This window comes from Bacillus carboniphilus (assembly GCF_020524035.2).
Classification (GTDB): Bacteria; Bacillota; Bacilli; order Bacillales; family JAIVKR01; genus Bacillus_CC.
Window position 1 is genome coordinate 1441782 of sequence record NZ_CP129013.1, and the last position, 115343, is coordinate 1557124.

Annotated in this window: 110 protein-coding genes and 10 pseudogenes (2 of these 120 cut by a window edge); 15 read left to right on the top strand and 105 right to left on the bottom strand. The window is 35.1% G+C overall.

The annotated features are described in order from the left end of the window. The 15 genes from LC087_RS07410 to LC087_RS07470 form a co-directional block, all read right to left on the bottom strand. A protein-coding gene (locus LC087_RS07410; protein WP_264189874.1) for a glycoside hydrolase family 30 protein crosses the window boundary here: on the bottom strand, window positions 1-900 show its 5' portion. The gene continues 438 nt to the left of window position 1, outside the view; the window shows 900 of its 1338 coding nt (coding positions 1-900); its start codon is at window positions 898-900; its stop codon lies off the left edge, out of view. 59 nt (window positions 901-959) lie between these two features. Beyond that, window positions 960-1013: a hypothetical protein gene (locus tag LC087_RS19625; RefSeq protein WP_371932688.1), complete on the bottom strand. Its 54-nt coding sequence runs from the start codon at window positions 1011-1013 to the stop codon at window positions 960-962. Continuing rightward, window positions 1003-2295 carry a GH1 family beta-glucosidase gene (locus LC087_RS07415; protein WP_371932659.1) on the bottom strand — a complete coding sequence of 431 codons (1293 nt, stop codon included), beginning with the start codon at window positions 2293-2295 and terminating at the stop codon, window positions 1003-1005. The genes LC087_RS19625 and LC087_RS07415 overlap by 11 nt, the downstream gene beginning before the upstream one ends. Window positions 2296-2311: 16 nt before the next feature. After that, a complete protein-coding gene (locus LC087_RS07420; RefSeq protein WP_226539948.1) occupies window positions 2312-3142 on the bottom strand; it encodes a carbohydrate ABC transporter permease in 831 nt (276 codons plus the stop codon). Next, window positions 3132-4049, bottom strand: a complete 918-nt coding sequence (locus LC087_RS07425) for a carbohydrate ABC transporter permease (protein ID WP_226539947.1) — start codon at window positions 4047-4049, stop codon at window positions 3132-3134. Before LC087_RS07425 ends, LC087_RS07420 begins: the two co-directional genes overlap by 11 nt. A gap of 78 nt (window positions 4050-4127) precedes the next feature. Next, on the bottom strand, window positions 4128-5126 hold the full coding sequence (locus tag LC087_RS07430; RefSeq protein WP_371932660.1) for an ABC transporter substrate-binding protein: 999 nt from the start codon (window positions 5124-5126) through the stop codon (window positions 4128-4130). A gap of 25 nt (window positions 5127-5151) precedes the next feature. Beyond that, the gene (locus LC087_RS19630; protein ID WP_371932661.1) at window positions 5152-5427 is read right to left on the bottom strand and encodes a hypothetical protein; all 276 of its coding nucleotides are present in this window, start codon (window positions 5425-5427) and stop codon (window positions 5152-5154) included. A gap of 253 nt (window positions 5428-5680) precedes the next feature. Continuing rightward, entirely contained in the window at window positions 5681-6688 is a 1008-nt protein-coding gene (locus LC087_RS07435; protein ID WP_226539946.1) for a LacI family DNA-binding transcriptional regulator, read from the bottom strand. Between the two features lie 501 nt (window positions 6689-7189). Then, window positions 7190-8035, bottom strand: coding sequence for a YqgU-like beta propeller domain-containing protein (locus tag LC087_RS07440; RefSeq protein ID WP_306020504.1), 846 nt, complete (start codon window positions 8033-8035; stop codon window positions 7190-7192). A gap of 62 nt (window positions 8036-8097) precedes the next feature. Then, window positions 8098-8247 (bottom strand): hypothetical protein, encoded by a 150-nt coding sequence (locus LC087_RS07445; RefSeq protein WP_306020506.1) that lies wholly within the window; start codon window positions 8245-8247, stop codon window positions 8098-8100. Between the two features lie 55 nt (window positions 8248-8302). After that, window positions 8303-9367, bottom strand: a complete 1065-nt coding sequence (locus tag LC087_RS07450; RefSeq protein WP_306020508.1) for a M14 family metallopeptidase — start codon at window positions 9365-9367, stop codon at window positions 8303-8305. 178 nt (window positions 9368-9545) lie between these two features. After that, window positions 9546-11477, bottom strand: coding sequence for an LTA synthase family protein (locus LC087_RS07455; protein WP_226539943.1), 1932 nt, complete (start codon window positions 11475-11477; stop codon window positions 9546-9548). A gap of 299 nt (window positions 11478-11776) precedes the next feature. Further along, entirely contained in the window at window positions 11777-12745 is a 969-nt protein-coding gene (locus LC087_RS07460; protein ID WP_226539940.1) for an ROK family glucokinase, read from the bottom strand. Window positions 12746-12795: 50 nt separating this feature from the next. Then, entirely contained in the window at window positions 12796-12993 is a 198-nt protein-coding gene (locus LC087_RS07465) for a YqgQ family protein (RefSeq protein ID WP_226539938.1), read from the bottom strand. A 154-nt stretch (window positions 12994-13147) separates the two neighbouring features. Then, window positions 13148-14617 carry a spore germination protein gene (locus LC087_RS07470; RefSeq protein ID WP_371932689.1) on the bottom strand — a complete coding sequence of 490 codons (1470 nt, stop codon included), beginning with the start codon at window positions 14615-14617 and terminating at the stop codon, window positions 13148-13150. Between the two features lie 129 nt (window positions 14618-14746). Here LC087_RS07470 and LC087_RS07475 point away from each other — a divergent pair, with 129 nt between their 5' ends. After that, the gene (locus LC087_RS07475; RefSeq protein WP_226539936.1) at window positions 14747-15619 is read left to right on the top strand and encodes a hypothetical protein; all 873 of its coding nucleotides are present in this window, start codon (window positions 14747-14749) and stop codon (window positions 15617-15619) included. A gap of 45 nt (window positions 15620-15664) precedes the next feature. Here LC087_RS07475 and LC087_RS07480 read toward each other — a convergent pair whose 3' ends face one another. From LC087_RS07480 to LC087_RS07515, 7 genes and pseudogenes are all read right to left on the bottom strand, one after another. Next, a complete protein-coding gene (locus LC087_RS07480; protein ID WP_226539935.1) occupies window positions 15665-16831 on the bottom strand; it encodes a rhomboid family protein in 1167 nt (388 codons plus the stop codon). Between the two features lie 921 nt (window positions 16832-17752). After that, window positions 17753-18693: pseudogene (locus LC087_RS07485) on the bottom strand (L-lactate dehydrogenase). A 214-nt stretch (window positions 18694-18907) separates the two neighbouring features. Next, window positions 18908-19484: pseudogene (locus LC087_RS19635) on the bottom strand (5-formyltetrahydrofolate cyclo-ligase). A 74-nt stretch (window positions 19485-19558) separates the two neighbouring features. Continuing rightward, window positions 19559-19708: a 50S ribosomal protein L33 gene (rpmG, locus tag LC087_RS07500; protein WP_226539932.1), complete on the bottom strand. Its 150-nt coding sequence runs from the start codon at window positions 19706-19708 to the stop codon at window positions 19559-19561. A gap of 77 nt (window positions 19709-19785) precedes the next feature. Continuing rightward, window positions 19786-22140, bottom strand: a complete 2355-nt coding sequence (locus LC087_RS07505; protein ID WP_226539931.1) for a sugar phosphate nucleotidyltransferase — start codon at window positions 22138-22140, stop codon at window positions 19786-19788. Window positions 22141-22174: 34 nt separating this feature from the next. After that, the gene (locus tag LC087_RS07510; protein WP_226539929.1) at window positions 22175-23332 is read right to left on the bottom strand and encodes a glycosyltransferase family 4 protein; all 1158 of its coding nucleotides are present in this window, start codon (window positions 23330-23332) and stop codon (window positions 22175-22177) included. 36 nt (window positions 23333-23368) lie between these two features. Beyond that, window positions 23369-23788 (bottom strand): hypothetical protein, encoded by a 420-nt coding sequence (locus LC087_RS07515; RefSeq protein ID WP_306020518.1) that lies wholly within the window; start codon window positions 23786-23788, stop codon window positions 23369-23371. A 159-nt stretch (window positions 23789-23947) separates the two neighbouring features. On the opposite strand from LC087_RS07515, the gene LC087_RS07520 reads away from it, so the two are divergent. Together LC087_RS07520 and LC087_RS07525 are read left to right on the top strand one after the other, a co-directional pair. Next, the gene (locus LC087_RS07520; RefSeq protein ID WP_226539926.1) at window positions 23948-24307 is read left to right on the top strand and encodes a hypothetical protein; all 360 of its coding nucleotides are present in this window, start codon (window positions 23948-23950) and stop codon (window positions 24305-24307) included. Continuing rightward, the gene (locus LC087_RS07525; RefSeq protein WP_226539925.1) at window positions 24304-24858 is read left to right on the top strand and encodes an endolytic transglycosylase MltG; all 555 of its coding nucleotides are present in this window, start codon (window positions 24304-24306) and stop codon (window positions 24856-24858) included. The genes LC087_RS07520 and LC087_RS07525 overlap by 4 nt, the downstream gene beginning before the upstream one ends. A 109-nt stretch (window positions 24859-24967) precedes the next feature. Here the strand turns inward: LC087_RS07525 and phoU are convergent, their stop codons facing one another. The 10 genes and pseudogenes from phoU to LC087_RS07575 form a co-directional block, all read right to left on the bottom strand. After that, window positions 24968-25627, bottom strand: a complete 660-nt coding sequence (phoU, locus tag LC087_RS07530) for a phosphate signaling complex protein PhoU (protein WP_226539924.1) — start codon at window positions 25625-25627, stop codon at window positions 24968-24970. A 468-nt stretch (window positions 25628-26095) separates the two neighbouring features. Further along, window positions 26096-26909, bottom strand: a pseudogene (pstB, locus tag LC087_RS07535) (phosphate ABC transporter ATP-binding protein PstB). Between the two features lie 25 nt (window positions 26910-26934). Continuing rightward, complete coding sequence (gene pstA, locus LC087_RS07540; RefSeq protein ID WP_226539922.1) at window positions 26935-27813, bottom strand: phosphate ABC transporter permease PstA; 879 nt, start codon at window positions 27811-27813, stop codon at window positions 26935-26937. A 2-nt stretch (window positions 27814-27815) separates the two neighbouring features. After that, a pseudogene (gene pstC, locus LC087_RS07545) lies at window positions 27816-28758 on the bottom strand (phosphate ABC transporter permease subunit PstC). 73 nt (window positions 28759-28831) lie between these two features. Beyond that, window positions 28832-29812, bottom strand: coding sequence for a PstS family phosphate ABC transporter substrate-binding protein (locus LC087_RS07550; RefSeq protein ID WP_306020522.1), 981 nt, complete (start codon window positions 29810-29812; stop codon window positions 28832-28834). 232 nt (window positions 29813-30044) lie between these two features. Then, a complete protein-coding gene (locus LC087_RS07555) occupies window positions 30045-32090 on the bottom strand; it encodes a peptidoglycan D,D-transpeptidase FtsI family protein (protein WP_226539918.1) in 2046 nt (681 codons plus the stop codon). A 151-nt stretch (window positions 32091-32241) separates the two neighbouring features. Further along, window positions 32242-33528, bottom strand: a complete 1287-nt coding sequence (locus LC087_RS07560) for an MFS transporter (RefSeq protein WP_226539916.1) — start codon at window positions 33526-33528, stop codon at window positions 32242-32244. 190 nt (window positions 33529-33718) lie between these two features. After that, a pseudogene (locus tag LC087_RS07565) lies at window positions 33719-34328 on the bottom strand (superoxide dismutase). Window positions 34329-34442: 114 nt separating this feature from the next. Further along, window positions 34443-34928, bottom strand: coding sequence for a DUF456 domain-containing protein (locus LC087_RS07570; RefSeq protein WP_226539915.1), 486 nt, complete (start codon window positions 34926-34928; stop codon window positions 34443-34445). A gap of 76 nt (window positions 34929-35004) precedes the next feature. Then, window positions 35005-36615, bottom strand: coding sequence for a Na/Pi cotransporter family protein (locus LC087_RS07575; protein WP_226539914.1), 1611 nt, complete (start codon window positions 36613-36615; stop codon window positions 35005-35007). Between the two features lie 420 nt (window positions 36616-37035). On the opposite strand from LC087_RS07575, the gene LC087_RS07580 reads away from it, so the two are divergent. From LC087_RS07580 to ispG, 3 genes are all read left to right on the top strand, one after another. Then, on the top strand, window positions 37036-37818 hold the full coding sequence (locus LC087_RS07580) for a DUF1189 domain-containing protein (protein WP_226539913.1): 783 nt from the start codon (window positions 37036-37038) through the stop codon (window positions 37816-37818). A 111-nt stretch (window positions 37819-37929) separates the two neighbouring features. Further along, window positions 37930-38259, top strand: a complete 330-nt coding sequence (locus LC087_RS07585) for a hypothetical protein (protein ID WP_226539912.1) — start codon at window positions 37930-37932, stop codon at window positions 38257-38259. Window positions 38260-38444: 185 nt separating this feature from the next. Next, complete coding sequence (gene ispG / locus LC087_RS07590; protein WP_226540111.1) at window positions 38445-39542, top strand: flavodoxin-dependent (E)-4-hydroxy-3-methylbut-2-enyl-diphosphate synthase; 1098 nt, start codon at window positions 38445-38447, stop codon at window positions 39540-39542. Window positions 39543-39701: 159 nt separating this feature from the next. Here ispG and LC087_RS07595 read toward each other — a convergent pair whose 3' ends face one another. From LC087_RS07595 to LC087_RS07620, 6 genes are all read right to left on the bottom strand, one after another. Next, window positions 39702-40157, bottom strand: a complete 456-nt coding sequence (locus LC087_RS07595) for a DUF308 domain-containing protein (protein ID WP_226539911.1) — start codon at window positions 40155-40157, stop codon at window positions 39702-39704. A 125-nt stretch (window positions 40158-40282) separates the two neighbouring features. Then, a complete protein-coding gene (locus tag LC087_RS07600) occupies window positions 40283-41389 on the bottom strand; it encodes a GerAB/ArcD/ProY family transporter (RefSeq protein ID WP_226539910.1) in 1107 nt (368 codons plus the stop codon). A 140-nt stretch (window positions 41390-41529) separates the two neighbouring features. Beyond that, window positions 41530-41940: a Fur family transcriptional regulator gene (locus tag LC087_RS07605; protein ID WP_226539909.1), complete on the bottom strand. Its 411-nt coding sequence runs from the start codon at window positions 41938-41940 to the stop codon at window positions 41530-41532. Further along, window positions 41937-42779 carry a metal ABC transporter permease gene (locus LC087_RS07610; protein WP_226539908.1) on the bottom strand — a complete coding sequence of 281 codons (843 nt, stop codon included), beginning with the start codon at window positions 42777-42779 and terminating at the stop codon, window positions 41937-41939. The genes LC087_RS07605 and LC087_RS07610 overlap by 4 nt, the downstream gene beginning before the upstream one ends. 13 nt (window positions 42780-42792) lie before the next feature. Next, a complete protein-coding gene (locus tag LC087_RS07615) occupies window positions 42793-43551 on the bottom strand; it encodes a metal ABC transporter ATP-binding protein (protein WP_306020529.1) in 759 nt (252 codons plus the stop codon). A 93-nt stretch (window positions 43552-43644) separates the two neighbouring features. Beyond that, window positions 43645-44523, bottom strand: coding sequence for a YitT family protein (locus LC087_RS07620; RefSeq protein ID WP_226539906.1), 879 nt, complete (start codon window positions 44521-44523; stop codon window positions 43645-43647). A gap of 133 nt (window positions 44524-44656) precedes the next feature. Here LC087_RS07620 and LC087_RS07625 point away from each other — a divergent pair, with 133 nt between their 5' ends. After that, complete coding sequence (locus LC087_RS07625) at window positions 44657-44911, top strand: DUF2624 domain-containing protein (protein ID WP_226539905.1); 255 nt, start codon at window positions 44657-44659, stop codon at window positions 44909-44911. 78 nt (window positions 44912-44989) lie between these two features. Here LC087_RS07625 and LC087_RS07630 read toward each other — a convergent pair whose 3' ends face one another. Further along, window positions 44990-45877, bottom strand: coding sequence for a deoxyribonuclease IV (locus tag LC087_RS07630; protein WP_226539904.1), 888 nt, complete (start codon window positions 45875-45877; stop codon window positions 44990-44992). Window positions 45878-45892: 15 nt separating this feature from the next. After that, window positions 45893-47203, bottom strand: coding sequence for a DEAD/DEAH box helicase (locus tag LC087_RS07635; RefSeq protein WP_226539902.1), 1311 nt, complete (start codon window positions 47201-47203; stop codon window positions 45893-45895). Window positions 47204-47925: 722 nt separating this feature from the next. Between LC087_RS07635 and LC087_RS07640 the strand changes: the two genes are divergently transcribed. Continuing rightward, entirely contained in the window at window positions 47926-48573 is a 648-nt protein-coding gene (locus LC087_RS07640) for a YqfQ family protein (RefSeq protein ID WP_226539900.1), read from the top strand. 158 nt (window positions 48574-48731) lie between these two features. Further along, window positions 48732-49685, top strand: a complete 954-nt coding sequence (locus LC087_RS07645; RefSeq protein WP_226539898.1) for a 4-hydroxy-3-methylbut-2-enyl diphosphate reductase — start codon at window positions 48732-48734, stop codon at window positions 49683-49685. A 43-nt stretch (window positions 49686-49728) separates the two neighbouring features. On the opposite strand, the gene LC087_RS07650 is transcribed toward LC087_RS07645, so the two are convergent. The 38 genes and pseudogenes from LC087_RS07650 to gpr form a co-directional block, all read right to left on the bottom strand. Further along, the gene (locus LC087_RS07650) at window positions 49729-50850 is read right to left on the bottom strand and encodes a Nif3-like dinuclear metal center hexameric protein (protein WP_226539896.1); all 1122 of its coding nucleotides are present in this window, start codon (window positions 50848-50850) and stop codon (window positions 49729-49731) included. After that, a complete protein-coding gene (locus LC087_RS07655; RefSeq protein WP_226539894.1) occupies window positions 50843-51556 on the bottom strand; it encodes a tRNA (adenine(22)-N(1))-methyltransferase in 714 nt (237 codons plus the stop codon). Before LC087_RS07655 ends, LC087_RS07650 begins: the two co-directional genes overlap by 8 nt. Before the next feature lie 157 nt (window positions 51557-51713). Then, window positions 51714-52064, bottom strand: coding sequence for a cytochrome c550 (cccA, locus tag LC087_RS07660; RefSeq protein ID WP_226539891.1), 351 nt, complete (start codon window positions 52062-52064; stop codon window positions 51714-51716). Window positions 52065-52267: 203 nt separating this feature from the next. Continuing rightward, complete coding sequence (locus LC087_RS07665) at window positions 52268-53401, bottom strand: acyl-CoA dehydrogenase family protein (protein WP_226539889.1); 1134 nt, start codon at window positions 53399-53401, stop codon at window positions 52268-52270. Between the two features lie 347 nt (window positions 53402-53748). Beyond that, window positions 53749-54875: pseudogene (rpoD, locus tag LC087_RS07670) on the bottom strand (RNA polymerase sigma factor RpoD). Window positions 54876-54909: 34 nt separating this feature from the next. Next, a complete protein-coding gene (gene dnaG / locus LC087_RS07675; protein WP_226539885.1) occupies window positions 54910-56712 on the bottom strand; it encodes a DNA primase in 1803 nt (600 codons plus the stop codon). Between the two features lie 18 nt (window positions 56713-56730). Beyond that, window positions 56731-57162 carry a YaiI/YqxD family protein gene (locus tag LC087_RS07680; protein ID WP_226539883.1) on the bottom strand — a complete coding sequence of 144 codons (432 nt, stop codon included), beginning with the start codon at window positions 57160-57162 and terminating at the stop codon, window positions 56731-56733. A 527-nt stretch (window positions 57163-57689) separates the two neighbouring features. Then, the gene (locus tag LC087_RS07685; protein WP_226539881.1) at window positions 57690-58493 is read right to left on the bottom strand and encodes a pyruvate, water dikinase regulatory protein; all 804 of its coding nucleotides are present in this window, start codon (window positions 58491-58493) and stop codon (window positions 57690-57692) included. Between the two features lie 55 nt (window positions 58494-58548). After that, a complete protein-coding gene (locus tag LC087_RS07690) occupies window positions 58549-59187 on the bottom strand; it encodes a transcriptional regulator CcpN (RefSeq protein WP_226539879.1) in 639 nt (212 codons plus the stop codon). 673 nt (window positions 59188-59860) lie between these two features. Continuing rightward, on the bottom strand, window positions 59861-61243 hold the full coding sequence (locus tag LC087_RS07695; RefSeq protein ID WP_226539878.1) for a glycine--tRNA ligase: 1383 nt from the start codon (window positions 61241-61243) through the stop codon (window positions 59861-59863). A gap of 514 nt (window positions 61244-61757) precedes the next feature. Continuing rightward, window positions 61758-62522, bottom strand: a complete 765-nt coding sequence (gene recO / locus LC087_RS07700) for a DNA repair protein RecO (protein ID WP_226539877.1) — start codon at window positions 62520-62522, stop codon at window positions 61758-61760. Window positions 62523-62594: 72 nt separating this feature from the next. Then, on the bottom strand, window positions 62595-62738 hold the full coding sequence (locus tag LC087_RS07705) for a YqzL family protein (protein WP_226539876.1): 144 nt from the start codon (window positions 62736-62738) through the stop codon (window positions 62595-62597). A gap of 183 nt (window positions 62739-62921) precedes the next feature. Then, the gene (gene era / locus LC087_RS07710) at window positions 62922-63830 is read right to left on the bottom strand and encodes a GTPase Era (protein ID WP_226539875.1); all 909 of its coding nucleotides are present in this window, start codon (window positions 63828-63830) and stop codon (window positions 62922-62924) included. Then, a pseudogene (locus tag LC087_RS07715) lies at window positions 63820-64220 on the bottom strand (cytidine deaminase). Before LC087_RS07715 ends, era begins: the two are co-directional and overlap by 11 nt. A gap of 149 nt (window positions 64221-64369) precedes the next feature. Further along, the gene (locus tag LC087_RS07720; RefSeq protein WP_226540109.1) at window positions 64370-64753 is read right to left on the bottom strand and encodes a diacylglycerol kinase family protein; all 384 of its coding nucleotides are present in this window, start codon (window positions 64751-64753) and stop codon (window positions 64370-64372) included. Continuing rightward, window positions 64725-65207, bottom strand: coding sequence for an rRNA maturation RNase YbeY (gene ybeY, locus LC087_RS07725; protein WP_226539873.1), 483 nt, complete (start codon window positions 65205-65207; stop codon window positions 64725-64727). Before ybeY ends, LC087_RS07720 begins: the two co-directional genes overlap by 29 nt. Next, entirely contained in the window at window positions 65204-66880 is a 1677-nt protein-coding gene (locus LC087_RS07730) for an HD family phosphohydrolase (RefSeq protein WP_306020542.1), read from the bottom strand. The genes ybeY and LC087_RS07730 overlap by 4 nt, the downstream gene beginning before the upstream one ends. 61 nt (window positions 66881-66941) lie before the next feature. Beyond that, window positions 66942-67367: a hypothetical protein gene (locus tag LC087_RS19895; RefSeq protein WP_306020545.1), complete on the bottom strand. Its 426-nt coding sequence runs from the start codon at window positions 67365-67367 to the stop codon at window positions 66942-66944. Window positions 67368-67391: 24 nt separating this feature from the next. Beyond that, on the bottom strand, window positions 67392-68357 hold the full coding sequence (locus LC087_RS07740; RefSeq protein WP_226539868.1) for a PhoH family protein: 966 nt from the start codon (window positions 68355-68357) through the stop codon (window positions 67392-67394). A 3-nt stretch (window positions 68358-68360) separates the two neighbouring features. Next, window positions 68361-69545 carry a sporulation protein YqfD gene (gene yqfD, locus LC087_RS07745; protein ID WP_226539867.1) on the bottom strand — a complete coding sequence of 395 codons (1185 nt, stop codon included), beginning with the start codon at window positions 69543-69545 and terminating at the stop codon, window positions 68361-68363. An 11-nt stretch (window positions 69546-69556) separates the two neighbouring features. Further along, on the bottom strand, window positions 69557-69841 hold the full coding sequence (yqfC, locus tag LC087_RS07750; protein WP_226539866.1) for a sporulation protein YqfC: 285 nt from the start codon (window positions 69839-69841) through the stop codon (window positions 69557-69559). A gap of 66 nt (window positions 69842-69907) precedes the next feature. Further along, window positions 69908-70300 (bottom strand): hypothetical protein, encoded by a 393-nt coding sequence (locus tag LC087_RS07755; protein ID WP_226539865.1) that lies wholly within the window; start codon window positions 70298-70300, stop codon window positions 69908-69910. 25 nt (window positions 70301-70325) lie between these two features. Beyond that, complete coding sequence (floA, locus tag LC087_RS07760; RefSeq protein ID WP_226539864.1) at window positions 70326-71315, bottom strand: flotillin-like protein FloA; 990 nt, start codon at window positions 71313-71315, stop codon at window positions 70326-70328. Between the two features lie 22 nt (window positions 71316-71337). After that, entirely contained in the window at window positions 71338-72669 is a 1332-nt protein-coding gene (locus LC087_RS07765; protein WP_371932662.1) for an NfeD family protein, read from the bottom strand. Window positions 72670-73175: 506 nt separating this feature from the next. After that, on the bottom strand, window positions 73176-73622 hold the full coding sequence (locus LC087_RS07770) for a GatB/YqeY domain-containing protein (RefSeq protein WP_226539862.1): 447 nt from the start codon (window positions 73620-73622) through the stop codon (window positions 73176-73178). Between the two features lie 14 nt (window positions 73623-73636). After that, on the bottom strand, window positions 73637-73810 hold the full coding sequence (rpsU, locus tag LC087_RS07775) for a 30S ribosomal protein S21 (RefSeq protein ID WP_226539861.1): 174 nt from the start codon (window positions 73808-73810) through the stop codon (window positions 73637-73639). Between the two features lie 211 nt (window positions 73811-74021). Next, complete coding sequence (gene deoC / locus LC087_RS07780) at window positions 74022-74672, bottom strand: deoxyribose-phosphate aldolase (RefSeq protein ID WP_264189887.1); 651 nt, start codon at window positions 74670-74672, stop codon at window positions 74022-74024. Window positions 74673-74885: 213 nt separating this feature from the next. Continuing rightward, window positions 74886-76232 (bottom strand): tRNA (N(6)-L-threonylcarbamoyladenosine(37)-C(2))-methylthiotransferase MtaB, encoded by a 1347-nt coding sequence (gene mtaB, locus LC087_RS07785; RefSeq protein ID WP_306020550.1) that lies wholly within the window; start codon window positions 76230-76232, stop codon window positions 74886-74888. Window positions 76233-76237: 5 nt separating this feature from the next. After that, the gene (locus LC087_RS07790; protein ID WP_226539854.1) at window positions 76238-76993 is read right to left on the bottom strand and encodes a 16S rRNA (uracil(1498)-N(3))-methyltransferase; all 756 of its coding nucleotides are present in this window, start codon (window positions 76991-76993) and stop codon (window positions 76238-76240) included. 41 nt (window positions 76994-77034) lie between these two features. Beyond that, the gene (gene prmA, locus LC087_RS07795) at window positions 77035-77970 is read right to left on the bottom strand and encodes a 50S ribosomal protein L11 methyltransferase (RefSeq protein WP_226539852.1); all 936 of its coding nucleotides are present in this window, start codon (window positions 77968-77970) and stop codon (window positions 77035-77037) included. A gap of 21 nt (window positions 77971-77991) precedes the next feature. After that, window positions 77992-79107: a molecular chaperone DnaJ gene (gene dnaJ / locus LC087_RS07800; RefSeq protein ID WP_226539850.1), complete on the bottom strand. Its 1116-nt coding sequence runs from the start codon at window positions 79105-79107 to the stop codon at window positions 77992-77994. A 196-nt stretch (window positions 79108-79303) separates the two neighbouring features. Beyond that, window positions 79304-81141 (bottom strand): annotated as a pseudogene (gene dnaK / locus LC087_RS07805) (molecular chaperone DnaK). 29 nt (window positions 81142-81170) lie between these two features. Then, the gene (gene grpE / locus LC087_RS07810; protein ID WP_306020784.1) at window positions 81171-81746 is read right to left on the bottom strand and encodes a nucleotide exchange factor GrpE; all 576 of its coding nucleotides are present in this window, start codon (window positions 81744-81746) and stop codon (window positions 81171-81173) included. Between the two features lie 306 nt (window positions 81747-82052). After that, entirely contained in the window at window positions 82053-83078 is a 1026-nt protein-coding gene (gene hrcA, locus LC087_RS07815) for a heat-inducible transcriptional repressor HrcA (protein WP_226539847.1), read from the bottom strand. A gap of 82 nt (window positions 83079-83160) precedes the next feature. Continuing rightward, window positions 83161-84303 carry a radical SAM family heme chaperone HemW gene (gene hemW / locus LC087_RS07820; protein WP_226539846.1) on the bottom strand — a complete coding sequence of 381 codons (1143 nt, stop codon included), beginning with the start codon at window positions 84301-84303 and terminating at the stop codon, window positions 83161-83163. Between the two features lie 286 nt (window positions 84304-84589). Beyond that, window positions 84590-86413, bottom strand: a pseudogene (gene lepA, locus LC087_RS07825) (translation elongation factor 4). 160 nt (window positions 86414-86573) lie between these two features. Continuing rightward, the gene (locus tag LC087_RS07830; protein ID WP_226539844.1) at window positions 86574-86900 is read right to left on the bottom strand and encodes a DUF3679 domain-containing protein; all 327 of its coding nucleotides are present in this window, start codon (window positions 86898-86900) and stop codon (window positions 86574-86576) included. Between the two features lie 67 nt (window positions 86901-86967). Next, the gene (gene gpr, locus LC087_RS07835; RefSeq protein ID WP_226539842.1) at window positions 86968-88047 is read right to left on the bottom strand and encodes a GPR endopeptidase; all 1080 of its coding nucleotides are present in this window, start codon (window positions 88045-88047) and stop codon (window positions 86968-86970) included. A 199-nt stretch (window positions 88048-88246) separates the two neighbouring features. On the opposite strand from gpr, the gene rpsT reads away from it, so the two are divergent. Further along, entirely contained in the window at window positions 88247-88513 is a 267-nt protein-coding gene (gene rpsT, locus LC087_RS07840; protein ID WP_226539840.1) for a 30S ribosomal protein S20, read from the top strand. A gap of 147 nt (window positions 88514-88660) precedes the next feature. Here rpsT and holA read toward each other — a convergent pair whose 3' ends face one another. Further along, the gene (holA, locus tag LC087_RS07845) at window positions 88661-89674 is read right to left on the bottom strand and encodes a DNA polymerase III subunit delta (protein WP_226539839.1); all 1014 of its coding nucleotides are present in this window, start codon (window positions 89672-89674) and stop codon (window positions 88661-88663) included. Window positions 89675-90007: 333 nt separating this feature from the next. Here holA and LC087_RS07850 point away from each other — a divergent pair, with 333 nt between their 5' ends. Beyond that, window positions 90008-90142, top strand: coding sequence for a YqzM family protein (locus LC087_RS07850; protein ID WP_226539838.1), 135 nt, complete (start codon window positions 90008-90010; stop codon window positions 90140-90142). Between the two features lie 51 nt (window positions 90143-90193). On the opposite strand, the gene LC087_RS07855 is transcribed toward LC087_RS07850, so the two are convergent. From LC087_RS07855 to LC087_RS07870, 4 genes are all read right to left on the bottom strand, one after another. Next, window positions 90194-90787: a ComEC/Rec2 family competence protein gene (locus LC087_RS07855; protein ID WP_306020558.1), complete on the bottom strand. Its 594-nt coding sequence runs from the start codon at window positions 90785-90787 to the stop codon at window positions 90194-90196. A 34-nt stretch (window positions 90788-90821) separates the two neighbouring features. Continuing rightward, window positions 90822-92456: a DNA internalization-related competence protein ComEC/Rec2 gene (locus LC087_RS07860; protein WP_306020560.1), complete on the bottom strand. Its 1635-nt coding sequence runs from the start codon at window positions 92454-92456 to the stop codon at window positions 90822-90824. 92 nt (window positions 92457-92548) lie between these two features. Next, on the bottom strand, window positions 92549-93007 hold the full coding sequence (locus LC087_RS07865; protein ID WP_226539836.1) for a ComE operon protein 2: 459 nt from the start codon (window positions 93005-93007) through the stop codon (window positions 92549-92551). 78 nt (window positions 93008-93085) lie between these two features. Then, window positions 93086-93703: a helix-hairpin-helix domain-containing protein gene (locus LC087_RS07870; protein WP_226539835.1), complete on the bottom strand. Its 618-nt coding sequence runs from the start codon at window positions 93701-93703 to the stop codon at window positions 93086-93088. A 113-nt stretch (window positions 93704-93816) separates the two neighbouring features. Between LC087_RS07870 and comER the strand changes: the two genes are divergently transcribed. Continuing rightward, window positions 93817-94638, top strand: coding sequence for a late competence protein ComER (gene comER, locus LC087_RS07875; protein WP_226539834.1), 822 nt, complete (start codon window positions 93817-93819; stop codon window positions 94636-94638). Between the two features lie 77 nt (window positions 94639-94715). Here comER and LC087_RS07880 read toward each other — a convergent pair whose 3' ends face one another. From LC087_RS07880 to LC087_RS07915, 8 genes are all read right to left on the bottom strand, one after another. Continuing rightward, on the bottom strand, window positions 94716-95459 hold the full coding sequence (locus tag LC087_RS07880) for a class I SAM-dependent DNA methyltransferase (RefSeq protein WP_226539833.1): 744 nt from the start codon (window positions 95457-95459) through the stop codon (window positions 94716-94718). 2 nt (window positions 95460-95461) lie between these two features. Continuing rightward, the gene (rsfS, locus tag LC087_RS07885) at window positions 95462-95815 is read right to left on the bottom strand and encodes a ribosome silencing factor (RefSeq protein ID WP_226539831.1); all 354 of its coding nucleotides are present in this window, start codon (window positions 95813-95815) and stop codon (window positions 95462-95464) included. After that, window positions 95805-96386 (bottom strand): bis(5'-nucleosyl)-tetraphosphatase (symmetrical) YqeK, encoded by a 582-nt coding sequence (yqeK, locus tag LC087_RS07890; RefSeq protein ID WP_226539829.1) that lies wholly within the window; start codon window positions 96384-96386, stop codon window positions 95805-95807. Before yqeK ends, rsfS begins: the two co-directional genes overlap by 11 nt. Next, window positions 96379-96945 (bottom strand): nicotinate-nucleotide adenylyltransferase, encoded by a 567-nt coding sequence (locus tag LC087_RS07895; protein ID WP_226539827.1) that lies wholly within the window; start codon window positions 96943-96945, stop codon window positions 96379-96381. Before LC087_RS07895 ends, yqeK begins: the two co-directional genes overlap by 8 nt. A 29-nt stretch (window positions 96946-96974) precedes the next feature. After that, window positions 96975-97268, bottom strand: a complete 294-nt coding sequence (gene yhbY / locus LC087_RS07900) for a ribosome assembly RNA-binding protein YhbY (RefSeq protein ID WP_226539825.1) — start codon at window positions 97266-97268, stop codon at window positions 96975-96977. Then, window positions 97262-98104 carry a shikimate dehydrogenase gene (gene aroE / locus LC087_RS07905; RefSeq protein ID WP_226539824.1) on the bottom strand — a complete coding sequence of 281 codons (843 nt, stop codon included), beginning with the start codon at window positions 98102-98104 and terminating at the stop codon, window positions 97262-97264. The genes yhbY and aroE overlap by 7 nt, the downstream gene beginning before the upstream one ends. A 174-nt stretch (window positions 98105-98278) precedes the next feature. Continuing rightward, window positions 98279-99379 (bottom strand): ribosome biogenesis GTPase YqeH, encoded by a 1101-nt coding sequence (gene yqeH, locus LC087_RS07910; RefSeq protein WP_226539823.1) that lies wholly within the window; start codon window positions 99377-99379, stop codon window positions 98279-98281. 2 nt (window positions 99380-99381) lie between these two features. Then, the gene (locus LC087_RS07915; protein ID WP_226539822.1) at window positions 99382-99897 is read right to left on the bottom strand and encodes a YqeG family HAD IIIA-type phosphatase; all 516 of its coding nucleotides are present in this window, start codon (window positions 99895-99897) and stop codon (window positions 99382-99384) included. A gap of 695 nt (window positions 99898-100592) precedes the next feature. Between LC087_RS07915 and LC087_RS07920 the strand changes: the two genes are divergently transcribed. Further along, window positions 100593-100733 carry a sporulation histidine kinase inhibitor Sda gene (locus LC087_RS07920; RefSeq protein WP_226540107.1) on the top strand — a complete coding sequence of 47 codons (141 nt, stop codon included), beginning with the start codon at window positions 100593-100595 and terminating at the stop codon, window positions 100731-100733. A gap of 484 nt (window positions 100734-101217) precedes the next feature. Continuing rightward, entirely contained in the window at window positions 101218-101952 is a 735-nt protein-coding gene (gene sigK, locus LC087_RS07925; RefSeq protein WP_306020568.1) for an RNA polymerase sporulation sigma factor SigK, read from the top strand. Window positions 101953-102298: 346 nt separating this feature from the next. Here sigK and LC087_RS07930 read toward each other — a convergent pair whose 3' ends face one another. The 5 genes from LC087_RS07930 to LC087_RS07950 form a co-directional block, all read right to left on the bottom strand. After that, window positions 102299-102550, bottom strand: coding sequence for a YrhC family protein (locus LC087_RS07930; protein ID WP_306020570.1), 252 nt, complete (start codon window positions 102548-102550; stop codon window positions 102299-102301). Between the two features lie 482 nt (window positions 102551-103032). After that, a complete protein-coding gene (locus LC087_RS07935) occupies window positions 103033-104166 on the bottom strand; it encodes a bifunctional cystathionine gamma-lyase/homocysteine desulfhydrase (RefSeq protein WP_226539819.1) in 1134 nt (377 codons plus the stop codon). A 1-nt stretch (window position 104167) separates the two neighbouring features. Next, window positions 104168-105088, bottom strand: coding sequence for a PLP-dependent cysteine synthase family protein (locus tag LC087_RS07940; RefSeq protein ID WP_226539818.1), 921 nt, complete (start codon window positions 105086-105088; stop codon window positions 104168-104170). A gap of 17 nt (window positions 105089-105105) precedes the next feature. Next, window positions 105106-105804, bottom strand: coding sequence for a 5'-methylthioadenosine/S-adenosylhomocysteine nucleosidase (gene mtnN / locus LC087_RS07945; protein WP_226539816.1), 699 nt, complete (start codon window positions 105802-105804; stop codon window positions 105106-105108). Between the two features lie 33 nt (window positions 105805-105837). Further along, complete coding sequence (locus LC087_RS07950; protein WP_226539813.1) at window positions 105838-106482, bottom strand: class I SAM-dependent methyltransferase; 645 nt, start codon at window positions 106480-106482, stop codon at window positions 105838-105840. 277 nt (window positions 106483-106759) lie between these two features. Between LC087_RS07950 and LC087_RS07955 the strand changes: the two genes are divergently transcribed. Continuing rightward, a complete protein-coding gene (locus tag LC087_RS07955; protein WP_226539811.1) occupies window positions 106760-106969 on the top strand; it encodes a DUF2536 family protein in 210 nt (69 codons plus the stop codon). A 60-nt stretch (window positions 106970-107029) separates the two neighbouring features. Here the strand turns inward: LC087_RS07955 and LC087_RS07960 are convergent, their stop codons facing one another. From LC087_RS07960 to LC087_RS08000, 9 genes and pseudogenes are all read right to left on the bottom strand, one after another. Continuing rightward, window positions 107030-107194 (bottom strand): hypothetical protein, encoded by a 165-nt coding sequence (locus LC087_RS07960; RefSeq protein ID WP_306019610.1) that lies wholly within the window; start codon window positions 107192-107194, stop codon window positions 107030-107032. Window positions 107195-107216: 22 nt separating this feature from the next. Continuing rightward, window positions 107217-108509 (bottom strand): IS91 family transposase, encoded by a 1293-nt coding sequence (locus LC087_RS07965; protein WP_306020574.1) that lies wholly within the window; start codon window positions 108507-108509, stop codon window positions 107217-107219. 405 nt (window positions 108510-108914) lie between these two features. Continuing rightward, window positions 108915-109559, bottom strand: coding sequence for a YrrS family protein (locus tag LC087_RS07970; protein ID WP_226542933.1), 645 nt, complete (start codon window positions 109557-109559; stop codon window positions 108915-108917). A gap of 125 nt (window positions 109560-109684) precedes the next feature. After that, complete coding sequence (locus LC087_RS07975) at window positions 109685-111400, bottom strand: peptidoglycan D,D-transpeptidase FtsI family protein (RefSeq protein WP_226542935.1); 1716 nt, start codon at window positions 111398-111400, stop codon at window positions 109685-109687. Window positions 111401-111458: 58 nt separating this feature from the next. Then, complete coding sequence (gene greA / locus LC087_RS07980) at window positions 111459-111932, bottom strand: transcription elongation factor GreA (protein ID WP_226542937.1); 474 nt, start codon at window positions 111930-111932, stop codon at window positions 111459-111461. A gap of 226 nt (window positions 111933-112158) precedes the next feature. Then, on the bottom strand, window positions 112159-112794 hold the full coding sequence (gene udk / locus LC087_RS07985; protein ID WP_226542939.1) for a uridine kinase: 636 nt from the start codon (window positions 112792-112794) through the stop codon (window positions 112159-112161). After that, on the bottom strand, window positions 112795-114066 hold the full coding sequence (locus LC087_RS07990) for a peptidase U32 family protein (protein ID WP_226542941.1): 1272 nt from the start codon (window positions 114064-114066) through the stop codon (window positions 112795-112797). A gap of 44 nt (window positions 114067-114110) precedes the next feature. Beyond that, window positions 114111-115035: pseudogene (locus tag LC087_RS07995) on the bottom strand (peptidase U32 family protein). Between the two features lie 2 nt (window positions 115036-115037). Next, a protein-coding gene (locus tag LC087_RS08000) for an O-methyltransferase (RefSeq protein ID WP_226542945.1) crosses the window boundary here: on the bottom strand, window positions 115038-115343 show its final stretch. Its footprint extends 342 nt past the window's final position; the window shows 306 of its 648 coding nt (coding positions 343-648); its start codon lies beyond the right edge, outside the window; the stop codon is at window positions 115038-115040.

Below are 115343 nucleotides of genomic sequence, written 5' to 3' on the forward strand. Positions count from 1 at the left end.
TTGGCAGCCTTCAGTAAATAAAAGATGTTTATCAGGGAAGCGGCGGTGTACTTCACCGACCTTTTCAAACTCTTCACTCACATACCAATGTAAGCCTGTTCCCCAAACGTATTTTGCTGCTTCTGAATCTTCTAAAACAGTTGAAGCACGCTCAACGATTAAATCACGATTATGATCCCAAATGACAATATTAATATCTTCTAAGCCTTCTTTATGCATCACAGGACCTAAGTGATTTTTTACAAAATCACGTTCTCCTTCTGCTGTATAGACACAAGAATCCCAAACTTGAACAGCGGCTGGTTCATTTTGAACAGACACGCCCCATATATCTAACTCTTGTTCGCGATAAGCTTTAATGAATTTCGTATAATATTTTGCCCATACATCGCGATATTCAGGAAGCAATTGACCACCATTATTCATTTCTTTATTCGTCTTCATCCATGCAGGAGGGCTCCAAGGAGATGCTAATAACGGGATTGTTCCACCTTTCACCTTCATAGCATCCTTAATCATAGGAATAACCCATTTATGATCTCTTGAAATATCAAACGTGTTTAGCTCAACATCACCATCTTCAACATACGTATAATTTCCTAGCGCAAAATCACAGCTATGAATGTGAACTCGACCAATTGAATAACCTAAACCATTTTCTTGGTCAAAATAACTCTCGATTGCTTCCTTACGCTTATCCTCAGACATTTGTGACAACGTGTATGCTGCAGCCTCTGTAAACGCTCCCCCAAACCCAAGGATTTCTTGATACGTTTCATTAGAATCGATTTCAATGTCTACTTGCTTTTCAGAAGAAGTTTCTTTTAATTGAAGTGGCTCCTTCTCAGTTAAGCGATCTTCCGTGTTTTGAGCTGTAAGTATAACCTTCATTTGAGACATCCTCTATCCCCACCTTTGTCAAAAAATTCGAAACCGCTTTCGTTTTTGTGCATTCTCAATTATATCTTACGACTTTTTACAATCTCTTTGTAGCGCTTTGCACTATTTTTCATATATCTTTTTTGCGTTTTGAAATCTACAAAATAAATTCCGAATCTTTTTTTCATAGCCGAATGCCCACTCAAAATTATCGAGTAATGACCATAAAAAGTACCCTGCAACATTCATTCCTTCTTCATTTAATTCAGCAACAACCGTTAAATGTTTTTCCACATAATCCACTCGGTCATGGTCTTTAACCGTTCCATCTTCTTCTAAAACATCATCAAACGCTGCTCCATTTTCAGTAATAAAGATTGGAAGATCTGTATACTCTTTTCGAAGACGGTGAATTAACTCTTTAAATTCGTTTGGAGAGATGTCCCAACCCATCCCAGACTTCGGATAATCAGAGTATGCTTCTTTAAATAACAATTCAGATGCTGCTGAATATTCGATTAAGAACCGATTGTAATAGTTAATCCCAAAGAAATCACAAGGAGTAGAAATAATTTGTAAATCTTTCTCTTGTATGAAATTATAATCATGAACAAACTTAGAAAATAAATTCATCATATCTTCAGGGTATTTCGCTTTAAAAATAGGGTCTAAAAACCATCTATTCAAGTAACCGTCTTGATTATTAGCTGCTAACTGATCATTCATTGTTTCACTTGCGGCATACACAGGAGATAAATTCAATGTAATTCCAATTGGTTTTTGTCCTGCAAATTCACTCTTGTAATATCGAACCGCTTGTCCATGCGATAACAAAATATGATGGGCTGCTTTAACTGCATCATCTAAGTTCGTATGACCCGGAGCATGAACTCCTTGATGATAACCTAACATTGTTGCACACCAAGGCTCATTATGAGTAATCCATTGCGCTACATATTCATCTAACTCTTCAAAACACTTCTTAGCAAACTCCATGAACCATTCAACGGATTCTCGGTTAATCCAACCACCTAAATTATCTGCCCATTGCGGTAGGTCCCAATGATAAATAGTCACTAACGGCTTAATGCCTTCTTCCATTAACCGTTTCGCAAGTTTTTTATAAAACTCCATCCCTTTTGGATTATATTGACCTTGTTTTGGAAAAATCCTTGGCCAAGCAATTGAAAATCGATATGAATCAACGCCAAGATTTTTAATATTTTGTATATCTTCTTCCATGCGATTGTAATGGTCACACGCAACATCACCCGTATCTCCGCCCAACACTTTTCCTGGCGTATAGGAGAACGTATCCCAAATGGAAGGCGTTCGTCCATCAACGGACGCTGGCCCTTCAATTTGATAAGAAGATGTCGCAGTCCCAAAAATAAACTCTTGAGAAAATTGTTTCATTGTATACTACACCCCACTATTCTTTTACTGAACCAGCCGAAATACTACTAATAATATATTTAGAGAAGAACAAGAATGCAATCATAATTGGGATAACAGAAATCGCTATACCTAAGTATACTGCACCTAAATTTTCTGCTACTTTCCCACCTTTTAAGAAACCCATCCAGAGTGGCAACGTATATTTTTCTGGTGAAAATAACGTGACCAAGGGGATAATGTAGCTGTTCCATGAGTTAATAAACGTAAAGATCGACATCGTCGCTACTGCTGGCATCATCATCGGTAAACCGATTGTATGAAAAATCTTTAGTTCTCCTGCTCCATCCATGCGTGCAGCCTCTAATAACGATGGATGTAAGGTAGAAGAAGCAAATTGTCGTAAGAAAAAGACAACAAACGGACTAGCAATAGTCGGTATAATTAATGGGATAAACGTATTTAACGTGCCTATAGACTTGTTTAATTCATAGAAGCCAATTAAGCCAAGTTGCGGTGGAACCATCATCGTTACTAACGTAAAAATAAATAAAGCATTTTTCCCTTTAAATTCATAAACAGCAAATCCATATGCTGTTAAAGCTGAAAAGTATCCACATAAAACCGTAACCGTTACTGAAATAAACAAACTATTTTTAAAACCTGTCCAAATTTGCACAAAGTCAGTCAAAACTGTGTAATTTTCCGAAAGACTACTACCTGGTATTAATGAAAAACCTTTCAAGATTTCACTAGTGGATCTTGTTGCATTGACAATCATCATATAGAACGGAATGATACTTATAACGGCTAAAAAAATTAATAACACATAAATACTAACTTTTCCTAACAATTGTTTATTTTTCATTTTTCTTACCCCGATTCTTTTTTGGTTTGACATCGCGGTACATTGATTTAAATGTAATAACTGAGAATATAATAGTAATGATGAATAAGGCATAAGCAATCGTCGCTGCATACCCATAGTTGTTATATTTAAATGCCTGATTATATAAATACAGTACCATCGTATTTAATGCACCTTCAGGTTCACCAAGACCCGTAGCTGAAATTAACTGTGGTAATTCAAATAATTGCAAACCTCCCACTAACGATGTAATCAAGACATATAACATGATTGGTTTAAGTAAAGGTAACGTAATTTTTGTAAACGTTTGCCATCTATTGGCTCCATCCATCAGCGCAGCCTCAAAATATTCCTTTGAAATACCTGATACACCGGCCATGAGGATAATAAACGTGTAACCAAACCACATCCAGGTTAAAATCAACGCTACCGAAACTTGTGCTGTAACTGGTTGATTGAGCCATTGGATTGGTTCAGAAATAATGCCTATATTCATTAACACTTGGTTAATCGATCCGTGTGGCCAAGCGAGCAAAATTTTAAATAGGACTGCAACTGCAGATATCATTATGATATTCGGTAAATAAAAGATTGCTCTGAATGCTCCTAGCCCTTTTACTCTAAAGCGCAAATCAGAAAATAAAGCTGCTAAAAGTAAGGCTATTCCTAATTGTAAAGTAAAGTTCAATCCCCAAATCTTCAACGTATTAAAAAACGCTTCATAAAACACTTCATCCGTTAATATTCTTGCATAGTTTTCGAACAAGACGAACTCTGCATTTCCATACCCTTGATAATTCGTAAACGAATAGTAAAACGTTAGCAAAACAGGGTAGATGTTAAACGTAAGAAAGATCAAAAAAAACGGGGCTATGAAAAAATAACCTTTGTAATTAATATTTTTCATCATGCATTCCTTCTTTCCCTATGCTGACATAAATAGAGATAGATATTGGGGAATATCTATCTCTATTTACTTTTCATATTACGGTGTTTCTATATCTGGATATGCGTTCTTAACTGCATTATAGAAGTCCTCGATTGCTTCTTCCTTCGTCTTCTTACCATCTCGATATTCTTTTACTTCATTACCAAACAACTGATCAATTTCTTGATCATACTTGGTTATTGAACTAGCATCAATTGATTCTGCTTCTTCTAAGAAAAACTCATAATGATTTTGTCCATCTAAGAATTCATCACTGATATCACCTTTTACCTTTTCAGTGACAGGAAGATATGAAACGACATCTCCATACTCATTTACCCAATCCGTTAAAAACTCTTCATCATGAGTCATCATTTCAACAAACTTAAAGGCTAAATCTTTGTTTTCTGATCCTTGGTAAACGCCTAACCACGTACCTCCCCAGAAATATGGGTTAGGTCCATTAGTAACAGCCCAATCACCTACAGTAGCTTCTGTGTTAGCTTTCAATATAGCTGAAAGTCCCCATGTTGGTAATACATAAGAGAATACTTCTGTTTTTCCGCCAATTGGACCATCCATTCCTTCAAGCCATTCTGGAGACCATTCATCTGCAAGAGCAGTATAACCATTCTCTCTCAAATCTTTCGCTTTATCCATATACTCTTTTTTTGCATCTGTCATTTTTAATTCGTTATCTTCATTCACCCAAGGCTGAGGATCTTCTCCTTTTGCAAACCAGCGAATTGCACCTTCATCTGGGAATAGGGCATATCCTTCTGCTTTCAATTTCTCTCCTACTTCAAACATCCCATCCCATGTACTTAACATTTCGCCAACTTTTGCAGGATCATCTGTTCCTAGCACTTTTTCAGCGATGCTCCGTCTATAATATATTCCTCCTGGTGTTGTTTGCCAAGATAGAGCGCGAACATCACCATTTGAATCTTTACCTAAATCAAACACATATGGTACATAATCATCTTCCCATTCGTCTACACCGTACTCTTCAGATAAATTCACCCAGTAGTCATCACGATCTGTCCATTGCTGCAACCAAGCAATTTCGGCTGTAAAGACGTCAGGGAGCTCCTACTCCACTTTCAAGCGCTGGTTTTGCCTTCGTTGTATAGTCTTCAGTGGGAATAATTTGAAAATCAACTTTCGCATCATACTTTTCTTCAAATGCTTCAATTGCGCCTTGTCTTTCTAATTCATCAGTAAAGGACCAAATTGTAATGGTATTGTCCTCTTTTTTATCTCCACCGCTAGCGCTATCTTCCTCGCCAGAAGAACAGGCTGCTAGCATTCCAGTAAGTAACGTTAAGCTTAACATACCGCTTATCCATTTTTTCAAGATAATTCCTCCATTTGGTTAAATGATTAATATTTGAAACAGATAATTATATTATCTGACCAAACCAAGTTAATTAGTAAATATAAACTATTGCGAAAACGGTTTCGATTTTGTCAATAACTACTGATACAGGCAATATGATTGCCGATTCTCCTTTTGTTTCGAAAACGGTTTCGGTTTTCTTAATAAAAGAAGTTCAGACTTTCGTCTACCTTAGAAAGTTCACTTCTTTTGAGTCTTGACAAAATAACCATCAAATCTTCCTGCAACTTTCTCTTTCCATTAAAAGTACAGGAATTTTAACGCAATTAACAATTTTCTCTTTGTTCGTTATTTGTTCCAAAAGTAACTTAGCTGCTTTTTCTCCGATTAGCTCTGTTTGTTGTTTGATAGTCGTTAATTTGGGATACATGAGTTCAGCAATCGTAATGTCATCAAAACCAACAATTGAGAAATCTTCTGGAACTTCATATCCTTGATCCTTAATGGCTTCAATTGCTCCAATCGCTAAGCTATCACTTGCCGCATAGATGGCAGTAGGTGGCGTTTCTAACGATAATAATCGTTCCATCGCCTCGTATCCGCCTTCTTTTGAAAAGTAACCACCATCGACGATGTATTTACTTTCAACATTTATTTTCTGGGCTGTCATACTATCAACATAACCTTTTAACCGCTCTTTCCCAGCAAATGTTTGTTGGTGACCTGCGATATGAGCAATCCTCCTATGTCCTAAAGAAACAAGATGATCAACTGCCAGTCGACTTCCTTCTAAACTATCAGAATAAACAACACTTGATGTTTGACTGTCCATATCAATGACGACGCTAGGGATCGAGTCCTCCATCAATTCCGTTACTTGAGGTTCATCTATTGTTGAACAAACAACGACCACTCCATCGACTTCTCGATAACGAAAATGATCTAAGTAACTTTTTTTTTGATTATGCATATTTCGAGAAACAAAAAGCAAATCATATTCATGAATTTCTACTGTTTTCTTGAAACTTTCAATAACCTCGCTGAAGAATGGGTGTTTAATCCCTAACCCAAGTGATTCAACAAAAACGACACCAATTGTCCATGACTTTTTCGTTGTTAGCGTTCTTGCAGAGGAGTTAGGAAAGTAGTTCATTTCTTCAACAGCCTCTAAGATCTTCTTTTTTGTTTTCTCACTTACATCAGAGTAGTTATTTAAGGCTTTAGATACCGTTGTGACGGAAAAACCGGTTTTCTTTGCTATATCATATATTGTTACCACAGTTTTTCACCTCACATCAATATCGAAACCGCTTTCAACAATTATTATAGTCCTTCCTTACTACATATGCAATTACTTTTTTAAATTAAAATATATTATTTAAAGTGCGTGTTCAAAAAGTAGGGAAAAAAGGACGCTGAAGAACGAGGCGACTGCTTAAAGGAACGCAGGCTAAGTTCAGTCACGTCCTGTGACAACTCCTGCGCTAGCCCGTCCTGGGCATCGAAGCACTCACAGTGTACGATCAGATGACGGATCACAGGCTAAAAGCAACCACGTCGCGCGAGTTAACGTCTGCGCTAGCACATCGTGTGCGCCTGAGGAGCGGAAAAGCAAACCAACAAAGTTATTCATCCGACATTTTTTAAGGACTTTTGAACAACCTCTTAAAAAAAGAAAACTGTCAAATTCAATAGGGCGTATGTATCCATTGCTCAGATTAAGAAAAATTTTATCATTAGTACAGAAAAGAGAGGGAATGTGCCTCCCTTTTCCCATCCATCATTTAATTAAACTTTTCATTATTCCAGTTTCTAAACTAAATACCTCAGACTGCTTCTCTCCATATAACAATAGTTTATTGAAGGGAGAGACTTGAATAGCTTTTGGATCAAGGTGCTCTTTTAATACCACTTGCTCACCTGTATCAATGTTAAATTGGACAAGAGTATATGAATCACCGTTTAATATAAAGGTATAAAACATGTGCCCATTCCAATCTACTGTGTATGGTGGGATAATCCATTCATGATATTCTTGCTTAATTTCACCTTCAAAAAAAGACCATTCTTGTTTTTCTATCATGGAATAAAAATGATATTTAACAATACCTCGATCTTCATCCTCCATTGAAACATACATTAAACCCTCTTTCAAACTTTGCTGCTCGATTACATTTTCTGCAAATATTTCATTCCATTCACTATTAACGTCAGCTAGCACAAGTGGTGCAGTTGTCTCCTCTATTTCTTGACTCCAAGCAAGATACGTATATTCATTTTTACTCACCCACTCAATAAAAGGTTCCTCAATCAAGCTTTTGGTTACTTTCCCCATTTCTAAATTAATCTCATAAGTACGATATACCCAATTTTCATCAAAGCTTGTTAAGAAAACGATGTTTTCATCATAAGGATTGACTTCATATTGAAAATAAGTACCTTCTACTTCCCAGGAAAGTAATATTTCACCTTGTCTATTAAAAACAATTATCTCATTGTCACTTACTGATTGACTTTGGTGGACAATAAGCAAACTTTCAGTTAGAAATACCTCTTCTATAGAATTTTGGCTTTCAAAAAAAAGTTCGTTTTTGCTTATTTTCAAGATGAAAGATAAACAAAACATCTCCCTCTAGAACGAGAATCTCTTTATTTGAAAGAAATCCAACCACTTCCCTAAACTGTTCTTCATCCACTTCTGCAGCCACTCAACTCTTCAATTAAAGATGATGACTTTATTAATTTTCCCGATGATTCTTCTTCACTTTGAGGAAAGGTACACCCACTTAACAAAATACTAACTGATAAAAATAAACTAATTGGATACACCTTTCTCAACCTTTATCACCTCTACTACGATTTACATACTAAACAATGCACGTTTTTTCCCCTATTAAAGACACATAAACAAGGAAGACCAAAATAGCCCCTTTGACTTACAATAGATTGAATCAAACTCAGAAAGAGGTAAAGGGTTCTCTCCTAAACCCAGTTCAACAGTAAAACCTGGCTTTCGATAAGTATAAATAAACCAATCTCTAAAGCCAGCATGGCTATCAATATACTGAACTGGCTTATATCCACTTACCTTCTCGAATTCCTTAACTATTTGATATGATAATATAGGCTCAAATCCTTCATATCCCCAATAAATTTCTTCTCCTTGAGTATGAAAGGCAACAACCACATCAAAGTCACTTCTTCTTACTAATTGCTCCATTACAATTGACTCTGGTTCTGTTAAATAAAAGTCCCCAGGATAATCTCTTGGTGCAGGAGATTTTGGAACTTTTCTTTCTTTTTCAATAATCCAATTAGCTGGATATTGATTATTTAAGTCTACTCCTCTTATATTGGCCTTCCACTCTGAAAAATCTTCATTGTTTCGATTCAATTTTAGCACATATTGGAGATTTTGAATTGGTATTAACTTTTTATTTATCACTAAATTTACTCCATCTGGATTTACCATAGGAACAATAGATAACGTTACCTCTTTATATAAATCTTCTACTTGATATGAGTGAAAAGATTGTTGATTAATAATTGCCAACAAATAATCTTGTAACCATTTCATCATAATACATGTTGTAATCCATTCATTCGCATGAAACGAGGCGTTCATATGAACTTTTTTCTTCCCACGACCAATTTTCAATTCATATAAAGGAAGACCTAATACGCTGTAGCCGATAACCTCCTTCCGAATAAAAGGAAACACTTCACATAGGTAATTGAGGTCATTCTTTAGTTCATGATAACAATAAGGTTTTTTTGTATTTATTACATCATTTGTGACTTTTTCGAAATCATTGTTTGTTTTTATCCAGCCTGGAATATTGATTTTATCACTACCTAAGGCAAACCGTTGATTTGAGTCCTCCAAAAGATAAGGTGGTATTTGAAATTTTTTTGAAATTTCTTCTAATGAATCCCCTGTCGATATATCCCACTTCATCCTACACCATCTCCTTATAACATCTTATGTAAGGAGGTATACAATGTTTCAACCTTCTTCGTTACTTCGGCCATTTCCTATTCAGGTAGTATATACAAAGAGAAAGTACACGAACTTTTCAATATTTTAATCAAATACAAAAGAAAAGCCTGAACACGATGTTCAGGCTCTTTATTTTTTATTCTATTATCTCTGATAAGGAGTCTGTCTGAAGTTGATTTTGTTCATTCACCTTATCTTCATCTAAAAAACGCAACAAATCTCCATAAACAATCTGATCTGAATAGCTTAGTTCCTTTTTTGCCTTATCCATATATGGCTCACAACCTGCACTGTCAACTTCTTCACCTGTGCCCACATCATAACAGGAGCCACGTGTATATAAAATTTCATCAGTGATGAAACTACCATCACGAAGAACCGTAAATGGATAGCGTTCTTCAGCAAGCATATCCGCTCCAAACTGAATATCACCAGTTGTATCAAGACCAAGCAAATTCATAATGGTTGGTTTTAAATCAATTTGTCCGGTAGGTTCAGATATGACTTGTGGATTCTGATCTGTAACACCCGGTATATGGATGAGCATTGGTACCCTTTGCAATTGAACGGTGTCATAAGGAGTAATCTCTTCTTTCCCTAAGAACTCGGCCATTGCAGTATTATGGTTTTCTGAAATTCCGTAGTGATCACCGTAAATTACAATGATGGAGTTTTCGTATAAACCTTCATCCTTTAAGCTATCTACAAACTGCTTAATAGCTTCATCTGTATATCGAACCGTTGGAAAATAACGCTCTACGATTTTATCATCGTCTTCTGTCTCAAATTCATCAATAAACTTACTTTCCTCAGGAAGGTGGAAAGGGTAATGATTTGTCAGCGTAATATATTTTGAATAAAATGGCTGAGGCTGTTCTTTTAACATATCAATGGATTGTTGGAAAAAGTCAATATCATTTAATCCCCAACCGATCGTATTTTGGTCCTCACCCTCTTCAATTACATCAAATTCAGTCACTGAATTAAATTTGTCATAACCAAATGAATCATACATGACGTCTCGATTCCAGAAGGTTTTATTGTTGGCATGAAAAACAGACGTGTAATATCCACTATTTTTCAAAATTTCAGGTGAAGCATTATATTCATTTGTCGCATTGGTAAAGAATACCGAACCTCTACCTAAAGGATATAAAGAGTTTCCTAATAAAAATTCTGAATCTGATGTTTTTCCTTGCCCTGTTTGATGATAGAAGTTTTCAAAGTAGAAGCTTTCTTTCGCAAAGTCATTTAAAAACGGTGTGATTTCTTCTCCATTAATTGTCTCATTCATGACAAAGCTTTGAACAGATTCGAAAGAGATAACAATCACGTTGCGATCTTCAGCAATTCCATTCATATCTTGATTCGGTTCCACTTCATTGGCGTTTAAGTAGTTTTCAATCTCTACTAAACTATTGCTATCTGCTAGTGCTCTTTGTGCGGACGTTTTAGATTGTAAAAACGCATCATAAATATGAAAATTGTATGCTCCAATGTTTTTAACTAGCATTTCACGGTCAAAAGATCGAGATAATAGTTGTGGGCGTTCTGTTTCTGCTAATCCTAAATTAAAGAAAAACACGGCAACTGCCATTAAGAAATAGGCTGTTCTTTCTTTACGTGTAGCTTTGCTAACTGATTGAAAGCTTGGTTTTTTCATCAACCATGCTAAGAAAACAATATCTGCAAAAATTAAAATATCTGTCCAATTAAATAGTTCCTGAATACTACTTCCTAAATCTCCTAAATTACTAGTTTGAAATAGTACTGGAATCGTTAAAAAATCGTTATAGAAACGATAAAAAACCATATTGGCAAGCAATATAATCGTCATAAATATACTTGTGAATATAACCCAACGATTTCGATTTTTTTCTTTCATGAATAATCCAATTCCAAAGATTAGTAACAAAAAGCTGATTGGATTTATAAATAAGATAAACTCTTGAGTTAAATTTTCAATTTTTATATCAAAACTAGTCTTATAGACAATGTAGGTTTTAATCCACATCAATACTGTTGCTATTAATAAAAAAGACAGTTTTGAGAGTGATTTTTCACGCATTTTTTTACCTCCTCTTAAGGTTCGATCTGCGCTATATGCATATTTCCAATTCCAATTTTTAGGTTCGAGATAAGATAACTAAATCATATCTTAATACTTCTTTTACAAAAAATCAATGGTTTTTATTTTTTGTTCACAAGTAATAATATTTTTAATATTCGTATACACATTATAGACGGATTACTTCTAAAAAAGTTTCAAAAAATCAACAAACTATAAAGTGTTTGTGTTAAAGAATGAAAAAAGCAACCATATATAACAGGTTGCTTTTGTAAAATTTCATTTAGTTTTTGTGTATTTTACATTTCCTTTTGTTGCTTTACTAACCAAGCTCCACCAATAACACCCGCATCGTTTCCTAAAGTAGCAATTGAAAAATCAGCCGCGCTCCCTACTCTATTGAATGTGTATTGTTGGAACCATTTCTCAACATGATTTGCTAAGAAATCACCTGCTTTTGAAACCCCTCCACCAATGACAATCTTTTGAGGATTCAATCCATTTGACAAGTTTGCTAAAGCTAACCCTAAGTGGTGGCACACAAGTTCAAACACTTCTAGAGCAAGAACATCTTCATTTCTGGCAGCATCTAGAACATCTTTGGCAGAAATCGCTCCTGTTTTTTCAAATTGCGTTCGAAGGAGAGATTCTTGTTCCATCTCTTGATTTAGTCGTTCAACTGCTAGGCGAACAATTCCTGTTGCTGAAGCAATTGTTTCTAAACACCCCTTCTTCCCACATCCACATTGGGCTCCTTCCTTAATAATGGAGGTAATATGACCTATTTCACCTCCAGCACCATTCGCTCCATGGACAATTTGTCCGTTGACGATGATCCCACCACCAACTCCTGTCCCAAGTGTAACGCATATCAGGTTATTGGAACCGTCACCAGCACCTTTCCACATTTCACCTAAAGCGGCAATGTTGGCATCATTATCAATCACTACAGTAAGGGACGTTTCCTTCTCTAAATGGTCTTTCAAAGGATAATTTTCCCACCCTAAATTTGTCGTTTTATAGACAAATCCTTGTTCTGAATTAACCGGTCCAGGCACTCCCATCCCAATGCCCATTAGTTTATCTTTTGGATAGCCTAGTGCGGTTATTTTTTGATCAATTGCTTTTGCAATATCTGTCGTAATTGATTTCCCTGTTTTATCAGTAGGTATTTCCCATTTCTCAATTATTTCACCGTAAAAGGTGATAAAAGCCATCTTTATTGTTGTTCCGCCTAAATCAACGCCTACAATCCATTGTTCTGTCATTTTACAAACCTCCATTATGAGCATGGAATCGTTTTCAATATTTGATTCACTTATCCATCTGTCCTTTTAGCATATTCTTGTTTTAATAATAATAAGGCCATTTGAAAATCGTCCTTATCAATTAATTGAGATTGATGAAGCTGCCTTACCTCATCCATCATCAATTCTAAATCAGCCAACCGGTTCCCTGTATAGATAAAGGTACCATATTGTTTAAGTTGTTGTTGAACATCATACAGAGTTTTCATCATCACGATCTCCTTCAAACTGTTACTCATGTCCCATTCACTATTATAGTCCTGTTTATTAGGACGTGTGAAGGGTGAATTGATAATTCTAAAACAAAAAAAAAGATGTCGACATTGTTAGTAGACATCCTTACTAGTAAATGAATAGTTCATATTATCTATCTGGATCTTGAGGATTTAAGAAGGTAGGTCGACGATTTTTCAAAGGGATGGGAGATCTTAAAAAAACATCACGAATTGCTCGGTAATTAAACGGAATAAATGGCCAGAAGTAAGGGACATTAAATGATTTCATTCGAATGAGCAATATCATGATCAACATAATCCCAATAACAAAGCCACTAACACCAAATAAACCGGAGAGAATTAATAAGGCTAACCTCACCAACCTGTTTGCTAGCCCCAGTTCATAGCTTGGAGTAGCAAACGTTCCAATTGCAGCAATCGATAAATACAAAATAACTTCATTTGTTAATAGTCCCACCTCTACCGCTACTTGTCCAATCATCAATGCAGCAATAAGACCTAATGCAGTCGCTAATGATGATGGGGTATGGATCGCAGCCATTCTAAGCAAATCAATACCTAACTCTATGATCAGAAACTGAAAAATAAGAGGAATCATTGCTTGTTCTTCCGTTCCTATAAAAGACAAACTTTCAGGTAAAATCACACTAGAAGTAGCTAATAAAAACCATAGTGGTAATAAAAAGATTGAACTCAAAACTCCTATAAAACGAACAAGCCTTAAGTACGCACCAGTTAAAGGCTTATTACGATACTCTTCAATATGCTGTAAATGGTGCCAGAAGGTTGTTGGTGTGATAATCGCGCTAGGTGAACCATCAACAAAGATGATGACATGTCCTTCAAAGATATGTGCTGCCGCAGTATCTGGTCTCTCTGTATACCTCACAAGGGGATAAGGATTCCAATGCCGTCCCGATATAAATTCCTCAACCGTTTTTTCAGCCATTGGCAAACCATCTGTATCTATTTCTGCTAACGACCTTTTAATATGTTCAACTAGATGAAGATCCGCAACATCTTCCAAATAACAAACAGCTACATCTGTTTTCGACCTGCGACCAATCTGTAAATATTCCATTCTTAACGAAGGATCGCGAACCCTTCTTCTTGTGAGTGCCGTATTAAAAATAATCGTCTCAACAAATCCATCTCTTGCCCCTCGAACAACCCTTTCCATGTCAGGCTCTTGTGGGCCTCGGACTGGATAAGTTCTAGCATCAATAATAATTGCAACATCAAGTCCTTCTACTAAAAGGGCTGTTGGTCCAGCTAATACATAATCAACAACTTGATCTAAACTGTCTGTGTGATCGATTTCAACATATGGAATATACGTCTTTAAGAGTTTCTCTAGTGTTTGGTCCTCTAAGGCGTGAGGATCTAGCTTTGCTAAAAACTCCATTAAATAATGTAAGATATCATCCTTAACAAATCCGTCAATCATAAAAAGGCACATATCTTTTTCAGCATAATGAACATCTAACGCAATGACATCAAAGCTTTTATCGGCACCTAGTTTTTTATGTAGAAACTCTCTATTATCCGTTAAATTTGAGACTACTTTATTTTTAGATTGATCTTTATCCATTACCATTCTCCTCGTCCAGTTGCTAATACCATCTTCGTCATCTTCTTTAGAAAACATACTTAATTTTTGGAATAAGTAGGTAAGCTCTTCATACATTTAAATATGAGACTTGTCCTTCTTGGAGTTGAATAATGTATGATAAAAAGTAAACTTGTGAGTTATATCTTGATTGCCGTTTTTATTTCAGTGATCACTACAATGCTTCTTATAAATCAAACAAGAGTAAAGGAAAGTATTATCTTTTTTCCTCTATCTTCTGAGGTGATATTTTCAAAAGCCTATACAGCGATAGACGAAATTACCCAGACAAATAATGAATACCTTCTACAATGGGAAATCTATTCCGAAACAAGTGAAGATGTTTTTTTAAGACAAGATGTTTCTCTTTTATTTGAAAATGGAAAACTAGTGGATGTATTTTTCGATTGGGAGGAACATTCCAGTAAACTTAATCAAAGTAAGAAAATAAAAGGAGAAGATAGTAGCCATTATACTTCTATTACATTTCACTACGGAGAAATTCATCTTGAGGACAATAGTATCAAAAGCGTACAAACCATGAGTTCGGATCAACTATATGTAATCCATTCACCCTTTTCGGATATTCAGTCTTTTAAGTCACCAAGAACCGATGAAGAGAAGGAGTGGCAAACGATTCTTGATCGAATAAGTAATCAGCAACAAGAATATCAGTGGAAAAGACTGATTGAACACTTCAAAATTAATGAAGAAAAGTATAATAAACAATCACTCACTTCCATTTATCAATTGAATAATCAAAGCCTTGAGCACTATTCACTTGAAGAAACACAAAAAATCTTAGGGCATTTGTGGGAAGGGTTGTATAAGAACTATGTCTTAGGACTTAAGAAGCAAGATGATTCCATTGAGGGCCCTATAGGTAGTAGTGTTCCACTCATCTTATTTGCAAAAGATCATTCCCATTTACAAATATTGATACAGGGTAAATCAGGGGAGAAATATCAGTTTATTCAATCACTTAATTAAAAGCTCTGGAAGAGATACTATTTTCCAGAGCTTTTTATTCCTATCCTAATAAGTGAATCGAATACCTACAAAATACAAAAATAAAAAGATAACAATAAGACTAGACAAACCTACTACTCGATGAACCCATTTGTTGTTTTTTGGAATTTGTGTCATTGAAGCAGCTAAAAAACCGCCAACTAACCCACCAATGTGACCAGCATTATCAATTCCGGGAACAATAAATCCAAAAACGAGGTTGATTCCAATAAGCACTAAAATGTTTGGACCTATCGTTCTTAAAAATAAGGTTGGCTTTAAAACACCTAAGTATAACAAGGCACCAAAGCAGCCAAAAATAGCCCCTGAAGCACCAGCTGAAATTGTACCACTATTAAAAGCAAAACTCCCTAATGTACCGCCAATTCCTGCTAAAAGATAAATAATAATGAATCGACTTGAACCATACATACGCTCAACAGCTGCTCCTATTAAATACAAGGCCAATGAGTTCATTAGTAGATGAGCGAAACCAATATGGATAAAGATAGGTGTAATTAACCTCCACCAATCACCTTCAATAATGAAAGGGTTATACTTTGCCCCAAATTTTAATAACGTTGAAGTACTCGTACTGTCACCTACTAGCTCCATCAAAAAAAAGATGAGAATTTGCACAACTAGAAAGACCTTTGTGAAGAAGGGCTTACCGTTATTTAATAATTTTTTTTCTTGTTTTTGAAGGTTATTTGTATGAGCAATAATCCTTCTTTTAATCTCATCTAATTTTTCATAGGAATCTATATCCTCTTCCTCAGGAATAGAACAGTTTATCTTTTCTGATAACTTTTCAAGTGATTCCTTATTTTCAGCTTGTGATACAATCATAGTTTTAATACTTGTTTTGTTTTCTTTATGTAAGGATTCAATTCGTTGTTGAAAATCATCAACAGGTAAAAAAGTAGATACATAAATATTTAATATTTGAAAATCTCTTTTTAGTAACTGTTTTCGTGCCACTTCCATTTGTTTCCCTAAACGTTCCAAGTCATTATCAATCCAATTAGACCAATCTAAATCATATCTAACTAGTCTGACTAATTGAAATGGTTGTTTAGTTGAAGGTTCTAACCATGCCTCACTTTGATTTTCTGATAATTTGACAAGGCGATACTTCTCATTAAAAACTAACGTATTAATTATTTTCCAAAACGTAAAATCCTGATTTAACATTAGAAATTCTCTCCGATTTTTTTCTTCATTATAACATAATAAAAGCTCCATAAATAATGACGAAGCTTAATAAGAAAAGCGGAAGCACCCGTTTAGCGACGCAGGTGCTTATAGCCCCCGCATGAGATAAAGGAAACACGAAAAGCCGCAGGCTTCGATGTTGACTTATCGTAGAGAGAAGGGCGAAGCAACACCAGTCGCTGGGCGCTGGAGCTAGACAATAAGAAAAGCGGAAGCACCCGTTTAGCGACGCAATTGGAACGTCAACTAAGTACAGTCACCTCCTGTGACTAACGTTGACGCTAGCCCGTCCTGGGCATCGCCGCATGAGATAAAGGAAACACGAAAAGCCGCAGGCTTCGATGTTGACTTATCGTAGAGAAATGGAACATCATCTACACAATGGATCATCAACTAAGATCAGCCACGTCCTGTGGCTAACGTTGATGCTAAAACTTCCTGTTCATCGCACGTCCTGTGGGCAACGATGATGCTAGCACGTCGTGTGCTTCGAAAGCGCTACCCGTCGCTGGGCGCTGGAGCTAGACAAAAATAAAAGCACCATCCGAATAAGGACAGATTTTTTATACTTTCTTACTCTGTAAATAACGAAAGCTGGCTTCCAATAATGATAGCCAGCTTTTCATACCGGTTTAATTAAATGCTCTGTACATAAATTTATTCCTAATAAATGGGATTTTCATGGAATAGCGAATAAAGTAATGTCTAATGGTTTGGAACCCTAATAGATAGTTTATAATTCGATAACGATTGGCATAAGATACTGCTCCAACCAAAAAACAGACAAATAAAACATTTAACCTCCTCAAATCATTCACCCTTTTTTAACAAAATGAGAAACTTTCTCTTCTTAAGGTCTATCATTTGTTAAATTAAAGTTTATTATTCAAGGAGTAAAATTTAAAAGAATGGAGACATTGTGTTTTTTAACGTTTGAACGGAATGTGAAAATTGATTCTTTTCATCCTCATTCAATTCAACTCTACAATCTCTCTTATTCCATTTCTATTCACAATTGCTGGAACTCCTATATAAACATCCTCGTGACCAAATTGTCCATTTAAGTAGCAAGATACGGTTAGAATAGAATTTTCGCTATTAAAGATCGCTTTCGTCAATCTGACTAATCCCATTGCAATACCATAATATGTAGCGCCTTTTCTCTCAATAATTTGATATGCAGCATCTCTAACATTAGTAAATATAGACTCCAATTCTGGTTGATTAAAGCGGTTATCTTCCTCAACCATCTTCAAAATAGGGGTCCCTCCAATGTAAGCTTGACTCCATACAGGTAGTTCAGTATCACCATGTTCTCCAATTATATACCCATGGACATTCCTTGGATCTACTTGCAAATAATCTCCTACTAAATATCGTAAACGAGCCGTATCAAGTATTGTTCCTGAGCCAATGACTTGTGAATGTGGTAACCCTGAAAATTTCCAAGTTGCATAGGTCAATATATCAACTGGATTGGTGGCTACAATAAAGATTCCATTGAATTCATTCTCCATAATTTGAGAAACGATACTTTTGAATATTTTTATATTTTTGTCAACTAGATCTAACCTCGTTTCACCAGGCTTTTGATTTGCTCCTGCTGTCAATACTACGATATCAGCATCCTTACAGTCAGTATAATCACCATACCAAATTCTTGTATGAGATGAAGCAAAAGATAAACCATGGTTTAAATCCATCGCATCTCCTTCAGATTTATCTTTATTTAAATCAATTAACACTAATTCATCTGCAACACCTTGATTTAAAAGAGCAAAAGCATAGCTAGAACCAACAAAACCTGTTCCTACTAAAGCAACACGATTTACACGACGCATGTATCTATCTTCCTTTCAAAAATGGATTTCCTTTTTCATTTATATGTGATTTTTTTCACAATATACATTGTACATCAATTCACAAACTTTTGCACTCATTAAATCTAATCATTAAGAGAATAAGGGGAATAGAAGCACTGATTAACTTTTAACAAAGGTTTTAAAAAAACAATTTAATTATGTAGTTTAACAATTTTATTATTTAAGTTAAGCGTCATTTATATACATCCTTTATCACATGTACTCCTCGATTTGAAATAATTTTATTTACAGGAACATCATGTCTTTCTACTGGTATGTACGATATGATTTGAAAATGATAGGCAAGAGCAACCGTTTGGTTTTTATAATCTTTAAGAAATTTATCAAAGAAACCTCCTCCATAACCTATACGATAGCCATTATTATCAAAACATACACCTGGAACAAACAAAAGGTCTATTTCATTCCTTTTTGTTTGAATGGTTTGTTTTACTTTCGGCTCTTCAATCCCATAGTACCCTTTTTCAAGTCTGCTCCCAAGATGATATTTCTCTAAAGATCATTTCTCTCGTTTCTGAAAAACATTTAGGTACAGATACTTTTTTCCCTTCTCTCCATCCACACTCAATTACCTTTTTAGTATCAATTTCATTTTTTATTGAAACCGTTATTCCAATATGGTTTGCATTTTGCCAATCATCTGAAGAGAATAAAAAAGACGAGATTTGATTATGATAATTCTCTTTCTTTTGTACAGATAATTCAGATATTTTATTTTGCATTTGTTTACGGTATTCTTGCTTTTTCATTTCCTACATTATCCTCAAATCTTGAATTTTTTCTATATAAAAGTAAAACAGCAGGAAAAAACATTCCTACTGTTTTACTTAGTTTCACGATGAAGTGTATGTTTCTTATCTCTAGAACAGTATTTTTTAAGTTCAATACGTTCAGTATTTGTACGTTTATTTTTTGTTGAGATGTAATTACGATCTCCACAATCTGTGCAAGCTAAAGTAATATTTACACGCATATCGTTTCCCTCCAAACTACAAGCTTAAATAAGACCTAACTATCATATCATTTAAAGCAAAATAAATCTACCGGATTTTATTTTTTTTGCAATTGCTTGATTTTATTCGAATAATAGTTGGCTTGCATCTCAGCGTCTTCTTTAGATGTTCCTTTACAAAGAATAGATATCATTGGCTTTTCATCATGTGGCAATATCACGACCCACCTATTATCAGAAAAAGAAAGTTTGATACCATCCAAGATAAAGAGTTCTGCTTCTTTCTCTTCATCTATTATCTTTCTAATCACTCTTCCCCTTTCAAACCATTCACACTCTATTTCAATTTTTACAATCTCTTTATCACCTCCATCTTCCTGATCGAGTAACTCTTGTAAAATGTGTTCATTCTCTAAAATTTTACATAGAAAGTAAAAAGCATCATATTGTAAAGTGAACGAACTCGGGAGTATAATCAGTTCATCATGTCGGGTAGATTTAGCAAGGGGAAACTTCTTTTGTTTTTCTGTTCCTACATTGGAATTTGTAAGGTTAACGACTAATTTTTCATTTCCCTGAATTGCTAAATAAAGCAAAAGAGATTGGTACTGGTTAGTAGAAAATTCTTTTCCGTTGGAATAAATAGATAAATTCTCACCGAACGAGTCGATCTCAAAAATCCATTGTAGACTAAGATGATTTGCGTTTTTTACATTATCAATTTTACTAGGTGATAATATTTTGGCGGAAGTATAGTTTTTCAAGTGGGCTATATCTATTGAAGAGTGATTAATGATGCCAATTCTTTTTAATATATGACCTGGTTGAATGATTGGAAGGCTTTCAAAATATTTCTTCACAGTGTAAGAAGTCGGTCGGTTCGTTCCAATTCCCCAATTATTATTTTTTTTATTTAACTCATATTGATAAGCTTGTTCAATCTTTTTTTGTTTGACCATAGTAAGGGGTTGAGAAAGATGATTATAAAACTCTATTATCGTTTCGTTTGTCTCAAGATCCTTTTGTACAAAGATACCATAATCAGCATTCTCTTTTCTGCAAATGAAACGAAATATAGGTGTAGACATTTTTTCTTTTATTGAAATCGTATGTAAACCATGAACTTGCAAACTAGATGAAATTATTTCTTTGGCAATAATGGAAAACGGATAATGATCACTTCCCAAAATAACTTGTTGTTTATCATTTATTGCAATTGAGAAGGCTCTAGCAATCTTCGCAAGTACTTCAGAGGTGAAATCAATGTTTTCTAACCCATGGATACCTCTAGATTTAAAGTAAACCGTTTGATTGCTTGTCGTCCACCTTTGATTTTGATTGAGAATGGTATCTGTCTTAATTATTTGATTAGGCCAAATAAGAATGTTTTGCATGACGATAATATTATTCTCTATTTTTACATTATCAGCAACCACCACCCCTTCATATATTGAAGATTGACAACCTATTTGAACTCCTTTACCAATGGTTGCACCTGTTATTTTTGATCCTTTACCCACGTATACACTTTTCCAAATAACAGACCTTTCTATTTGAGTAGCTTCCATCAAACGTGAATCATCCCCTATAACACAATAAGGTCCAACTTCACAGCCCTGTTCAATTTGCACGTTATCACCTATAAATACTGGTGGACAAAGTCTAACATTCTTTTTAATATCTACATTCTTTCCTATGAACACCCCACCTTGACCTTGTGATTCACAAGTGGTAAAAAGGTCTTGTAAATTCCCATCTAACAAATCCCATTGGCTTTGAAGATAAGTAGAAGAAGTCCCAATATCAGACCAATAGCCTTCCATTACTTTATAATTTATTTTTTCTTTATATTCTAATAAACGAGGAAGGAGATTTTTACTAATATCCATCTTTTGATTTTTTTCAATATGAACAAAAATTTCGGGCTTAAAAATATAGATTCCTGAATTCACATAATCACTAATCACTTCCTTCCATGAAGGCTTTTCTATTATTTTCTTTACATAACCTCGTTCATCACCTACAATTAGACCATAATTTAAAGGCTGATTGTGCTTTTTAACTAAAACCGTTGCTATACCATCACTTTCCTTTAGAGTGTCAATGGCTTCACCTAGGTTGAAATTCGTAATGACATCCCCACTCAAAACTAAGAATGGTTCATTTATTTTTGAGGATACAAGAGATAGACATCCGGCTGTTCCACTCGGAACTTTCTCCTCGATATAGTGAATTTGGCAACCCCATTTATGCCCATTTCCAAAATACTTCATAATTTCTTTTTTATAATGATAAACGATGAAGTAAATGATATTAATTCCATGTTTTTTCAACAACTTAATAGAATATTCTAAAACTGGCTTATTTACTAATGGGACCATCGGTTTAGGGTGAAAACAAGTTAGAGGTAAAAGTCTAATGCCTTCTCCTCCAGCCAAAATAACCGCTTTCATTTTAATCACCTCCAATTTAGAAAAGCGCATGCTCCTACATAATCAACTGTTTGTATAAACAATTCATTTTTTTACAATGAGCTTCTATACTATATTTTGCATAAGAATGATCATACGATTGTTCCATCTGTTTATTCGCTAAATCGGAATAGAGTAAAATCCATTTTAATTTTTCTATCAAATCTAGAGAATTGTTATGGTCAAAAAACCAACCATTTTCTTGATGTACAATCATCTCTTGTAGCCCTCCAATCTTCGAAGCTAAGACTGGTTTTTGTAATAATATAGATTGTAAGGCTACGAGCCCAAACGGTTCATACAAGCTAGGTACAATTACACATTCGCTTTTTGCTATGATTTTATTGGCAATATAAGGTGGTTTATAGCCAAGGTACCTCACTCTATTTTCAATTTCATACTGTCTACTTTTTTGTTTAAGTTTTTGTAAATATGGACCATCTCCCACAATGACAAGTTCGAGGGAGGGGAACTTGTCACTGATATTCCCAAATGATTGAATCACATGCTGAAAACCTTTTTCTTCAACAGTTCTCCCGACGCAGGTTACATAAGCCTTACTATGCTCATTTTTTTCTTTTTTCCCCTCAACATACACTCCAAGAGGAATGATACTTATCTTTGATTTTTCAACAATATAATGTTTAGTTAACTCTTCTTGTAAACATTGACTTGCTACATGAATAACATCAGATTGATTGAGTATTTGTTGTTCATTTTTTTCAATGTATCCTTCTGTATCAAATTCAACAGTTGTAAATATTTTTCGTTTTTTATGAGTACTATGAACCGTCACAAGTAAGGGGATGGAGTAGGTATTCCTTAAAGAAATACCTAGCATGGCCCCTTGCCAATCGTGAACATGAATAAGATCGAAGACAGTAGCATTTTGAGTTTCCAACCATCTAAGTGCATTTAATTGAAAGGAGCGCACCCAATGTTGAAGAGTATCCCTTTCAGTGACATTAATTTGAATAATCTTATGGTTATTGAAGGTCGTTGTTCGAAAGACATTTGATGGACATATAACGGTATAAACAACAGAGGGATCTGCAAATCCTCTAAGAAGAGAATCTATATAGACCCCTATACCACTTTTTATGTTATATGGGGATTCAGGAGAGATTATTAAAATGTTTACTTTTCTATCTATCTCTGATTGGATAAGATTCAATTATGCTACTCCTCTATATAGTGAGTTTGCCATTATCTATTTGTATTGTGTGTAAGCTGAAAACTGCCTTTGCCATTGTTTAAGTATGGAGACTTTTTCATTCTCAGCCTCTTTATCACCACCAAATGACAATCGACCAAGGATGATTGAATCATTTTGAGAGTTAACAGCTTGCAAGATAATATTAGTATAAAATAAAAGATTTACCTTTTTAACAATAACAAATGGTTGTAATATTGATGTCTTAATTGTCTCTTTTCCATGATTAACTACTAGTTTAATATGTAAATCTTCAAATTCCTCAAACATTAACAAACTTATCACCTCTTTTTCTTTTTGAGAAAGTTCCCAGTAAAGAAACAAGGTATGTGAATGAAGACAAAAATATCGAATACTACCCTCACATTTTGTAGATACATGTCGTATAATATAATTAGGATTGCAGTTATTCTTCAAAAGATGATCTTCCTTTTTTGTTCATTTTACTATGATACATTGAAAAGAAACAACATAATATTCAAGACAATAACCTACATTTTTTTAAAAATTCATTTAGTGTTAACTAAATATATGTTATATATATATAAGGAAAACAAAGCGGAAGGTGAAAATAAAATGGGAATAGTTATTGCTTTATTACTTATTACAAGTATTGCGATCATAGGTTTTTCGTATACTCAAAGAGATAACTTAAAAGAGATGGAACAGGAAATTGAGCATCTTTCTTTATCATCCATGCAAGAAATCTATAAAATGAAGAAAAAGATGCGTGTTTTTGAAGAAGAGATTCTTAGTAGTGGGATTGATCTTTCTAACAAGGCTACCCCAAAGACATCAATTGACTTTTACACTCAAAATTTAATACTTGATGAATATGAAAAAGGTGAATCAATTGAAGAGATCTCAAAGACAACAAATACACCTGTAGAAGAAATAAAACTAATTATTAATAAAAGCGAGAGGGTTTTATCATGAACAAGAAGACTTTACAATCTTTCGCTGCAGGAATGATCCTCTCAACAGCAGTTTTAACAATCACTTTTTATTTGGGAGATTATAATAAATCACAAGCGGTTACAAAAACGACCGTTGATCAATATTTAGATAAAAACGACTTAGTCTCTCTTGAAAAAGAACAGTTTGACCGTCTTACGGAACGTGAAGAGGTAGCAAAAGCTGCTGAAGAAGCTAAAGCGGAAGAAGAGGCTGAGAAAAAAGCTGCTGAAGAAGCTAAAGCAGAAGAAGAGGCTGAGAAAAAGGCTGCTGAAGAAGCTAAAGCAGAAGAAGAGGCTGAGAAAAAGGCTGCTGAAGAAGCTAAAGCAACAGAGGTTACAATCACCATTAAAGAAGGGATGGTCCCAAGTGAAGTAGCCAACCAATTAGAATCAGCAGGTATTATCTCCTCAGCAGAAAAATTCATTAGCTACATGGAAAATAATGAACTTGAAAATTACCTCCAATTAGGATCCCATAAATTCACAAAAGGTATGGACTATGATGAAATAGCAAAGGTATTAACCGATTAAAGTATATTTAAAATCCTAAGTAAAACCCCAGAATGTTGTCTATTAACAACATTCTGGGGTTTTTAAATTGTGACCAAGGAAAAAGGGCTTCCTATTTGGTCTCTTTTTCTTAATTATTCAAATCGTAATGACGACCTTTGACTAAGTATAATATACTCTCTGATATATTAGTCGCATGATCTGCAATACGTTCAATATATTTAGCCACAAAAAATAGTTGAGACAGCTGATTCATCCACTCTTTATTTTGGGGTGTGAGCTCTAACAATTCTCGAATAGTCACCCCATATAAATCATCGACTTCATCATCCATGTCAGCTACGTTTTTAGCTAATACAACATCTTCCTCGTTAAACGCTTTTATTGATAATGACAGCATTTTTGATGCAATCTCATGCATCTTTTTTATATTGTTTAAGGAAACAATTTTCTCATCTTGGCCAACTCGTATCGTTGATTTTGCTATATTAACAGCAAAATCAGCCATTCGTTCAATATCAGAGGCAATTCTAGTAGCAACAATAATTCGTCTTAAATCAGTAGCTACAGGTTGTTGTTTTGCAATTAACAAAATGGAAAAATCGTTAATTTCCTCGTTAATCATATCTACTTGAATATCTTCATCAATGACCTGCAGGGCTAACTCAATGTTTTGCTCTTCAAGAGAATGAATGGCTTTACTAACTGCCACTTCGGCCAAACTCCCTAACTGTATCAATTTATTTCGCAAAGTTTCTAAATCATAATCAAATCTTTCTCTCATATTCAACTAGTCCTCCTTCAATTAAAATGTAACCAAACGCCGTACATATTATGATTTTTTTATATCTATAGTCTTCCACGTAATCATCTTGAAACCTTCCAGTTATTTCGTTTAGAAACGTGCAAGTTAATGTACTATATATTCACTTCAAAATTTAAGTTTGAATTTTTTGTATTATTTAAGCCACTATTATAAATAAGAAAAGCTTAGGGCTCCCATTTAGCGACGCATATTAAAAGGAACGTCAACTAACTTCAGCCACGTCCTGTGGCTAACGTTGATGCTAAAACTTCCTGTTCATCGCACGTCCTGTGGACAACGATGATGCTAGCACCTCCTGTGTATCGAAAGCGCTACCCGTCGCTGGGCGCTGGAGCTAGACAAAAATAAAAGCACCATCCGAATAAGGACAAACCTTTTATACTTTCTTACTCTGCAAAAAAGGTTGCGTCGTCTTTAACGCAACCTCTCTTATTATCCAAAACGTCCCGTAATATAATCTTCAGTTCTTTTGTCTGACGGAGTAGAGAAGAGTTTATCCGTTTCTGCAAATTCTATAACTTCCCCATTTAAGAAAAATGCTGTTTTATCCGAAATACGTGCAGCTTGTTGCATATTATGCGTGACGATAATGATACTATAGTTTTCCTTTAATTCTTGAACGAGCTCTTCTATTTTAAGTGTAGAGATCGGATCCAGTGCTGATGTTGGTTCGTCCATTAATAAAACATCAGGTTCTATTGCTAAACATCGTGCAATACAAATTCTTTGTTGTTGTCCACCTGACAAGCCATAAGCATTCTCATGAAGTCGATCCTTCACTTCATCCCAAATAGCAGCGCCTTTCAAACTTTTTTCAACCACTTCATCAAGAACCTTTTTATCACGAATTCCATGAATTCTGGGCCCGTATGCAATATTATCATAAATCGATTTTGGAAACGGGTTTGGCTTTTGAAAAACCATTCCAACCTGCGTCCTTAACTCTTCTACACCATATTTTTTATCGAATATGTTTTTTCCTCTATAGATAATCTCACCGGATGTCTTAACGATTGGAATCAGTTCAACTAAACGATTTAACGTTTTTATAAAAGTTGACTTTCCACAACCGGATGGTCCAATAATCGCCGTTACATCATTCTCATAAATATCTAAATCTATATTTTTTTAAGGCTTGATCGTCCCCATACCATAAATTTAAGTTTTTTGTAGAGTAAACGACATTCTTTGATTTTTCCACTGAAGCTTGGGTTGTTGTCTCTTTATTTACTGTTAATACTTTCATGTAACGCTCTCTCCTTCAAATAAGACTAATATCGATTAGAATATTTATTCCGTATCAATACAGCTACTGAATTCATCACAATTAAGAATATGAATAAAACGATGATTCCTGCTGCCGCAACATTTTGAAACTCCGCTTGAGGCCTAGAAGCCCAGTTATAAATTTGAATTGGTAAAGCTGTAAATGAACTCAACACATTTTCAGGCAAGAAGTTAACAAATCCATATGCACCTACCACTATTAATGGAGCCGTCTCACCGATGGCACGAGAAAATGCTAATATACTTCCTGTTAAAATTCCAGGAATCGCAGCAGGTAATACAATGCGGTAAACCGTTTGCCATTTTGTGGCACCCATACCGTATGAAGCTTCTCGGAGGTCCTTCGGAACAGAGCGAATCGCTTCTTGACCCGCAACGATAATGACTGGTAAGATTAACAAACTTAATGTTAAACCACCAGCAAGGATACTGCGATCAAAATTTGCTACTCGAACAAAAACAGTAAGTCCTAAGAGCCCAAACACAACAGATGGCACACCTGCTAAGTTAGCTATATTCGTTTGAATAAAGTTTGTAAGCTTATTTTTCTTCGCATATTCCTCCAAATAAATGGCCGTACCTACTCCAAGAATTAATGAAACTGGAATCACAACCGCCATAAGCCATAACGATCCAACTAAAGCAGCTTTTATTCCTGATTCTAAAGGTTTTCTAGAAGCAAAATTCGTGAAAAATTCAAGCGATAAAAAGCTAAATCCTTGAGTGAATATTCGATAAAGAAGAACGGCAAGGACAACTAGAGCAATAGAAGTGGCTAAGATATATAATGACCGAAAGAGCTGGTTTACGACTAATCTGCCTTTTATTCTTTTTGAAACAGTTTGTTGATCAATGAGTTTCATGTTTAGTACTCCTCTCTAAAACGACGAGAAATATATTGGGCTAACAAGTTCATTAACAATGTAAAGATGAACAATGTTGCTCCTACAGCATAAATACTGTAGTAAATGGTTGTTCCATAACCTGCATCACCAGAACTCACTTGTACAATATACGCTGTCATTGTTTGAATCGATTCCGTAGGATTAATAGTTAAATTAGGTGTTGCTCCTCCAGCTAATGTGACAATCATCGTTTCACCAATTGCTCTAGAAATCGCTAGGACAACTGATGCAACAATCCCTGATATTGCTGCTGGCAAGATGACTTTCATAGAAACTTCAAATTTAGTAGCTCCTAAAGCTAAAGCTCCCTCTCTCATCGAATTTGGAACAGAGCTCATGGCGTCCTCAGAAAGAGAAGCAATCATTGGGATAATCATGATCCCTACCACAATCCCTGGGCTTAACGCATTAAAAAATCCTAACTCCGGAATCATTTTTTGTAAAAGAGGTGTTACAAACGTCAAGGCAAAAAAGCCATAAACAATTGTTGGAATACCCGCTAATACCTCTAAGATCGGCTTGACAATTCTTCTTGTTCGATCTGATGCATACTCACTCAAAAATATAGCTGAAGCTAAACCAATTGGTAATGCTACAATAATTGCTATTACTGCAATTAATAATGTTCCCGATATAAGTGCAATAATTCCATATGATGGATCAGCCTCATAGAAAGGGTACCATTCTGTCTGTGTAAAAAAAATCTATAATTGATACTTTTGTAAAAAAGGTGATTGTTTCAGTAAAAAGTGTCACAACAATTCCAACTGTGGTTAATACTGATATAATCGCCGTCATAAATAAAAAAACTGGTACAGCTTTTTCAAATTGATTGGAGACAGATTTTTTTTGTTTTTTTTCTTTTATCATCTCACGTATTGTTTGGCTAGAAGATGAAGCCATAATTAGAAAACCCCTTTCCCAATTACATAGCAAGATGAGAAGCTCCATTTCGCTTCTCATCTTATTTTATTTTTTATTTTAATCCTTCAAGTGTTTCAAGCTGAGTTGTGTACTCTTCTTCAGGCAAACGAACATAACCAACTTCTTCAGCTAAATCACCTGCATTGTTTAAAGTGAACTTCACATATTCATAAACTTGCTTTTTATCTTTAATAGAAGCGTTATTCACATATGTGAATAGCGGACGAGATAGTGGAGCATATTCTCCGTTTTCAATTGTATCATTATTAGGTTCTACAGCTTCACCTGTGTCAGGATTTACAACAGGTACGACCTTTAGTGTATCTTTATTTTCTAAGTAATACGCATACCCAAAGTATCCGATTGCATTTTTATCACTTTGAACACCTTGAACGATCACGTTATCATCTTCAGCTAGAGTAGCATCTTTCACAATCGGCTCTTCATCCAGGATTACTTCATCAAAATAATCATATGTTCCAGAATCTGTACCAGGTGAAAAATATTTAATTTCTTCTTCAGGCCAATCAGAGTTTATATCAGACCATTTTTTTGCATTTCCATCTTCAATCCATAGTTTTTTCAACTCATCTACTGTTACTTGTTCGATCCAATCATTCTCTTTGTTTACTACGACAGATAAACCATCAAAAGCTAATTTAAATTCTGTAAACTCTATTTCATTTTCTTCTGCTGTTGCTTTTTCTTCGTCTTTAATTGGACGAGAAGCGTTGGAAAGATCCGTTTCTCCTACTGTAAATTTTTCAAATCCACCACCGGAACCAGAAACACCGACTGGCGCTTTTACATCACTATATTCTACAGCAAACTCTTCTGAAACAGCCTCCATAATTGGAAATACAGTTGAAGATCCATCAATATTAACTTCTCCTTGTAATTGACCATCTTCTGTTTGTTCGTTGTTATCTGTTTCTTCTGATCCAGTCGATCCTTCGTCACCAGAACAAGCTGTCGCAAATACTAGCATAGAACCTACCAAAATTGACATTGCTAGAAACTTTAAGCTTTTCATTTCTATTATTCCCCCTAGAAATTGTGGTGTATTTATCCTACGAATTCAAGAATAACGGCAAACTATTAATTCTGTTTAAACCAAATGTTAAGCTTTTGTAAATTGCATCGAATTTTGACGGCTCTTGATGAATTTCATCTTTTCAATAACATTTTAAAAGGTGTGTTGATCAATGAAAGGAAATGAATTCTATCACTTTATTTTAGGTTAACTATACGTTTTTCCAATGATTTTATTCACTTTCTTCTATACGCTCATTTTTTAATTCATAATAAGCATCTGTCACCTGTGCTGCAATTTGTTTATTGATCGTCACTTTATTTCTTGTATCAGCCCATGGGACTACAACTGAAAAAGCAATCTCAGGATTTTCACTCGGGGAGTATCCAACAAATGTTAAGTTATACGTTGGCATCCCTTGATAGTTCTCTTTAGGTCCATAATAGTAGGTTTCAGCCGTTCCTGTTTTCCCTGATACATCATATTCTTTATTATTAAAATAAGTATAAGCCGTTCCGCCCGATTCTTGAGTAACTTGTCTAAATCCTTCTTGTACACGCTCGATGAATTCTTGATTCATATCTAATTGGTTTAAGACAACAGGATTGATGCTGTAATCAACTGGACCTAGTTCTTTTTCAGATGAAGGCTGTCTTACTTCTTTGACTAGATGGGGCTTCATTCGATAGCCTCCATTAGCAATAGTTGAAACATATTGAGCCATTTGAAGGGCCGTATACGTATCATATTGACCAATTGCGTAATCAAGTAAAAAGTCGTTATTTTCTCCGACCACACCAGTAGATTCATTTGGTAAATCTATCCCTGTAGAAATTCCAAGACCAAATTGATTAAAATAATAGCGCATCGTAGAAAGGGCATCGTTATCAATTCTTAATGATTGGTTTGGTACGTAAACTCCGTTACCGATTGCAATCGCTGTCCTAAACATATAGACGTTGGAAGATTGCTTTAACGCAACTAAATCGTTAATATACCCCATGTTTTTCCAAGAACTTTTCTCAGGTGTGCCTTTTATTTTTATAGGGGTATCATATAAAACGGTATTAGGTTGAATCACTCCTTCTTGAAACCCTGCTAAAACGGTTGCTCCTTTTACCGTCGAACCCATTTCATAAGAAGTCGTCATTCCACCTAAAGCAAAATCTTTGATTTCATTATCATCTGTCATTTGTTTACCTGCCATTGTTAAAATTTCACCATTTCTCGGATTCATAATTATGACAAACGCTCGATCTAACAATTCTGTTCCCGATTGTTTTTTCGTTTCGGTTAGTTGTTGTTCAATAATTCTCTCTACTTCTTGCTGAAGCTCCATATCAATGGTTAATATGATATCTTTTCCTGCTGCCCCTTCAGATAGAACTTCGACATCAACAACGTTACCTACTTTATCCGTTATATTTTTAATCTTTTTCTTTTCACCTTGTAAAATATCTTCATATTGTAGCTCTAAATAACTTTTTCCTACTCGGTCATTTCTGCTATATCCTTTTGATAAATAGTAATCAATAGAGTCAGCGGGTAATCCTTCATCAGATGTCGTTATGTTCCCTATAAGTGTACGAAGAAGATCCTCATAAACATATTCACGATCCCAATCCGTTGTAACATCAACACCTGGTAACACATCTAAATGCTCACTAATATAAGCAAATTCTACATCAGTTACACCTTTCTTTATAATCTGTGGAGTAAGAGCATATCCTGAATCCATTTCCCGCTTAATGGCTAAAACATTTAATTCTTGCTCGGAAATCATCCCTAATTCTTCATTCGTAATTCTTTCTAACTGAAGTTGATATAGAACATCTTCTTCGATATTTCCCTCTTCAACATTTAGGTAATCCTCTTCTGTCAGTATTGCTTTTGCTTCTTCCGGCCTTGTTATAATCCAATAATCTTTCATGTCTCTTTCTGTAATTTTATCTGTTTCTACAGAGAGTACTTGAGCAAGATCCTCTGCTATTTCCAACCTTTCTTCCTGAGAAGTAGAATAAGAACGAGTATATGTAATAGCCTTTGTCGGACTATTATCAACAACGACATTGTATTGTCGGTCTAACATCCTCCCTCTAGGTACAGATGTACTAACACTAATTTCTTCCGTTTGCTCAACCTCTTTTTTATAGCTTTCTCCATAAACTATCTGAACATATCCTAAACGAAGAATGAGAGTTGAAAATATAATAAACACGATAAAGAAAAAAACATTTATTCTCGTTTGTAGCTTTTTCTTTTTACTTTGCTGCTTCATTTCACATCACCTAATTAGAAATATAGTCACGAATTATTTTGAGATTGATTCAAATATTAGTTTAAATTAAAGGAATTTGTTTTTCTATAGTATTTATAAATGTAGAGAAATTGTAATGGATTAAAGTAATGTGATGTGAAAAAATTACTCTTTAACTCCCTTCTCCATCAACAAGACTTGGCTTTGCAATCTGTCTATTACGGTCGTGTTCTATTAACACATTTGAGTCCTTTAGTTTGATATTTCGAATGAAAAAGTATATAACAGGGTGACCTAGTCCCAACAAAAGTAAAATATAAGGTAAAATAGTTTCGGGTGAGAATGTCATAATTCCTACCATAAAGATACCAATGGAGATGATTCGTCCTATGTTTAAAAAGATTTCACGAACAACAATATATTCAATCCTTGCTCCGGCTGCATTCCACCCTCTCCCTATCACATCATAAGTCATACTGGAATAGGGAACGAGCAAAATAGGATATCCAATCGCTATACAGACGGCATATAACAATAAACGGGGATAGGTGACGTTAAATAGAATTAAAAATATGGATGCATATAAAATAATCCCTCCCAATAATATTGCTTTTTTTCTCATTTTTTTGGTAATTAACCTTGTTGCTCCATAATACGTAACGAAGGCAACCGCAGAATTAAGAAGACCGAACTTTCCAAGTGCTAGTTCACTCCCTGTAGAAATAAAAACAAATACACTAATCACAAAGATAAATGTTCCTTCCCTCAACCCTTGAAATATGTGAGCGTATGTAATCCTTCGCCAATTACGATTCCGTTTTCTTTCCTTCACAATACGCCAAAGAATATATTGTCCTTCCGAAGGTCTCCTATCAATAAAAAAGCTTAAGACAACGGCTCCTGTAAACATAATTAACGATATCGTAAAAATCACCGTATATCCGGTAAAGTTTTCTAAGTTAGAAATAATGAGTCCAGCAACTATAGGACCAAACATTCCCGCCACAGATGTTAAAATTCCTAAAAAGCCATTGAAAAAATCTCTTGTTTCAGGTTCGGTAATTTCAAAAGTAAGGACGTTAAATGCTAACCAATAAAAGCCATAACCAACACCTAATAAAGCACCTAACAACAATAAAAATTGATCTGCTTTGTCTCCAATTATTAAAACCGTTATAAAAAAAATGGCTAAAAAAATGACACCAAGTCTTAAAACAATCACTCTATCTACCTTTTTGGCCCATAAGCCTGCTAAAATAAACGTAATCATTTGCATGATAACAATGCTTAGGTTATATACAGCTAAATCAATATATCGTCCAGACTGTTTCCATAGATAGACATTCACAAATGTGTTTGATAAAGAAACACTTAAAGAATATAGTCCACCTACAAGTAACAGAAGGATTAGGTCACGGTTAACTTCAATCTCACCTAATATTTTATTCATATTAAACATAGAGTTCTCCCCCTTCAACAACTAGAGGGTGCTTAAAAAGGTTTTTTTACTTTTCTATACTTAAACAACCTCTCATACAGCCACTATTAAAATTAGTTTGTCTACTGTAGAAGGAGATATGTATTTTAAATAAATAAAAAAGACCGCCGAGAGTATTTACTCGACAGTCTCATTTAAAATAACTCATTAATTATTTTGCTGCTTCAAATCGTTTAGAAACTTCGTCCCAATTGACGACATTCCAGAAAGAAGCGATATAGTCTGGACGACGGTTTTGATACTTTAAGTAGTAAGCATGCTCCCAAACATCCAAACCTAAAATAGGTGTTTTCCCTTCCATTAATGGAGAATCCTGATTAGGAGTACTCATTACTTCAATTTCTCCATTATTAACAACTAGCCAAGCCCATCCTGACCCAAAACGAGTCGCTGCAGCCATTTGCAAATTGTTCTTTAAATTTTTCAAAGCTCCCAAATTTCCCATGAATCGCATCAGCTAAAGCCCCTGTTGGTTCTCCTCCACCGTTTGGAGATAGAATAGTCCAAAATAGACTATGGTTAGCATGTCCACCACCGTTATTTCTAACTGCTGTCTGAACTGCTTCAGGAACTTGGTTTAGATCCGAAACTAACTCATCGATATTTTTGTTTAAAAGATCATGATGACCTTCCAAAGCAGCATTTAACTTACTTACATAAGTGTTATGGTGCTTCGTATGATGTATTGTCATTGTCTCTTTATCAAAGTGTGGTTCGAGTGCGTTATAAGCATAAGGTAATTGTGGTAATTCGTAAGCCATTTTTAAAACTCCTCCTTCTTGAATATGTACCCTAAAGGCTTGGTTAAGGCCTTCAATTAAAAGATTACCAAACTTATCCCTTTGTTTCAATTATTATGCCCCATTAAGGAATGTTCATTTTAGTAAAACAAAAATAAAATAGCCAATCATCCCAAGTTGGATAACAGTTTTAGCAAGTACACCTGAAACAAAACCGATTAATGACCCTACTCCTACTCTAATTGAATCATTTAATGATTTTCTATGAATCAGTAGCTCTGCTATTACCGCACCAAGAAAAGGTCCTAAAATAATTCCTATAATCGGAAGGATAAAGGGTCCAATTAGCAAACCAATCGTACTTCCCCATATAGCGGCTTTGCTTCCTCCTCTTCGTTTCACACCATATAAATTTGCCAAATAATCAGCAGTAAATATAATGGCGACAAAGATCCCTTCTACAATCCAGAAGCTATAGGGTAGCTCTGTAAAGGAAAAATAAAAGCCATATACGAGAAAACCACCAACTAAAAACAGTACACTAGGAATAATAGGATATATTAATCCTATAAACGAAACGATAAAAAAAGCGATAATGATGATCCAAATAATTGTATCCATCGTACACCACCCCTTTTTATAAGATATAAAAAAGCAAGAGATTGGTTCTCTTGCTTTTTAGTATAATCCATAGATATCATTTTCGATACCCTAATACAGCTTCAGCAATATTCACTGAATGATCACCAATTCTCTCTAAGTTACTTACGATATCAACAAATACAATACCAGCCTGTCCTGAACAAATGCCTTCATTCATTCTCAATATATGATTTTTTCGTAACGTTCTCTCTAGCTTATCGATTTTTTCTTCGGATTTAACTACTCCTGATGCTAAATCATGATCTTTTTGATCTAGTGATTCTAAAGCATTAGAAACCGTTTCGACGGTTAACGAAAACATTTCGTCTAAATCTTTTCTCGCTTGATCTGTCAGCTTCACTTTATTAGAAAGCTGAAAATCCACTAATTCAACAATGTTCTCAAAATGATCGCCAATTCGTTCTATATCTCTTACCGTATCTATAAGCATAGAATGCTCTTCAGAGTCTGATTGTGACATTTCACTTCTAGAAATGGCGATTAAATAGTCAGTAATTTTACGGTCCAGATTATTAATGGCATCCTCTAATTGAAAAGCCATTTCCGCATGCTTTTTATGATGAGTTTGTAAGTAAAGGTTTGTTTCTTCTAACCCTTTTGAAGCAAATTTACCCATTCTTAGAATTTCTTCTTTTGATTGTCCTAATGCAATAGAAGGTGACTGTTCAATAAAAATTGGGTCTAAGTGCTTCGCTTTATATTCTACAATCGAATCTTCGCCAGGAATTAATTTTGTCACAATGAATGCCAATGCTCCGATAAACGGTAATTGGATCAGAGTATTTGTAATATTAAAGGTTCCATGAGCGAAGGCAATCGTCATCTCCGGATTTAATTGCAAATTTTCTTGCATGCTAGCAATTAGACTAGTAAACGGAGCTAGAATTAATAAAAATAGGGTCGCTCCAATGATATTAAATATAACATGAGTAAGAGCCGCGCGTCTTGCAGCAACTGATGCACCAATCGAAGCTAAAACAGCTGTAATCGTTGTCCCTATGTTGTCTCCAAATAAAACCGGTAAAGCCCCTTTTAAATCGATCAAACCTTGCCCGAATAACTCCTGCAAGATTCCAATCGTTGCACTAGAACTTTGAACAATGACTGTAAAAACAGTACCAATGACTACTCCAAGTAGAGGATGTTCACTCATCCCTATTGTTAAATCTGAGAATGCTTCAAGTGAACGAAGTGGTTTCATTCCACTACCCATCAACTTTAGTCCATAGAACAATGCACCAAACCCAAACACCACTTGTCCTATATTGTTGATCTTCTTGTTTTTAAAGAAGAACAACATGATGGAACCAATTGCAATAATGGGTAAGGCATAATTTGAAATTTTAATACCTATGATAAATGCAGTTACTGTTGTCCCAATATTAGCACCCATGATTACACCAATGGCTTGACGTAAGGTCATAAATCCAGCGGAAACTAATCCGACTGTAATAACCGTCGTTCCACTACTAGACTGAATTAAGACTGTAACAATAATACCTGCTAACACACCCATGATTGGATTAGTTGTAAATTTATCTAAAATATCACGCAACTTATCTCCCGCTGCTTTTTGCAGTCCGTCTCCCATATATTTAATACCGAAAAGGAAAATACCTAAACCACCTATAAATTCAAATATCATTGCCTGAACATCCAAACTCAACCTTTTCAACTCCTCAATTCGTGTTTAATCGACAACTATCAACAACCCCTAACAATTATTAACGATATGTTGATTTATTGTAAAGACTTTTTTTGAAGATTAACGGTTTTTTTACACTAAATTTACATACAAAATATTACACTGACAATGACAGCTCTACTAGTTAATTTTTAGCATCCATTGATGAAATAGATTTTATAATACAAATTATAATCAAATCCCTATAGCTGATGTTTTTCGTTAGGAAGTATCCGCTTTTATTTCACTTGTTTATATACTTTATAAACGTTAATATATAAAAGGTAAAACAACAATGATCATGATTGTTCAAAGGGTTACTATATTCAGTTTAGTGTAATACTGTTTGAACACATTCTATTACAGAAAGGTTGAGAGTGTTTGAATATCTTTATACAATTTTATAAAAGTCTGTACTCTCCAAAGACCATTGCTAGAACACGGTTCCAAAAAATAGGAAAGACCATTGCTTATGTTTTTTTTCTAGCCTTTATATCAAGTATCCCAGCAGTTATTATAATTAATTCATATATAATGGAGAATTTAGAATCTGTTGAAAGATCTTTGAAAGTAGATTTTCCCGACTTTTCAATTGAAGATGGTTCATTAGTGTTAAAGGAGCAAAATAATTTTGTTGAAACAACGAGCGATAATTTCCATATAATTCTTGACGAAACTGGAGATCAGTCGGACAACGACTTGGCGATGCAAAGTAATGTCATTGCTTTTTTGGATGACTCACTCGTTGTTAAGGTTGAAGGAAATCAAGTTTTTAATCAATCCTATGTTTATTTTTTAGATAATTATACAAAAGATGATATTATTGATATTTTACATCAATTAAATAATAGTAAATGGATTATTATAATCTTAGCTTCATTGATGTATTTTATCCTGAACTCTTTCATGAAATTCTTAGCAGTTACCTTTCTCGCTTTATTTGGCAACATACTAAAACAACCTGCAAAAAAAGCAATTAAGTTTAGCCAGGTATGGACGATTTCAGCATACTCAATTACCATCACTACCGTTTTCTTTACAATTATGGAGTTTCTAAAAACGCCAGTTCAAATGGGAGTTTTTATAGGTTGGACGGTTAACTTCATCATCCTCTATCTCTCAATAAAGGAGATACCCTCAAAAAAACAAAGAAAGCTATCATAAAAAGGATTGGTGATATCACCAATCCTTTTTAATTACACAAAATAACTCATTTTATGCTCTTCCTAGCATATTTATATAATTAAACATGCTTGTCCAAGGGAGTGATCTTAAATGAAAAGACTACTATGGTTTATAACCTTTATTCTCGTAACCTACGCTATTTACTATGATTTATCTGTTGGAACAATCAACAACCAACTCAATATATCGCACGAAGAAGACTTTTCCTCAATTAATTCTCCCAAATTAAATTATCAAGCTTATCGAGTACAAGAAGGAGATACTGTTTTATCTATTGTAAAGGAAATGAACGATGTAACCCCTTCTGTATCGATAATTATTGAAGATTTTAAGTACTTAAATCCAGATACAGAGGTTTATGAAATACACCCTAATGTCACGTATGAATTCCCTATTTATCATGATAGCAATCATGAATAGTTACCCATTTTAAAATTACGGTTGCCTATAAGTATAGTGCATTGTTAAAATTAATTAGTTAATATCTTAAAAGGAAATCCCTATTCTTACTCAATCTCACGAATGGTAAAGAATCGATATGTACTTTATAATATAAATAAGATTCAACATACTTGATATTAAGGAGCGAGTTTATCGTGAATGAAATCATACATCGGACTAAAACACGTCCCGTAAATGTCGGCAACTTAACGATTGGTGGAAGTAACGAACTTGTTATACAAAGTATGACAACTACTAAGACTCATGATGTGGAAGCAACTGTTGCTGAGATTAATCGTTTAGAAGAAGCAGGGTGCCAGGTTGTACGTGTCGCCTGTCCTGATGAAAGGGCTGCTGATGCTATTAAAGATATAAAAAGACAAATCAATATTCCTCTTGTAGTCGATATCCATTTTGATTATAAATTAGCTTTGAAGGCCATTGAAGGTGGAGCTGACAAAATAAGGATTAATCCAGGGAATATAGGAAAAAGAGAAAAAGTAGAGGCTGTCGTTAAAGCAGCAAAAGGAAAGGGAATTCCTATTCGTATTGGAGTAAACGCTGGATCTTTAGAAAGGAAAATATTAGAAAAATATGGGTACCCTACTGCTGATGGAATGGTAGAAAGTGCTTTGCATCATATAAAAATACTAGAGGATTTAGACTTTTATGATATTATTGTTTCTATGAAAGCTTCTGATGTTAACCTTGCCATCGAAGCCTATGAGAAAGCTGCAAAGGCGTTTGACTATCCATTACATTTAGGTATAACCGAGTCTGGTACTTTGTTTGCAGGTACAGTCAAAAGTGCAGCTGGGTTAGGCGCCATATTAAGTAAGGGGATTGGCAATACGTTAAGAATTTCTTTAAGCGCTGATCCTGTGGAGGAAGTAAAAGTAGCGAGGGAACTTCTTAAATCGTTTGGACTTAGTTCAAATGCGGCTACATTAATATCATGCCCTACGTGCGGGAGAATTGAAATAGACCTTATCAGTATCGCAAATGAAGTTGAGGAATATATATCAACGATTAAAGCTCCTATTAAAGTAGCTGTTTTAGGTTGTGCCGTCAATGGACCAGGCGAAGCAAGAGAGGCAGATATTGGAATAGCGGGTGCAAGAGGAGAAGGTTTGCTCTTTAGAAAAGGAAAAACCGTCAGAAAAGTTCCTGAAGAAACGATGGTTGAAGAATTGAAAAAAGAAATTGATAAGCTCGCTGAAGAGCACTTTAAAAAACAAAAAGAAGAAGAAGTGAAAAGTTAGGGTTCCCCCCTAACTTTTTTATATGCTATGAATTCGATGTTCTAGTGCAGGCGTTGCCATAGGACGTGCGATGAACAGGAAGTTTTAGCCACAGGACGTGGCTGAACTTAGTTGACGTTCCTTTTAATATGCGTCGCTGAACGGTCGCTTCCGCTTTTATTACAACAAAGGAGCCAGAAAAATGGTTGTAATTAGGGACACTATTCCTATCCCAATCGCCCAACCTCCTAATGAGGCCGAGCCTTTCCTACGTGCAACAAATCCCACAATTACACCAGAAACTCCTAAAATAATGGGCAAAACAAACAAGGAAATAATAGAAAATGATAACCCTAATACACCTAACCGTTTTGCTGTTACCCTTTCCAATTCCTCATTATCTAAATTTTGTCGAACACTATTGTTTAAAGTAGGGGTAATTTCAGCAGACGTTTCCTCGTAAAAATGTTTTTCATCACCTGATTTTTGCTGCTTTTCATTTTCATTGAAAACCTTATTTTTAGCTCCATGGTAGTCGTAGGCAACATCATCTTCTTTTACTTGTTGATGATAATCATGGGGTTTTTCATTATTTTCTGTGGTCATTCCATGATAATCATAATCATTATTTGCCAAGTATTTTACCTCGCTTTCATTTTAGAGTGTGTTCATTTCCTTTAAAGCCTGAACATGCTCTAGTAGGAGCTTTCTTATTATTTACCTTCAGTTCTTTTCTATTAATAATTTAATTCCCATAGCCTCTATTTTTTGCTTCGATTGAACAATCTTCTTAATATCTTCTTTCCCATAATGATAACAAACAACAAAACAGGATAAATAACCGTAACGATGAGTCCAAAATACCTTAATAAATCAGTGAAATACATCACTTGTCCTACATCATCTATAAGGATGGAAGGAACGATAATAATACCACTAATAATTAGCAGGGCACTATATTGACCAATTTTAAATAGTTTTTTTACTCCTTTTAAAGAAACCCACATGTATAAAAGTAAACTAGGTAATGTGACAATTATCCAAAGGGAAACAACAATAATTTCCATTCTTTCAAGGAAAGGGAGTTTTGCAATTTTATACATCGTTAAGGTAGCCCATACAGTTCGCCTCAATTGTGTAGGTCCAAAATAAAAAATTGAAAATAACATGACGGAAAAATACAAAAAAATAGTAAGCGAAAATCCAATATGGATGAATTTTTTTGATTTTTCCACATTTTTTATAAGAGGTAATAGAAAAAATAACAACTCAAAACCTAAGTAAGATACTGTCATCATATAGGAGCCTTTTAGAATCTCCATTGGTTTATGAGTAAATATTGGTGTTATGTTAAAATAATTAGCATAATCTAATGTCTGGAAACTTAGGAACCACATCCATATAGCCATGAAAAAAGCGATGAATGTACAACCTATAATGACACGAATTCCCCCTTGAACACCATAAATCGTGAGAAATAAGAGTAAGGAGGTTAATACTAATAAAGAAATATTTGGAAAAACCCATACTTTAATAATCAATAATAAATTAGCTAAATTTATCCAATATACATAAATAAAATAACTTACTAAAAAAAGATTAATGAGCGAACCTATTTTTTTACCAAATATTTGATCATTTATTATATAAAGCGAAAGACCCTTATACGTTTTAACAATGAAATATACAATAGCACCCATGATATGAAGAATAATTCCAGCTACTAAAATCGATATCCAGGAATCCTGTTCTACTTCTTCAAAAACAATACGTTGATAAGATGTAATTCCGAAAGATGTTTGGACTGCAGCCAAAATAAAAATGATCAATAATGGATTAATTGATTGTGTTTCTTTGTTTTGGACCATTTTATCCACCCTAGTCAATGCTTAAGCTTTTTGGTTGAACTTATCATTTCCTAAATATCTGCATTCTAATCGAGTAGAGAACTCTATGAGTCAAAAAAAAGCTTATCTCATTCGACTATTCGAACAAATAAGCTTTTTAGCTATGAACACGAAGGGCATTTACCATATATTTCGAATTTATGCCCATCAATATTGTAACCGTCTAATTTTTTTGTCATGATATCTAACGGACAGCCTTCAATTTCTTTTGTTTTCCCACAGTTCATACAAATAAAATGATGGTGATGCTCGCCTATCTTACATTTAAATCGATAGTTTTTTTCTCCACTTAACTCCGTATATTCGAGAATTCCAAGAGAAGCAAAGGTCGTTAAATTTCTATAAATTGTGTCAAAACTTAAATTTGGATAATCCGTTTTTAAATGGTCTAATACTTCTTTAGCTGATAAATATCGATCACTTTTTGCAAAGAGCTCCAACATTTGTTCACGTTTTTCGGTATATTTATGACCGTTTTCTTTTAATAATTGGAGAGCGTCCTTTACATTCAAGACGTAAACCTCCTCGTTGTTTTTTTCCATAACAATGCAATTAAAAGGATCAAAACAGAAAAAATTACAATTGTTCCTCCTGGGGCAAGATCAAGATAATACGAAACGATTAAACCTAAAATAACCGAAGCTTCTCCAAATATAATCGATAAAACAACCACTTGTTTAAATCCTTTGGCAATTCTTATACTTGCTGCAACAGGAATCGTCATTAAAGAAGATACGAGTAAAATACCAACTATTCGCATCGAAACAGCTATGACTAAAGCAACAACGATAATAAACAAAAAATGTAAGCCTCTCACCGATAACCCTGAAGCCACTGCATACTCTTCATCAAATGACAATAAAAACCATTCCTTATAGAAGAAAAAAACCGTTCCTATTACGATAATCGTAACAAAAACAATAAGTAATAAGTCCGTTCGAGAAACAGCTGTTACACTTCCAAATAAATAATTAAACAGATCGGTATTAAATCCATCTGCCAAAGAAATAAAAATTACACTTAAGCCAATTCCACTTGAAAGTATAATTGGAATTGATAGTTCTTCATAATGTTTAAAAATAGACCGCAACCTCTCTATTAACAATGCTCCTGTAACAGAAGCACCAACTCCAAGGAAAATAGGATTCAAACCAGCAAAAAAAAGAAACTTTTTGGATAGCAATAAACTTCCGGCTATTCCAGCTAATGTTACATGACTTAGTGCATCTGCAATTAATGATAACCTTCTTATAACAACAAAAACACCTAACAATGGAGCGATGATTCCTATTAACATCCCTGAAATAAATGCATTTTGTAAAAACTCATATTGTAATAAATGACTAAACATACGATCCTCCAAATTACCTGTGGTGGTGAGATAAAACATGAATTGAGTGCCCATATAAATTCGAAACATCTTGCTCATTTAAAGTTTGGAACAAATCAACACCACCATAAAAATGTAATGATTTATTCAAACAAGCAACATGAGTCACTTTATCCGTAATTGTGCCAATATCATGTGTCACTAAAAGAAGGGTGATACCATAAAGCTTATTTAAAGATTCAAGTAAGCGGTAAAAATGATCAACATTTTCAACATCGACTCCAACTGTTGGTTCATCCAAGATGAGTAATTCGGGGTCACTTACTAAGGCTCTTGCAATGAATGCACGTTGTTGTTGTCCACCTGATAACTCCCCGATATTCCGATCAATCATATCGTTTAGGCCAACGGATTCAATGGTTTGTTTTACTTTTTCTATATCTTTCTTGTTTAACCTCTTAAACAGCCCTAGCTTGGTTAATCCACTTTGGACAACTTCAAATACGGAAGCTGGAAATCCACTGTTGAAGCTATTAGCCTTTTGTGAAATAAACCCGATTTTATCCCATTCTCGAAAATCTTTAATATCATGTCCAAATAGCTCTATCTTCCCTTGTTGAACTTGATTCAACCCTAACATACATTTTAACAAGGTGGATTTTCCTGAGCCATTTGGACCTACTAATCCAACGAAAGATCCTTTCTCAATAGTAAAGTTAATATTTTCAAGTGCATTTTGTTTATTGTATTTATAATTTAAATGTTCAATCTTAACGATTGGATTATTAGTCATTAAAATCACCTGTCGTTAATCAGAATAATTACGATTTAAAACATAAAAAGTATACAGGATTGTATTCAAATTGTAAAGGTTATTTAAAGATGCTTAATGTATTGGAGACTTAAACTTAGCACCCTTTGTCTCTTGGGTATTCATAATTGTTATAAACGCACTAGGATCGATTTCATATACAATACCTTTTAACTTCGTTACTTCTAATCTGGTAATTACTGCATAAATAACCTCTTTCTCTTGATCGGTAAATCCTCCTTTCCCTTTCAGCTTTGTTGTCCCTCTGCCAAGTCTCTGCAAAATCGCATCTGAAACATCTTTATATTCATCTGAAACAATGATAACCGCTTTCGTCTCATCTAATCCTTGTATAACAGTGTCTATTGTTTTAAAAGCAATATAATATGTCATAACAGAATACATGGCTTCTTCAGCACCAAACACGAATGCAGCCCAACCAAATATAAATACATTTATAAACATAACAAACTCACCAACCGAAAAGGGGAGCTTCTTTGTTAAGATAATACCTAATATCTCCGTTCCATCTAAAGATCCACCATGTCGAATAACTAACCCTACTCCTACTCCTAAAATAAGACCCCCAAAAACTGCCGCTAAAATGGCTTGATTGGTAAATGGATCAAACGCGTGTAAAAATCCTTCAGCTACAGCTAAACAAATAATGGCGAATAAACTAGAGACCATAAAGGTCTTTCCAATTTGTTTATAACCTGAATACATAAACGGTAAGTTAAATAAAATGACCAATGTTCCAAAGTTCACAAAAAACCACTGATCAGGAGCAATATAGTCTACAATTAAAGATACACCAATAATCCCACCATCAATAATATTGTTTGGAATTAAAAACATCTCAATTGATATAGCGGCTAAAGTTGCCCCTATCATAATCATAATTAATCGATATATGTAATGACCTGTGCTTTCTTTTTTATGTTGCCTTACCATAAAAACCACCTCAGCTTTTTGAATAAACCATATATTAATAGACAACCTATTATATTCATTTATAGTTTAAAAAATTTAAATATACACGTTCTTCCCACATACTCATATATATATATGGATAGGAGGAGGAGCAGTGATTTTATTTCAAAAAATGATTAATCAAAAGATGAATACGATAACAGAAAAAGAGCTTCTTCAGTATGCGGATGATTTTAATATTGCATTTAATAAGAATAAAGCAAAAGAAGTTGTGAAACTCGTGAAAGGACAAAAAATTGACTTATTTAAGACAGAAGAAAGAAGAGAGCTATTAAAAAAAATAGCATCTGTAACTGATCAAGAGACGGCTAAACAAGTTAATCAACTTTTTAACAATTTTATCAAATAAAAAGGGATGACGTTTATATTTAGTATACTTAAATAAAACATTAAAAGAGACCTTTTTCACGCCATCCTTTTTCTTTTTTTATTGTTGAATTTTTTCTAAAAGCTGATCATCAAATTCTTTTGAACGTAACATTGCAATTTCATGTTTATAAGGTGGTTTTTTGTTTTTCTTATCTTCTCCTACATAAGGAGTTTCAAGTATTTTAGGAATATCCATGAGTTGAGAGTGATGAACAATTTTATTTATTGCACCAAAACCAATAAAACCGAAACCGATGTTTTCATGACGATCTTTTCCTGCCCCACATGGATTTTTACTATCATTTATATGAAGTACTTTCAGTCGATCTACTCCAATCATTTTATCAAATTCGTCTAAAACTCCGTCAAAGTCTTCAACAATATTATAGCCTGCATCATGTGTATGACAAGTATCGAAGCATACCGATAAATGTTGGTTGTGGGTTACTCCATCAATAATCTTAGCAATCTCTTCAAACGACCTACCACATTCAGTCCCTTTCCCTGCCATAGTCTCAAGAGCAATTTGAACGGACTGATTTTTTTCAATTACTTCATTTAAACCTTCAATAATTTTCTTAATACCACTATCTGGTCCCGCACCGACATGTGCACCTGGATGCAGGACTATTTGTTTTGCACCTATCGCTTCTGTTCTTTCGATTTCTGAACGTAGAAAATCCACCCCTAATTGGAATGTTTCTGGTTTAACAGTGTTTGCGATGTTAATGATATATGGAGCATGGACGATAATATCTTCAATACCATGTTGCTTCATATGAGCTTGTCCATTATCAATATTTAAATCTTCAATTTTTTTCCTTCTCGTGTTTTGAGGAGCGCCTGTATAAACCATAAACGTATTCGCTTCGTATGAAACTGCTTCCTCACTGGCAGCTAGAAGCATTTTTTTACCACTCATAGATACATGTGAACCTATCTTCAACTTCCCCACTCCCTACTATCTTTTTTTCTTTCTTCTCTCTCTTCGTTTTACTTTGTCCATTTCTTCTTTCATTTTCTTTTTATACCCTGGTTTAACCTTCTTCGGCTTTTGTACATAACGGTTTGCTATTTTGTCTGTTTCCTGGGTTTGTTTCTTTCTGTTTTTCCTTCTATTACGATCCTCAATCGACACCCATTCACCATTAATTAAATCTTTATTTTGGAAGTGAACGTTCAACTTCTCAAGTTTACTTATTTTCTCTTCATCCTCTTCACTAAACAATGTGAAGGCAACTCCGCTATTGCCTGCTCGAGCTGTTCTACCTATACGATGAATTAAAAAATCTAAATCCATTGGAATTTCAATATTAATGATATGGGAAACCCCTGGTATATCAATTCCTCTAGCGGCTAAATCTGTAGCCACAATATATTGGAATTGTAATTCTTTTACTTGTTTCATTACCTTTTTTCGTTCTCTAGGCTGCAATCCTCCATGTAGCAAAGCAACCTCTAATCCTTTATCTCTTAAAGAATTGGCGACTTCATCTGCTCGTTTTTTCGTATTAGTAAAAATCATCGCTAAATAAGGCTGAAACGTTTGAAGCATATCATATACTAAACTAATTTCATTTCTATGCCTAATAGGAACTAAAATATTTTCAACATTATTGGCAATAAGCTGGGTTGGATCCACTTGAGTAAACGAAGGATTTTCCATATATTTCTTTAAAAACGGCTTTAGCTTTTCAGGTATGGTAGCAGAGAAAACGAGAATTTGTAGGTCTTTCACCATTCTACTTGCCAACTGATCAACCTCATATATGAAACCTAAATCAAGCATAAGGTCTGCTTCATCAATGACAATAGTTTTTGCTTTATGAATATCCAAGGCCTGTTCTTTCACTATATCTAGAATACGCCCTGGAGTGCCAACTACAATATGAGGTTGTTTTTTCAATTTCTCTATTGACCTTTTTTTGTCTGTCCCACCGATAAATGAATTTGCCTGAATTAATTGGCCTTCAGGACATTTAGATGTAATATTAATAACTTCTTTATATATTTGATTTGCAAGCTCTCTTGTAGGTGCTGTAATGACAACTTGAACCTCTTGATCACTTGGATTTATGTTATTAATTAACGGTAACAGGTAAGCGTGCGTTTTCCCTGTTCCTGTTTGAGACTGTCCAATTGAACTTTTCCCTCTTAAAATGCTTGGAATCATTCGTTCTTGAACTTCCGTCGGTTGAGAGAAGCTTAATTCAGAGATCGCTTCTAGTATAAAAGGTTTAAAATCAAATTGAGCAAACGCTGTTTTTTCCATTGGTGTTCCTCCTTATTAAGACCCATTAATCGTACACTGACAATAAGAAAAGCGCAAGCGTCCGTTTAGCGACCACAATACATTTATGAACATCATCTAAATGCGCCCACGTCCTGTGGGCAACGATGATGCTAGCACGTCCTGTGCGTCGAAGACCTCCATATGAGATAAAGGAAACACGAATAGCCCTAAAGCAGAGGATCTACTAACTACTGCCACGTCCTGTGGCAAACGTAGATCCACCTCCCTCCTGGAGGCGTCTCCGTTGACTTATCGTAAGGAGGAGGGCGAAAACTTACGAGTCGCTGGGCGCTGGAGCTAGACAATAAGAATAGCGCAAGCGCCTTGAAAAGCCTCGACAAGCATAAGGCGCGGAGAAAAGAAAGGTGTTCTTTATCTTTTGTTCTACGTGACGATTGCAGAAGATCTACTAAGAACAGCCACGTCCTGTGACTAACGTAGATCCACCTACTTCCTGTAGGCGTCTCCTGGCTAGGCGCTAGAGCTAGAAAATAAGAAAAGCGCAAGCGTCCGTTTAGCGACGCTGGAACAAGGGACGCGCGCTAACTCCTGCCTCGTTCTGTGGCAAACACCACCTCTATCATGAAGACATGGGCTTCACTTTCTTAAAAATAGGCCCCCTTGTCATAAACATTTTACCATTATAACGCATATTTTATTTATAGTTAAGTTTATCGTTTTTTTAGAGAGGAGGGAGATAAATGTTTCCTCAAAGACCACCAATACCACCTATCGGAAGAGGGGTTGGTCAATCTTCATTATTAGGTAATTTCTTTCCTAGAACACCACCACAAATACCTCAAGCTGCTCAACAGGTAGGAGGATTAAGAGGCATGTTATCAAACCTATTACCTGGACGCGGGTTTGGAGGTGTTGCAAATACAGCTAGTTCAGTTGGAAACATAGCTAATGCTGGAGGTGCACAAGGTTTAGCTAGCACAGCCAATATTACAGGTATATTGGGTAACGTTCAAAAAGCTATTGGGTTTGCACAACAAGTCTCTCCAATGGTTCAGCAATACGGGCCACTTGTTCGAAATATTCCGTCAATGTATAAATTAATTAAAGAAATGGGGAGTGATGACGACGAGGATGAGAATGATTCTAAGGAAGAAGCAGATAGTGAAGAAGTAACAAATCAAGAAGATAACAAAGAAAATGAAAATATTGATGATAATGAATCTAAGGAAGAGAAGAAGAAGAAGGTAACAAAAAAATCGAAGACATCGAATAAAAAAAATACAAGTAAACAAGAAAAGACTCAAAAAGCAAACGAAAAATCAGAAAAAGTACAAACAAAACGAACTCCTAAAAACCCCGGAAAATCCGTTCCCAAACTTTATATATAAGACGAACAAATGGTATTGGTATCTTGCTATGAGTCTAATGTTTATAGCTTGTATAAAAGTGCATGATTCTTTGTGTTTAAAGCAATAGTCCGTTATAATATTTACAGATTAAAAAATATAAGCCGCTTGACGGCTTTTTCATATACGGGGGAATTTGGATGGAAGTTATTAAAATCGCTCCTCGTGGATATTGCTATGGTGTTGTCGATGCAATGGTCATTGCTAAAAATGCAGCCATGGATAAATCACTTCCACGACCGATCTATATACTTGGAATGATTGTTCATAACAAACATGTTACAGATGCTTTTGAAGAAGAAGGAATCATTACTTTAGATGGTAGTAACCGATTACAAATTATCGAGCAAGTCAACGGAGGAACCGTCATTTTCACTGCACACGGAGTGTCTCCAGAGGTAAGAGAGATTGCTAAACAAAAAAATCTATTAACAATTGATGCAACGTGCCCTGATGTTACCAAAACACATGACCTCATTCGCCAAAAAAAAGCAGAAGGTTATGACGTCATCTATATTGGAAAAAAAGGACACCCGGAACCAGAAGGAGCAGTTGGAGTAGCTCCTGATATTGTTCATCTAATTGAAACGGATAAAGATGTTGAAAACCTAGCTATTTATAACGATAAAATAATTGTTACAAACCAAACGACCATGAGTCAGTGGGATGTACAAGATATTATGGATTTAGTGAAAGATAAATATCCGCATGTTCAATTTCACCAAGAAATTTGTTTAGCAACCCAAGTTAGACAAGAAGCTGTTGCTGAACAAGCAGTTCACGCAGATTTAACGATTGTTGTAGGGGACCCTAAAAGTAACAACTCCAATCGACTAGCTCAAGTCTCGGAACAGATTGCGGGTACTAAGGCATACCGTATTGCCAATGTAAGTGAAATCGAGTTGGACTGGCTTAAAGGTATTGAAAAAGTAGCCGTTACTGCCGGTGCCTCTACCCCAACTCCTATTGTAAAAGAAGTCATCCTTTTCTTGGATCAATTTGATGAAAGTGATCCATCCACATGGGACCATATTCATGAGATTCCTTTAAAGAAAATACTCCCTAAAGTAAAGGCTAAAAAAGCACTCAAATAAGAGTGCTTTTTTACTTGTGAAAATATTTTCTTTGCCCAATCCTCTATTTAAATGTAAACGGTTCCGTTTCCACCTTAGATGTTAGCCAATCCACTTGTAGCTTCTCATCTTTCATCATTTGTTCCATCTTGTCCACTACACCTTTTTTCATGATTTTCTCAATGTTATGCCCAGGATCAATGATGTTTAGTCCCAGCATCATTGCATCGTGTGCAACATGATAGTATATATCTCCGGTAATATAAACATCTACTCCTTTTCTTTTAGCTTGATAAATATATTTATTACCATCTCCACCTAGAACAGCTACTTTTTTTACGGTAGCTGTTTCATCACCTACTACTCGAACTGCTGGGACTTGAAGTTTTTCTTTCACAATTTCAGCAAACTCTTGCAGGCTCATTTCCACTTCCAGTTTTCCAACCCGACCTAATCCTAACGTTTCTCCTTGATTGTTTAATTCGTAAAGGTCATAAGCAACTTCTTCGTATGGATGAGCTTGCAACATTTTTTTTATAATTTTTTGTTCGTCATCAGAAGAGATGATGGTTTCTATACGCATTTCTTCAACCTCTTCTATTTTACCTATTTGACCCATAAATGGATTTGCACCTTCTTTTGGAAAGAAAGCACCTGTTCCGTTCGATGTATATGAACAATGGCTATATGCGCCAATATGTCCTGCACCAGCATCACCCAATGCTTTTCTAACAACTTCATCATGCGTTTTTGGAACAAAAACAACTAATTTCTTCAAACTTTGCTCGTAAGTATGTACAAGCACTTCTGTATCCTTTAACTGAAGCGCCTCTGCTAGTAAATCGTTTACTCCTCCTTTTGCCACATCTAAATTTGTATGCGCTACATAGATGGCAATATCATTCTTTATACATTTTTCTAATAGTTTTCCTTGAGCCTGATCTGTACGAATATCTTTTAATGGTCTAAAAATCGGTGGATGGTGTGCAATGATTAATTGCACATCATTAGCAATTGCTTCATCAATTACTTCATCAACAACATCAAGAGCAACCAATACACGATTGACTTTTTTATTCAGCGTTCCAATTTGCAAGCCTATTTTATCACCTTCAACTGCAAGGTTTTTAGGAGAAAACTGTTCGAACAATTCAATGATTCGTTGACCGTTTACACCTTTACTCATCTGATAATGCCCCCTTGATCATTGTTAATTTATTCGTTAATTCTAATTTTTTTTTCTTATTTTTTTCATCTTGTTTAGCCATTTCCATTTGTTTTAAAACTTTTTCTAAATGATCTTGTTCTAATAACCACTTTTTCATAAATACAGGTTCTTTTTTGGCCATCAAAAAAGGACCTAACAAAAGCTGCTCTTCAAAGATAGAAGGGTTATATGGTTCATAACTATCGCCTTTTTCAGCAACTAAAATTTCATATATTTTTCCATCCTCTTCAATAATCACTTCATTCTTCAGTTCCCATCCTTGATTCAATAGCCACTTTCGAATAATAATTGCATGAATATTTGGCTGAAGAATAAGGGTTTTCACATTTGTTAATTTTTCTTTCCCATTTTCTAAAATAGACTTAATTAGTTCTCCGCCCATTCCTGCAACCGTTATACACGTAACTGACGAATTAATAACTTCAAGTCCATCTCCTTTTCGCACGGAAATAAAATCATCTAATTCACATTCTCTCACTTGATTTAATGCACTTGAAAATGGGCCTTCACTCACTTCACCGGCAATCGCAAAGGAGGCCGTTTTATGTATAATTGCATAGCAGGGTAAATAAGCATGATCTGATCCTATATCAGCCAATACTGCCCCCTTGGGTATAAATGAAGCAACAGTCTTGAGCCGTTTTGATAAATTCAATTCATTCATGTTTTCACCTTTCAATCATAAAGTTCATATTTAATAGTCTACAAATTATAGGTCAATATTACAAATCCTCCATAAGAAAAGCTAAGGGATAAGTAATTTTTTTATAAGAACAAATTTTAAAAAAGCCCCCTATTGTAAGGAGACTTTTTTAGATCATTTATTCTTGTTCTTTTAACCACTCAATTAATTCATCCTGGTTCTCAGCAGGAACTAAGCCACCTGGCATACCACCATCTAAGCCATTGGTAAGGATGTCTTTAATCTCTTCATCAGAATACTTGTCACCTACACCAATTAAACCTGGTCCAGATACTCCTTCAAGGTTTTGACCATGACATGAAGAACAATTTTTTTGATAAAATTCGTCTGGAATAAATTCTGCTGTTTCTTCGCCTCCACCGCTAGCTATCTCTTGAGCATTATCTAGGCCTACAAAAGAAAAAACAACGATAAGGACAATCCCTAGAGTCATAATTAAATAAAACGGAACAAGTGGATTACGATTCATATTATACTCTCCCCCCTATGTATATAAAATCCTTAGTTGTCCATTTAAACTATATAAGCAATCTCTATTTTACTGTAAAATTCGTCGAAGTGAAAGACTTAATGTTGAGGATAGAGGGTTATTCAAAAAATAGTCAAAAATAGAAGGGATAATTATGGTGAAATGTTATAAAAGTACTTGTCCTAAAAGCTAAATTATGCTAATTAACAACCAATTTCTCTAGCTATCACTAGACGTAGAATTTCACTCGTTCCTTCACCAATTTCTAAAAGCTTCGCATCTCTCATCATTCGTTCGACTTCAAACTCTCTCATATAACCGTTTCCTCCATGTATTTGAACAGCTTCATTTGTCACCTCCATACATATTTCTGAAGCAAACAATTTACACATGGATGCTTCTTTAGTATACGTATATCCGTGATCTTTCAACCATGCTGCTTTATATACCATGTTACGAGCTAATTCAATCTTAGTAGCCATGTCAGCAAGTTTAAATTGAATAGCTTGAAACTGGTGAATGGGTCTTCTGAATTGAACTCTCTGTTTTGCATACTGTAACGATTTTTCATAGGCTCCTTGGGCGATTCCAACAGCCATTGCCCCTATTCCAATTCTTCCTCCATCTAATGTTTTTAGAAACTGTTTAAACCCTTGTCCTTTTTCTCCAAGTAAGTTTTGTGTCGGAACTTCAACATTATTTAAGCTTAATTCTGTTGTATTAGAGGCGTGTAGTCCCATCTTTTCGTACCGATTATAGATGCGAAACCCTTTGCTATCTGTAGGTACGATAATGGCACTTATTCCTTTATCCTCTTCATCCGTTATGGCGGTTAACGCTAAGAATTTTGCATACGAAGCATTCGTTATATAACATTTTGTCCCATTAATAATATATTTATCGCCTTTTTTTATTGCTACCGTTTTTGTTCCCCCTGCATCTGATCCGGCATTAGGTTCCGTTAATCCAAATGCACCAAGAGACTCTCCGCAACATATTTGCGGTAAATAACTGTTTTTTTGTTTTTCTGTACCGAACATATAGATAGGTGCGCCTCCCAGTGAGATATGTGCTGAATATGTAATACCTGTAGAAGCGCATACTCTACTCAATTCCTCTGTAACAATCACAAAACTTACTGTATCTGCACCAGCACCTCCGTACCTTTCAGGGAAAGGTAACCCTAACATGCCAAGATCAGCTAGCTTTTTCATTACTTCAAAAGGAAATTCTTTGTTTCGATCTCGTTGGATAGCCCCAGGTCCCACTTCATTTACAGCAAAATCCTTAATCGTTTTCTGTAACATTTTATGTTCTTGCTCCAACTCAAAATTCATCATATCCCTCCCATGAATGTATACGCTTACAAATTAATTATAATGCTTATTCTTAATTTTTTAAATAATTTTAAAATTTTTATTAAACACTTTAGTATCAATCGTTTTTTACCATAACTGAGTTCTATTTGTATGGAAAATCAATACTAAAATAGATAAAAATTTTGGAAACCCATTTGCAAAAAAAGTGACAATTCAGTAAAATAAGAGTTGTAAGGAAGAAAGCAAAGAAAATGATGAAAAATATTAATACTAGACAAGGATGAAAGCACTTTCTTTATTAAGACAAAATGTATATTTTCTAATCTTTTTAAAAAATAAAAAGAGCAGGGAGGCGTAAGCTATCCCTACTCTAAAAAGTCTTTTAATCGTTTACTTCGGCTTGGATGGCGAAGCTTGCGAAGAGCTTTAGCTTCGATTTGACGAATACGCTCTCGTGTGACACCAAAGACTTTACCCACTTCTTCTAAGGTTCTTGTTCGACCATCATCTAATCCGAATCGTAAACGAAGTACATTTTCTTCACGGTCCGTTAAAGTATCTAGTACATCTTCTAGTTGCTCCTTTAGCAACTCGTATGCAGCATGGTCTGAAGGAGAAGTAGCTTCTTGGTCCTCAATAAAGTCACCTAGATGAGAATCATCCTCTTCTCCGATCGGTGTTTCAAGTGAAACTGGCTCTTGAGCAATTTTTAAAATTTCACGTACTTTCTCAGGAGTTAGATCCATATCTTCTGCAATTTCTTCAGGGAATGGTTCTCTTCCTAAATCCTGAAGCAGTTGCCTTTGAACGCGAATAAGCTTATTAATAGTCTCGACCATATGAACAGGTATTCTAATTGTTCGTGCTTGATCAGCAATAGCTCTTGTAATTGCTTGCCTAATCCACCAAGTAGCATAAGTACTAAACTTATATCCTTTTAAGTAGTCGAACTTTTCAACTGCTTTCATTAGACCCATGTTTCCTTCTTGGATCAAATCTAAAAACAACATACCACGACCAACGTACCTTTTAGCAATACTAACAACAAGACGTAAGTTTGCTTCCGCAAGACGTCTTTTAGCCTCTTCATCGCCTTGTTCTATACGCTGAGCTAGCTCAATTTCTTCTTCAGCTGATAAGAGGTCAACTCTTCCTATTTCTTTTAAATACATTCGAACAGGGTCGTTAATTTTCACTCCAGGTGGAACGCTTAGATCATTCAAATCAAATTCTTCTTCCGCTTTCGTTAATTCAGGAAGGTTTGGATCTTCTGTTTCTTCATTTTCACCTACAATTTCAACACCTTGTTCTCCTAAAAATTCATAATACTCATCCATTTGGTCTGAATCCATTTCAAAACTAGACATTTTATCCGTAATTTCTTCATAAGTGAGCACACCACGTTTTTTTCCTACTCTACTAGCTGCTCTTTCACTTGATCTAGCGTTAGCTCGACTTCTGATTCTTTTGAACGGGTTTGTTTTTCAGCCATTGGATCCCCTCCTTCCAAAGTGACAAATGTAAGATCAACGACAGGCCTTTTTTAATTCAAGTATTTCTTTTGCAATAATTGCTGCTTTCTCATAGTCTTTTTGTCGTTCGGCCTCTACCCTTAAAAATTCCTTTTCTTTCCATTTTTGTGATTGTTTTTTATCATTTATAGCTTTTATATAGTCGTCTATTTCCTTATCAGAAATATCATCAGTTATTGATAACATAGCGATATTTGAGACAGTTTGACGTAGCGAAGAGTGTGGTAGTTTTTGGATGAGTAAACTGATGTTTGGTTCGTTACCTTCCTCGTAAAAAGCATAAATATAAGAAACGATGGCCCTATGTTCCTCAATGATAAAATCACCACCCAAATGGTCTAACACCTTTTCAGCAACATCACTATTCCTTATCATATGAGCAATTAAAAATTTTTCTGCATTTTGATAAGCTGGTAATAATGAATTACTTTGAATCATTGGCTGCATGAATTGTTTTTCCATTACCTGATCAACATTTTTTGGGCGCTTCTCAATATATTTCTCTAATTGACCTTGAAGAACATGTTTCGAAAGAGAGAACTCAGATGCGAGTTGAGATAAATATAAATCTTGCTCAACTGCATTTGTTATTTGGGATAGTTCTTCTAAAACCTCTTCAATATACTTAAGACGATCTCCTTCATCTTTTAAGTTTTTCCCTTTTCGAAAATATTCTATTTTAAACACCATGGTCGTTACACTTGCCCCTATTACATCATTAAAAAACTTCTCAGTCCCATATTTATTGATGTAGTCATCAGGATCTAAACCATCTGGTACTCTTGCGATTTTTGTTCTACACCCATACTTTTCAAGTACCTTCACAGCTCTAAATGTTGCCTCTATTCCAGCTTGGTCAGAATCGTAGCATATTATAGCTGTTTCGACATTTCTTTTAATAAGCTTCGCTTGTTCTTCTGTCAAAGATGTCCCCATTGTGGCAACGGCATTTTCAACTTGTGCTCTTACAGAAGAAATAACGTCAGCAAATCCTTCATAAATGACAACTTGCTGAGATTTTCGAATATGAACTCTTGCTTGATGAAAGTTGTAAAGTATGGTTCTCTTATTAAAAAGTTTTGTCTCAGGGCTATTTAAATATTTTGGTTGACTAGCTCCAATTGAACGACCAGAAAACGCTACTGTACGACCTTGATGGTCCTTAATGGGAAACATAATTCGATTCCTAAATCGATCAAAAAAGGAACCATCCGACTCTCTCTTAACTACTATACCCGTCTCATATAGTAGTTCTTCATTATACCCTTTATTTAAACAATATTTTTTTATAAAATCCCAAGAATCAATCGCATATCCAATTTCAAATTTATCAATAATATCATTTGTGAAACCCCTATCAAGTAAGTAATCAAGGGCTTCTTGACCTTCTTTTGTATTTTTGAGCAAGTGGTGATAAAATTTCCTCAACAAATCATAAATTTGATAATATTGTGACTGTTTGTCAGTATGTCCAGCATGATTTGACATTTGACTAACTTCATCAGGGAGTTCTATATTCGCAACTTCAGCCAACTTCTTTGCCGATTCCACGAAGGTATAGCCTTCAATTTGCATTAAAAAAGAAAATACATTTCCCCCTGCACCACAACCAAAACAGTGGTAAATTTGTTTGTCCGATGATACAGAAAAAGACGGTGTATTTTCTCCATGAAATGGACATAGACCAAAATAATTCCTTCCCTGCTTTTTTAGCTGAACATATTCACTGACAACATCTACTACATCTACTGATTTTTCAATTTGAGAGATCAGTTCGTCAGGAATTTTATATGCCATAAAAACAACCCCATACTGCTAATTTCTATACGTTTTATTATTCTCCTGCAATATTCGACATTTTTTTTCAAAAGCTTTAATAAAATTAACTCGATCCTTATCTGAAAATTTTTTGGGCTTATTTATATAAGTTTTTTTTTGTCTTTCTTTAGCATTCATGTATCGAAGAAAAAGAGCAGGTTCTATATTTTCGGATGTAATTATTTTTCCTTTTGGTGTAATCACACAAATGTCATTCTCAACTAGCATACTAGCCAATCCTATATCTTGAGTAACCACAACATCATATCGCTTGGCAAAATTAACAATTTTAATATCAACTGATTCTTTTTCCTCATCCACAAAGATCCAACTTCCATTTTCTCTCTCGTTTTTCATATGAGCATAAGAAGCTACAAATGTAACAGGCACTTGATACTTTTGAGCTAAATTGGAGATTTCCTCTTTCACTGGACATGAGTCAGCATCGACAATTATAGTTAAATTATCCTCGGCATATTTCTCTATTCTCCATCACTCCAAAGAATCCTTCTTTAAATCATATTTTACCTTGTATTTTCTCGATTGTCCCTTGACATTTCATAAATAGTTTATTCGTAAACAGTTAAGTCTAAACCTAAAAGTAAATTTTTTTATCACAATTTTTTATTATAATACAAGATAATATATAATGCCATTATTTTTGGTCGTTAATTTTGGATAAAAGCTAATCTAATAAGAAAAGCGGAAGCCCCGTTTAGCAACGCATATTAAAAGGAACGTCAACTAAGTTCAGCCACGTCCTGTTGAAAACGTAGATCCACCTCCCTCCTGGAGGCGTCTCCGTTGACTTATCATAGACAAATGGAACATCATCTAAAGACGTCCACGTCCTGTGGACAACGATGAAAACACTGTCTTATTAAGGACAAAGTTTTATGCTTTCTTACTCTGTTAATAAAGGCTAGTAAAGATTTACCTTTACTAGCCTATAAATATTACCTTATTATATTTAAAATACTGTTGGCTGTTTCTTCTACCGCTTTATTGGACACATCAATCACTCGACATTTTAATTTGTCAATGACTTTGTCAAAATATTTAATTTCTTCCTTTATTCTTTCAATATCTGCATACATTGCTTTATCATCTAAACCTAAAGTTTTTAATCTTTCTTTACGGATATCATTTAACTTTTCTGGACTAATTTTTAATCCGATACATTTTTCTTTTGGAATTAAAAAAAGTTCTTCTGGAGGCTCCACCTCTGGAACGATAGGAACATTTGCTACTTTAAATCGCTTGTGAGCTAAAAATTGTGAAAGTGGGGTTTTAGATGTTCTAGACACACCAATTAAAACAATATCTGCCTTTAAGATCCCTCTTGGATCTCTCCCATCATCATATTTAACAGCAAATTCAATTGCCTCAACTTTTTTAAAATAGTCTTCATCTAACTGACGAACTCTACCCGCTTCATATTTAGGTTTCATGCCAAAACTTGTTTCCATTTTGTCAATTAGCGGACCAATGATATCATAGTATACCACATTCTCTTTTTCTGCTAATTGAACCATATATTTTCTTAATTGAGGAATAACTAGTGTGAAACAAATGATGGCTTGATCCTTTTTTGCAAGAGAAACTATTTTTTCTATAGTTTCGCAATCTTCAACATAAGGAATTCTTTTAATTGTGGTCGAAAGTCCTTGTCCGTTAAATTGGCTTAAGGCAGCTTTCAAGACTAAATCAGCTGTTTCACCAACCGAGTCTGACAAACAGTAGATTATTCTTTGGGTCATTTTATCTCTCCTTTTACTTAAAATATATAGCAAAGTACAAAAGTGAATTTAATTCTTATATAATGTCATCATTAGCTAGGTTGACCAATATTTTTGTCATATTTGTTTTAGTTAATCTTCCGATAACTTCCAAACCATCTTCTGATTCTTTTACAACAGGTAAGGCATCAATTTGCTTTTCAATCAACATCTCAGCCGAATCTACAATTAAGTCCTCTCTTCTACAGTATGTAACATTTGGCATTCTTGTCATAATAATATTAACAGGTATTGAATTAAGCTCTTGTTGCCCAATACTTGCTCGAAGAAGATCCTTACGCGACAGAACACCAACTAACAAAGACCTATTATCTACCACAAACAGAGTTCCTACATCTTCTAAAAACATCGTACATATTGCATCATAAACGGATGTATTTTCGTTTACCACTACCGGGATTGAATGGAAGTCTTTCACTAATAATTTTTTTATTTTATCGGATAGGAGATGCGTTCCTGTTTTACCTGTATAAAAATATCCTACTCTAGGTCTTGCTTCTAAATATCCTGACATTGTTAAGATTGCCAAATCAGGACGTAGTGTTGCACGCGTCAAATTCAACTTTTCTGCAATGCTTTCACCTGTTATTGGACCATTCTCTTTTACTATCTCCAATATACGTTCTTGTCTGCTATTTAGCTCGATTGTCATCACCACCTAATATGAGCAAATAAAAGGTTATACTATAAGTTAATATAGTATACTAATTAACGATTTGGCAACTTTTTATTAAGAAAAGCGTATGCGCACGTTTAGCGACGAAGGGGCTTGAGCACTCCGTATGAGATAAAGGAAACACGAAAAGCCGCAGGCTTCGATGTTGACTTATCATAAGGAGGAGAGCGAAAACTTACGAGTCGTTGGGCGCAGAAGCTAGACAATAGAAAAGCGTATGTGCACGTTTAGCGACGAAGGGGAAAAGGAACGTCACCTAAGTACAGTCACGTCCTGTGACTAACGTTGACGCTAGAACCTCCTGTTCATCGCCGTATGAGATAAAGGAAACACGAAAAGCCATAAAGCAGAGGATCTACTAACTACCGCCACGTCGCGCGAGCAAACGTAGACCCACCTCCGTCCTGGAGGCGTCTCTGTTGACCTATCATAAGGAAATAGAACATCATCTACACAAAGGATAATCAACTAAGTTCAGCCACGTCCTGTGGCTAACGTTGATGCTAGCACATCGTGTGCTTCGAAAAACTTACGAGTCGTTGGGCGCAGAAGCTAGACAATAGAAAAGCGTATGCGCACGTTTAGCGACGAAAATTAGAACACAGAAGCTTTCTTTGAAGATAAAGAGGAAGCACATCGGCTTCCTCTCTTGTTAAAATTGAATTTTCTTTTCCAAAAAGGCCTTTAAGTCTGAAATAGGCATTCTCGATTGTTCCATCGTATCCCGGTCTCGAACAGTGACTTGACCATCTTCTTTAGAATCAAAATCATAAGTAATACAAAATGGCGTTCCAATTTCATCATGCCTACGATATCTCTTTCCAATTGAACCTGCCTCATCATAATCGATAGCGAAATAATTGGCTAATTCACCAAATACTTCTTTCGCTTCTTCAGAGAGTTTCTTAGAAAGAGGTAAAACAGCTGCTTTAAAAGGTGCTAAAGCGGGGTGAAGCTTCATCACCGTTCTCTTTGAACCATTTTCTAACTCTTCCTCTTGATATGCATCTATTAAAAAGGCTAATGTTACACGATCGGCCCCTAAAGATGGCTCGATACAATAAGGAACGAATTTCTCTTTTCTTTCTTGCTCTAAATATTCAAAGTCCTCTCCAGATACTTTCATATGTTGCTTTAAATCATAGTCTGTTCTTGAAGCGATCCCCCAGAGTTCGCCCCAGCCAAATGGGAATTTATATTCAATATCTGTAGTTGCATTACTGTAATGAGACAATTCGTCTTCAGAATGATCTCTAAAACGAGTATGTTCTTTACTAAGCCATAATGAGTCTAACCATGTTTCTGCAAACTGTTTCCAGTAATCAAACCATTTTAATTCCTCACCTGGCTTACAAAAGAACTCTAACTCCATTTGCTCAAACTCTCTTGTACGAAATGTAAAATTCCCTGGTGTAATTTCGTTACGAAAACTTTTTCCTATTTGTGCAATTCCAAAAGGTAGTTTTTTTCTCATTGTTCGTTGGACATTTTTGAAATTAACAAAAATCCCTTGCGCTGTTTCTGGTCTTAAATAAATTTCATTTGTACTAGATTCTGTTACACCTTGATGCGTCTTGAACATAAGGTTAAACTGGCGAATTTCTGTAAAATCATCACTACCACAGTTTGGACAAACAATTTTTTGTTCAGCCACCATCTTTTCCATTTCTTCAAACGGAAGACCATCCACAACAACTTCTATGTTTTTCGCATTCATTGCATCTTCAATAAGTTTATCTGCTCGATGACGTGATTTACATTTCTTACAGTCCATCATCGGGTCGTTGAAATTTCCGAGGTGACCTGATGCCTCCCATGTTTTAGTATTCATTAATATAGCAGAATCCAATCCTACGTTATAAGGGGAGGACTGCACAAATTTCTTCCACCAAGCTTGTTTAATATTGTTCTTTAATTCTACGCCTAGTGGTCCATAATCCCATGTATTTGCTAACCCACCATAAATCTCAGATCCTGGGAAAATAAATCCTCTATGCTTTGCATGGGAAACAATTTCATCCATTAAATTGGTCATTACAACTCTCTCCTTTACGTTCTAAACTGAAATAATATAAGAAAAGCGCAAGCGCCCGTCTAGCGACGCATATTAAAAGGAACATCAACTAAGTTCAGCCAGCCACGTCCTGTGGGCAACGATGATGCTAGCACCTCCTGTGCGTCGAAAGCGCTACCCGTCGCTGGGAGCTGGAGCTAGACAAAAATAAATGCACCATCCGAATAAGGACAGATTTTTATACTTTCTTACTCTGTAATAAAAAAACCTCTCGTCCCTATGCTAAATTAAAGCATAGGGACGAGAGGTTACCCGTGGTTCCACCCTATTTGCTAAGTTTTATCAACTCAGCCTCTTTGACCTTTATTGCTCCAGAGTGCCTTGTCTTTCGCTAAATTCCTTAGCTTTCACCGCCCTAAGGTCGCTTAACTATGTTGCCCATTTAAGTAAACAATGCTTAAGCGAAAGACATTCTCTTTCTTCACAATTAATATGTAAATTTTAAAATTAATATTATAGTATCGATTCCTTTTTGTCAATCTTCTTTCATATATCCTTGCATTTTCTCCATCTGTTTTATAAACTGCTTTGACTTCAAATATATCCCTGTGTACTCATTATAGTACTCATCGATTACATTGTTAAGCTCCTTTTTTGTTTCTACTTTCAACGATACTTTACCTAACCTTGCTAAATCCATGAAGAAGAACAATCTAAGAAGTTGCACTGTTTTTTGTGAAATTTTAAAACGATATGGATCAATATCATAACAACGATGACAAATGAGTCCGCCTTCTCTTATGGAAAAATGGTAGTCCCCTTCTTTTTCTCCACAATTCGCACAACAAGACAGTTGTGGTGCTTGACCTAAAAAATATAACATCTTCATTTCATAAATAAACATTAAAACTTCTTCATCAATTCCTTCATTTAAATATGTAAGCACTGAATGAAACAAATGAAACAAATGTCTATTGACTTCATTGGATTCTGTTGCTTTATCTAGAAGTTCTGCAAAGAAAGAAGCATAAGCAGTTAAAAAGAGATCCTCACGAATATCTCTCATCGAATGGACGATCTCACCTTGTTCTAACGTTCCCAATCCTTTTGAAGAACGGTGAAATAAAAAAGAACCATAGGTAAAGAGCTGAGTAAGAGATGAGAGGCGGCTAATTGGTTTATTAGCCCCCCTTGCCATCAACCCTACTTTACCTATTTGTTCCGAGTAAATCGTTATAATTTTATTTGTTTCTCCATATTTTATCGATCGAACGACATATCCTTCACATTTATGAATCAAGGGAACCTCACCTTCTTGATAGAAAAAAGCTCTTTTAAATACTACTACTATTTACCCCTATTGTTATTCCATTTAAAAATCTACTTTGGCTAATTTTTGATTTTCATCCAGTTTATTTTTATACTTATTGTATTTTTCCTTTTCAAGCTCTTTGAATAAGAGATACATATCAATATTACCAGTTTCTGTGAACACTTTCCAGGTAAAGCTTAACATTGTTAACCCCACCTTTCTGTCGTTAAAACAAGTTTACCCCCATCCAATTATATAAAGCAAGATGACTAGGAATTCAAAGAACATATACAACGGTTTCCTCTATTTAGTATAGAAACCTTACATTCGTTAGAGTGAGCCTAAATGAACTTGAGCATGTGAAACAATATCTGCTAAAAAACAACCTTAATATTCATCTTCACGAAAACCAAATTCCCTTAACTGTTTAGCTTTATTACGCCAATCTTTCTGCACCTTCACCCACAGCTCCAAAAACACTTTTGAACCTAATAAATTTTCTATATCTAAACGAGATTTTTGACCAATAGATTTTAACAATTTTCCTTGTTTCCCAATAACAATTCCTTTCTGTGATTCCCTTTCGACAACAATAGTAGCTTGAACGTAAACTGCTTTGTTCTCATTTCTTTTCTCAATAGAATCAATCATTACAGCAATAGAATGAGGGACTTCTTCTCGGGTTAACTGAAGAACTTTTTCTCGAATCAGTTCAGAAATAATAAACCTTTCTGGATGATCTGTCACTTGATCTTCAGGATAGTATTGAGGTCCTTCCGGCATATAACCCTCTATTTGACTAAGCAAAGTTTCAACATTATTACCTTGCAACGCAGATATCGGAATAATCTCTTTAAATGGAAAAAGTTTATTATACTGATCAATGATAGAAAGAATTTCCTCAGGATGAATTCGATCAATTTTATTAATGACTAAAAAAACAGGCGTTTTCACGTTTTTTAAACTTTCAATTATAAATTGATCTCCTCTACCTAGTCCCTCTTGACCATTGACCATGAATAAGATTAAGTCCACTTCTTTAAATGTATTTTGAGCTACCTTTATCATAAAATCGCCTAGTTTATGCTTAGGCTTATGAATTCCAGGTGTATCAATAAAAACAATTTGCGAATCGGAGGTTGTATAAACACCTTGAATTGTATTTCGTGTTGTTTGTGGCTTATCACTCATGATCGCTATCTTCTGGCCAATGACATGATTTAAGAACGTCGACTTTCCAACATTCGGTCTTCCAACAATAGATACAAAACCAGAGCGAAATTGACTATTTGTCATTTAGATCCTCTGCAGAAAACGCCCCTGGTAACAATTGTCCAACTGTCCATTCCTCAACATTTCCATGTAAATTAGACAAATACACTTTCATATCTTGTTCACATAATTCAGAAATAACTTGCCTACAACTCCACAAGGAGGCACAGCTGATTCTGTATCTGCAACAATAGCCAAAGCTTGATAATCTCTTTTATTTTCTGAAACCGCTTTAAAGAGGGCCGTACGTTCTGCACAATTACATAGTCCATAAGACGCATTCTCAACATTGCAGCCTCGATAAACTGTCCCATCTTTCGTTAAAAGAGCTGCACCTACTTTAAATTTTGAATAAGGAGCGTATGCTGACTCACGTGCTACTTTTGCTTCTTGGATTAATTGTTGTTTATTCAATGTTGTTCTTCCTTTCAATCCACAAAATTATGAACCACACTTCTATTTTACTCTAATTCGAAACACTTTTCATGCTTTTTAAAGAATTTCTTCATAATTTATTAGAATTTTCTAAAAATAATCAAATGGATACTATTTCTCTATGTCCATTACAATATAAAAATCTTTGGCATGAAGATGATCACGCCTATAATGAAAGAAATAATGGCATAAACGAGCACCGCACCTGCAGCAGCGTCTTTCGCTTGTTTCGCTAATGGATGAAACTCCTCCGTAACTAGATCAACTATTCTTTCAATTGCTGAGTTAATTAGCTCTAAAGCCAACATCCCTCCCATTAAGAGGAAAAGTATTAACCATTCAACATAACTGACACCTAACATCCAGCCTAGACCAAAAACAATGACAGAAGATAAAGAATGAAATTGAAAATTCCATTCTTTTAAAAAAGTAGCTTTAATCCCTGTAAAAGCATAATAAAAACTATATGCACGCCGTTTCCAACTAAATTTCTCCTTCTCGTTTATACCCATAACGATCAAGTATTTCCTTCTGTTTATTAAACATTTCTTTTTCGTCCTCTTCAGTCATATGGTCGTATCCTAAGAGATGTAGGAAACCATGAACGGTTAAAAATAAGATTTCTCTCATCAAACTATGCCCATACTGTTCAGCCTGCTCAACTGCCTTTGGATAGGATACAATAATATCACCTAAAACTCGAGGTAGGTGCTCTCCTTTAATGTTGATTTCATCCTCAGCATGCTCTTCCAATGCAAAAGATATGACATCTGTCTCTTGATCTTTATCTCGATATTCACGATTTATTTGTCTAATCGATTCATTATTTACAAAGGTGACCGATACCTCTGCTCCTTTTTCAATTTCTTCTATTTCAGCCGTATTTTGAAGAAGCTTTTCGATCTTTTCCTTTTGAATTTCAGTCAGTACATTTAATTCATCATTCAAATCTACTTGTAAGTTCATGCTCGTTTCACCTGCTTTTTTACGAAATCTTCTTTCGGGTATTCGATCCTTGAATGAAAGATCCCTTTCAGTGTTTCAAACATTGTTTTAGCAACAATGTTCAACTCTTTTAAAGTAATATCACATTCATCAAACTGTCCATCTTGAAGTCTTTCCGAAATGTTGTATTTAATTACCTCTTCAATCTTCTCAGATGTTGGATTCTTCAATGAGCGCACCGTTGCTTCTACACTGTCGGCAATTGATATGATTGCGATTTCTTTTGTTTGGGGCTTAGGACCCGGATAGCGAAATTCCTCCTCATCAATATCTTGCTTACTCAATTCTTGAGCTTTATGATAAAAAAACTTAAGTAACGTTGTTCCGTGATGTTGTTCAGCAATATCCACAATTTCTTTAGGCATTTTATGTTTTCTCAACATTTCTGCTCCTTCTATAGCATGAGCAATAATAATATTTTTGCTCATTTCAGGTGAAATTTCATCATGAGGATTGCTAATATTTATTTGATTTTCTATAAAATATTGTGGACGCCTAGTTTTACCAATATCATGATAGTACGCTCCTACTCTAGCCAATAATCCATTTGCTCCAATTGCCTCACATGATGCTTCAGATAAGTTAGCCACCATAACACTGTGATGATATGTCCCGGGAGTATCAGTCAATATTTTCCTAAGAAGGGGATGATTTGGGTTAGAAAGTTCAATTAATTTCATCGTTGATAATATACTAAAACCTGATTCAAAGAATGGTAATAACCCTATAGTCAGAACTGACGACATAATACCAGAAATAACCGTCATTATGAAATACGATCCAAATTCAATATTTGTATAACTTCCATTTTGAATCAATAAAATGGAAGTTAAAATAATAATGTTGACGAAAGAAATAAATAGACCGGCTTGCAATATTTTCGTTCGGACTTTATGGGAGCTTAGAAAAATGATCCCAGCTAAACAATTAAAAAAGTAGTAAATACCAATGGTATAATTAAAACTCCCTGTTATCCCCTCATTAAATATTAAACTACCGCATATAGATAGCATAAAGGCGGTTATGAGTGCAAGCCGCTCATCAATTAATAACTTAATTAATAAAGCACCAGTAGCTACTGGGACAACTAACCCTACGTCTGTAAAATCAAGCTTTTGAAACAAGCTTGTTGCCTTCATGATTCCTAATGTTATAGTTAAAACGATCAAATAGAGTAATAAGCGATTATTTTTATCCGCCTGTTTAATGGAAGATGTTTCAAAATAAAAACCTATAGTAAATGTGAATAATATACATAATATCCCTAATCCTATGAAAGGCTGGAAAGAAGTTTTATCCTCTAGCAAACCAAATAAGTTCAGCTTTCTATAGACCTCTGAGTCCACCAACTGGTTTTCTTCTACTATGATTTGCCCCTGTTTGATTTGCACATCTTGAACATTTTCTCTCGCTTCCTCTTTCTTTTGTGAGGTAAGTTCTGGACTTACAAAATAGTTTGTAATGATGGCATTTTGTCCAATTAAAACGGCAGCAGGTTCAAAAATGTTTGAAATAGGAGCATCCTCTATTTGTTCTTCTATGCTTTCTTTTACTTCAGGGAGTTTGTCAGATGATATTTGTTCACCCATTTCTTTATAAACTAACTCCCGAATGATTTTTTGAATGTTTTTCAACTCAGATTCTTCAGCAGAAAGAAGAGGTTTTAAATCTTCTAGTGATTGTTCAGTAAGAAATTCATCCGGTATTTGTTCTTTTTTTTAATTTTTCAAGCTTTTCATTTATTTGTTTATCTTCTTGATTGCTCTCTTTTGTTGTAGATTTATTAACCTCTATAATTGTATTGAAAATAGAGTCTACATAATCCGTTCGTTGTTGCTGGTCCTCCTTTTCAAAAGTATATTGAGTCTCAACATTATCTTCTGCTTCACTTTTTTTCTTATTCGTAGCCACTTCATCTATCTTTGTTGAAGGGGCATATATAGTTTGATTTGAAACACTGTATTTTTCAATATTTAATGTCTCTGGTTGGACACTAGGAAAAAGCACTAAGAAAAAGACTAAGGCTATCAAAAAATAATAGAACAAATGAAAGAATTGAGCATTCTTAATAGAACGGAATTGAAACTTACTCTTTTCTTTTCGCTTTGACTTTTTCTGCACAAAAACACCTCACTTTCTTATAAATTAGACTTCATCCAAGGTGTTATAAGCTTCTATTATTTTTCCTACTAAAGGATGGCGAACAACATCTCCTTGTTGCAACTCAATTACGGCAATGTCATCAATCGGTTGGAACAATTTCTTGGCAACCTGTAATCCTGAGTCTATCTTCTTAGGAAGATCAACTTGAGAAATATCACCTGTGACCACCATTTTCGAACCAAAACCTAGCCTTGTTAAGAACATTTTCATCTGTGCCGTGGTTGTATTTTGAGCTTCGTCTAGAATAACAAATGCATCATCTAGCGTTCTTCCACGCATATAAGCCAATGGTGCTATTTCTATTATTCCTCTCTCAATCAATCGTAAAGTATGGTCTGTTCCTAAAACATTATAAAGTGAATCATATAGCGGTTGAAGATATGGATCGACTTTATCCTTTAAATCGCCAGGCAAGAAGCCCAAATTCTCACCAGCTTCAACAGCAGGCCTAGTTAAGATAATCTTTTTTACATCACCATTTTTTAATGCTTTTACAGCCATTACTACTGCTAAGAAGGTCTTTCCTGTCCCGGCTGGACCAATCGCAAAAGTAAGATCATACCGAGTTAGGGCTGAGATGTAATGTCTCTGTCCTAAAGTTTTGACTACTATCGGTTTTCCTTTTACATCTTTAGTAATTTCTTCATCCAATAAATCAACTATCTGCTCTATTTTCCCTTCATTTAAAATTCTTATCGCATATATTACATCTTGATTAGATATATTAACCCCTCTTCTTATTAAGGCTAAAAGATGCTTCAAAAGACTATTAACCAATGTTACTTTATTTGACTCACCAATAACTCCAATTGATTCACCTCTAGTAACAATTGAGACGTTTAGTTCTTTTTCAATTAATTTTAAATTTGCATCATGATTTCCAAATAGCTTGAGAGCTTCTTCTGAATTCTGTATTTGTTCTTCAATAGTTACTAAACCTTCTGTCATTCTCTATTCTCCCTGATTAATTGGTATAGTATCGACAATATCCTCTATAACATTGTATAGGATTGTCAATTTCACTTTACCATTGCTTATCTCTTCATGCAAAACTTTTTCTTCTTTTATCGACGCATCCTTGTCAATCTCACTTAGTATATATTCTCTTCCCAATTTCTCAGCCGCTTCAATAGCTTCATCCTCACTATAGATTCTCTTTAATGTTTCAGACTCTCTAATCGTCTTTCTTTCAATAACAACAGGCAACTCCCATCTGAAAAATTTAATTTGATGATCGGTACTTTCTTCTGTATATCTTTTAAAATCGTTATCACTAATACCCCATACAGGAACCTTTAACGAACCGAAAGAAACAGAATATTCATTCATATTTTCACCCGTATAAGATTGAAAAGTTGATTCGAGCGGAGTTTCGATTGAAGTTTGATAAATAGTTTCTCCCAATATTTCTGCTTTTGCAGACACTATCGATTTCTTATCATCTTCACCATATAATCCTGATACTAATGTTTCACCTTTTTTTACATACTGATTGACTTCTACTACTGGCTTTCCTTTTTCAACAAACATTTTAGATATAACTGCGTCTTTTTTAGCAACAATATGGCGAGGACCATCTATATCTTTTACTTCGGGCTTCTCCTGATCAACGACGTTTAAATGATAGGATGTTCCCACGAGTTCAACCCCTATCCACGTTAACCCTTCTACATGATCAATTATATGATCTTGTATTTGTTCTTCACTGGGCAAAGAAAAAAGAAACCTTCCTTGTTTTATTCCTAACTCATCGAGCTGTTTTTTTATATTATGCTCCGTTTTTGGATCAGCTCCCTCAATAGAGACGTTCCAAAGCATATTTGATAACATAAAGATAACCCCGATAAAAAAAATAAAACCAAGCAAAAATCCACCATTTCTCATCGTTCTTTTAATTAAGAAAGGCAGACCTCTCCCTCTTTGAAAAAAGCACTTGCATTCACTTTCCCTTACTACTCTTCGCAAGGCATGTACATCTTTTAGTCGAATTAAAAAACTTGTATGACTTTCTGATTTCTTTACGTTCCATAACAAAATGCCATTACGGGCGCATCGATTTAAAAAAAGCTCAATTCCTTGTCCTTTTACATGAACGGATACAACACCTAAAAAAAAGTAAATCCAACGATTTTTCATGAACTTCACTCCTATTCATCTAAAAAAATCACTTTTTCAATCGTCCCTTGCAATAATATTTCATCTGACAAAATTGTTTTAATAACAAAGCCTTCCCCTAAAATTTGCAGTTGTCCTTGGTACAACATCAATCTCAATTCTTTATCAGAAAATGTTAACAGTCCTTTATGGTTCTCAATATATATATGTAATTGACCAACCAATGTAATTCTTGGCATATTCATCATGACATCCGAAGGTAGTTCTAATGAATTTGTTAAAAATGATGATAATTTTTTCCGCCAATTATTTGACATAAAAAAAGAACCCCCCTCTCATCTCATATGTATGAGAATTCAGGAAGTTCTAACACATTTTTTATTCTATTTTCGGTATTGGTGTGGCCTATTCGCTCTAGGTTTATTTAAAATTTCATTCCAAATAATCCCTTGTCTTACATTTGATAATTCAACTTTATTTTTTCTTTTTTTCCTTTTTGATTCAGTTGGAAGTTCTACCTTATTCTCATTACCACTGGTTTGACTCTTTATTATTCTTTCTTGCTCTATTTCATTTTGTTTTACAGGTTCTACTGATGATTCTACTTTCGTTTTTATTTCCTCTAGTCTTTCACGATAAGTAGGGCGGCTAACAGTAGTAGACTCTTTGTTTGTTTTTTTATCCTCTTCCTTTCGTCCAAAGATCATCGGAATAACAGCGGCTAATATCACAATGAGGAGCCCCATATTATCAAATATTAAATCGAGAAAATTCACGTTAGCCACCTCCTTTAAGGATCATTTATTCTTCTTCCTCATTTGAGTCTTTCGGAAGCTCACCAATTGAATCACGCATTTTTGTATCTGCAGATATATTTTGATAATTCATGTAATCCATTACGCCAATATTGCCTTTTTTAAGAGCTTCAGACATAGCTAAAGGTACTTCAGCTTCGGCTTCAACTACTTTCGCACGCATTTCTTCCACTCGTGCACGCATCTCTTGTTCAAGTGCCACTGCCATCGCACGACGTTCTTCTGCTTTTGCTTGGGCAATATTTTTATCTGCTTCTGCTTGATCCGTTTGTAGAACAGCACCAATGTTTTTACCGATATCAATATCAGCAATATCAATGGATAAAATTTCAAAAGCAGTACCTGAATCTAACCCTTTCCCTAATACCGTTTGTGAAATCAAGTCTGGGTTCTCCAGTACTTTTTTATGATCTTTCGAAGAACCAATTGTACTAACAATCCCTTCACCTACACGAGCGATAACCGTATCTTCTCCAGCACCACCGACTAAGCGATCGATATTTGCTCGAACCGTAATTCGCGCCTTTGCTTTCACTTCAATCCCATCCATAGCAACACCCGCAATGAAAGGGGTTTCAATTACTTTAGGGTTTACACTCATCTGAACCGCTTCTAATACATCTCTACCCGCTAAATCAATCGCTGCACATCTTTCAAAACTTAATTCTATATTTGCTCTGTGAGCAGCAATTAAAGCATTAACAACTCGATCCACATTACCTCCTGCTAAATAGTGACTCTCCAGTTGGTTTGTATTTAAATCTAAACCAGCTTTCACAGACTTTATTAAGGGGTTAATGACACGACTTGGGATAACCCGACGCAAGCGCATCCCAATTAGGGTGAAAATACTTACTTTCACTCCAGAAGCAAGTGCTGATATCCAAAGCATGATTGGCACAAAGGTAAAAAATACTGCTAAAACAATTAGGGCTAACGCTACAATCGCTAACAAAATTAATGTTTGTGAGTCCATTATATACTCCTCCTATTTCATCTTATTTTTCTGTTATTTCTCTAACCACAATACGTGAACCTTCTACTTTCACTACTCGAATAGACTTATCACGATCTATATACGATCCTTCAGTAACGACATCCAATCTCTCCTCATCAATAATCGCCGTTCCTGAGGGGCGAAGTGAAGTCATTGATATTCCTTCCTTTCCAATTAACTCCAACCTATTCTTGTTAGAAATATACCCCCTTTCAGTATTAGTCGAATCATTCAGTATAATTTTTTTGAAAAAATTCATCCTTTTCCCCATCACCTTTGTCAAGATATATATTCCAACAACAGAGACGATTAGAGCAATAATTATGGAAAGTGCCATCAGCTTTATGTTCCCTGATGCTAAAAAGAGACTAATAATAATAGATCCTAATCCAATCGTTCCTAAAATTCCACCAGGGACAAAAAACTCACTAATAACTAAAATGATCCCAGCTATAAACAATAGGATTGCCCCTTGTCCAGCTAATCCAGCAACACTGCTTCCATAAAAGAATAGTAACAAAGAGCCTAATCCCATAAATCCTGGAACCCCAAAACCCGGAGAATAAAGTTCAACAATTAAGCCTAAGCTTCCAATCGATATTAAAATAGGAACAACGATAGGATGAGTTAAAAAGCGAGCAATCTTCTCCGCTACACTTACTTCGGCATCTACGATGTTAGCTCCTTCAAGGCCTTTTTCCACTAATAGTTGATCAATATCATCAACAATCCCTTCTGTATAGCCAACCTCTTCTGCTTCACTGGCTGTTAAGGTAAGGATTTTACCTTCTTTAGCCTTATATTCTGGTAGATCAATCTCTGGATCAGCCATAGCTTCCGCATAAATTGGGTCTCTATTATTTAGTTCAGCGGCTTCTCTCATACTTGCATTCCAATAGGAAACCGTCTTTTTATCTGCAGCGTTTCCCTCTTGATCAATGACCGCTGCTGCTCCCATTTTTGCATTGGGTACCATATAAATCTCATTAGCGTTTAACGCAATGAACGCTCCTGCAGAACCTGCTTGATTATTGATAAAGGCAACTGTTTCAACACTAGACTCATTAATTGTTTTGGCAATTTCTAATGCGCCATCAACTGCTCCACCAGGTGTATTAATTTCAAATATTATTAAATCACTGTTTGCTTCTTCAGCCTCTGTCACCGATCGTTCAATAAAAGCAGCTAAGCCTCTTTCGACCGTTTTTTCTACAGGTATGACATATACTGTAGGTTGATTTGCATTTGCCAAACTAACAAAGCCGAGAAAAAGAAATAGGACTCCAAGTAGTAATGTATGTATAGTCTTTTTCAAAAAAACACCTCCCTCCATTTACATTATATACTTACGATTGTCTGAACGAAAAGTTTCATCATAATAAGGACAAATTTCTATAATTATTAAATGCATAAGAAAAGCGCAAGCGCCTTGAAAAGCCTCGACAAGCATAAGGCGCGGAGAAAAGAAAGATGTTCTTTATCTTTTGTTCTACGTGACGATTACAGAAGATCTACTAAAAACAGCCACGTCCTGTGGCAACCTAGACCCACCTCCCTCCCGGAGGCGTCTCTGTTGACTTATCGTAGAGAAATAGAACATCATCTGCACAAAGGATCATCAACTTAGTTCAGCCACGTCCTGTGGCTAAAGTTGATGCTAAAACTTCCTGTTCATCGCACGTCCTGTGGGCAACGATGATGCTAGCACCTCGTGTGCTTCGAAAGCGCTTCCAGTCGCTGGGCGCTGGAGCTAGACAAAAATAAAAGCACCATACGAATAAGGAGAGATTTTTATACTTTCTTACTCTGCAAAAAAGACATCGATTCATTCGATGTCTTTTAAGAAAGTTGCTTTGCAACTAATTTATTTACAGTTGATCCTTCAGCCTTACCTTTTACTTTAGGCATAATAGCAGCCATTACTTTACCCATATCTGCTTTTGAAGTGGCCTTCAGTTCAGCAATAGTTTCATTAATAATTTTTAAAAGTTCTTCTTCAGATAACTGCTCAGGTAAATACTGATCTAAAATAGCTAATTCTTCTTGTACTTTTTCTACAAGGTCAGCTCTGCCAGCATTTTCAAATTCTTGGAGGGAGTCTTTTCGTTGCTTTAATTCACGAGAGAGAACTGTTAACTCTTCATCATTTGTTAACTCGTTTTTACCTAGTTTTATTGCTTCATTTTGAATGGAAGCCTTAACCATACGAATAACAATAAGCTTAACTTTTTCTCTACTTTTCATAGCTTGTTTCATATCTTCATTCAAACGTTCAAGAAGACTCATTCATACACCCTCTTTTACCATTTGCGCTTTCTTGCAGCTTCAGATTTCTTCTTACGCTTAACGCTTGGCTTTTCATAGAATTCACGTTTTCTAACCTCTTGCAATGTACCTGTTTTAGATACTTGACGTTTAAAGCGACGAAGAGCATCATCAAGCGATTCGTTCTTACGTACATTCGTTTTAGACATAATAAATTTCCCTTCCTCCGAACAAAACCGATGCAGTACAAGTGAAATACATGTACTCAAATAGTATAATATAATCATTGTTTTTGGTCAATGTATACCGTATGAAAATGGATTAGATTATTAGAAAAGCGGGGGCCCACAACTAGCATTTTGAAAAGACACTTGTGCTCATGCACAAGTGTCTTCACCAACATAGTATAAAATATCGTTCTTAATAATCAGAAACAGCGGTTTGTCCGCTTACAATTGCAATACCAGAACTTGCTCCGATGCGAGTTGCACCTGCTTCAATCATCTCAAGTGCACCTTTCCGATCACGAACGCCACCTGAAGCCTTCACACCAATTTTTGGTCCAACTGTTTCTCTCATTAACTTAATATCTTCGACTGTAGCTCCTCCAGTTGAAAATCCTGTAGAAGTTTTCACATAATCCGCGCCTGCTTTGACAGATAGCTCACAGGCCTTTACAATTTCATCTTTTGTTAATAGGCAAGTTTCAAAAATAACTTTTGTTAACGCTTGTCCTTTAGCTGCCTCTACTACTGAACGAATGTCTTTTTCAACTAAATCATAATTTTTATCTTTCAATGCCGCAATATTAATAACCATGTCAACTTCTGTTGCACCTTTTTCAATCGCATCTTTTGTTTCAAATGCTTTTACTTCTGGTGTATTGGAACCTAAAGGAAAGCCGATAACTGTACATACGTCAACATTTGATCCAGCTAATAGTCCAGAGGCTTTTTCAATCCAAGTAGGGTTTACACATACGGAAGCAAAATTATATTGTTTCGCTTCCTCACATAGTTTTTCTATTTGTTCACTTGTTGTATCCGCTTTTAAAGCAGTATGATCTATCATGTTTGCAATTTCTTTAGACACTTATTAAAACTCCTTCCATAATAAGTTGTACGTACCTCTTTACTATACCACTAATTTGATGAAAAGACGAGGTTTATGTAGAATATTTTGCAATAAAAACGAGTTTTTATGTCTAAATTCTAATAATTCTCTAAAAAATCATAAAAAAAAGCGTTAACCTCTCCGTCTTTAAGAGATTAACACTTCTTTAATTTATGACGTAAGTCGAATTTGACCTTCCTCAAGCACTCTTACAAATTGACCTTCATTATAGGGATACCCAGGTTTATCAATTTTCACTTTCACTAGTTTCCCTATCATTTCTTCAGTTGCTGGAAAGACTACCTTTAAATAATTATCCGTATACCCTTCATATAAACCACTTTCAGGTGCTTCTTTATATCGGTCCTCAGGAATTACTTCTAGAACCTCATTTTCAAATTGAGAAGCATATTGCTTCGCTAGTTGATCCGAGAGAGCGATTAAACGATGAACACGTTCATTTTTAACTTCTTCATCTACTTGACCATCCATAATAGCTGCTGGTGTACCTGTACGTTTAGAAAAAGGGAAAACGTGCAACTCAGAAAACTGATGATCTTTAATAAAATTAAAGGTTTCCATAAATTCCTCTTCTGTTTCTCCAGGAAAACCAACAATGACATCCGAAGTAATTGCTAAGCCCGGCATGGCTTTCTTTAACTTCTCAATTCTATTAGAAAACATTTCCATTGAATACTTTCGTCTCATTCTCTTTAATACAGAATTGGATCCTGATTGAAGAGGTATATGCAAATGTCTAACAACTTTATTGGATCGGTTTAGAACTTCTATTACTTCATCGGTTATTTGACTAGCTTCTATTGAAGATATGCGAATTCTCTTCAATCCGATGACTTTTTCATCAAGTTCACGCAATAGCATGGCGAAGTTGTAATCTTTCATATCCTCACCATATCCACCTGTATGAATTCCAGTTAAAACAATTTCCTTATAACCTGCATCAACAAGTTTTTGAGCTTGATCTACAACCTCTTGTGGCTCTCTAGATCTCATAAGTCCTCTAGCCCAAGGAATAATACAGAACGTACAGAAGTTATTACAGCCTTCTTGTATTTTTAAGGATGCACGAGTTCGATCAGTGAAGCTAGGAACGTCTAATTCTTCGTACACACGTGCTTTCATAATATTATTCACGCCATTAATTGGTTCCCGTTCTTTTTGATACTGTTTAATGTAATCCAGCATTTTTATTCGATCACTTGTCCCTACTACAATATCAACTCCTGGAATTGCCATTACTTCAGCTGGCGAAGTTTGAGCATAGCAACCTGTTACACAAATAACAGCATCTGGATTGTTTCGAATAGCTCTTCTAATAACTTGTCGGCTTTTTTTATCTCCAGTGTTCGTTACGGTACATGTATTAATAACATAAACATCTGCTTTTTTTTCAAAACTTTCCCGCGTGTAGCCAGCATTACTAAAAAGTTGCCAAATCGCTTCCGTTTCATAGTGATTAACTTTACATCCTAATGTGTGAAATGCTACTGATGCCATCTAATTCACCTCATCAATTCTAAATAATACGATACTGCCGATAAAAGATATAATGGAGCCGTTTCCGCTCTTAAAATTCTTGGTCCTAAACTACAAGAAATAAACCCATTTTCCTTTAATATTTCAAGTTCTTTTTCTGTAAAACCGCCTTCTGGTCCAAACAAAACAAACAACGATTGGTCTTTTTCTATAGTTGAAATTATTTGATGAAGTTTTTTTGCTTCACCTTGTTTTGACTCTTCTTCATAAGCAACAATCTTATAATTGTAATTAGAGGCCTTTTCAATTAGCTCCTCAAAACTTAATGGTTTTTCAACCATGGGTACTAAACTTCGATGTGATTGCTCTGCGGCTTCCTTAGCAATCTTATTCCATCTAACAACCTTATTTTTTATTTTCTTTTGATCTAATTTGACAATGGAACGAGTTGCATTAAAAGGGACAAACTCTTTCGCTCCAAGTTCTGTCCCTTTTTGTATGATATATTCTAGCTTATCCCCTTTAGGCATCCCACTCGCAATTGTTACATGAACAGGCAATTCTGAAGAACTCTTTATCCATGATAAACGATCAACCATAACAAAATCATCCGTTATTTTTTGGATTAGTCCTTTAGCAGTATAACCATCAAGCGTACAAATAATTAAAGGTTCGTTTTCCTTCATACGCATAACACGGGAGATATGATGAACATCATCTCCCGTGATTTTTACTTGATCTTCTATATCTTCTCTTTTTATTGAGACAAAATAACGTTGCATAACATGCCCCTCTTATAGTAATGGAGTTATTTTTTACATCCCTATTCTTTTTTAGCTATGAAAGCAATCCAATCCTCCATAACTAAAGTTTCATGAATTGCAAAACCTGCATTTTGAAGCGCTAATTTCACTTGATCCTTCTTATTATGAATAATGCCTGATGTGATAAAAGTACCACCTTTTTTCAAATTCGTATAAGCGTCTGTTACAAATCTTAAAATCACTTCAGCCAATATATTGGCAACAACTACATCTGCTTGTTCATTCATTTCATCTAGTAAATTGTTTTGTTTAACCTCTACATGATCGGATACTTTATTGATTTTAGTATTTAATCTTGCGCTTTCCACTGCTACAGGGTCAAGATCTAACGCATAAATAGTCTTTGCACCTAACTTGGCTGCTGCAATACTTAATACTCCTGAACCAGTCCCTACATCAATTACGCTATGCCCGGTTTTTATCGTTCTCTCGAGTGCTTGAATACATAGGACAGTTGTAGGATGCGTTCCGGTCCCGAAAGCCATACCTGGGTCTAATTCAATGATGAGTTCATTTTTTTCAGGCGTATATGATTCCCAGGTAGGAACGATCGTAAACTTTTCAGAAATTTTTACCGGATGATAATACTTTTTCCAAGCTGTTGCCCATTCTTCTTCGTTAACTTCACTAATTGAAATATCATTTCTTCCTAAATCAATGTTATAGAGCAACAAATTATTAATTGCTTCCTTAATTTCATCTACAGTTTCTCCTAAAAAACTGTTTACAGGAAGATAAGCTTTAATAATGACACCTTCTTCAGGATAATCATCAGGATTTAATTGGTAGATTTCTCCATATCGATCTTCTCTTTCCTTCAATAAATCAAGACGATCTTCAATGACAACTCCACTAGCTCCTGATTCATGAAGAATATTAGAAATAGGCTCAACTGCCTCCTGAGTCGTATGGATGCTAAATTCCGACCACTTCATTCTACCAACTCCTTCATATGATTAATCTCCCTTAAAGGCTTTTTTTACTTTTTCAAAAAGCGTTTCTTCATGTTCACTAGGACGATTTCCTGTCGTTTTTGAAAAGTCTCTTAAAATTTCTTTTTGCTTTTCTGTCAAATTGGTTGGTGTTACAACACGTACAATGACATGCTGATCTCCTTGCCCATATCCTCTTACATTTGGAACGCCTTTCCCTTTTAGGCGAAACTTTGTGCCTGTTTGTGTTCCAGCTGGTACCTTTAGTTTAACCTTCCCATGAAGAGTAGGGACTTCAATTTCATCACCTAGAGCTGCTTGTGCAAAAGTAACGGGCATTTCACAATAAATATCGTCTCCATCACGTTCAAATAATTCATGCTGACGGACATTAAACACAACATATAAGTCTCCAGACGGCCCTCCATTTACACCAGGTTCACCTTGACCGGATACACGTAATTGTTGACCATCATCTACTCCAGCTGGAATCGTAACAGAAATCTTCTTACGCTTTTTCACATTACCATTTCCACCACATGTCGTACATTTTTCTTTGACAATTTTCCCCTTACCTTGACAGTAATTACATACCCTACGATTAACGATTCTACCGAAAGGAGTATTTTGCTCGATATTTAATTGTCCAGAGCCTTTACAGTGCTTACACATTTCTGGATTCGTTCCTGGTTTAGCTCCAGAACCATGACATGTTGAACATTCTTCTTCACGAGGAATCTCGATCGTTGTTTCTTTTCCAAAAACAGCGTCCTCAAATGCAAGAGTCATTGTATATTGTAGGTCAGCCCCTTGTCTTGGTGCATTAGGATCACGTCTTCTTCCGCCACCACCGAAGATAGAGCTAAAAATATCCTCAAAACCAAAACCGCCACCAAAATCACCACCACCAAACCCAGCGTTAGGATCAGTGTGTCCAAATTGGTCATAATGGGCTTTCTTTTGATCATCAGATAAAACTTCGTATGCTTCTTTAACTTCTTTAAACGTTTCTGCAGCACTTTCTTCTTTATTTATATCAGGATGGTACTTTTTTGATAGCTTACGATAGGCTTTTTTTATCTCATCCTTAGAGGCACCCTTACCAACCCCAAGTACTTCATAATAATCACGCTTACTCATGAACTCACTCCCGATTTCTCACATAAAATTCATTCTATCACTGAAAAGACTTCTAAATCAACACTTATCCTACATTTAACGATATGTTCTTGTAGGTAATATATACTCTACAAGGGGGGTGTTCAAAAAGTCTTTAAAAAAAGTCAAAGTCAAGACATATCCTGACTTTGACTTTTAAACTGCTTAGAGTCTTTTATTATTTCTTATCCTCATCTACTTCTGTATATTCAGCATCTACAACATTCTCATCATTATCAGTTGGCTGTTCTCCGCCTTGTTGTGCTTGTGCTTGCTGTGCCGCCTCTTCATAAAGCTTCATTGATAATTGTTGAACAATTTCTTGAAGTGCGTCTTTTTTTGCTTTAATCTCTTCAAGATCATTATTTTCAATCGCTTTTTGAAGAGCATCCTTTGCTTCATTGGCTTTTGTCACTTCTGCTTCTTCCACTTTACCCTCTAAATCTTTTAAGGTTTTTTCTGTTTGGAAGACTAGTTGATCAGCTTCATTACGAAGCTCAACCTCTTCTTTACGCTTCGCATCAGCTTCTGCATTTTCTTCTGCTTCTTTAACCATGCGTTCGATTTCATCATCAGATAACCCTGAAGAAGATTTAATTGTAATATTTTGTTCTTTCCCAGTACCTAAGTCTTTTGCACTAACATTTACAATCCCATTTTTATCAATATCAAATGTGACTTCAATTTGTGGAACTCCACGTGGTGCTGGTGGAATATCCGTTAATTGGAATCGACCCAATGTTTTATTATCTGGCGCCATTGGACGTTCACCTTGTAGCACATGAATATCTACAGCTGTTTGATTATCTGCAGCTGTGGAGAATACTTGGGATTTACTTGTTGGAATCGTTGTATTACGTTCAATCAATTTCGTAAACACATTCCCCATTGTTTCAATACCTAATGATAATGGAGTTACATCAAGTAAAACGACATCTTTTACATCACCTGTAATAACCCCACCTTGGATAGCAGCTCCTAAAGCAACTACTTCATCAGGATTTACTCCTTTATGTGGTTCTTTTCCAAGCAATTTCGTGATTGTTTCTTGAACTGCTGGAATACGTGTAGAACCGCCTACTAAGATTACTTTATCAATTTCACTATTGCTTACACCAGCGTCTTGGATTGCTTGGCGCACAGGACCCATAGTTTTTTCAACTAAATGAGCAGATAATTCATCAAATTTTGCTCTTGTTAAAGTTTGCTCTAAATGTAGAGGTCCAGCATCTCCAGCTGTAATAAATGGTAGTGAAATTTGTGTAGAAGAAACGCCAGATAGATCTTTTTTCGCTTTTTCAGCAGCATCTTTTAAACGTTGCAAAGCCATTTTATCTTTAGAAAGATCAATGCCGTTCTCCTTCTTAAATTCTTGAACTAAGAAATCAATAATAACTTGGTCGAAGTCATCTCCACCAAGACGATTATCACCAGCTGTGGAGCGTACCTCAAATACTCCATCACCTAGTTCAAGGATCGATACGTCAAACGTACCTCCACCTAAATCATATACAAGAATGGTTTGATCTTCTTCCATTTTATCTAAACCATATGCTAATGTCTCTGCAGCAAGGCAGTTGGCTCGTTCACTATTCTTTCTACTTCTAGTCCTGCAATTTTCCCTGCATCTTTCGTTGCTTGTCGTTCAGCATCGTTAAAGTATGCTGGAACCGTAATAACAGCTTTTGTTACTTCTTCTCCCAAATATTCTTCTGCATAAGATTTTATATGTTGTAAGATGTTCGCAGAAATTTCTTGTGGAGAATAGTTTTTCCCTTCTACTTCAACCTTATAATCAGTTCCCATATGACGTTTAATTGAAATAATGGTGTTTGGGTTTGTAATTGCTTGACGTTTAGCAACTTCACCAACTTGTCTTTCTCCATTTTTGAAAGCAACGACAGAAGGTGTTGTTCTATTCCCTTCAGGGTTTGGAATAACTTTAGGTTCTCCACCTTCCAAAACAGCAACACATGAGTTCGTTGTTCCTAAATCAATACCAATAATTTTTCCCATTTTCTATACCTCCTAAAAAATATGTAATTTTATTGATTTACTTTAACCATTGATGGTCTGACCACACGATCTTTAAGTTTATAACCCTTTTGAAGCTCTTCAACTACAACATTAGAATCATATTCATCATCTTCAACTTGCATTACAGCTTGATGAAAATGAGGATCAAATGGTTCACCTACAGATTTTATAGGCTCAACTCCTTCTTGTTCAAGTGCTTTAAAGATTTGGTCATAAACCATTTCCATTCCGTGCAAAAGATTTTTCACTTGTTCATCATCAGAATCTATTTTTAGTGCTCGTTCAAAATTATCTAGAGCTGGTAAAAGATCTGTAATTAAACTTTGAGCACGATATTTTTGACCTGATTCTTGATCTAGTCTTGTTCTACGACGATAATTGTCAAAATCGGCCTGTAAACGAAGCAAACGACTTTCAGTTTCCGTTAGAGCCTTCTTTGTAAGCTCTAATTCTTCATCAATTGAATCAGAATCGGTCACTTGTTCTTCAGTATCAATCTCTTTATCATCAATATTCTCATCTTGCTCATTTTGTTCATCAGTTAATGTATCACTTTCTAAATGTTCTTCTTTCAACGTTTCCATCTCTTTCTCTTCCACATCATTCACCTCCCTTAAAGAATAAAAGCTGAAGCCTTTTTATGTACATCATCTAAGTTCAGCCACGTCCTGTGGCAACGATGATGCTAGCACCTCGTGTGCATCGTCGACAAGCAAAAGAAAAGATGATCTACTAATTACAGCCACGTCCTGTGGCAACGTAGATCCACCTCCATCCTGGAGGCGTCTCGGGCTAGGTGCTGAAGCTAGATAAGAATAAAAGCTGAAGCACCTTAATTACAAAGTAAAAGGGATGGGTAATCTTGATACCCACCTGCTTAAACACTCACTTCAATCATAAAAATTAGTAACAATCTTAGACAGATCATTCGCTACCAATTGAATCAAACTAATGACTCTTGAATATTCCATACGTGTGGGTCCAATAACTCCAATTGTTCCTAATTGACTTCCCCCAATTGAATAGGTGGCAGTTATTAAGCTACAATTTTTCATTTCTACAGCATCATTTTCTGTGCCTATTTTTACTTTTATACCCGTTTGATTTGCATGAAGCAACGGGTATAAACTTTCCTCTTTTTCAATTAACTGCATAAAGCTTCTCATCATAGCAACGTCATGAAATTCAGGCTGTTTAAAAATATTTGTTTTCCCACCGAAATAAAGCTTTTCTTTTTCATCAATAGAAAGTGTTCCAGAAAGCAATTGAATGAGGGAATCATAATTTTCTAAGTTCTCTCTTAATAAAACAGCTACTTCTTTATATATTTTATTCTTCAATTGCTGAAGTGGTACTCCTACTAATCGATCATTTAAGATATTAACCATACGTTCAATCTCACTAGGATCAATGGATTCAGGAAAACTAATTGTTCTGTTACTAACATACCCATTACTCGTTACAATGATCGCCACAACGGTATCATCGTTTATAGGGATAATTTGAATTCTCTTTAGTTTATTTTCGGTAAACTTAGGTCCAAGTATAATCGATGTATAGTTAGTTAAGTCAGATAATATTTTAGCAGAATTCTGAACGATTCTCTCAAGTTCATATATCTTCTCTGCAAAAACAGATTTAATTACTACAATTTCATCTTTCTTTAATTTCTGCGGAGATATAAGATGGTCAACATAGTAACGATAGCCTTTTTCAGAAGGGATACGTCCTGATGAGCTATGGGTTTTTTCGATAAGACCCATTTCTTCCAAATCAGCCATGTCATTCCTAATGGTTGCAGAACTATATAAAATATCTTGCTTTTTAGATAATGTACGTGACCCAATTGGTTGCCCAGAATGAATAAAACCATCTACAATTACTTGTAAAATGTTTAATTGACGACCTGTAAGCATTGTATCATCACCTCTGTTAGCACTCTGTTATTACGAGTGCTAAATCTACAAATAAGTTATCAGATGACAGAGGAATTGTCAATTACAAACCACTTAAAAATGATTGGAACACCTCATTCCCTATCATTTTCCCTTCCTCTGTTAAATATATCGATGATCCATCTTGTTTAAGAAGGTTTCGATTAAATAAAATTTGAATTTCTTCTCCGAATAGGTCGAATAGGTCTTCAGAAAATTTCTCTTTAAAATGGTCAACGGACACTCCTTTTGTCTTTCTTAATCCTAAAAACATCTCTTCTTCAATCATTTCCTTTCTAGTGACGAGATGTTCATCTATAAAAGCAGTGCCTTTCTCTTTTATCAAAGACATATACTTGTTGAGGGGCCTAGCATTTACACGCCTTACTCCATGAACATAACTGTGAGCTCCAGCACCAAAACCGTAATATTCTTCATTATTCCAGTAGGTTAAATTATGTATACTCTCATATCCCTCCATTGAAAAATTACTAATTTCATATTGATTCCGCCCCGCTTTTTTCATTTCAGTCATTAATTTTTCAAACATCATAGCCTCTTGTTCTTGAGGTGGTAGATGAAGCTTTCCTTTTTGAAGTCGATTATAAAACACGGTCTTTGGCTCTACAATTAAGGAATATGAAGAGTAATGCGGAACATCTAATGACAATGCTAGTTTTAATGAATCAAGAAAAACCTCCATTGTTTGACCTGGCAAACCAAACATTAGATCTAGACTAATATTTTTAAACTGTAATGCTCTTGCTATTTCAACAGCATGGTAGACATCATCCGCTCGATGAGTCCTACCAATCTTTTTTAACAAATCTTTATCAAAGGTTTGAACTCCAAAACTTAATCTGTTCACTCCACCTTGTTTAAGTAAGGCTAATTTTTCTTCTGTGAGATCATCAGGATTACATTCGAATGAATACTCAACTTCTTTTGTTAAAGGTAAAATATTATCACTAATAATGGATAAGAGATAAGAAAGTTCTTCTGAATTAAGAGCCGTTGGTGTTCCGCCACCAACAAAGATTGTTTCAACTTTTTCCGTTTTAAATAACTCAAATGTCTTTTTTATTTCTACCTCTAACATTTGCAAATATCCTTTTACAGGTTGCTTTTCAATAAAATATTTATTGAAATCACAATAGTGACAAATCTGTTTACAAAATGGAATATGAATGTATACGGCTCTTGGCATAACATCACCTTCTAAAAATTATTATCATGCAATTTATCCAGAAGTTAAAAGGAAGCATCATTTAAGAAAAGCGCAAGCGCCCGTTTAGCGACACATAAACAAGAAAGAATGGCTAACTTCCGCCACGACCTTTGCGTCGAAAGCGCTACCTGCCGCTGGGCGATGGAGACAGACACTGATGAAAACATCATTCAAATAGGGACAAACTTTTATACTATCTCACTCTGCGAAAAAGACCTGACAATTGGTCAGGTCTTTCGAGAAAAAATATTGATAAGGTTTATTATTAAGAATCCTCCATTTTTAACACTGCCATAAAGGCCTCTTGAGGAACCTCAACAGATCCAACTTGTTTCATGCGACGTTTTCCTTCTTTTTGTTTCTCCAGAAGTTTACGTTTTCTTGAAATATCTCCACCATAACATTTTGCTAAAACATTCTTTTTAATGGCTTTAATCGTTGACCTTGCAATAATTTTTGTACCAATCGCAGCCTGTATCGGCACTTCAAACTGCTGACGAGGTATTAGTTCTTTTAATTTCTCAACAATCAACTTTCCTCTTTCATATGCCGTATCACGATGTACTATGAAAGATAAGGCATCGATTTTCTCTCCATTTAATAATATATCCATTTTAACTAGTTTAGATGGTCTATATCCAACTAATTCATAATCAAAGGAAGCATATCCTTTCGTATTTGACTTTAGCTGGTCAAAGAAATCATAGACAATCTCTGCAAGAGGTATATCATAAACAATACTTACTCTTATCTCATCTAAATACTGCATATCAACAAATATTCCACGCTTACCTTGGCAAAGCTCCATTACACTGCCTACATAATCGTTTGGCACCATAATAGTTGCCTTAACATAAGGTTCTTCCACATGTTCAATTGACTGTGGATCTGGCATATTTGAAGGGTTATCTACTTTCAACACTTCATCATCAGTTAAATGAACATCATAAATAACAGATGGGGCAGTAGTAATTAAGTCTATTTTAAATTCTCGTTCTATCCGTTCTTGAATAATTTCCATATGCAACATTCCTAAAAATCCACAACGGAAGCCAAACCCTAAAGCTTGAGAGGTTTCTGGTTCAAATTGCAAAGAGGAATCATTTAATTCTAATTTTTCAAGAGCTTCACGTAAGTCGTTGTACTTTGCAGTATCTATCGGATATAACCCACAATATACCATAGGATTCAATCTTCTATAACCAGGCAATGGCTCTTTTGCTGGGTTATCAAAGGAGGTAATTGTATCTCCTACACGAGAGTCTCCTACATTTTTTATCGATGCCGTTAAAAAGCCAACATCACCCACGGTAAGTTCCTTTAAAGGTGTCGCTTTAGGCGTGAAAACACCTAATTCTGAAACCTCAAAATGTTTACCTGTTGCCATCATTTTAATTTTATCGCCAACGCTAACTGTTCCTTCAATGATTCGAATATAAGCAACTACCCCACGATATGGGTCATATAATGAATCAAAAATCATTGCCTTTAAAGGGGCGCTAGGATCACCTTGAGGAGTGGAACCTTTTCAACCACTTGTTCTAGTATTTCCCCGATTCCTACACCAGCTTTCGCTGATGCTAATACAGCCTCTGAAGCATCTAACCCGATAACATCTTCAACTTCTTTTCGAACTCTTTCAGGTTCAGCACTAGGTAAATCTATTTTATTGATAACAGGTAAAATTTCTAAGTCGTTATCAAGCGCTAAATAAACGTTTGCCAACGTTTGAGCTTCAATTCCTTGTGCAGCATCTACTACAAGGACCGCACCTTCACAAGCAGCCAAGCTTCTTGAGACTTCATAAGTAAAATCGACGTGTCCTGGAGTATCAATTAAGTGGAAAATATATTCTTCTCCGTCTTTAGCTATGTACTTCAATTGTACTGCATTTAATTTAATGGTTATTCCTCGTTCACGTTCAAGATCCATTTGAATCTAATAGCTGTTCTTTCATTTCTCTTTGCGTTATTGCTGCCGTTTTTTCAAGGATTCGATCAGCAAGGGTCGACTTTCCATGATCAATATGAGCAATAATAGAGAAATTCCGAATCCGCTGTTGACGTGCCAATCTTTCCTCATTATTCATATCCTGTTCACTCCTACATGCCAACATACACTAGCACTGATTATAACAATACGGAGCTCAAGATTCAACAAAAAAGAAAAGCGGAAGCGCCCGCTTAGCAACGAAGTAAAACGAAAATAACATTACCTTTATAAAAAAACGAAAACTTATCGCACTTAAGTCACATCTCCGATTGCTTCTCTTTTACTAAATTGATACATTTTTGCAAGGCTGCTTGTACACCTTCTCCTAATTTCCTGCCAGCTTGAGAAAATAGATTAAACCCCTCTATTTCTTCCAATTCCTTCTCTTTTTCAGACAACTTGGGATTTACATATAGAGAAGAATTTGTTGTATCGATATCTTCCTTAACAATCGAAGTAGACAAAGAAGATGACTCATCACCTTTTATATACATGACCCCATTATGAGCCTGTTTTATACCAACGATAATACCTATAAATAAGACTAGACAAAGGACGACACACCTTAAAATAAACTTCTTCACTTTCACCACTCCCATTAGAAGCTCTATTTCCATTCATATGCTTGTCCATCCCCCATTATGCATATTCTTAATGTGTATAAACCCCTGAATTGGTTTGGTCTACAGCTTGATGAAGAGCCGTATTTAAACCTGATGCTAATATATTTGCCATTTCTTCCATAAAAACATCGACTTCTTTCGGTGTCACCATTAAATTATGGCCTAAGGGAGATAACACTTCGTGAATTAATTGACGTTTTTCATTCTCAGATAAAGTACCGACCTGGCCTAAAAAGTGATACCTATGTTCTTCTTCAGGTAAATCATCATCGTTTAACACTTTTTTTTCACCGAAGCTCATACCAGCAGGAGCTAAAGCACGTGAAGGTTTATCTCCTTCTTTTAATTCTCGACCAAAATGTTTTAAAATGAAATCGATTGTATCACTTGTTATTGAAACAGCATCAACTACAGTCGGCACACCAATGGCAATTACGGGAACACCTAATGTATCTTCACTAAGATCTTTCCGTTTATTTCCTACTCCTGAACCGGGATGAATACCTGAATCAGATATTTGAATCGTTGTATTCACTCTTTCTATAGACCGTGCAGCTAAAGCATCAATGGCGATAATAAAATCAGGTTTTGCTTGTTGGACAACTCCAGAAATAATATCACTCGTTTCAATCCCAGTTAACCCCATAACCCCAGGGACAATTGCTGAAACGGACCGATATCCTTCTTCAACATTTTCAGGTTGTAAACTAAATAAATGCCTAGTGACCAAAAGATTTTCAATGGTCATGGGTCCTAAAGCATCTGGCGTCACATTCCAATTACCTAATCCAACAACTAAACAAGTCGCATTTTCTTTAATATTTTTACTCTTTAAAAAGAAACTGAACTGCTCGGCAAAAACTTTAATAACATCTTGTTGAAGAGCAGAATCTTGCTCTCTTATACCTTGAACTTCCATCGTCAAATAATTTCCCGGCTTTTTTCCAACCATTTCTGAACCTTTCTTTGTTATCTTTACATTTGAAATTTTTATTCCGTCTTGTTCTGCTTCTTTTATAATTACCCCTTCAATATTAGATATATTTTCTTGAGCTTCAATTGCTAAATCCGTTCTTACTGAATATTTACTAAGGTCTATTGAATTCATATACAATACACTCCTTCATGTTTAAAGACAATCTCCTTTTTCTTACTTTTTCCAAACAAAAATATATTAGTCACTTCAATTTTTGTTTTTTATTTGTATGAACACAATTGAGCAAAGAAAAAAAACCCTTTGCAAAAGAGTTACCTGTTTGATAGAATGTTTTTGTTATACTAGTGAAGCTTCTTAGGAGGTGAAAGAATTGGCAAATATTAAATCTGCTATTAAGCGTGCAAAAACAAACGAAGAGCGTCGTGCTCACAATGCAACGATCAAATCTGCTATGCGTTCTGCTATTAAACGTTTTGAAGCAAACGTTGAAAATAAAGAAGTAGAAGCAGCTAAAACTTCATTCAATGAAGCTGCAAAGAAAATTGACAAGGCTGTTAATAAAGGAATCATCCATAAAAACACGGCTGGTCGTCAAAAATCTCGTCTAGCTAAAAAGCTAAGCGAACTTTCAGCATAATTAATACCGCAAACTAAAAAAGATCCAACTAAGGGATCTTTTTTTAGTTTCACCTTTTTTTAAACCAATCTAAGTGACGACTAAAGCTTGTGGTGTTGAACACCAGTTGAAAAAAAGCAGCTGAATTTATATACATCTTTATATTTTCTATGCTACCTTAAAAAGCTTAGTGAAAAACAACTCTAATATTAGCTGCTTGTCTCTTTTTCCCGTTTTCATTTCATAATCAGCTTCTGCAAGATCATATAATATTTTTTCTAAATCTTGTTCTTTGAACGTTTGTCCTTGTTGGTAAGCTAGCTTTACTCGGTAAGGGTGAACCTTTAATTGACCAGCTACTTGATTTTGTCCGTACCCTTGCTTCATTAATTCTTTCACTTGATAAATAAGACGGAATTGAGAAACTAATAATGCTAAAATCTTGATTGGTTCTTCATTATTTTTTAATAAATCGAAGAAAATTTGCAGAGCCGCTGAGGCTTGCTTTTTTACCACTTTATCGATTAATTCAAATATATTATGCTCTAAAGTTCGAGGAACTAGCATCATAACAACATCTTTTGAAATCACTCCACCTTCATCTAAAAACAACCTCAACTTCTCCATTTCTCTTTGAATAGCCATTAAATGACCTCCAGTAAGGAAAAGCAATTGATCCAATGCATCCTCATCTATTTCCAACTGTGCTTGTTCAAAAAACTGTTTAATCCAAATTCGCTTATCGTCTTCTTGAAACTGGTTTGTATCTACTACTTCAGCATGTTTTTTTATTAGTTTTGTTATTTTTTTTCGTTCGTCTAATTTACTGTAGGGAGCAACGACTATAAACACAGTAAAAGGAGCTATATTTTTAATATAACTTTCTAATGCATCAATATTATGCTCAATCTTCCCTTTTTGAGCTGTTAAAAAAAGAGGATTTTTTGCAATTACAATCTTTTTTTCTCCCAAAAATGGTAGTATTTCCGCTTCATCTATAGCTTCTTCAATATTTTGAACTTCTAAGTCATAAACAGATATATTTAATTCTTTTTCCTCTTCAGTTAAAATATTGTTGATTAGCTTCTTTATCGTTTCTTCGATTAAATATGTATCCTCACCCAACAATAAATACATAGGATTAACCTGTTTTTTTTGAATCTTGTCCCATTGCTTAATCATTTTACACCTCTCATTGGTCGTTCACTTTTTAATCCTAAATTCTTTTCACCACTTTGACAAGTTAGAAAAGGGCAAAGAAAATTTAAAGGCCAATTTTTGAAATAAAATCAAAAATCAGCCTAATCTATAATAAACGTTCCTTCATAAGCCCTAGGAATCTTATGTTAGAACGATTACCATACTAATATTTTTTCCTGCACCGTTATTTATATAGGTGTTAATCGTTTACATCAGAAAGAGATTTTTTCTTTACAATAATTAATTAATCCATCCATTAGTAGATTTTTCTTCACATTTAGCTTATACTAATGGATGAAATAGGAGGGATATGCAGTGAATGAATTTGAACAAGAAGTACAAAGTAAACGAAATGATGCTGTAGATTCTGCTGTTGGATTTATTGTTTCTTTCGGATTCTTCGCCACAATCTTTATTATTGGTACTGTGATAAAATTAATTGGTTCATAATACCATTGTTGGAGTTCATAAGAGCTCCTTTTTTTATTTCTTCACAATAGGTTATGGGGGATACGTATAAAAGGTTCCTCTATTTTCTTGCCAACGAAATTCAATTGAACCATGTTTGTTCGTTTGATAAATAATCGCATTATATTTTTCCAACCTCTCCAAAACCGCTGAACTAGGATGTCCATAACGATTCTTCTCACCAACAGAGATTAATGCTCTAACTGGACGGATCTCCTCCAAAAATTTTTCTGTTGTAGAGGTTTCACTCCCATGATGAGCAATCTTTAAAATTTCAATCCCTTGTAGGTTATATTTTTCAACAAGCTCTTTTTCTAATGGCTCTTCAATATCACCTGTAAATAACCAGTCATAGCCCCCTATCTTGGAATTTAACACAAGTGAATTGTTATTTTTATGATCCGCTATTTGAAAAGGAGACAATACATCAAAAGTAAGAACTTGTCCTTTTATTTTGGCTCCAGCACTCAAAAGTGTGACGTTTACTTTCTTTTGATGAGCTAATGAAACAATAGCACTTCCCCATTCACTATCGTCAAATCCGATAGGAACAATTAAATGGTTTACTTTAAATTTTTTAATTAAGTAAATAGCTTCACCAGTATGATCAAAGTCTCCATGGGTCAAAATTAAAAAATCTAATTCTTTTATTCCTTTTGCTTCAAGAAAAGGTACAGTTACATTCTCTGCAATTGTGTGGGTATTTTTTTTCCCCGTAACGAATGACTCCCCCCGTATCTATCAAAAAAGTTGATCCATTATAAGGTTCTTGAATAAATATAGAATCCCCTTGGCCTACATCTAGGAGGATAATCTTACCTTCAATATTGGTCGATTTCTCAACAAAATGAACGCAAAAGAACAAACTTGATATCGTCAATACTTTGATCAAATATCGGTTAAAATTTAATTGAGTAAGAAGATAAACAGTGAAGATCATAATGCAGCTCATAAGGAGAGGTGAAGGTTTACCAATAAGAAGTGTAGATAAAGGAAGATTTTCGATACACCTTAAAAGCTCAGAGGAAAGCTTAATAACCGCACTAAATATTCCATCAAGTATTCCTCCAATAGTTTGACTATACTTTGTTACTATTACTGTGATGAACACACTAGGTAGAAGGATCATAGTGAATAAGGGTACAAAAATAAGATTTAAAACGATACTCCAAGGAGAAAATTTGAAGAAATGAAAAAGGATTAATGGAAATGAAGTTAACTGACAAATAAACGACAATCTGAACAACTGGTGAAACTTAGATAAACCTTTTAATATCCATGATTGACTTAGCAAGATTCCATAACTCACTAAAAAAGAAAGTTGAAATCCAACTTGAAACAAATAATACGGTTCAAAGACCATCATTAAAATAAATGCTACTGAGAGCCCATCGATCGATAAATAAGTATGAGAGCGAAAGGAAAAAAGCAAGACCATAATGGCCATTATTGAACTTCTTATTACGGAAGGTGAAGCACCCGTTAACATCACATAAAAGGGCAATAATAGAATAATCAAATACTTCGTATGTTCATGAGTAAGACCTGTTCTAATACATATATAATAAAAAAAGGATAAAAATACACCTACATGAAGTCCTGAAATAGCTAATAAATGGATAAGTCCAAACTTTTGATAAAGATCCTCAATATCTTCTTGTAAAAGAGAACGATCTCCAATTAATAATGCAGCAATAATCCCTTTGCTCGCATGAGAGAACTGTTCATCAATCCAATTTAATATCGAATGTCTTTTAGTATAAATTTGTTTAAACTTACCCACTCGACAAGACCCTATTGAATCGACCGTCAAAATAGTATTTGTTCGATGAATATATAAGTATTTTTTAAAATCGAATGTGTGAGGAACGGTTACGTTCTCTGGTTTATTAATAGACCCTTTAAAGCGACATCTGCTTCCAGGTTGTATGATATCCTTTATAGTTACGAAATGAGATGATGGCTGATAAAATGCATAAGTCTTTTCTTTTTTTGAATCGACTTCAATTATACCGAAGCCGCTTAAAGAGCCTTTCTTCCACTTCAAATCATCAAATAAAATAACCCCTTCTACTTCACCTGGTTGCAAAGATGTTTTATTATGATAATCCACAAAAGAAAAATATACGAGCATAATGACAAAAGAGAAAGTAACATAAATTAATAAGCGTTTCTGCTCTTTTATGAATAAATAACAAACAAATATAACGAATAAAAGAAAAAATAAACTACTTGTATAAACAGACAGTACAGCTAAAGTAATGGCAATCGAAATGTAAATAAGATTCCCCTTCACAGTACACTCCCTTTGTAAAATCCGAAAATAAGGAACATTTTCAATTTTTGTCTTTAAACAACTATGATTCTATAGTTGCGCTTAACAAACTTCTATCCTTCTTTATCAAATGAAAACTGAACATAATGAGGCTCTACCTGTTCCACTTGAACTGACGCTTCACGGAATAGTTCTTCAGCATATGGATGATTCTTGTAATCTATTGCGTAGTAAACTCTTTTAATTCCCGCTTGAATGATTGCCTTACAACATTGTAAGCACGGAAAATGTGTCACATAAATTTCTGCTTGATCTGTAGGAACACCAAACTTGGAACATTGTAATAAAGCATTCATCTCGGCATGAATAGTCCTAACACAATGATTATCAATGACATAGCATCCCTCATCAATGCAATGTGAACCTCCTGCGATTGAGCCATTATAACCACCCGCAATAATTCTCTTATCTCTAACAATTGTTGCCCCAACTGCAAGCCTCGTACAAGTACTTCGTAAAGCAAGCAAATGACTTTGTGCCATAAAATATTCATTCCAAGATATTCTTTTCATGCTTTCCCCTCCATATTCGACAACTTTCTTAAGTTTAAGAGACAAATCCTGTTTTCGTCAATATTAACCTGAAAACGTCTATTTAATCGTTATTTGGTCCTTCATTTTTTCAAGAGACTTCTCGCCAATTCCTGACACTTGTAATAAATCCTCAATTTGATTAAATGGTCCATTTTCCTCACGATACTTTATAATGGCTTTTGCTTTTGATGGTCCTACCCCCGTTATCTGCTCTAATTCTGCTTCTGTGGCATCATTAATTGAAATAACGTTAGACTCATTGTCTCCATTCTCTTGCACGCCAACTTCTACATCTACTTCTCCAATTCTCGGTACATAAATAAGCATTTCATCCTTAACGAGCATCGCATAATTTATTTGTTTATCCTCCGCATCTTTTGTTATCCCGCCAGCTGCCTTTATTGCATGATAAACTCGGTCACCTTCATTTAATTCGTATATATCTGGTGCTCTTACTTCTCCTTTTACATCTACAACAATAGTCTGTTTAACAACCTCTACATCCTCCTCTTCTGTATTTGTTTCGTCTTGGATAGGAAGATCATTTACAACGACAGCTTCTTCATTGGATGGTTTACTTTGCACTTGAAAAAGCAAGAACACAATGAAAACAATAGCAATGACAAGACCAACACAGACATATCGATATTTATATAAAATTTGATTCAATTCCATCTTAGCTTCCTTTCTAATTTTTGAAACCTATTATAAAACCGTTTTGATAACATATTTTTTTACAAGAAATCATATTTTATAAGAGTGAAAGAATTATGGAGGGGGGACTACGTATGAAAATAGGTTTTATCGGAACAGGAAACATGGGGCGAATATTAATTGAGGCACTGTATTATTCTGAAACAGTCTCTGGTTCCAATATGTATATCCATAATCGAACCATTCAAAAAGCCATTCAAATACAAGAACAAATAAAGGACCTGCACGTAAAAATTTCCCCAGAAGATGTTTTAAACAGCTCAGATTTCATCTTTCTCTGCTTAAAACCATTAGATATTTACCCATTCATAGAGAAATATAAGCAATACTTTAGAGATAACAAATGTTTAATTTCAATTACAAGCCCAATAGAGGTGGAACAAATCGAAAGCATCACTACATGTCAAGTCGCCAGAATTATCCCCAGTATTACCAATCGTACCTTTTCTGGCGTTTCTTTATTTACATTTGGGCATACTTGCACAAACGAAACAAAGGAGAAATTAAAATCTTTATTTAGTCACATATCAACTCCTGTTGAGATTAACTCAAATATTACGAGAGTTGCTTCAGATATTGTTAGTTGTGGACCTGCTTTTTTCAGCTATATAATGGAACAATTTATTGAAGCTGCTGTTCAAGAAACAAGCATCACTAAAGTACAGGCAAGTTTATTAGCAGAAGAAATGATGAAAGGATATGGAAAAATATTAACAAGTGACTTATACAATTTAACTACTTTAAAAGAAAAGGTTTGTGTACAAGGCGGAGTGACTGGCGAGGGAATCAAGGTGCTTGAAAAAAAGATTGGTACCATGTTTAATGAACTTTTCAAAAGTACTCACGAAAAATATAGAGAGGACAAATTAGAAATTAATAAGCAATTTAACACATAAACCATCTACCATCAGTGGATAACTACCACTGATGGACTGACATTATTTTACCATGAAATAACTCTTCCGTATATGTTTTAAAAATCTTTTTTTGCAACAAAGAAGATTCTTTCAGCCTTAGAAAAGTCTTTTTTCCCAAAATCTGAGGTTACCTTTAGTGATATAAAGCCTGCTTTTTTAAGCCATAAGGAATACTCTTCAATAGGAAATGTCCTTTGAACATGATCCTCGTCAAATCGAGTATAACTATGGTCTTTTTCTTCAACGAAAAAAGTAAGTTCATGTTCAACCGTATATGGGTAAAATCCTTCAAAACAATTCCAGATGTAACTTATCCCTTGATTGGTTGAAACAAAGGGAGACTGATTGAAAACATTTTCCATTTTATAGATGGAATGAACATCAAAAACAAATAGTCCTCCCGGCCGTAAGGACTTATAAACGGAAGAAAACGTTTGAATGACTTGTTCTTGATTCTCTAAATAGTTTAAAGAATCACATAGAATCAAAACAGCATCTACTTGTTTCATTACGTTCAGATCAGTCATATTCTGCTGTAGTAAAGGTAAGTTCATCCCTTTTTTTGTGGCTTTCTCTTTCGCTACAGTAAGCATTTCAGAAGAAAGATCGACACCTAACACATCGAAGCCTTTTTCCATTAACCTTAAAGATATTTCACCGGTACCGCATCCTAAATCTACAATAGTTTGAACAGGTTCACAATAGTTTTCAAATTCACTCTCAACATATTCGATCCATAAATCATAAGGGGCGTCTACCATCAGTTTATCGTACAAAAAAGCAAAATGCTCATAAGCCATTTTTATGGTCGCTCACTTAAGACGGTTTCGATTGGAGCATCTCCCCACAGCTTTTCTAAATTATAGTAACTTCTTTCTTCATGATAAAAAATATGAGCGATAACTTCGCCTAAATCAATTAGTATCCATCGTGCTTCATGATAACCTTCCAGCCTTTTTACTTCAATCCCGTTTTCTTGTGCCACTTCTTTTATTTCTTTTGCAATTGCTTGTACTTGTTTATGGTTATTTCCATGACATATAAAAAAATAGTCGGCTACTAAAGAAATATTTTTTACATTTAAAGAAAGCATTTCTTCCGCCTTCTTCTGATCCGCCGCCTTAACTACTACCGAAAGTATATCCTTACTCGTCAACTCGATCCACTCCTTTTATACCTAATAGTCCGTTATATGCCTTAAAAGTATCAGGGAAAATAGTTTGATTTTTTTCCAGTAAAAAAGCAATGGTGTTTTTTAATGATTGGAAGAGTGCTTTATCAAGATCAACTTCTGCTTTTGCTCTAACTTCTTTCACTCCAGGAAACTTTCTACCAGGTTCAATATAATCAGCTAAAAATATAACCTTTTCCAATTTAGTCATATTCATTCTACCCGTTGTATGAAAACGAATCGCATTTAAAATATTTGGATCTTTAATATCAAATTGTTGTTCAACTAAAAAAGCCCCAACTGGTGCATGCCACAGCTCTGGATGAAATTGTAATAATAAAGGGGACATATTTTGATCGACAATATGCTTTTTCATCTCATCTTTCGAATGATTTTTTGCGTAATCATGGAAAATAGCGGCTAACTCTGCTTTTTTTTCATTGACATTAAACCTTCTCGCTAAAATGATGGCTGTTTCCATGACACGGTATGTATGTAGATACCGAGCTTCTGGAAGTTGTTTTTTTACAATCTGTAAAGCCTCACGTTTATTCATATAGTTTATACTCCTCTATATAGGATAATACTGAATCCGGCAATAAATAACGAGTTTGCTGCTGATGATTAAAACGATTTCGAATCATAGTAGAAGAAACATCAAATTGCGGAACTGCGACAGTAATAATGTTATATGGAGATGATATTGAAAATCCTGGTCGACTTACCCCAACGAAAGTAACTAAATTCTCTAGATTATTTATATTTTTCCAATTAGAGAGGTGTTCAATCATATCTCCACCAATAATGAAGTAAAAAGATACTTTAGGAAACCTCTTTTTTAGTAGAAACATAGTATCATAAGTATAGGATGGTCCTTTTCTTTCCAATTCAATAGTCGAAACTTTAAAGTTGTCATTTTCTGAAATTGCAAGTTCCAACATTTTCACTCGATGCTCACTAGAGGATACTTTTGTTTCTTGCTTATGTGGAGGAACATTATTAGGCATAAACCATATTTCATCTAAGCCTAATGAATGAAGCACTTCACTTGCCATTAACAGATGACCATGGTGAGGAGGATCAAATGTACCTCCCAAAATTCCTATTTTAGTCATTAAATCCTCTCTCCCTTTATGTCTGTTCGCTAGTTCGGTAAAACGATTTGTTTTTTTTCTCTTGACTCTTTATACAAAATAATGGTATTGCCAATAATCTGGACTAACTCAGCTTTTGCTGGGCGATAAATTTCTTCAGCTACTTGGTTTTTATCTTGTTCACAATTTTGTAAGACACTTATTTTTATTAACTCTCTTGCTTCCAAAGCATCTTCCACTTGTTGCACTAAATGATCATTGACTCCACCCTTTCCAACTTGAAAGATCGGATTCAAGTGATGTGCCTTTGCCCTTAAAAAGCGCTTTTGTTTTCCTTTTAACATGATGAGCCTCCTAGATGTTGATAAACAATATTCTTTAAAGGATGAGGATCTGGATTGATCCCTGTCCATAATTCAAAAGCAAGTGTTGCTTGATAAACAAACATACCTACTCCGTCTACCGTGTTTAAACCTAATTGCTTTGCTTCAGACAGAAAAGCAGTCTTAATTGGATTGTAAATAATATCACAAACGATTGAGTGATTATATACCAGCTTATTTAATATTAGGGGTTGATTCTCAACATTTGGATACATCCCTATAGGTGATGTTTGAATGAGAATATCGTACTTCTTTGAAATTTGATGCGCTTCATGTAATGATAACGCTTCCCCATTTATATTTCCAACAACAGAAAGTAGATCTTCTGCTTTTTCTTTTGTTCTGTTTATGATGTCAATAGTAATAGCTCCTGCTTGTTGTAAGGCAAATATTATAGCTCTTGATGCTCCACCTGCACCAACAACTAATATTTGCTGATTTCCAATAGAAGTAGATAATGCCTCGTTGAGCGATCGTACAAAACCACTTCCGTCCGTATTGTAGCCTCTTAATCGCCCGCCTTGGTTGACCACTGTATTAACTGCACCAATTTCAAGGGCAAGAGGATCAACTTCGTCTAAAAAAGGCATAATTGATTCTTTATGAGGAATTGTGACATTAAAACCACTTATATTTAAGGCTCTCATTCCTTCAACGGCTTCTTTCAAGTTCTTCTTACTCACTTGAAAGGCATGGTAGTGAGCATCGATCTGATAAGTATGAAATGCTGTGTTATGAATCGTCGGAGACATGGACTGGCTGATCGGGTCACCAATGACACCAAATAATTTTGACATATGATCCTCTCCCTAACACTTTACGAGATTATTCAAAATGGACTACGATGAACACACCTGCAGGATGGATGCAACCTCTACCTAACCTGTATTTTGACAATCCTTAAGCAGTCGACTCGTTCTCTTCGGCCTTTTGTCCACTTTTGAACACGCAATTTACTTTTTTTATCGTATCTAAATCAATGATTCACGTACACTTACAAGAACCCCTTTAGGTGCATAAGCAACAACTTTTGCGTTAGCTTGATTAACCGTTACCCATCCTAATCCAGAAAAAATCACATCTGTATTTTTGTTATTAATAGTAAATTGATGAGCTACTAGTTCTGTATCTTCCACTCCATCTATAGACAATGGGGGATGCAATAAGTCGCCATGATGATCACTGAAAATCTTTTCCGCTTTTTCTGTTTTCGTTCGGTGAATGAGAAGTTCATTTGGTATATAACAAGTAAATGACACTTTCCCTTCTTTTAGATAATCAAAACGCGCGAGTCCTCCAAAGAAAAGGGTTTGTCCTTCATTCAGTTGAAAGGTCCTTGGTTTAAGCTCTTTTTTTGGCGTTATAAATTTCAAATGATCTTTTGATACAAAATGTGCCATCTGATGCTGATGTATAATTCCTGGTGTATCATACAAAGACGAACCGTCAGACAAAGGGATATCAATTAAATCAAGTGTGGTGCCAGGATAGTGTGAAGTTGTAATAATATCTTCTTCCCCAGCTACTTCTTTTATGATTCGATTGATAAAAGTAGACTTGCCAACGTTGGTACAGCCAACAACATAAACATCTTTTCCGTCTCGATAATGTTCTATTGCAGACGCTACCTCTTTTATTCCCATTCCCTTAGAAGAGCTTGCTAAATAAACATCTATAGGCTTTAATCCATTTTTTTTTGATTCTCTTCTTATCCAATCAACTAATTTTTGTTTATTTACTGATTTAGGAAGAACATCGACTTTATTCGCCACTAACAAAACTGGATTCGCTCCAGCAAATCGATGAATTCCATTTATCCAGCTTCCATTGAAATCAAATATATCAATTATTTTGACGATTAATGCCTTTTCATTACCAATGTTGTGTAATATTTTTAAAAAATCATCATCTGTTAAAGAAACGTCTTGAATTTCATTGTAGTTCTTTAGACGAAAACATCTTTGGCAAACGACAGATTCTCGTTGTATAGACTTTGGTGGAGCATAGCCTAACTCATTTTGATTCGTTGTTTGTATTTTAACTCCACAGCCAATACACTTGATCTCATCCAAGCTTATTCCTCCCATTTTAACAAACCTTTTCGTTTAAAACTCTCTAATATTTTTCTCTCAATTAGCCGATTCATTCTTGTAAAAAATCCATCTGTTGAAGCAACTGGAATAACAAGTATTGTATGAAACCCATTTCGATTTCCGCCTAATACATCTGTTAAAACTTGATCCCCTATAACAACAACCTCTTGCTTATTCAACTTCATGTTTCTCAAGGCTTTCCTAAAGGCTATTCCTAAAGGCTTCCTTGCTTTATATATAAACGATATATTTAAGGGCTCTGAGAATTGCTTTACTCTAGTTTCTTTATTATTTGAAACGATTGTAATCTCAATACCTTCATCTTTCACGGATTGGAACCATTTTGTTAATTCCGGAGTAGCCAATGGACGGTCCCATTCTACTAATGTATTATCTAAGTCCGTGATAATCCCCTTAATCCCTTTTTCTTTCAATTGCTTAGGATCAATATCAAAAATACTCTTTTCAAATTGTTTTGGTAAAAATAGATTTAGCACAGACTACACCTCAATAGTCAAATTTAAAACCAATTATCATCATACATAATTTTCACGATACTTTCAAAGTAAAGTTACGAATTTCGACAATGAATTATCGTAGAACAAGAAAATTAAAAAAGTTTTCGACATTTATAACCCGTTTTCTACAACTGTGGATATCGTTATTCACAATATCCACCCTCATCTTAGTATATTTTAAACATTTACAAACAAGTTATTAACAAGTTTTCCACCGTTACTTGTGGATAAAAGAACGGTTGTTCTATTAAAAAAAAATATGGTAGATTTAGGTTCAGATACATAAGAAAAGCGCAAGCGCCCGTTTAGCAACGAAGGGGCTTGAGTACTCCGTATGAGATAAAGGAAACACGAATAGCCGCAGGCTTCGATGTTGACTTATCATAAGGAGGAGGGCGAAAACTTACGAGTTGCTGGGCGCTGGAGCTAGACAGCAATGTTAGCACCTTCTTATAAAGAACAAAGTTTATACTTTCTTATCTTTTAAGAAAAGCGCAAGCGCCCATCTAGCTATACAAAGTTTATCATTCCTATTTTTAAAAGAGATAGTCAAATTAATAGAAATACCTCACTCTACTAAAAGATAATTTATTACGTAAATTAGAGCAACTTTGATTATTAAACAATATCTACTAATTTAATACAGGAGGTGTCTAGCCAAAATGGCATATCCAATGAAAAAATTATCAGATGAACTTCTACTTGAATCGTATTATAAAGCGAGAGAAATGCAACTAAATGAAGAGTTTATTGATTTAATATTAACAGAAATTGAACGGCGATCATTAATTGATTTAACTAAGATTTCTTCTTAAACGATCAATTAATGTTTTTTTTTTGCATAAAAAAAGGAATGAAAAGAAGCATTCATGTTTATTTCATCCCTTTCTTTCTATAGGTTGGTAATTTGTTATTAATATCCAAACCAACGATAAGCATAACAAAAACCACCAATTACCAAAATTAACACGAAAATAACAATTAATAACGCATACCAAAAGCCTAACCTCTGATAGCCTATTGGATAAGGATAAGGTGGAGGATATGGGCTCCCACAATACGACATTCTTTCGCTCACCCCTTTCATTCAATGACAACTATACTTACTTAACAAACCTACTGTTTACTCCCGATTGATCTTTACCTCTTAAAATATCTTATGTAAGCCTGCCACTTTCGTATAGGCAAGAGCACAGCTTTATAAGTTATTTCTAATCATTTCTTTTCGTACAGACACAATAACAAAAGTCACCTCATACAATTTACTACTAGGCACTCACCTAATATGGAGGTGATCGTATGACAGGTATGTTAACCACGCTAACTTATTTGTTTAAAGAAGTGGTTTTTTTAGTGTCTTATGTAAAGAATAATGCTTTTCCTCAGCCACTTTCAGCAAAGGAAGAAAAAAAATACTTAGAAAAAATGGCTGTTGGAGATGAGGCAGCTAGAAACATTCTTATTGAACATAACTTAAGATTAGTTGCTCATATCGTCAAAAAGTTTGAAAATACCGGAGAGGATTCTGAGGATCTTATTTCAATCGGAACAATCGGTCTTATTAAAGCAATTGAAAGTTTTTCTCATGGAAAGGGGACGAAACTAGCTACTTATGCAGCAAGATGTATTGAAAACGAAATATTAATGCATTTAAGAGCTCTAAAAAAAACAAAAAAGGATGTTTCCTTACATGATCCCATTGGTCAAGATAAAGAAGGGAATGAAATTAGCTTAATTGACATATTAAAATCAGATAATGAAGATGTGATTGATACCATTGAACTTAATATGGAACTTGAAAAGCTAAAGGAATTCATTGATATCCTTGACAGTAGAGAACGTCAAGTAATAGTGGGACGTTTTGGCTTAGATATGAAGGAAGAACGTACACAAAGAGAAATCGCTCATAAGCTTGGTATATCTAGAAGTTATGTTTCTAGGATCGAAAAAAGAGCCTTAATGAAAATGTTTCATGAATTTTATAAAGTAGAAAAAGAGAAAAAAAGCCGAAAAAAAAGAGGAGCCTTAGCATAAAAGATCATCCATCAGAAAATCATGCTACAAGTTCGTGTTCATAAGGAGGAACGTCAACTAACTTCGGCCACGTCCTGTGACCAACGTCTGGGCTAACACATCGTGTACATCGCCATCCTAGGGACAATGCTCGTGGTAGCCAATCCTGGCGTCTGAGCTTGGAATAGCGAGACAATAAAGTTATTCGACTGCAATTTTTTAGGACTTTTTGAACAACCTCTACAAGAAAAAACTTGTCCGCTCCAACGCAAAAAACCTAGAAAACCCCGCTTAAATTCCCCTTTTTAACATTCACAAAAGGGGAAAAGTTCCTTCTTTCAAGAAGACAACTAATCACTTAATGAAATTAGTTGTCTTCTTCTTGTATTAATTTTCGATAGTAAAAAGATCTTTTCAAACATAAAAGAGAGCTTCCTATAAAAATAAGAGAGACTATAGTCGTTACTATTTGATGCTGGTCTGTTTGGATAACATTGTTTTCAGGCAAAACTAACCCTAAATATAAGAAAGAGCTAAGTGCTAACAAGACAAAAGAGTAACGTTTCAAATCATTCATACGCTCATACAATTGCTGTTTGTTCATCTTTTCTTTCACCACCAATCAAATCTCTTTCTAACTAAATGGTAACATATAAACCTACACCTTTATGAAAGTATATTTTAGTAACAAAGGAGGTATTATCCCATAAGAAAGGCGCAAGCGCCCGTTTAGCAACGCACAACATTGGAATGTCAACTAAAAACAGTCACCTCGTGTGACTAACGTTGACGCTAGCACTTCGTGTGCATCGCCGTATGAGATAAAGGAAACACGAAAAGCCCGAAAGCTGCGGATCTACTAAGTTCAGCCACGTCTTGTGGCTAACGTTGATGCTAGAACCTCCTGTTCATCGTACGTCCTGTGGGCAACGATGATGCTAGCACTTCGTGTGCTTCGAAAGCGCTACCCGTCGCTGGGCGATGGAGCTAGACAACGATGAAAGCACCTTCTTATAAAGGACAATAATTATAAATTCTTATCTTTTAAAGAAAAGAAGTAGCCTTTATCAGCTACTTCTTTTTTTAATTAAATGGTTTATATTAATTTAATGCTTGTTTTAAATCATAAATTAAATCTTCCACATCTTCAATTCCAACAGAAATACGAATTAAACCATCTGTGATGCCTAAATCATGTCTTCTTTCCTTTGGAATAGAAGCGTGAGTCATCTTAGCAGGAATAGATATTAAACTCTCTACAGCCCCTAAACTTTCGGCTAATGTGAAATACTTTACTTTATTTAGCACTTGATCTGCTTTCTCTTCACTTCCTACATCAAAGGAGATCATTCCCCCAAAACCAGAGGCTTGTTTTTTAGCAATCTCATGACCTTGGTGACTTTCTAATCCTGGATAATAAATTTTTTCAACTTCAGGATGTTCGTTTAAAAAGTGAACGATTTCCTTTGTGTTTTTCTCCGTAGCTTCCATACGGAGACCAAGTGTTTTCATCCCTCGCATTAAAAGCCATGAATCTTGAGGCCCTAAAACTCCTCCAGTAGAATTTTGAATAAAATGAATATCTTCAGCTAACTTTTCACTATTGACCACGACTAAACCAGCTACAACATCACTATGACCACCAATATACTTTGTTGCACTGTGTAAGACGATATCAGCGCCTAAAGTGATAGGAGTTTGCCAATATGGTGTACTGAACGTATTATCGACAATGGTAAGCAGCTGTTGTTCTTTTGCATAAGCTGATATTTCTTTAATATCCGTCACCTTTAGCAAAGGATTAGTTGGGGTTTCAATGTAAATAGCCTTAGTATTTGTTTGAACAGCTTTTTTTACTTCATCCAAGTTCGTTGTATCGACAAAGGTCGATTCAATCCCTAGTCGGTTTAATATTTTGTTCATTACTCGATAAGTTCCACCGTATACATCGTCTGTTAAAACAACATGATCACCACTATTAAATAACATCATAATTGAAGTGATGGCTGCCATACCTGATGCAAATGCAAAACCAGCATACCCTTCTTCAAGGTCTTTAATTAATACTTCTAATGCATGTCGTGTAGGATTTCCCGTTCTCGAGTATTCAAAACCTTTATGATTTCCTACTCCATCTTGCTTATACGTACTTACTTGATAAATCGGAACCGAAACTGCACCTGTTTGAGGATCTCCTACAATCCCACCGTGAATCATTTTAGTTTTTCTTTTCAACTTAAAAACCTCCGTATATCTTTTGACTTAAATACCTTTCACTACTATCTGGAAAAATGGTTATAATATTTGTTCCAGGTTTTGCTTTTTCTGCTTCCTTTAATGCAGCATGAAAAGCAGCTCCAGATGAACTACCAACTAGTAAGCCTTCTATTTTCGCTAATTCTTGAACCCGTTTAAAGGCATCTTTATCATAAATGGTATAGATTTCATCGAAATAGGATCGATCCATGTAATCTGGTAAAAATTCCATTCCTATCCCTTCTGTTCGATGTGGTCCCGGTTCTCCACCGTTTATGACAGACCCTTCTGGTTCAACAATGACTGTACGAATGTTCTGGTTCTTTTCCTTTAAAAATCGAGCAGTCCCCATAAACGTTCCACCTGTTCCAGCACCCGCAACAAAAATATCCATATCTCCGTCAAGCTGTTCCCAAATTTCAGGTCCTAAAGTTTTCGTGTACGTTCTTGGATTAGCTGGATTTTTAAACTGTTGAGGACAAAAACTGTTTTCAGTTTGTTCGTTTAATTGGAGTGCTTTTTCAATCGCACCTTTCATTCCTTTTTCAGTTGGTGTATTGACAACCTTTGCGCCTAAAGCCCTCATTAACTCTTGCTTTTCCACACTAAATTTTTCGGGTACACATACAATGACATTTAATTGATATTTTGCCGCAACTAACGCTAAAGCAATTCCTGTATTACCTGCTGTTGGTTCAATAATTGTCCCTCCAGGCTTTACAAAACCGTTTGCCATTGCATCTTCAATCAATTCAACACCTAGCCGGTCCTTAATGCTGCCTCCCGGGTTAAAGAATTCTAGCTTCGCAAACAGCCTCACATCTTTTGGTAAATGAAACTTCGTTATTTCAAACATAGGTGTGCGACCTATCAGTTGATCTACTCCTTGGACAATATCCACTCTTTATCCGCCTTTCTCTAATGACTAATTTCTTTAACTATCGCTACAACCATATTGGCGGAATTCAATGCAGCTTGATCAATAAATTGTTTAAAAGAGACATTTGATTCTTTCCCAGCTATATCCGACAAAGAGCGAATAATGACAAACGGTACAGAAAATTGGTGACAAACTTGAGCTATAGCTGCAGCTTCCATTTCTGCTGCATATAAATCATCGAACTTCGAGCGTACAAATTCCACTCTCTCAGCATCACTCATAAAGGAATCGCCTGTAACAATCAAGCCTTTCACAACTTGAATCCCTTCTTGTTTTTTCGCTTGTAACTCAGCCATTGAAACCAATTTTTCATTAGCTGTAAACTGAGGTGGCAAGTTAGGCACTTGTCCGTAATCATAACCAAAAGCTGTGACATCGACATCATGATGTCTAACTTCAGTTGAAATGACGACGTCCCCAACATTAAGATTAGGATGAAATCCACCTGCTGAACCCGTGTTAATAACATAGTCCGGTTGATAACGATCAAGTAGTAAGGTTGTAGATAGTGCCGCATTCACTTTCCCAATACCAGACCTAGCTAATATCACCTCTACACCTTCTAACTGACCTACAGTAATTTCCACACCCGCTACTTCTTCTTTTTGTTTATTTTCAATTTTATCTCGTAGTATCGTTACTTCTTCTTCCATTGCACCTATAATTGCAATTTTCATAGATATACATCCTTCCTCGTTGTTTAAAACTACCTATGTTTGCTTAATCGCTTCTATCACCCATACAAACTCATTCACTTGTTCAAAGGTAACAGTAAAACCATTTTCAGTGAAAATTTCTTTTAGCACCTCATGGGTAGTATAATATTCAGTTTCTAAATCACGAGCTAAATCGTAGAATTGGTTTTCTTTTGCTTTAGCTATCGTTTGATCGAAAGCAGATTGGTCAACAAAAGTCGTATCTGCAAAAACTATTTTACCACCACTAGGAAGTATATTGTTGTATAATTGAATAGCTTTTCGCTTTTCTTCATTTGTCAAGTGATGAAAGGCATACGAACTTACAATTGTATCAATGTTCACACCTAATGGAGGAAAGGATAAGAAATCTCCATCATGAACTGGTACTTTCTTCCCTAACTTTTCAATTGCCTTCTGTCTCATCATCTTTGAAGGTTCAACACCAATGACCTGTTTATTTGCTTTTAGCAAGGTGTTCGTTAAGTTTCCTGTTCCAACACCAAATTCTAAAACGTATTGTCCCGCTTTTTCAGCAACTTTATTTAAAATTTGTTCATATTGATCAAACACTTCTTTATATTGAATATCTTTTCCATCTACAGTTGAATCATAAGTTTGAGCCCAATCCTCAAATAGCTCAATAAATTCTCTCCCCATCGTTTTTCACCTCATAATTGTTTTTAATGTATTTCAATATTTATAATTCCTATAAGTATAGTATGAATTAAAAGAATAACTGTTCTAAATTTATCACAGGAAACAAGGTTTTACAATTTTTTTATACCATTTCACCTATAGAGTTGTCATATCCATGTATTTCCTTAAGGAGCATTGATCGTAAGAACTTTTGAACAATCTCTTAGACTTTCATTTATTTAATGGCGGAAATAATAATGCTTTGATAAAATCGAACGGAAAGGAATGTGAGAAAAACATGAATTTTCATTTAGACCTGATTCAAGATAAGGTAGAGTTTTTTGAAGCTTCTTCTTTAAAGGAATTAGAGAGGAAAGTAAATGAACAAATTGAAGTAAATCAAAAAATAATGCTTGGAGTTCATTCTGTTACACACCATATACACGTTGAGGATAATGGGAGAAAAACTTGGAGCGCGGTCGTTCATTTTAAAGTAAGAAAAGTTTAAGGTGCACGTTTAGCGACGATTCGTTAATTTATATTAAGAAAAACCAGGTGTGATTAAAAATCACACCTGGTCCTTTTTGGTGCTCAGAATATCCTCAATCCTGTATTCCTTCCCATGAATACCTTTATAGTATTCAGGATACATGTCTTCTCCACATTTTTCACAGGAGAACATAGGGGGGACGGCTGGATCACCTCCATCCATTAAATCAAAATCTCTTACCACTTGTTGTGGAATCTCTTCTTTTTCATGACACACTAAACAAACAAAGTTGATGCTCTGTTTTGATTGGGCCATTTTTTTCTTTTTTTTCTTGCCTTTTTTTCGGTGTTTCGATACTGGTGAAATGATGAATCACCCTTTCTAAATAGGCTCTTGTCGTGGTACACAAGGCCACCTTGATTTCTAGTCTACCATTTTCAAGACAGACTTCTCCCTTGTATTCATAGTAACACTGGCATTTTTCACAAATAAGAGGGTCTCTCTTACCACTTGATACGATTCGTTCCCTCCATGTCTGACGGCGCATTGTTTTCTTTGCTTTCACTATCCAGCGTTTCGCTTTCTGTTGCCATTGACATAAGACTTTTTTACTCAAGCCCTTGCATCTCCTTGAATACATCCCATAATGACGAATCGTCTTAAACTGTTCATCTGGGATATGACGAATAAGCCTAGAGATAAATTCCTCTACACTGATCGTTTCTCTCTTTTCTTTTCCGTCTGTCTTATCATGATACGTAAAGGTTACCTTTTGTCCGTCATATGCCTCGATCCGATTCAGTCCTATCGCAGGTCGACGAATATAACGGCCAATATAGCGAAGTTGTTCTTTTACATTCCCTTCCTGTTTTGGCGCATGCACATAGAAGCCCTTCCCATTATTGTGAAACGCCTGTTGTAATCGAGGTTGTATTCTCTTCTTTTCTTTTTCTGACACACCTCTGCGTATGAACTTTAACACCACGGTCTGCCACTGCTTTCTTAACATTTCAAATGGCAGATAATCGTACTGTTTCCATTCCCCCTTTTTCGTAAGACCTCCCATCGTCACTAGCATATGTACATGGGGATTGAAATTCACTCTGGATCCGAAAGTATGTAAGCCTGATATGATTCCAGGGGTCACTTTCGCTTTCTTTTTGAAAAAATCCATGATTAATCGCGCCTCGTCCATCAAATCTTTTAACAGATGGCGATGAAGCAAAAACACATCACGCAGTCCTTCATCAATTGTAAAGATGACATGACGATGATTCACCTGTAAGACCTCTTCTGTTAGTAGTCGACTCCATTCTTCGCTTTCTCCTACTGAACAAGTGGTACAAAATCGACCCTTACAACGATACGGAACCTTCCTGACATCATGGCAACCTTCACAAACAAATAGCTTAAATCCATTTTTGGGATTCCCACACCCTCTGAATTTCTCTATTTCCTTTCTTACTATTGGACGGATTTTAGCTCCATGTTTCTTTTGAAAGTGATCCCAATGGTTATGTTTATCAAAGAAAATTTGTTTTAATATATTATTCTCCATGACATCAAAATACCACAGTTTCTAAGACTGTGGTAGACCCGAAATTATATACTTTCTTATCTTTTAAGAAAAGCGCAAGCGCCCGTTTAGCAACGAAGGGGCTTGAGCACTCCGTATGAGATAAAGGAAACACGAAAAGCCCTAAAGCAGAGGATCTACTAACTACTCAAACGTAGATCCACCTCCCTCCTGGAGGCGTCTCCGTTGACTTATCATAGAGACATGGAACATCAACTAAGAACGCCCACGTCCTGTGGGCAACGTTGATGCTAGCACTTCCTGTGCGTCGAAAGCGCTACCAGTCGCTGGGCGCTGGAGCTAGACAAAAATAAAAGCACCATCCAAATAAGGAAAGATTTTTATGCTTTCTTACTCTGTTAAAAATAAGGGGGACCTCCCCCTTATTCATCGTTTATATGGATTATTTGTTAATTTCTTTATAACAACTGGCTTCCAGCCTTTTTCGTCTATCCACCTAATTTCAACTTGATACGTTTCATCAGGACGATCACTAGGGGAAACTGTCCCTATAGCATCTTGTGGAGATCCGTTATTTCCTATGTACCAAGTCGTCATATTTTCAACAGGAACACCTATAGCATAGCTTAAAGATTGTTCCATTTCTGACCAATCAACAGAAGCGGTATCATACTGTGCAACATGCTCTCCTTCTTGTGTCGTTCCAATGGGTTTCCACGAGGAATTAGTAATGACTTTCTCAATATTTTGTTCAGAAGATTGTTCAACTGTTGCTTCTGCAAAAGGATCTTCTACTTCTTCCTCTATAGGTTCAGCTGTCACTGTAGTCTCTTCTTCAGCAGATGTCTCTTCATTTTCTTCAGTATCTTGTACTACATTCGACTTATTTTCAGCAGACGTATTTTCTTTTTTCGTTTCCTCGGATGTAGTAGAGCTATCCTCTTTTTCAGGAAGTAAGCTAACTCCTATCACTAAGATAAGTACCCAGACAATCCCTATTAAAATGTATAATACTAGGTTTTTCTTTCGTTTCTCATTACGAGTTTCAAACCTTGATGGACTTTCTTTCATCTCTCACCCTCCAAAATTTAAAACGATTCATTATATCTTTATTATTTTATCATCTTTTACAGAATAAGTGTCCATAAAACTTTATGACAGTACATAATACGCTTGATTTCTTATCAATACACTTCTTATTCCATCTGCTCAATACCTGCTATTAATTTCACTATATCAGTAAAAGCTTTGTTCGTTATATCTGTTTTAGAGGTTTCAAGATCTACCACAACTAATACATATTTAGGGGAATCGAAAGGAAAATATCCAGCAAACCACTTATTGTATAATCCATTTTTTCCTGTTTCTGCAGTCCCGGATTTCCCTGCGATTTCAAAAGGTAAAGATAAAAATTGTTTACCAGTTCCTTCTGTTATGACATGTCGCATCAAATTTTGTAGTTTTATAGCCGTATAAGGTGATATAGAATCATGCTTCGTTTGGTCCTTAAAATGAAACATGTTGACATTATTTTTAAAAAGCAATTCACTCACCATTTTTACTGATTTTCTTTCTCCTCCTCTTGCGATGGTAGCCACCATGTTTGCAACTGCTAAAGGCGTCATCTTAACATCCTTTTGGCCAATAGCTGTTTGAGAAATATAATTGTCATCGTATTTATTCGCATCCTCTGACCAAATCACACCGCTTTGTTCTTCAGAGATTTGTTTAAAATCTTTATATTTAAAGACATCCCCACTCCATCCTACTGTTTCAACAAGACCCAATTTCCTAGCATAAGTGGAGATTGTATCCTCTCCGGTTTGTTCAAACATTCTTTTCCCAAGTTCAGCAAACGTATAATTACAGCTTTTCGCAAAACTTTCGGTAAAATTAAGATTCCCTAACCTCTTGTTGAGTTCCTTTTCTTCTTTTCCATAAAGATCTAAATTACAATCAAAGGTTTCATTAGGATGAATCATTCCTTGTTCGATAGCAGCGGATGCAGTTACTATTTTAAAGGTTGACCCTGGAAAATGGGGGGTCAACATATGATTTAAATAAGTTTTTGGATCATTTCGATCCAATTTTGGTCTAGAAGCCATGGCTAATACTTCGTTACTCTCAACCTCTAACAAAACCGCACCACCCTTATCAAGGTGATAAGAATTAAGGACTTCTTCTATGATTCTTTGTAAATCCAAATCAATTGTCGTTTTCACTTTAAGTGGATAAAATGCGTTGACATCTGAAATAAACTTAATTGAATCACCAAACATCGGTTGGTTTTTCCCATCCACATGATAAAGTAAACGAGTTGACACATCTGATTGAAGAAATGAATCAAATGAATGTTCAATTCCATTGTTCCCCTTTATAACTTTAAGAATTCCTTGCGAATCTTTTGTTTCGTAAGTAAAGCCTATAAGATGGGTAGCCAATAAAGATGGGCGCGTTGTTTGAAGTAATACTCCATAAATACCTGGAATATCTAGCTGGTTAACCAATCTTATGTGCTTTTCTTTAATCTCGAAATTATTTTCAACATTTAATAAAATGGGTTCCTTTTCTTTCAGACTTGTTTTATTTTTAATATCTTTTAATGTTAAGGTATCTAATGCGTTAGCAAGTTTTTTAAGGTTGTTTTCTTGATGAAAGACAATTGGAAACAATATGACAGTAGGCTGTTTTTGATTTTTTATAGACGTTCCATTACGATCTATAATCTCACCTCGTCCATCATGAATGACTACCTCTTGTACCCTTTGATTCACACTTTCTTTCATTAAATTTATATTATGTTTTGAAAAAGACTCTGGATAGATAAGTTGAATTTCTATGAGTCTACAAACGATAATGAAATAAAAACTCATAATGACAATGGATAAAAAAACAATTCTTTTTTTAATCATGAAAAAACACCTCGTCTCTAGTCTAGACGAGGTGTTTTAAAAGTAAACGATCTGATTCTTACTTAAATTCGACGATTCTCACCAATATTTCTCCACCTGGGGTTTGAACCGTTACTTCATCACCGATTTTTTTTCCCATTAGACTTTTCGCCATAGGAGAATCATTTGATATTTTTCCTTCAAATGGATCAGCTTCAGCAGAACCAACAATCGTATAGGTCTCCTCTTCACCATCTGGTAATTCAATAAAAGTAACCGTTTTCCCTAGGGTAACGGTATCAGAATTAGTCGCTTCTTCAATAATCTTTGCATTTCTAATCATATTTTCAAGTGTGGTTATTCTTCCTTCAACAAATGCTTGTTCATCTTTTGCTGCATCATATTCTGAATTCTCCGACAGATCTCCAAAACTTCTAGCAATTTTAATACGTTCCACCACTTCTTTTCGCTTAACCGTTTTCAATTGTTCAAGCTCGTGCTCCAACTTTTCTTTTCCTTCTGCAGTCATCGGAAATACTTTTTCTTCCGCCATTAAACTACTCACTCCTTTTTCTTTAAAAAAACCCGAAAAAACATCCCCACGTTTTGTATGTAAGGTCGTACTGAATCATATAAACGATGAAATAATACATAAATATAATAGGAAAGGGCGACTCATAATAGAGTCCTCCCTTAACTATAGATGTGCTATACACCTTTAAAAATGAAATCAACATATAAATAATATGAGCTCAGTACACTTTATCTATGCTATATTATTACAAAATCAGGTTTTGTTCAAGAATTGTTTGAATTTTTGTGACCATTAAATCAATTGCCACATGATTTTGTCCACCCTCAGGGATGATTAAATCCGCATATCTCTTTGTCGGCTCAACAAACTGATTATGCATAGGCCTTACAACCGCAACATATTGATCAATAACCGATTCAATTGTTCTTCCTCGTTCCTTAATATCACGAAGCATTCTTCTTAAGATGCGAATATCAGAATCTGTATCTACATATAGCTTAATATCCATTAAGTTTCGCAAGCGCTCGTCTTCTAAAACTAAAATGCCTTCTAAAATAATAACATCCTTAGGCTCAACATGAATAACCTCATCGGATCGTGTATGAATTTTGTAATCATACACAGGTTTTTCAATTGGATTGTAGTTAAGCAATTCTTTAATATGATCAATTAATAAATCATTATCGAATGCAAGTGGATGATCATAGTTTGTTTTTAATCTTTCTTCTAATGGAAGTTCACTTTGATCTTTATAGTAGTAATCTTGTTCAATCATTAAAATAGAATGATCTTGAAATCGGTCGCATATCGCCTTTGTTACAGATGTTTTTCCCGATCCCGACCCTCCTGCAACCCCAATAACTATCGGCTTCTTTCCCAACTAAGGTTTCTCCCTTCTCATCATGTTGTTTGAATAGACGGGTTGGTCGACTTTAAATTTGACAACTTGAAGTGGATGTCGTGCTGCGTCTAATTCATTTCCTTCTTCATCCCATAACACTTCAACTTTTGTTGTAAAATTATTTATTTGCGGGCCGAAAAATTCTACCTCATCGCCTTTTCTAAAAAAATTACGTTGTTGAAGCGTTACGATTTTTGAAGTGGTATCATAGTCTAATACTCTTCCAACAAAGTCATAAGTCGTTTTTTTACTGTGATCACCAAACATTTGCTCACTAGAACCGGGAGTTCCTTCAAAAAATGCAGGTGCTGTATCTCGATTTGCACACTTATTTAACTCTTCCAGCCACTCATCTTTAAATACAAAGTTATCAGGGTTTGCACAATAAGCATCAATTACTTTTCGATATACACTAACGACTGTAGCAACATAATGAATCGATTTCATTCTTCCTTCAATCTTTAAACTATCAATACCAAGCTCAATCATTTTAGGGATTGATTTAACAAGATTTAGGTCTTTCGGACTCATCGCAAAAGGATCATCCTGTTCATTGAATAAACGATTTTCACTTTCATTTACCATAGAATAAAGATCGTAATCCCAACGACATGATTGGCAACAGCCACCTCTGTTAGAATCACGAGCGGTCATATGATTACTTAAAGTGCATCGTCCAGAATAAGCAATACACATGGCACCATGAATGAAGGTTTCAATTTCTATATCCACTTTTTCTTTTATTTCTTTAATTTCATCTGCTCCTGTTTCCCTTGCTAAAACTACTCTCTCTAAGCCTTCTTCCTTCCAAAACTGAACTGCTTTCCAATTTGATAAAGATTGCTGTGTACTTAAATGTACTTCAAGTTTTGGCGCAACCCTTTTACAAGTTTCAATTATTAACGGGTCAGCTACTATAATTCCAGATATCTCGGCTCGTTGTAAATCTGCTAAATATTCTTCTAAACCGTCCATATTCTCATTATGGGCGAAAATATTTGTTGTTACATAGATTCTCGCTCCATACTTTTTAGCGAACTGGACTCCCTCTGCCATTTCATCAATCGAAAAATTATCAGCATTGGATCTAAGTCCATATTCTCTCCCACCAATAAATACAGCATCTGCACCATACATAACAGCTATTTTCAGCTTTTCTAAATTTCCGGCAGGAGCAAGAAGTTCTGGCTTCTTTGTAATCACACGTTTGCCATCAATGAACTCAGATATACGATTAACTGTCGCTTTCACCACAACTTTCCTCCTTTTTCGTTAATGTTCTTTTTTGACACCCTCTAATATACCGTTTCCTTAAAGAAAAAACCGGTATCCAAAGGTCGATTAACGGGCTGCAAATCCTCGATCGCTTTTAACCAAGTTTGTTTTTGTTGTTGATACTTTTCTCGATCCATTACGAATAGGTCAATGGCTTCACGATATATTCTTGTCACTTCACATATATAATTTGGTGACTTTAACACACCATCAATTTTAAACGAATCTACTCCAGCATCGATCATTTCTTCTAATTCATCCACAATACAAATATCATTTGGACTCATAATGTGCGTACCATTTTCATCTTCATAAATTGGATATTTATTATTTCTTTCTTGATCATACAAATACATATTTTGATCGAGCTTGCGATTTCCAACCTCATGTACTTTGCCTTGAAATTCAAAATAGTTTCCTACTAGGGAGCGTTTTGATTGAAACATACAAGTCATCCCATGAACTTGAACCTCAATCTCAACTTCAGCATTCTCTTTTGTTTCTATGATTGAATCCATACTTAATTCTCTAGCTAAAACCGCTCTTTTGCTTCCTTTTCTCCCCCCAATAGTTACATGTATACCAATTTGTTGCTGTGGTTTCTGTATTCCAATGTAAAGGCATTTCAGGAGCGACTTCCTTAGCAATCATTAAAACAGCAGGGTCACCAAATACAATTGCGTCTACTTTTGCTTCCCTTAAAAATTGAATATATTCGGGTAATTCGTCGATTTTATCATTATGAAAAAGAGCGTTCATGGCTACATATAGCTTTTTACCTTTCGTAAGCTCTCTAGCTAATTTAATATCTTCGCGATTAAACTCGCCTGCTAAACGAAGACCATATCTTTGTTCTCCAACAATAAATGCATCCGCTCCAGCTGAAGAAAGTATTTCAAGATCTTTTACACTTGTTGGGGTAACAAGTAGTTCTGGTTTTTTCATTTTCACACACCTCTCTTAACACTCACAGCCATTCCGTCTCCAACAGGTATAATGGTTGTATCATAGTGCGGATGATCAAGTAAGGCTTTATTAAAAGCTTTTAAATTTCTTACCATCGTCCGCTTCCGTCTGGGAATTTCATCATCTTCTTTAAAGATTAGTCCACCTAGAAAGACATTATCAACGATAATGATGCTCTTATCCAGAAGCTTCATTTCATATATATCTAAAAAACGTTGATATTGACCTTTGGCAGCATCAATAAATAGGAGGTCATATCCATGATCTATTTGCGTTTGAACCTCAAT

Coding starts and splice junctions, on each gene's coding strand:
- LC087_RS07415 (WP_371932659.1), bottom strand. CDS start 2,295: ATGAAACAATTTTCTCAAGAGTTTATTTTTGGGACTGCGACATCTTCT.
- LC087_RS07420 (WP_226539948.1), bottom strand. CDS start 3,142: ATGAAAAATAAACAATTGTTAGGAAAAGTTAGTATTTATGTGTTATTA.
- LC087_RS07425 (WP_226539947.1), bottom strand. CDS start 4,049: ATGAAAAATATTAATTACAAAGGTTATTTTTTCATAGCCCCGTTTTTT.
- LC087_RS07440 (WP_306020504.1), bottom strand. CDS start 8,035: ATGTTTTGTTTATCTTTCATCTTGAAAATAAGCAAAAACGAACTTTTT.
- LC087_RS07450 (WP_306020508.1), bottom strand. CDS start 9,367: ATGAAGTGGGATATATCGACAGGGGATTCATTAGAAGAAATTTCAAAA.
- LC087_RS07455 (WP_226539943.1), bottom strand. CDS start 11,477: ATGCGTGAAAAATCACTCTCAAAACTGTCTTTTTTATTAATAGCAACA.
- LC087_RS07460 (WP_226539940.1), bottom strand. CDS start 12,745: ATGACAGAACAATGGATTGTAGGCGTTGATTTAGGCGGAACAACAATA.
- LC087_RS07465 (WP_226539938.1), bottom strand. CDS start 12,993: ATGAAAACTCTGTATGATGTTCAACAACAACTTAAACAATATGGTACC.
- LC087_RS07470 (WP_371932689.1), bottom strand. CDS start 14,617: ATGGTAATGGATAAAGATCAATCTAAAAATAAAGTAGTCTCAAATTTA.
- LC087_RS07475 (WP_226539936.1), top strand. CDS start 14,747: ATGATAAAAAGTAAACTTGTGAGTTATATCTTGATTGCCGTTTTTATT.
- LC087_RS07480 (WP_226539935.1), bottom strand. CDS start 16,831: ATGTTAAATCAGGATTTTACGTTTTGGAAAATAATTAATACGTTAGTT.
- rpmG (WP_226539932.1), bottom strand. CDS start 19,708: ATGCGTGTAAATATTACTTTAGCTTGCACAGATTGTGGAGATCGTAAT.
- LC087_RS07505 (WP_226539931.1), bottom strand. CDS start 22,140: ATGAAAGCGGTTATTTTGGCTGGAGGAGAAGGCATTAGACTTTTACCT.
- LC087_RS07520 (WP_226539926.1), top strand. CDS start 23,948: ATGGGAATAGTTATTGCTTTATTACTTATTACAAGTATTGCGATCATA.
- LC087_RS07525 (WP_226539925.1), top strand. CDS start 24,304: ATGAACAAGAAGACTTTACAATCTTTCGCTGCAGGAATGATCCTCTCA.
- pstA (WP_226539922.1), bottom strand. CDS start 27,813: ATGAAACTCATTGATCAACAAACTGTTTCAAAAAGAATAAAAGGCAGA.
- LC087_RS07550 (WP_306020522.1), bottom strand. CDS start 29,812: ATGAAAAGCTTAAAGTTTCTAGCAATGTCAATTTTGGTAGGTTCTATG.
- LC087_RS07555 (WP_226539918.1), bottom strand. CDS start 32,090: ATGAAGCAGCAAAGTAAAAAGAAAAAGCTACAAACGAGAATAAATGTT.
- LC087_RS07560 (WP_226539916.1), bottom strand. CDS start 33,528: ATGTTTAATATGAATAAAATATTAGGTGAGATTGAAGTTAACCGTGAC.
- LC087_RS07570 (WP_226539915.1), bottom strand. CDS start 34,928: ATGGATACAATTATTTGGATCATCATTATCGCTTTTTTTATCGTTTCG.
- LC087_RS07575 (WP_226539914.1), bottom strand. CDS start 36,615: ATGATATTTGAATTTATAGGTGGTTTAGGTATTTTCCTTTTCGGTATT.
- LC087_RS07585 (WP_226539912.1), top strand. CDS start 37,930: ATGAAAAGACTACTATGGTTTATAACCTTTATTCTCGTAACCTACGCT.
- LC087_RS07600 (WP_226539910.1), bottom strand. CDS start 41,389: ATGGTCCAAAACAAAGAAACACAATCAATTAATCCATTATTGATCATT.
- LC087_RS07610 (WP_226539908.1), bottom strand. CDS start 42,779: ATGTTTAGTCATTTATTACAATATGAGTTTTTACAAAATGCATTTATT.
- LC087_RS07615 (WP_306020529.1), bottom strand. CDS start 43,551: ATGACTAATAATCCAATCGTTAAGATTGAACATTTAAATTATAAATAC.
- LC087_RS07620 (WP_226539906.1), bottom strand. CDS start 44,523: ATGGTAAGGCAACATAAAAAAGAAAGCACAGGTCATTACATATATCGA.
- LC087_RS07635 (WP_226539902.1), bottom strand. CDS start 47,203: ATGGAAAAAACAGCGTTTGCTCAATTTGATTTTAAACCTTTTATACTA.
- LC087_RS07640 (WP_226539900.1), top strand. CDS start 47,926: ATGTTTCCTCAAAGACCACCAATACCACCTATCGGAAGAGGGGTTGGT.
- LC087_RS07645 (WP_226539898.1), top strand. CDS start 48,732: ATGGAAGTTATTAAAATCGCTCCTCGTGGATATTGCTATGGTGTTGTC.
- LC087_RS07650 (WP_226539896.1), bottom strand. CDS start 50,850: ATGAGTAAAGGTGTAAACGGTCAACGAATCATTGAATTGTTCGAACAG.
- LC087_RS07655 (WP_226539894.1), bottom strand. CDS start 51,556: ATGAATGAATTGAATTTATCAAAACGGCTCAAGACTGTTGCTTCATTT.
- cccA (WP_226539891.1), bottom strand. CDS start 52,064: ATGAATCGTAATCCACTTGTTCCGTTTTATTTAATTATGACTCTAGGG.
- LC087_RS07665 (WP_226539889.1), bottom strand. CDS start 53,401: ATGAATTTTGAGTTGGAGCAAGAACATAAAATGTTACAGAAAACGATT.
- dnaG (WP_226539885.1), bottom strand. CDS start 56,712: ATGGCATATAAAATTCCTGACGAACTGATCTCTCAAATTGAAAAATCA.
- LC087_RS07685 (WP_226539881.1), bottom strand. CDS start 58,493: ATGACCCAAAGAATAATCTACTGTTTGTCAGACTCGGTTGGTGAAACA.
- LC087_RS07695 (WP_226539878.1), bottom strand. CDS start 61,243: ATGACCAATTTAATGGATGAAATTGTTTCCCATGCAAAGCATAGAGGA.
- LC087_RS07705 (WP_226539876.1), bottom strand. CDS start 62,738: ATGTTAAGCTTTACCTGGAAAGTGTTCACAGAAACTGGTAATATTGAT.
- era (WP_226539875.1), bottom strand. CDS start 63,830: ATGACAAATAGTCAATTTCGCTCTGGTTTTGTATCTATTGTTGGAAGA.
- LC087_RS07720 (WP_226540109.1), bottom strand. CDS start 64,753: ATGGGTATAAACGAGAAGGAGAAATTTAGTTGGAAACGGCGTGCATAT.
- ybeY (WP_226539873.1), bottom strand. CDS start 65,207: ATGAACTTACAAGTAGATTTGAATGATGAATTAAATGTACTGACTGAA.
- LC087_RS07740 (WP_226539868.1), bottom strand. CDS start 68,357: ATGACAGAAGGTTTAGTAACTATTGAAGAACAAATACAGAATTCAGAA.
- yqfD (WP_226539867.1), bottom strand. CDS start 69,545: ATGAAAAATCGTTGGATTTACTTTTTTTTAGGTGTTGTATCCGTTCAT.
- yqfC (WP_226539866.1), bottom strand. CDS start 69,841: ATGTCAAATAATTGGCGGAAAAAATTATCATCATTTTTAACAAATTCA.
- floA (WP_226539864.1), bottom strand. CDS start 71,315: ATGGACTCACAAACATTAATTTTGTTAGCGATTGTAGCGTTAGCCCTA.
- LC087_RS07765 (WP_371932662.1), bottom strand. CDS start 72,669: ATGGAGGGAGGTGTTTTTTTGAAAAAGACTATACATACATTACTACTT.
- LC087_RS07770 (WP_226539862.1), bottom strand. CDS start 73,622: ATGAGTCTTCTTGAACGTTTGAATGAAGATATGAAACAAGCTATGAAA.
- rpsU (WP_226539861.1), bottom strand. CDS start 73,810: ATGTCTAAAACGAATGTACGTAAGAACGAATCGCTTGATGATGCTCTT.
- deoC (WP_264189887.1), bottom strand. CDS start 74,672: ATGATAGATCATACTGCTTTAAAAGCGGATACAACAAGTGAACAAATA.
- mtaB (WP_306020550.1), bottom strand. CDS start 76,232: ATGGCATCAGTAGCATTTCACACATTAGGATGTAAAGTTAATCACTAT.
- LC087_RS07790 (WP_226539854.1), bottom strand. CDS start 76,993: ATGCAACGTTATTTTGTCTCAATAAAAAGAGAAGATATAGAAGATCAA.
- prmA (WP_226539852.1), bottom strand. CDS start 77,970: ATGAAGTGGTCGGAATTTAGCATCCATACGACTCAGGAGGCAGTTGAG.
- dnaJ (WP_226539850.1), bottom strand. CDS start 79,107: ATGAGTAAGCGTGATTATTATGAAGTACTTGGGGTTGGTAAGGGTGCC.
- grpE (WP_306020784.1), bottom strand. CDS start 81,746: ATGGAAACGTTGAAAGAAGAACATTTAGAAAGTGATACATTAACTGAT.
- hrcA (WP_226539847.1), bottom strand. CDS start 83,078: ATGCTTACAGGTCGTCAATTAAACATTTTACAAGTAATTGTAGATGGT.
- hemW (WP_226539846.1), bottom strand. CDS start 84,303: ATGCCAAGAGCCGTATACATTCATATTCCATTTTGTAAACAGATTTGT.
- gpr (WP_226539842.1), bottom strand. CDS start 88,047: ATGAATTCAATAGACCTTAGTAAATATTCAGTAAGAACGGATTTAGCA.
- holA (WP_226539839.1), bottom strand. CDS start 89,674: ATGATTAAGCAATGGGACAAGATTCAAAAAAAACAGGTTAATCCTATG.
- LC087_RS07865 (WP_226539836.1), bottom strand. CDS start 93,007: ATGAAAAGAATATCTTGGAATGAATATTTTATGGCACAAAGTCATTTG.
- LC087_RS07870 (WP_226539835.1), bottom strand. CDS start 93,703: ATGGAATTGAATCAAATTTTATATAAATATCGATATGTCTGTGTTGGT.
- comER (WP_226539834.1), top strand. CDS start 93,817: ATGAAAATAGGTTTTATCGGAACAGGAAACATGGGGCGAATATTAATT.
- LC087_RS07880 (WP_226539833.1), bottom strand. CDS start 95,459: ATGGCTTATGAGCATTTTGCTTTTTTGTACGATAAACTGATGGTAGAC.
- yqeK (WP_226539829.1), bottom strand. CDS start 96,386: ATGAATAAACGTGAGGCTTTACAGATTGTAAAAAAACAACTTCCAGAA.
- LC087_RS07895 (WP_226539827.1), bottom strand. CDS start 96,945: ATGACTAAAATAGGAATTTTGGGAGGTACATTTGATCCTCCTCACCAT.
- yhbY (WP_226539825.1), bottom strand. CDS start 97,268: ATGTTAAAAGGAAAACAAAAGCGCTTTTTAAGGGCAAAGGCACATCAC.
- aroE (WP_226539824.1), bottom strand. CDS start 98,104: ATGTCAAAATTATTTGGTGTCATTGGTGACCCGATCAGCCAGTCCATG.
- LC087_RS07920 (WP_226540107.1), top strand. CDS start 100,593: ATGAAAAAATTATCAGATGAACTTCTACTTGAATCGTATTATAAAGCG.
- sigK (WP_306020568.1), top strand. CDS start 101,218: ATGACAGGTATGTTAACCACGCTAACTTATTTGTTTAAAGAAGTGGTT.
- mtnN (WP_226539816.1), bottom strand. CDS start 105,804: ATGAAAATTGCAATTATAGGTGCAATGGAAGAAGAAGTAACGATACTA.
- LC087_RS07950 (WP_226539813.1), bottom strand. CDS start 106,482: ATGGGGAGAGAATTTATTGAGCTATTTGAGGATTGGGCTCAAACTTAT.
- LC087_RS07955 (WP_226539811.1), top strand. CDS start 106,760: ATGAATTTTCATTTAGACCTGATTCAAGATAAGGTAGAGTTTTTTGAA.
- LC087_RS07965 (WP_306020574.1), bottom strand. CDS start 108,509: ATGGAGAATAATATATTAAAACAAATTTTCTTTGATAAACATAACCAT.
- LC087_RS07970 (WP_226542933.1), bottom strand. CDS start 109,559: ATGAAAGAAAGTCCATCAAGGTTTGAAACTCGTAATGAGAAACGAAAG.
- LC087_RS07975 (WP_226542935.1), bottom strand. CDS start 111,400: ATGATTAAAAAAAGAATTGTTTTTTTATCCATTGTCATTATGAGTTTT.
- greA (WP_226542937.1), bottom strand. CDS start 111,932: ATGGCGGAAGAAAAAGTATTTCCGATGACTGCAGAAGGAAAAGAAAAG.